Below are 114570 nucleotides of genomic sequence, written 5' to 3'. Positions count from 1 at the left end.
CGTGCATGAGGATCGGCTCTCTCTTCAGGTGGCTGAGGTCGGGTGCGTGGGCGGGCCGCGAGTGAGTGCGGTCCCGCCCACGCCGCTCATTGGGAACGAGCGATGGTGCGGTTAGGGGAAGGTGATGCTGCCACGGAGGTTCGTGGTCTGGCCGGCCTGGTACGAGACACCGTCGATGGTCTTCGCGGTGGTCAGCGAACCGAAGCCGAAGTCCTCGATCACGAGCTGGGTGCTCGCGCCGGGACGGTCAACCGTGTATGCGGTGGCCGAGACGCCCTGGAACACGTTGCTCAGTGTGGTGTTGGTCGCCAGTTCGGCGTACTTGACCACGGTGAACACGGGGCGGATCACAGGGAAGTCCGTGGTGTTGAGCTTGAGCTCGCCGCCGCCGGCGGCGAACGGCGACTTTCCGCCGATCGAGCCGAGCGCGGTCACACCATGGAGTCGGTTGCTCACCGTCACGCCGTACGCGGCACCGAGCGTTCCGGCCTTCGACTGCGCAATGTACTGCGCGATCGAGAACGGGACGATCGCCTTGTCGTTCGCAGCCAGGGCGGCTCCGTCGTGCTCCTGCACGCCGACGGTCGATCCACCCTGTACGAACGAGTCGCTCACGATCGATCCGTACGCGAGGCCGCCGAGCACCTTGGTCTGCCAGAACGACAGCGTGCCCGAACCCGCCTGCGGCTTGAACGGGACGATCTGCACGCCCGGGGTGGTGGCCGTGCCGACCAGGTACGACAAGCCACCGTGGGTGAGGGTGACCGGCGCGTTCGCCCGGTAGATCGCCTGGAGGCTCAGCTGGCCGGCGGGAGCGGTGAGCGGGATGTCGGTCGGGACGGCGCCATTCTCGTTGTAGCCGTAGCTGACGCCGTCGATGCCGAGCGGGATCCACGCGTAGTCGCCAGTGTTGTCGAGCACGCCGGGCCGGCTCGAGGAGCGCGAGAACTGGAGGTCTGCATCGGTCAGGGCGGTAGACGACGTTCCGCGTGGGCTCGTGAGAACCTGTGCGTTCTTCGCCGCGAAGAGTGCCTTGTTGCCCTCGGTGGAGCCGTTCGGGCGGGGAATCTCGACGCCGGTCGCGGAGGTCTGGATGAAGTTCCCTGCACCCGACGGGATCGTCGCGTCATATGAGGCGACGGTGCCGCCTCCGATGGCCGCGGCGATGCCGTTGTTGACGTCTTGTGTGGTGTCGGACCCGGAGCCCGAGATCACGCCGAACCCGGAAGCCGGGTCGGCGTTCGCGGCGGTGCCGGTGAAGGCGACAGCCCCAATGGTGAGTGCGGTGATCGCGGCGAGCGACCACTTGCGGTTCAGTTTCATTTCAGCTTTGCTTTCTGCTATCGTCTCCGCTTGGTTGTCCTTGTGGACTCCGGCCCCTCATCGCGCTCTTACCCTGTGATGGGGGGCTTCCCTTTGCGGTCTGGAGACGGCGACCGCACAGGTGGTCTTGGCCCGGGCCTCAGTCGGTCGGTTTTCGTCGCAGGAAGAACGGGGAAGCGGCGAGGCCGCCGAGGCCGGCGAGCAGGGCTGTGCCGAGCGCTCCCTGCATCGGCGTGATCGCCGTGGCGGTGGTCGCGGCGACGTGTCCGGCGTCGGCGTTGACGGCAGTCTGCGTCGCGCCGTTCTCAGCGGCGCCTGCTGCCTTCGGTGCGCCGTTCGCAGCGCCGGACTGGCTCGGGACGGTGGTGGTCACGGTGGGTGAGCTCGCCGGGTCGACGAGGAGCCGGTCGGCGAGGGCGGATGCCGACGCGCGTTGCTCCGCGGTCAGGGGCGCATATCCAGCGGGCAGGAGACCTCGACTCGAGCCCACGACCTGCCCGTTGTCTGCGGCGTAGCGCAGCAGATTCGCATATTCGGTGCGTGCTTCCCGGTCGGGGCCGAGGGCGTTCAGGTCGACCGCGGCGTAGATAGTGCTGGTGAGTGGGTAGGCGTCAGTTGCGAGCTTGTCGAATTGCATAGCGGTGACTCCGTCTGCTCCGGGCGTCAGCCCGGAGGTGAGCGCGGATTCCATGGCGGCGGTGGTCGGGTTCACGAACACTTCCGGCCGATTGGGCAACTGCAGTGCCGCGGTACCCAGCCCCATGCGGGCCGCGCTGGCGGCGTCGACCGGGCCGAGGGCGAGGCGAGGGATACCCTCCGGTACCGGGGGGTTCGGGGCGAACGCGCCGGGCTTTCCCCCAGTGACTTTGTGTGGATCCCAGTCGAAGGTCTGTTTCGACTCGACCCGGAACACTCGTTTCGCGACTTCACTCAGGCTCTGGGCGTACGGCAGGAGGGTCAGCGAGTCGACTTGCTTGCCGTCGTACAGATTCGCCGCAGTCTCGGCATCGGGCGAGAGGTTCTGGTCGGCGCGGGGGACGATGTCGATCGGGTCTTTCGCGAGGTCGTAGGGAAGACCGCCGCCGAGGGCTCGCGCGTCAGTCGATGGAAGGTAGTAGGGGTTGATGGTCTGCCCCCACGGGTCTGGCTCTCCTTGCAGCCAGCGGCGTGCCTCGTCGTCGGCTTGGATCCACTGCCACAGCTGACGGATTCCGTCGTCCCCGGTCGGACCCATCACGATGAGCCCGCTGTCACTCAAGTAACCGCTCATCAAGTCGAAACGCGCCGGGTTTCCGAGGGCCTGCCATTCCGGGTCGTTCGCGATGCTGAAAGGCGCCCGGTTGACGTAGTCGATATCGGGCCAGTGGTTGCCGGCATGGGGGATGTGCTGTCGATACTGCTGGGTCAGGATCTTCGCCATGAGGCGCGGAGACAGTCTCACACCGTCGGTGTACCGAGCCACCGCTCCGGAGTCATCGGTCAGGACCGAGGCGTTGTACGCGATGACGAGCCCGGAGTTCAGCATCGGTGCGTAGGCCAGGTCCGCCTGCGAGAGAGCTGCGACCGCTTCGGCTCCGACGGTCTGCTCGGTGACCGGCAGCGCGCTCAGAGCCATGCCCGCCTGACCTGTGACCAGTTGGGAGCGGGTCAAGCTGCCGGAGCCGGTCGTGAGGTTGTATCGCGCCGGGCTCTCGCCGGTGCAGAGCGCCGATTGCCAGGAGCTGAGGGCTCCGGCGGTGAGTTCGGAACCCACGACCCTTCGCTCGGGTGCGCCGGACGCGCACTCGACGTAGGCCGGAGCGAAGTCCAGCGGCACGACCACCCGGTGATCCCAGTATGAGCATTCGGGCGAGATCGGCGACCCGGCCTGGACGTCTTGGAAGGAGCCAGGCAGCGCGTCCGCCCAGGGATGGCACTGTTCGCCGGCCCGGCCGCCGAAGTGCTCTCCTCGCGGGACGACGACGAGCCAGCAACGGTCACCGGCAGCCGAGCTCGGGTCACCGCACCCGAGGTGCGGTGACGAGGCTGCGGACTGGACCTCGAACGCTGCACTGCCGGCGCCGCGTGCGTCGGCCCGCACGATCGGCAGTTCGTTGGTCGACGACGGGGTGAAGAACGTGGCCAGACCGTCTCGCGTTTCGGTGTTCCCGCCGGGCGTCGGTATCTCCACCGGTTGGGTCACTTCGCCCCACACGCTCCGAAACTGCCGGAACCCGCTCGCGTTCGTCGCGCCTCGCGTGGCGACATCGAAGCCCGCCCCGACGGTGGCCCACCGTTCTGCCGCGCTGACGAACCCTGAATAGGGCGAGTTCACTCCGAATTGGCAGGTCTCCGCGAAGTCAGCTGCTGCCGGGTCCGCACCCCAGCACTGCATGAGCTGTACGAAGTTCCGCGCCCCGAGTTGGAACGGCATCACCGTTTGCTTCAGCCCCGTGAACGAGACCTCGACAGCCTGGTCCTGCAGGTTCTCGGTCTGTGAAACGGTGACAGTGAAGTCGCGGAAGTCCTCGACGAACGCGTCGGCGAGACCGTCGCGGCTCGGTTGGTACTGCGCGGCGCGGCTGTCGTCGGCGCGCCATTTCACGGTGAGCGAGGAGTCATCCGGCGCCGCGGCGGCCTCTGATGCCGTCGCGAGCGCACCGCCGCCACCGATGGTGATCGTCAAGAAGAGTGCGAGGATCGTGCCGGCGCGGCGTGGCCGTCGCGGGAGCGTGGCGCGGTTCGTCATCGTGGTTGTGCCTGTCAGTTCGTCGGGCTCGTAGGCGGGCCGCGGGTGGGGATGGGGAGGATCGTTCGACGTCGGCGTTTGCCGAGGATCGGTGGGATGGTGGCGAGTGCGAGCATCCCGGCTCCGGCTCCGAGCATTGAGGCGGCCGGCAGCCATCCGGTGGCACCAACCGGTAGCGATTGCGGTGTCGCATTCACCAAGATCGGTGAGGCATCCGCGTCGATGGTCGAACCGTCCCCGTTGCCGGTCACCGCGTCGGTCTCACCGTCCGCCCCCGATTGCGGTCCGTCCGTGCCCACTGTTTCGTTCGCTGAAGTTCCAGACTCGGTGGGGGTGTCCTTCGCGCCACCGGTTCCGGTTGCGCACTGCGTGGGGCCTTGACGGTCGCAGTCCTGTGGGTACGGTGCTTCGTTCGCGAGCTTGTTCGATCCGTCGGGCGAGAACGTCGGGTTGTTGCAGTCGGTGATGCCCTTGATCGCGGGGTTGCCGCCGGGGATCTTCTGAATCTGCGTCTGCCCGGCCTGCACGAGGTTGATCGGCAGCGGCGAATACCCGAGGGTTTCCGCTTGCTGCTGTCCCTCGCAGAGGAAGTACGACCCGAAGTCCGCGAGGGTCAGACCCTTGTTCTCGGTGAACTGCGACTCGAGCGCGGTCGGCAGGATGATGTAGCTATAGCTCGACAGCGGGTACGTTCGCGGGTCACCGGAGGTGTAGACCCCGCTGAGGTTTTGGGTGAGGTAGTCGGGGGATGCGGTGTCTTCGTTGATGCGGGCGCTCAGGAGTCCGACGGCGACATTCTGGGCAGTGGGTTCGCTGTAGTAGCCAGCATTGTTGAGGACTTTCGCGACGGGGTAGCCGGCGTTCAGCGCATAGGAGTACTCCACGAACGTGATCGCGCCGACCGCGTGCGGCAGGGCGACATATCCGGCGACGCCGTTCGAGCCCGCCTTCGCGACGAAGCCGCTGCCAGGCACCACTGGGTAGTTGCTCGTGACGCCGCAATGCCCGTTGACGAGCGGACGACCCACAGCCGGGCAGTACGCGTCCCACACCGCCGTGTGCTGTTCTCGAAGCCAGATCGAGACCTGCGCGGTCGCGCCGGAACCGTCTGAACGCACCACGGGAACGATGGGGATCGATGGGAGCGCGAGCGCAGGGTTGTCGGCTTTGATCTGCGCGTCGTCCCATCGGGTGATGACCCCGGTGAAGATCTTCGCGACCGTGTCACCCGAGAGGCGCAGGTTGGTGACCCGTCGTCCGCCGATCTCCAGGTTGTACATGAATGCGGTTCCGCCGGCGACGATCGGCATGTACGCGAACTGGCGGGTCGGGCGGATATCGGCTTCGTTGCTGTTCGCGATCTGGTATGGGATCTCGCTGACACCGAAGTCGGCGGTGCCGTTGGCGAAGTCGTTGCGGCCCTGGGTGGAGCCCGACTCCGAGTAGTCGATCTTCCACTGGTAGTTGGACCAGACATTGCGTATCCATTGTTGAAGGGCGTTGGCCGACCAGGTCGAACCGCTCCCGACGACGGGCGCGTGCACAGTGCCCACGGCTTCGGCCCTCGGGGTTGCCCCGATCGTGAGGCTGCCGGTCGTGACGAGCACCACGCCGAGCACCGCGACGACTGTGCGGGCGACATTCCAGCGGCGGCTCATCGGGCGCCCCCGTCGATCACGGCGCCGCCGGCGGCATCCGCTGGTCTCGAATCGCTCGACCGTCGGAAGCCCATGCCGCCGTAACCGGCCGTCTCGATCGTCGAGGCGGCATCGCGCGCCGCGAACCGCGCGGCATCCCGCTTCGACGCCACCTTCGCTCGGGCGAGCCCACGCGATGACAGCACACCGGCGCCACGGCCGCCGAGGATCCGGGCGAGGAGGAACAACACGAACACGAGCACCATGAGCACCGCAGCCGCACCGAACCCACGAGCGATCTGGGTGTCTTCAGGTGACTTCACGAGCGTGAACGTCGCGAACGGCAGGCTCACCATCGGCCCCGAGAAGGGGTTGAAGTTGAAGTAGGTGGTGTAACCGGCGGTGAGCAGGATCGGGCTGGTCTCGCCGATGCCTCGCGCGGTGCCGAGGATGATCGCGGTCATCAACCCCGATTTGCTCGTCGGCAGGATGACGTGCCAGATGGTGCGCCACTGGCTCGTGCCCATCGCGAGCGACGCTTCTTTCAGGGTGCCGGGCACGAGGCGCAGCACGACGTCGGCGCTGCGGATGATGATCGGCAGGATCATGATCGTGATCGCGAGTGAGGCCGCGAAACCCGACTTGTCGAGGCCGAACATCAACACGTAGGTGGCGTAGATGAACAAGCCGCAGACGATCGAAGGCAGCGCGGTCATCGCCTCGACGACGGTGCGCACAACTCGGCTGAACGGGCCAGGGAACTCGGCGAGGAACACCGCGCAGAGCAGGCCAAGCGGAATCGAGATCGCGAGCGCGAACGCGATCATGATGAGCGTGCCGACGGCGGCGTGCAGCATGCCGCCGACCGTCAGCGGGTCGAGTGGGCCGGCGAGCGAGAGGTCCTGCACCCAGAAGTTCCAATTGAGGAACGCCTCGGAGCCGCGGGCGAGGGTGAACGCAACAACGACGGCCAGCGCGAGCAGCAGCACAACGGCGAGGGAGTGCACGAGCACCGACATGACGCGGTCCACGATCGTGACCCGGTTGTCGTCGAAGCTGATGAGCACCACGAAGTACCCGACGAACAGCAGGTAGCTGATCAGCACGAACGCCAGCGGCCCTTCGAACGGCGCGATCTGCGTGAACAGCCAAGCTGTAGTGGCGACGCCGGCGACGGCGGCACCCACGACGCGGAGGATGTCGGTGCGATGGATGCGCGAGAGGTCGCGGCGCGACTCGGACCTCGTCTGGTGCGTCTGCCGTTCGCGCACGGGTAGCTGCGTGCGGCGCTCCGTGACCGTGCCGCGCAGCCTGGTGGTGGGGTCGGTGAGTGTCATGTTCCTCGTCCTTGATGCGGCGTCAGCTTGATGCGCCCGAGCGGGACCGGGCGATGATGATGCCGGCGATGAAGTTCACGATCATCGTGATGATGAAGAGCACGAGCCCGGCTGCCATCAGCGCGGAGAGTTCGAACGGACTCGCCTCGCCGTAGCGAAGGGCGATGAGCGAGGAGATCGAGTTGGTGCCGGTCTGGAGGATGTGCGGCTGGATGACGAACACCGGCGAGATCACGAGGTACACCGCGATCGTCTCGCCGAGTGCGCGCCCGAGGCCGAGCATCGTGCCGCCGATCATGCCGCCGAGCCCGAATGGGTAGACGACTGAGCGGATCATCCCCCATTTTGTGGAGCCGAGCGCGAGGGCGCCTTCTCGCTCGCCGGCGGGCGCCTGCGCAAACACCTCGCGCATGATCGATCCTGCGATCGGGGCGACCATCATCGCCACGACGAGGCCGGCAAGGAATGCACTCGCGGTGAAGACCGTGGGTGTGGCGAGCGGGTCGCTGGGGTCGAAGCCGGTGACGGCGAAGATCGGGATCCATCCGAAGTACGTCGAGATCCACTCTGCGACGGGGAGGATTGCACCTTCCAGCCAGAACATGCCCCAGAGGCCGTACACGACCGAGGGGATTGCGGCCATCAGGTCGACGATGCCGGTGAGGAGCCGCTTCAGTGCGCCGGGCGCGTACTCGGAGATGTACGTGGCGGAGGCTACCGCGAGCGGCAGCGCGACTGTGATCGCTGTGAGGGCGATCGTCACCGTGCCGAACAACACGGCGGCGATGCCGAAGCGCCCGGAGTTCGGTTCCCACGCCTCCGTCGTCAGGAATGACGTACCGGCTGACCCGATCGCCTCGGCGCCTCGGATCAGAAGGAACAGCCCGACGAGGGTCATGATGGCGAGAACCAGTACGCCGCCCCCGTGCGCGGTCACCCGGAACAGGTTGTCCGAGAGTCCGCGTACCGCCTTGAGCGGTCGGGGCTGGTCGGTGAGCGTCATCGTGATATCGCAGCTTTCGTTCCGAGCGTCGAAGGGCCGAAGTCTCCGGTGATCCCCGGCGAAGTTTGCAGGCCCCGTGCGTGCATGTTCGAGTCTGTCGATCCGGTGCGGCTCGATGAACTGCTGAAGCCGGAACAGTCAAGGTCACTCAGTGGAGCGTTCAGTGAACTCTTCGGCGAGGGGTAAGGTCTGCGATTTCTCGAACATGGCGGGCACGGCCACGCCCGCCGATCACTCCGCTACGGGTGTCGGGGGGCGCAATCCGATGGCGGCGCAGAGGTCCCCATCGGTCTCGGCGATGCCTGGAGTGCTTCGAGGGAACGCCGCGAGCGATCGGTCTGGGCGCATGCAGAGCACGAGCTCGGGTGCCTGCTCATGCGGAGCGCCGTCGACGAGGCCGCGCTCCCACATGTCTTTGCACATCGCGAGAGCGATCGCTTCGCGATGCTCGAGCGGGTCACTGTTCGAGCGAGCAGCTCCGGCGTGCGCGGAGTCGAGGTCGGCCTCGGCGTAGCAGTCGACCCAGCGCTCCTGCACCTCGCCGGGAGCGAGCACGATCCAGGCGACCAGCCCGAGCGAGATGACGCCGGCACCGGCCACTGCCGCGATCGCCTGGGTTCGGCGGCGGCGGCGGCGGGCACGGATGTGTCCGGTCAGCCATTGCTCCATATCGGCCCGACGCCCCGGGCTCAGGCGGGGTTCACCGGTCATCGTGTTCCCCCGAAAAGGACTCGCAGGCGCTTGCGAACACGGTTGAGGCGTTTGCCGACTGAAGCGACCGAGAGTTCGAGTTGCGCGGCAACCTCGTCGTAGCTTCGACCCTCGACGATCAGGCCATGGTAGACCTGCTGATCGAGGAACGGCATCTCGGCGATCTCATCCTCCACTTTCATCAGCAGCTCACGATCGGCGGCGCGCTGCAGCGATCGTGTTTCGAGAATGCTAGCCCCGTGCTCATCGAGGCTTTCCGCGACCGGCCGCCGGCGCAGCGCCCGCCGCCGATTCGCGACCAGGTTGCGGCACGTCACCAACAGCCAGGCTTCCGCCGAACCGGAGACGAGACGCACTCGCGCCGCCTTGTCCCACGCGGTGGCGAACACTTGCTGCGCGATCTGCTGGGCCTCGTCTTGATCGGTGAATTCATCGAGCGCGGCGGCGAAGACACGCTCTGCATGCCGGTGGTAGAAGACCGCGAAGGCGCGGTCGTCGCCTCGAGACGCCCGCAGGAGCAACTCGCCGTCACTTCGATCACCCTGCTCGCTCATCAAGCGCCGAGTGTAGTGTCTGCGACGACTCCTGCAGACACTCCGAGTGACATCACGACATCGCCCTTTTGTGCCTCGATACGGATTCCTTACCCCGGCACGAGATGGCCCGAAAGAGGTCATATTCGCTACCGTTTCTTCGCCGAAGCGTCGTTCGCGAGATGTTGTCACGCCGACGCGGCGGGCGGTTGACTGTCGCCGTGAAGATCACCCGCTTCGAAATCGGTCAACTTGCCGCGCTCGCCATCGTCGCGTCAGGCACCTTGACGTTGCTTCCGACGACAGCAGCTGCGGCAACTGAGTCCAGCGAGTCGTGCTGGTACAACGTTGACACCGGCGAAATCGGCTGCTTCGACGCCTCTCTCGACCCGCACGAGCAGATCGAGCTCGCGACCGGAGCACAGCTCGTTGCAGTTCCCACCGAGCCAGACGCCGGGCGACTGAGCGAAGAGCCTTCGACCATCGCCGAGGTATACCTGCTCGTGACCGTGTGGGACACCACAAGCTACGCCGGCCAGAGCATGAGCTATTACACCTCGAACGCGAACATCTGCGCCGGTGTCGCTCACGGATTCTCGGACCTGCTCAGCTGGAACGACCGCATCGCATCACTGCAGTCCTATAACGGCTGCGTCACTTGGTTGTACGACGACTTCGGCACGTTGGGGCTCGAGTACGGCCCCGTGTCCTCGAGCACCGACCTCGGCACATTCGAATACCAGGCACGATCGATGTACATCGAGTGAGTCAACGCCCCAGGCGCAACGACGATCTGGATGCTGAGCCCAGCGATCTCACTCTTCGTGGTCAGAGCCGGCGATATCGAGCACTACCCCGGCGATTCGCACCCTGAGGATGGCCTCGCTCGACGCAAAGGCCTCCCGTGTTCGGCAGTACCCATCTGCAGTCTCCACCTGACCGGCCGCCCCTGATTTGCCAAGACAGAACACCCGCGCAGACTGACCACCGTTGTCAGGAAGGGTGTCCCACGTCCACTCGCCGCGCTCCTCTAAGTACGCGAGTCCGTGGAGGGTGAAATCGAGCGAAGGTCCGGGTGCGGAATGCTCCGTCCATGGCCCGCAAACTGCATCGGTACCCCACACCGTGCACGCACGGAGCCGCAACCGCACCGGCACACCGAACGGTCCTCCGGTGAGCTCGCGTGGCACCGCGGCACCGCTGAATGCCACGGGCCCACCAACCGACTCGCGCTCCTCATCAAGCTGTTGCAGCTCGTATCGGGCAGCGCCGCCAGCAGGCTCGATACGGTACTCGTTACGGGTGCCAACCCACGCCATGGTGCCGCCGTCATCGCTCACGGCCGACGGCACCGGATCAGGCTGCACCGTCACCGCCTCGCTCCTGGCGCAGGCGGTCGCCGTGTATCCCCAGACGACAATACGGTAGCCTCCCTCCGGCGGCGGCGCTCCCCCGAAAACGGCCGTCTGAGCGCGGCCGACATCGAGCACTTCGCCGCCGGGCGGCGTGACCGCACCCGTCGAGGCGACGTAGCACACGGCCGGCTCCTCACCGGGAGCCAGCCGCTGCGCAAAGTAGCCGAGCACGGGCGCGCCTCCGCCGAAGGCCGACCAGTCGAGTGAGATCGTTCCAGACGCCGGATCCGGCACGACTCGGACGTCACTCGGCTGCAGCGGTTCGCTCTTCGGTCCCGAGGGGAGCGCGCTCGTAGGCAGCGACCCCGGCACCGGAGCATCGCCCACAAGCGGAGCCTGCGCATCGGGCGGAGTCGTCACCCGTGGAGGCGCCTGCCGCAGCGGTGGATCGTCGGGCTCACCTGCGCTTGGCACGCCCGGCTCCACCGCAAGCGCATCATGGTTGCCGACGCCGAGTATGCCGCGCCACGTCACCGGCACGACTCCGTCTTCGGTGACGTTCCACACCTCGCCGGATGCTGGGTCGTTGAGCAGGAAGGCTCCTCCGTTCGAGCGAAACACCGGTGCCACACCGCCTGGACCGCCGTCACCCGCGTTCTCGCCAGTAGCGCGTCTCGAAACCGCCGCAACGGTGGTACCCGATCTGGCCTCACCACGCAGTCCAACGCCGGCCTCCGCGCACCGCCGCCATTCGTTCCCGTCACTCCATGCGGCGAAACCGCACCCATCGACCAGCAGTGGTTCCGCGGGATCACCGCTTCCTCGGGCGAGCACCCGAACGTCACCCGTCTCGGCGATCTCGAGGAGCTGTGAGGAGGTAGCGACGAGAACATGTCCGGCGCTTGCGGCACCGGCATCACTCCCGACCGCCACCTGCTGAAGCACGACTTCGGCATCGGAACTGACCACTCGACTGAGATCGACGACCCTATCCGGCAGAATGAGTCGCCTGGTCCCAGGGTCGAGCACAGCCCAGCCAGCGGATGTCGCGGACACCTGCACCGGCACGGAGCCAGATCCTCGAAATGGACCAAACCCGCCGACCCGTTCGGAACGAACTGCACCGACCCGGTACACCGACCCATCTCGAGGCGAGGCGACAATCAGGTCGCCCGCGGCATCGACCACCATCGCAGCACCCGCGCCGAACTCGAACGAAGGCGGTGACGATCGATCAAACGACGACAGCCCGTCAGCTGGCGTGAGCCACAACCGTCCCGTACTCGGCGCGAGCAGGGCGATCCTCTCCGTGTCGGCGCCGTGGTCACCTTCCGGAGCTGGGATCAGTGCCACTTCCGCCGCCGTCGATGGCAGCCAAACGGCATCGCCGAACTCGAGTGTCGCCGGGTCGAGCGGCATGATCGACCCGATCTCACGATCAATCACCAGCACAGAAGTCGGTGATTGCGCGACGTCGATCTTCGCAGCGTCCAACAGAACCGCCGCATCGAACTCACTTGTCAACGTATTCACGCGCCCGATCGCGCCGTCAGCATCATTTGTCGCCCACACATACACCTGGGCCGCGGTGAAACGTGCGCTCCCGGTCTCGTGAGGTGCGACCAAGGCGACACCGACGACGAGCACCACCAACGCGGCGCTCACCGCAGCCGCCACCCGATTCGCGATACGCCTACCTCGCTCCGGTGTGGCCATTCGGAACTCATCTCACTCGCCGGATCCCAGCCTGACAATCACGCCACACGAGGGGGCCGTGGTGTGCACGGCGATACTGTAGCCGACCAATGCGAACAGCAAGGGTGCTCGTGAAGAAGTGCGGATGATCGATTCACGGTCCGGCCGGCGTCGCATCCGAGCGTGAGCGTACGAGACGAGCGACTGCCGCTCGAGGAACTGATCCACCCCGGGCCCGTCGTGACTTCACAAAAAAATCCGGCGCAGCTTGGCGCTGCGCCGGATTTGTGCCGAGTCAGTCACTCTTCATTCCCTTTGTAGGGATCAAGAAATCGAATCTGACCGGGACTTGTTGGTTGCGGGGGCAGGATTTGAACCTACGACCTCTGGGTTATGAGCCCAGCGAGCTACCGAACTGCTCCACCCCGCGGCACAAGAATTGACTCTAGCACGGCGCAGAGGAGCCGTCCAATCGAGGGCGTACCCGACCCCGAATGCCTCCGGCGCATCCGATTCCCGACCGTGACGATTGCTGCTCGGCGCGCAGAAACTCGTTCGCACTTTCTTTGTTAGGACTCTTTCCAAATGCGCCGGGCGTTGGTACTGTCACCGCAACAGTTCGCATTCAGCCGTCCCGGCCATCGGGATCGGCATGGCCCGACAACGATCGATGAGGATTCACATGTCACCACGCCATCTGTTCCGTGGAGCGGCTATCACCGCCGCCGCCACCGCCCTCCTCGCCGCTTCTGCGGTCTCCCCCGCCCTCGCTCATGGAAACGGCAACGGCCACGGCCATGGCCATGGCCATGGCCACGGCCATTCCAACTCCGCCGGCCCCACCGACGTCAACGGGTACCGCTCGGTCGGCTACCTCATGTCGGACACTCCGGTCACTCGCGACTACCAGATCGAAGACCTCCTGCGCACGGGAGCCATCGAGGACGTCACCCACATCAACTACGCCTTCGGCAACGTGACGGCGAACCTCACGTGCGAGATCACCGGTGTTCCCGGCGAAGGCGACGCGCAGAACGACTACCTGCGACTCGTCTCGGCCGACGACTCGGTCGACGGCAAGAAGGACAAGTCGAACAAGCACCAGCGCCTGGCAGGCAACTTCAACCAGCTGCGGAAGCTCAAGGAGGAGAGCCCCGACACCAAGGTGCTCATCTCGCTGGGCGGCTGGACCTGGTCCGACAACTTCTCGGCCGCAGCCTCGACACCCGCGGGCCGGGCCGAACTCGTCTCCTCGTGCATCGACGTGTACCTCAAGGGAAACCTCCCGCGGGTCGGCTCGCTCGGCGGCCCCGGCGCCGCGGCGGGGATCTTCGACGGCATCGACGTCGACTGGGAATGGCCGGTCAACGGCGGCGAGACCGCGAACGCCAAGCCCGAAGACCGGGAGAACTTCCTGGCCCTCATGGAGGAGTTCCGCGCACAGCTCGACGCCTACGGCGCAGAGACCGGCGAGGAGTACCTGCTGACCGCCTTCGCCCCGGCAGGCGGCTGGAACACGAACGCCGGCGGCTGGACCGACCCCCGGCTCTTCGCCGTCATCGACTGGCTGAACGTGCAGGGCTACGACTACGCGGGCGGCTGGACCGGCACGACCGGCCATCAGGGCAATCTGCACCCAGACGGCGACCACAACTGGGGTCTCGCGATCGACAACGCCGTCGGCCTGTACACGGCCGCCGGCGCCCGACCCGACCAGCTGAATGTGGGCCTGGCCGCCTACGGCCAAGGCTGGACCGGGGTCACCGTCGGCGACTCGGCGTGGCAGGCGACCACAGGTTCCCTCGGCACGAGGCCGTACTACGAGATCCGCGACGTCGGCGAGGGCTACTTCGACCCCGCCCTCGGCGCTTCATGGCGATTCGATGCGGCCACCGGCGAGTGGTGGAGCCTCGACGACCCGAAGTCCGTCACCGCGAAGGCCGAATGGATCGCGAGCCAGGGCTTCGGCGGCGCCATGTGGTGGGATCTCTCGGGTGACTACCGCAACGAGCTCGGCGACGCGCTGGGCGACGCACTCCGCGACGCAGACGAGGGCCCGCTCGACTGAGCTCGCGACGCGGCCGGCCGCGACGGGCAGCACTCAGCTGCCGGTCGCGGCCCTGGGCGTCTGCGGCGACGCCACGATTTCGAACGACAACGGCAGCCAGCGCTCGGCAGGCCAGCCGTACATGCCCTCGCCGAGATCGATCGTCGCCGGGAACATGCGCCACGGCACGCGATAGTGCTCTTGGAAGGAGTCGATGGCGAGGCCGGCGCCGTGAACTGCGTCGAACACCTCACTGAGCGGATGCGCCCACTCCCACGTACGAGAATTGACGAGGGCTGCCTCTGGGTCGGCATAGTCGCTCGAGTCGTCGATCACGTCGGGCGCGGCCTTCTCATACGGATACGCGAACGTCGGCATGCCGCCAGGAGCGCCATCGCCTTCGAAGACGAGCGCCGCCGGGTGCCCGTCGGCGAAATAGAACCGGCCGCCCGGCTTCAGGAACCACGACACGATGCGCGCCCACTCCGCGACATCCGGAAGCCAGATGATGGTGCCCCAGGTCGTGAAGACCAGGTCGAACGACTCGGGCTCGGGCAGCATGTGACGCGCGTCGTAGACGTTCGCCTCGATGAACCGCGCACGTTCCGAGAGGCCGAGCTCTTCGGCCATTCGGCGGGCCTCCGTGATCGCCGAAGGCGAGAAATCTATGCCGACGACGGTGGCACCGAGGTTTGCGAGCGAGAGCGTGTCGGAGCCGAAATGGCACTGCAGATGCAGCACCCGCACGCCCTCGAGCCCGTCGGGGTAGAGGCGCTCGATCGCCGCTCGCGTGATCGGGTCGAGTACTCCCCCGCCGTTGCGCAGCGGCTCCTGGTCGTAGAACTCCGACGCGACGTGCACGCCGACGCGTTCATCCCAGTTCGCGAGGTTGTCGTCGAGCCATTCGCCGCCCCGCAGGTCGACCCCCATGTCACTCCTCCGAGGTCAGCACGAGCAACTGCGCGATGATCTCGGCAAGTTGGGCGTCGGCGGCGCCGTACGCCGTCCAGTCACCCTCGGCGAGCGCGGCCTGCTTGTTCTTCAGCGCCTGCGACGCCTGGTTGAGCAGTGCCTGCACTTCGTCGGTCGGCGTCACCGGCGTGGCGGGCTCATCGCCCTCGGCCGGCGGAGTCGGCTCTGCGCCGGGATCCACCTCGTTGTCGCCCGCGTCTGCGCCGGAATCGCCGCCGAAGAGCACGTCGAGCGCAAGGTCGAGCGTGTCTTGGAACGCGATCTGGTCGCCGAAGGCGACGAGCACCTTCTGCAACAGCGGATAGCTGGTGTTTCCGGTCGACTCGACGAACACGGGCTGCACGTACAGCAGGCCGCCGCCCACCGGCACCGTCAGCAGGTTGCCGTTGATCACGTTCGATTGCCCCTGCTTCAGCAGGTTCAGCGACTGGGAGACCGTGGGGTCGGAGTTGAACTTCGCCTGCACCTGGCCTGGGCCGGGCACGTTGTCGTCTTCAGGCAGGGTCAGGAGTCTCAGGTCGCCGTACCCCTCTGCGCGCTTTCCGTCGGCGTCGCCGGCATCGGCATCCACCGCAAGGTAGCCGCGAAGCACGTTCCGACTCTGGTCGCCGCGCGCCTCAGGGATGAACGTCGAGTACAGCGAGTAGCTCGGAGCGTCTTGACCCGGCATCTGCATGGTCAAGTAGTACGGCGGCTGCAGCAACGTGCTGCCGGTCTCGGCGGTCGGGTCCTTCGGCGTCGTCCAGGCGTCTTCACGCGAGTAGAACGGGATCGCCTCGGTCACGTGGTAGCGGCCGAGCACCGAGCGCTGCACCTTGAACAGGTCGGACGGGTAGCGCACGTGGCTGATGAGGTCGCCCGACATCTCGCTCATCGGCTCGATCGTCGTCGGGAAGACCTTCTGCCAGGTCTGGAGGATCGGGTCCTCGTCGTCCCACGCGTAGAGCTTGACGGTGCCGTCATAGGCGTCGACCGTCGCCTTGACGGAGTTGCGGATGTAGTTGATCTCGTCGAACGCCAGAGTGGGGGCGAGCCCCTCGCTGTCGGCGATCGCGTCGCTCATGCTGACCTTGTTGGAGTACGGATACTGGTCGGAGAGCGTGTATCCGTCGACGATCCACACGATGCGCCCATCGACGACCGAGGGGTAGACGTCGGAATCGAGCGTCAGGTACGGCGCGACCTTCTGCACCCGCTTGAGCGGCTCGCGGTCGTAGAGGATCTGCGAGTCGGTCGAGACCTGGTCGGAGAGGAAGATCTGCTCTGACTGGAACTTCAGCGCGTAGACGAGTTTCGTGAACGCGTTGTCGAGCTTCGGACCGCCGTTGCCATCGAACGTCGTCTGGGTCTGATCGGCGCCCTCGGTGCCCGACGGGTAGTCGAGCTCGATCGGCTTGGCATCCGTCGGCGCACCGACGATCGAATAGGGCGGCGAGCCCTCTCCGAAGTACACGCGCGGCTGGAAGTCGCCGAGCACGCCCGATGACGGGATGCCGGACTGCAGGAACACGGGTTGCCCGTCGACTGAGCGCTGGTTGCCTGCAGCAGCCACGAGCCCGTACCCGTGCGTGTAGACGAGGTGCGAGTTGAACCAGGTCTCTGCGTCACCGAGGCCCGAGATCTTCACGTCTCGCACGGCGACGACCGTGTCTTGCGTCGCGCCATCGATCTCGTAGCGGTCGACGTCGAGCTGTTCGGGGAACTGGTAGTACTGGCGGAACTGTTCGAGCTGCTGGAAGGCCGGCGAGATCACGAGCGGATCCATGAGGCGGATGCTCGCCGTCGTTGCGGCATCCGCACGCAGCGCGCCGGACTCGGCATCGGTCTTCGCCTCGAACGGAATCTCTTCGACGTCGGCGACGCCGTAGGCATCCCGAGTGAGGTCGATATTGCGCTGGATGTACGGCTCTTCGAGCGAGCGAGCGCTCGGGTCGACCTGGAACCGCTGCACGACCCACGGGTAGAGCGAGCCGATGAGGAGGCTGGAAACGATCAGCAGCGCGGTGCCGACGAGTGGCAGACGCCAACGGCCGATGATGGCCGTGATGAAGAACAGGATGGCGACGACGGCCGCGATGGCTGCGAGGATGCCTCGGCCGGGGATCGTCGCATTGACATCGGTATACGAGGCACCCGTGAAGAGCGAACCGGTCTCGGTGACGGTCGCGTACTGGTCGAGCCAGATGCTGACGGCCTGGAGCAGCAGATAGAGACCCGCGGTGACCGCGATCTGGATGCGGGCGGACTTCGAGATGACGACCTCGCGGCCGCTGACCCGCAGCGCACCGTAGAGGTAGTTCGTTGCGATGACGAGCAGCACCGAGAGCAGCACGACGGCCGAGGCGAAGCCCACGATCGCGCGGAAGAAGGGGAGTTCGAAGACGAAGAAGCCCACGTCGAAGCCGAATTGCGGATCGGTCGTGCCGAACGGCGTGCGGTTCAGCCACGCGAGGGTGAGTTCCCAGCGACTGGACGCCGAGACGCCCGCGAAGATGCCGAGCACCACGGGGATGCCGTACATCGCGAGCCGGCGCAGGGGCTCGAAGACCTCTTGGTAGCGGTCGAGCTGTGAATTCAGCTTCGCGTACACCGGACGCGAACGATACGCGATCTGAATGGACCCCCACACCGGCAGCGCCATGGCGAAGAAGCCGATCGCGAAGAGCACGATGCGGGCGACCCACTCGGTGGTGAGCACCGAGAGGAAGCCGAGCTGGTCGTACCAGAGCACGTCGGCGTAGACCCCGGCGAAGGCGAAGAACGCGATGACGAGAACTGCCACCACACCGATCGTGATGGCGATCGGCGCGCGACGGCGCTGAGTCCTCGGTTCGTGCGGTTGTGCTGACACTCTCGGCCTCGTGTTCGGTCGGGTTGGGATCGAGACTCCATCCTAGAGTCGCGTTCCTTGGAATCGGCTGTTCAGGCGGCCGGGCAGGCTCGGTACGAGCCCGTGACCTCTCCGTCGGCGAGGTCTTCGACGATCTGGCGGGCCTCATCGAGGGTCGTCACCGCGAACACGGTGAGTCCATCGGGAACGTGCCCGGCGACTTCGTCGCAGTTCGCCTCGGGAGCGAGGAACCAGTCGGCACCGGCCCTTTCAGCGCCCCAGAGCTTCTGACGGATGCCGCCGATGGCGCCCACGTCGCCCGACGAGTCGATCGTTCCCGTGCCCGCGACGATCTCGCCGCCCGTCATCGCATCGGGCGTCAGTTTGTCGACGATGCCGAGAGCGAACATCATGCCCGCGCTCGGTCCGCCCACGTTGTCGAGTTGCAATTCGACATCGATCGGGAACTCGTAGTGCATGCGCACACCCACGCCGAGCACTGCGACGCCGTCTCGGGAGACGGGGACCACCTCGACGGTGAGCGGGCTGCCGTCACGGACGAGCTCGATCTGCGCAGGAGCATCCGAGCCGTGCTCGCCCACCGCCGCCTGGAGCTCGCCGATCGAGTTGACCGGTGTGCCGTCGAGGGAGACGATGATGTCGCCCTCCTCGATGATGCCCTCGGCCGGCGAGCCCTCGAGGAGACCGGCGACCGTCACCTCGCGTGGGAAGTCGTAGCCGAGCTCGACGAGCGCGGCCGCGATCGCGTCTTGTTGCGAATCGACCATCGCGGCCGAGTTCTGGGCGTCGCGGTCTTCGTTGCTGACGCCCGGAGGGAAGATCGCCTCGACGGGCACGACCGAACGCGTGCGGTCGAGCCAGGCGGCGATGACCTCGAGCCAGTTCGGCGTCTGACCGGGCCGACCCACGATCGAGACGGTGAGCAGATTGAGCTCGCCGTCGGTGGGGTAGGTGGTCTCATCGGGGATCTCGATGAGCGGAACTTCTTCGTCGTCACCGTTCTCGGCCACGCCGAGGGTGTCGTAGACGGGGCCGGGCTGCTCGATCACGTACGGCGACGGCATCAGCGCGAAGACGATGCCGATCACGATCGCGATCGCGAGGGCGCTCCAGCCGATGCGTTCGGCGCGCGAACGGCGGCCGGGGCGTGCCGACGGCGAAGACGACGCCGACGGCTCGTCGGAGAAGAGGGCCATCCGATCATCCTTCCGGGGCGACGGGTCGTCGCTGTTGCACGCGCCGGGGTCGACGCTGTTCGCGAAGGGCGGACACCCGGAACGCCCAGCCTAGGCCATTTCCCAGACATGCGGCCGTGCCGCGGCGTTACGGTTGATGTAACGCGACTGGGAGGTGGCGAGAGTGGCCGATCGGCATGATGAGCCCGACGACCGGAGCCCCGAAGACGAGTTCCGAGAGATGCTCAGTGAGCTGCTCTCGGGTGCCGGCGGCATCGATCCGTCGAGCCTCGCGGGCGCCGCAGGTCTGCCCAACGACCCGGCGAGCCTCGCGGCGCTGTTCGGCCAGTTGCAGCAAGCGATGAACCGCGCCGACGACGGCATCGACTGGAGCGTCGCGATTCGCCAGGGTGAAGAGCGCGCCGCAACCGGCCAGCGTCAGATCGGCGACGAAGAGAGCGCCCGACTCGACCAGGCATTCCAAGTGGCATCCCTCTGGCTCGATGAGGCAGTCGATTTCGGCGCACTGCCCGGCACCCCCGAGCTGCTCACCCGACGTGCATGGGTCACCGCGACGATGCCCATCTGGTCGCAACTGGCCGAGCCCGTCGCGCTCTCCATCTCCGATGCGCTGACCCGCGTCATGAGCGAGCAGGCGCCCGAAGAGATGCGGCAGATGATCGAGGGCGCGAGTCGCATGATGCGCGGCATCGGCGGTGCGCTCTTCGCCATGCAGCTCGGGCAGGTCGTCGGCCAGCTCGCAACCGAGGTCGTCTCAGGCGGCGACATCGGCATTCCGCTCCTCGACGACGGACGTGCAGCGATCCTGCCGCAGAACGCGGCGGCCTTCGGCGAAGACCTCGACATTCCGACCGACCAGGTCGAGCTCTACCTCGCCGTACGCGAACTCGCGCACGCGCGGCTCTTCCGGCACGCACGGTGGTTGCGCCTCCACCTGATCACCGCGATCACGGCCTTCGCCCGCGGCATCGACATCGACACCGAGCGGCTCGAAGAGCTCGCCGAGGGGTTCGACCCCTCGAACACCGAAGAACTCCGCAACGCCGTCGTCAACGGCGCCCTCATCCGGGCGAAGAGCGAACCGCAGCAGGCCGCGCTCGCGCGGCTCGAGACGATGCTCGCCCTCGTCGAGGGCTGGGTCGACGCGGCCACGGCCGATGCGACCGGGCGACTGCCGAAGTCCGACGCGATCGCGGAGTCGATCCGTCGTCGTCGCGCCTCAGGCGGTCCGGCTGAGTCCGCGTTCGCGACGCTCGTCGGCCTCGAGCTGCGCCCCCGCCGCCTTCGCGACGCGACCGCCATGTGGCGGGCCGTCACGGATGCCGTCGGCGTCGAGGCGCGAGACGCGCTCTGGGCCCACCCCGACCTCCTGCCGACCTCGGAAGACCTCGACGACCCGGCTCGCCTCGTCGCGCGCCTCACCGGCACCGACACGGCCGAGGCCGAAGCCGACGACGAGTTCGACCAGGCGCTCGAGCAGCTCCTCCGCGGTGAGACGCCGGCGGCGCCGGGCGAAGACGGCGAGGAGCCGACCGCCTGAGTGGCAGCGGCAGGCCGTTTCGGGCCCAGCCTGTGGAGGAATTCCGCGGTGGCTCGCGCGATTCGGGCAAGCTCTCGGCATGTCACCGCGCATCGATCCGAACCTCCCCCTCGTGTGGCGCACGCCGACCGAGCTGCAGCTCGGAGCCACGCCGCGCGTGGTGCTGAGCGAGCCGGGTGAGTTCGAGATCGGACTGATCACGGCGTTGCGGCACGGCGTCTCGGTGCGCACGCTGCAGACGATCGGTGGGGGGCTCGGAGGTTCGCCGCACGACGTGCGGACGCTGCTCGACGTGCTCGCGCCGACGTTCGAGGCAGCACCCGAGACCGCGCACGAGACGACCGCAGACACCGCATCGGCTCCCGCGCCGGAACGAGCGGATGCCGCGGCATCCGCTCGCTCGTCGCGCCTGGTCGCCCTCGACGCGCCACCGGCCATCTCGCGCCTGCTCGCGGCGAACCTCGCCGCCCTCGACTACGAGACGCTGCCCGCCGACGAGGCCGCTGCCGCAGCCGACCCCGCCCCCATCGCACTCGCCGTCATCGTCGCCCCGTGGGTGATCTCCCCCGCCAGGCACCTGCCCTGGCTGCGCGGCGACGTACCCCACCTCGCCGTCGTCTTCGACGATGCGGGCACGCGCGTCGGTCCGCTCGTCGAGCCCGGCCGCGGCCCGTGCCTGCGCTGCCTCGACCTCGCACGGCGCGACCAAGACACGGCGTGGCCGGTGGTCGCAGCCCAACTCGCGGGTCGGCCGGCGGCGAGCTGCACGCCGCGGGCGGCGCACGATGCCGCCGCACTGGCGGCATCCCTCGTCGATGATCGACTCTCGCACGGGCTCGAGCGACTGCGCGACGCCTCGCTCAGGCTCGCGCAGCCCGGCGCCCGCGTGCAGCAGACGCACCACCCGGCGCATCCCGAGTGCGGGTGCCGAGCTCCTGCAGGAACCGTGACGGCTCCCGTTCGCCTCGATATCCGCCGCCCTGCCGCGGCCAGCTCAGCTCGAGGCGCTGCCGTGCCCGCGTGATGCCGACGTACAGCAACCGCCGCTCCTCGTCGATCGCCTCGAGCCCCTTCGCATATGCGATCGGGAGCATGCCTTCGGTGAGGCCGACGATGTACACCTCGTTCCACTCCAGGCCCTTGGCTGAGTGCAGGGTCGCGAGCGTCACGGCGGCGACCGTCGGCTCGTGCTGCGCCTCGGCGCGGGCGCGCAGCTCGTCGGCGAAGGTGCGGAACGTGGTGCCCGCAGGCGCGTCGTCGACGAGCCGGGCGATCGCGTTCAGCGACTCCCAGCGGGCGCGCACCGCGCCGGGCCCGTCGGGAGCCTGTGCGGTCCAGCCGAGCGCGCGCAACACATCGCTGACGGACTTGAACAGCGGCTCGCCCGCGATCGTGAGTGCCGCCGCGCGCAATGCGTGCACCGCCTCGCGCACCTCGGGCTGGTCGAAGAACCGCGCGGCGCCGCGCACCCGCGACCCGACGCCGACCTCCTCGAGCGCGCGCTCGAGGATCGCCGACTGAGAGTTCACGCGCATGAGCACCGCGATCGACTCGGGCGGGATGGCCGCATCGATACGTGCCCGAATGCGAGTCGCGACGCCACGCGCCTCGGCGAGGTCGTCGGCGTACTCGACGATCGTCGGTTCGGCGGTCGCCGCCGGCGCCAGGGCCGGGGCCGGCGCATCCGCTTCGCCGGTGACCGCCTCGAGCCGGAGGGCACCGGCACGACCGCGCATGAGCCGGTTCGCGACGTCGATGATCGCCGCCGTCGACCGGTAATTGCGCTCGAGGCGCACGACAGTCGCGCCCTCGAACCGCCGCTCGAAGTCGAGCAGGTAGTCGGCGCTCGCACCGGCGAACGAGTAGATCGTCTGGCTCGCGTCGCCCACGACGCACAGATCGCGGCGGCCTCCGAGCCAGAGGTCGAGCAACTGCTGCTGGGCAGGCGAGACGTCTTGATACTCGTCGACGATGAAGTGCCGATAGCTCTCGCGCACATGCATGGCCACGGATGCCTCGGACTCGATCATGCCCGCCGTCGCGAGCAGCACGTCTTCGAAGTCGAGCATGCGCCGCTCGTCTTTCAGTGACTCATAGGCGTCGACGACGGCGAGGAACTGCTCCGACGTGAGATCGCCGGGAGCGCCACGGGCGGCGAGCCGCGCCGTGTACGCGTCGGGTCCGACGCAGGCGACCTTGCGCCACTCGATCTCAGCCGCGACATCGCGCAGCGTCGCCGCGTCGACTCGGACTCGTGCGCGTTCGGCGGCCTGGCCGAGCAATCGGCCCTTGTACTCGAGCACCCGCGGCGCACCCCCGCCGACGACGATGGGCCAGAAGTGGTTCAACTGCGCCAGCGCAGCCGCGTGGAACGTGCGCGCCTGCACCCCGCCTGCACCGAGCGCCCGAAGCCGCGCCCGCAGCTCGGCGGCAGCTCGCGACGTGAAGGTGAGCGCCATCACGCGCGCGGGGTCGTAGGCGCCCGACGCCACCCCGTAGGCGATGCGGTGCGTGATCGCCCGCGTCTTGCCCGTGCCGGCGCCCGCGAGCACGCACACCGGGCCGAGCAGGGCCTCGGCCGCGACGCGCTGCTCGTCGTCGAGCGCATCGAGCAGCGGGTCGGATGCCGTGGTCACGATGTCGACCATGCGGGCCCGATCCCCTCGGGGTCGAGGGGGCCGCCGTACCAGCGCTCGAGCAACCATCGTGCGATCGAGGTCTCGCCCGGCAGGCCGATGTCGGCACGCGCGGCAGCGAGTTCGCCGCGCGTGAACCAGCGCAGCTCGAGGATCTCCTCGCCATCGGGCACCGCCGACGACGGGGCGACCGACGGCGCCACCCGCGCACTGAAGCCGAGCATGAGGCTCGCGGGGAACGGCCACGGCTGGGATGCGACGTACTCGACCCGATCGACCTCGATGCCGGCTTCCTCCTGGATCTCACGGATGACGGCGGCCTCGAGCGTCTCGCCGGGCTCGACGAAGCCCGCGAGCAGCGAGAACCTGTGCTGCGCCCAGAGCGCGTTCGAGCCGAGCAGCACCCGGTCGTCGTCGTCGGTCACGAGCACGATCACGGCCGGATCGGTACGCGGGAAGTGCTGGCTGCCTTCGGCGCTGCAGCGCCTGGACCAGCCCGCCTGCACGCTCTCGGTCTCCGCCCCGCATCGGGGACACCGCACGTGCCGCTCATGCCAGTTGGCGAGCGCCAGCGCCTCGACGAAGAGGCTCGCATCCCGTTCGCCGAGCACCGGCGCCGCGTCACGCAGGCCCTGCCAGCGTGCACTTTCGGGTTCGATGATGCCCGCGGCATCCTCGTCGAAGACCCGCAGCTCGAACCTGACGCCTGCCTCGCGGCCAAGATAACAGCGCAGCAGGGGCGACGGCATGCCCGTGGGGCCTGCCAGCTGCAGCGCCGGCGCCGAACCTTCGACCCGCTCGGCGATGAGGGCGCGGCCTCGGTGCACGGCGATGACGCGGGTCTCGGGGTCGGCATCGAGCGACGCCTCGAGCCCTGGATCGGCCCGCGACGCGGCATCCCGGTCGATCGTCGAACGCGCGAACACCGGCGATGTCGGTTCGGTCACATGCCACCTCTCGATGCCCGGTTCGGAGTCGGAGTCGGCCGGAAGGCGTGGCGGTCGCCCACAGCCGCGATTGCCTGCTTAAGCTGTGTGCCATGGCCAGATCTCCACTCACTCTAGCCGCGTTGGCCACGGCGGCGGTGCCCGGTCTCGAGGTGCGAGCGGTTCGTTCGCACACTCGGAAGAGTCACGGCGCGTTCGACGCCGTACTCCTCCGGAGCACCGACGATCGTCTGCTGGTGCTGCGGATTCCACGATCGCAAGCCGCCGAATCCGAGCAGTCGGCCGATCTCGTCGCGCTCCGTGCGCTCACCCACGGCATCCGCTCGCTCATGCCGTTCGGCGTTCCCGAAGTGGTCGGCCAAGCACCGATCGACGGCACCCGTGCGGTCGTCACGAGCTACGTGCCCGGAGCTGCTCGAACTGCTGACGAGCTCACCGAGCACGACGGCATCGCCACCTCGGTCGGCCTCGCCCTCGCCGCGGTGCACAACCTGCCGAGCGCGTTCATCGCCGACGCCGGCCTGCCGCGGCAGACCGCCGACGAAGCGCATGACGCCGTCGTCGACGTCATCGATCGCGCCGCTGACACCGGCCACCTGCCCGCCGCCCTGCTGCGACGCTGGGAGGAAGCGACCGACGACGCCTCCCTCTGGCGCTTCCGCCCTACCGTCATCAACGGGGCACTCGCCGCCGACTCGCTGCTCGTCGACGGCGAGACGGTGACCGGCCTCATCGGGTGGTCGGCGCTCGCCCAGGGCGACCCGGCACGCGATATGCACTGGCTGCTCACCTCGCGAGGGACCGCAGCCGAGCGCGCCCTCGACGGCTACTTCGGCGCGCGCGATGGCGGCGCCGACGCGCACCTGCCGCAGCGCGCGCTGCTCTACGGCGAGCTGGAGCTCGCGAGGTGGCTGCTGCACGGTGTCGAAGTGCGCGACGATGCCATCATCACCGACGCCGTCGCGCTGCTCGACGGGCTCGTCGAGAGCGTGCACGATCGCTCGAGCGAGCCCCTCTCGCCCGAGACCGGCCCGATCCTCACGGTCGGCGACGTCGAGCGACTCCTCGACGAAACGCCGCGGGAGACTCTGCCGCGCGAAGGCGGGGCGAGCCTCCTGACCGACAGCTACGACTTCTCAGAACTCGAACGTCGCGAGGCGGGCGAACGCGACACCGCACCGTTCGACGCCACCGCCCCGATTCCGCTCGATCTCTCGGACTGGGGTGACGCAACGCCCGAGAGTGAAGGTGGCGCAGCACCTCAGCGAGACGGCGAGGCCGCCACCGACGTCGGAGCCGCTCCGGATGCCGCGACCGACGCCCACGCGCGTCGCAACGCCGCTTCGTCGTAGATCGCATCGGGCCGGATGACCCGGTCGTCTTCGACGAAGTAGAACACGGCGTCGATCTGCCCGGGCTCGATGCCGGCCCAGTTGGCGTACGCGAGTCGGTAGAGCGCGAGCTGCGTCTGCTTCAGCTCGAGGTCGTGCGCGTCACGCGGCGCCTTGCCCGTCTTCCAGTCGACGACCTGGTAGCGGATGCCGCGACGCCCGAGTTCGCTCGAGGGCGCCACCTCGTAGACCGCGTCGAGCTTGCAGACGAAGACGTTGTCACCGATCGGCAGATGCAGCTCGATCTCGACGGCGGACGGCTTGCGGCCGCCCCACTCGGACGCCTCGAAGGTCGTCTGCAGTGTGCGCAGCCGCTCGGGTGAGGCGTCGGTGACGCCACGGTCACGGGTCGCGTCGAGCTCGGCGAAGGCATCGAGACCGTCGAGCGCATCGATCGCCGCAGTCTCGAACTCGCCCGTCGACCGCTGCTCGACCCACTGGTGGAACAGGGTGCCGATGCGGGTGGCCCGGAACGGGCGCTGCGGCATCGGCCTGCGCAGCTGCGCGGCGACGGCAACAGGGTCGTCGACGTAGTCCTTGAACCGGGATGCCGGCACGCGCACGGGCACCTCGGCGTTCGCGAGTCCCTCGGCGCGGAGGCGGCGCTCTTCGAGGAGCATCCGGATGCGATCGGCCAGAACCGGGCCGATGCCCTCGCCGCTCGGGCGTTCGGCCGCGGCGCGCACCGCGGTCGCCGCCGCGGTGACGGCGTGCCGACGAGTACCCAGCGGGTCGAGCGGCCAGCGCACGCGCTCGGTCGAGCCTGACCGCGGATTCTCATCGGACTCGGGTGCCACGGGAAACACGCTCGCCTCGAGCACGCCGGCGGTCACGAGTTCGCGAAGGAAGGGGCTGGGCTTTCGCGGCGCCTTCTGGCCCGCCCACCACGAGCCCGACACGAGGAGGTCGCTGCGCGTGCGAGTGAGCGCGACGTAGGCGAGGCGCCGCTCCTCTTCGGCATGACGCTCGCGATTCTCTGCTGCGAACGCGGTGACCGCACGGTCGAAGTCCGCCTGGCTCTGCGAGCCTCGCCACGCCAGCTCGGGCAGCTCATCGGCGTCGCCCTTGAACTCGTTGGGCAACTCGCCGAAGGCGAGCCATCCTTTCGAAGATCGAGGCTTGGACGGCAACTCGTCGTCGACCATGCGCGGTATCGCCACGACGTCCCACTCGAGGCCCTTCGATCCGTGGATCGAGAGCACCTGCACGGCGCCCGGCTCGGGTTCGTCTTGCCGGGGCGCGAGCCGGTCGCGCTGCTCGGCTTCGGTGAGCCAGCCCAGGAACGCGCCGAGTGTGGGGTGCTCCGAGACCTCCGCGAATCCGGCGAGCAGTTCGTCGAACGCCTCGAGGCTCGGTGCACCGAGGGGCTGCGCGGCATTGGCCGCGACCTCGATGTCGAGCAGCATTTCCTGCTGCACGAGGCTGACGAAGTCGATGAGGCCGAGCCCTGCGCGCCGTCTCAGCGACTGGAGCTGCGCACCGGCCCGACGCATGCGCGCAAGCCCCACGTCGCTGAACCGGGCGAGCGCGGAGTGCGAGTCGGGTGCCACGAGCAGGAAGTCGAGAGCGTCGACGATCGACGGCGACTCGTCGGGCGCGATTGAGGCGCGAAGCCCCGCTCGCACCTCGTCGCCGAGCCGTCGGGTGGCGAGGTCGCGGTCGGCGAGCCACTTCGCAAGCCCGTGCAGCGCAGCGAGATCGGCGGATCCGATGCGCCAGCGGGCACCACCGAGTACTCGCACGAGCTCTGAGCCCGCCGTCGGGTCGTTGAGTACCCGGAGCACGCAGACGAGGTCGGCGATCACGGGCTGATCGAGGAGGCCCGCCATGCCGAGCACGTGCACCGGAACCCCTTTCGCCCGCAGCGCCGCCGTGAAGACGCCGACGTTGGCGAAGGTGCGACAGAGCAGCGCCCCACTCCGGGCTCCCTCACGCGGGCCGCCGTTCGGGCCGCGCCCGAGTCGCTCGTGGAACCACGTCGCCACGAGTTCGGCCTCGTGCTCGATGGTCTCCGCCCACGCGGCATCCAGTCGCCCCGGCTGTGCGAACGGCGACGCACCCAGCGGCGCCTTCGGGATGCCGGCATCGAGCGGCTGGATGAGCGTGTTCGCCGCGTCGAGCACGACCCGCGGATTGCGCCAGCTCGTGGAGAGGTCGTACACGGCGGCGTCACCGGCGACCGCGAAGTCGGGCCCGAAGCGTGCGAGGTTCGCGGCGCTCGCCCCGCGCCATCCGTAGATCGACTGGTCGGGGTCGCCCACCGCCATCACGGCGTGCCCGCCGAACAGCGTGGCGAGCAGCCGGGTCTGAACGACACTCGTGTCTTGGTACTCGTCGAGGAGCACGGTGCGGTACCGCTCGCGATGCTCGGCGACCACCTCTGGGTGCCCCTCGCAGATCGCGAGGGCGAGCGCCACCTGGTCGGAGAACTCGACGAAGCCCTTCTGCTGCTTCGCCGCTGAGTACGCGTCGGCGAGTTCGAGCATCGGCGGCAGTGCGCCGACGACGCCGAGCGCGTCGACGAACGAGGTGAAGTCGGTGCGCTTGCGCGGAGCCTCGATGGGCAGCCCCTGCATTGCGAGGAAATCGCGGGTCATTGCGCGAACATCGCGGCTGTCGACGACGTTCTCGGCGAGCGCCCGGCTGAGTGCGAGCACCGCCGCCGTGACTTTGTCGAGCGAGGCGTCGAGTTCGACGAGTCGCGGGTCGGCCGACGCCGCGACAACCGAGCGCGCGAGCTGCCACGCGGATGCCTCGCCGAGCACGGCGGCGTCGGGTTCTCGACCGATGAGCATGGCGTGCTCGCGGTAGATCGCGCTCGCGAAGGCGTTGTACGTGCCCACCGAGGCGGACTCGAGCGGATCGAGAGACACCTCTGCAATGCCCAGCGAGACGAGTTGCGCGATGCGCTCCCGGATGCGCTCGGCGAGCTCCCCTGCCGCCTTGCGTGTAAAAGTGAGGCCGAGCACCTCGGGTACGGCGACGTGGGAATTGGCGAGGAGCCAGACCACGCGGTTCGCCATCGTCTCGGTCTTGCCGCTGCCCGCGCCGGCAACAACGATGCTCTGCCCCTGCGGATCGGCTTCGATGACCGCGCGCTGCTCGGCGGTGGGCGCGTGCAGGCCGAGACGTGCGGCGATGTCGGCGGCGTCGATCACGCCGAGACCGCCGGCACGAGGTGCACCCGGTACTGCCAGCCGCCGAAGCGCGAGCGGTAGCCCAGTTCGGCCGGTCCCTCGAACTCGCTGCCCGCCATCGTGCGCGCTACGGCCCCGAGCCGGTCTCGGAACTCCGCCTCTGCATCGTCGTCGAACGGTTGCTGCGCTCGTTCGGTGAAGGCCATGCCGCGGGTCGGCTTCGCGAGGTAGACGAGTTTCGCACCCCCGTGAGTGCCGGCGCCGGGCAGCTCCCCGGCCCGAGCGGCCAGCTGGTACGCGGCGAGCTGCGGGTGGGCTGCGGTCTCCGCCGCCGAGGGCGGCGTGCGGCCGGTCTTCAGGTCGACGATCACCGTGGTGCCGTCGGGTGACGCCTCGACCCGGTCGATGGTGCCCGAAATGCGCACGCGATCGACGATGAGCGTGAATCGGCCCTCGGCGCCCAGCAGCACCTTGCCGTCGTCGGTGAAGTTGCCGAGGTAATCGGATGCTCCTTCGGCCATGCGTCGCGCGCCGCGACGTTCGCGCTCGGCCACCCAGCCGGCCTCGAACCGCAACTCGCGCCAGCGCTCCTCGACGGCCGCCCAGAGCGTCTCGACACTCGTGTCGCCGTCGTCACGGGCACCCGCCTCTTCGACGACGGCATGCACGATCGTGCCGATCGAGGCGGCGAGCCCCGATGGCGGGGAGGCGACATGGTCGATGAACCAGCCGAGCGGCGACTCTTCAGCGCGGTCGATCTGCGACGGCGAGACGGCGACGAGCGCCTCGGGGTCGCCGTCGAGATCGACGAGTGGCGCCGTCGTCGAGGGCTCGGCGAGTCCGTACCACTCGTCGGGGTGCGCGCCGGGTACCCCCTGCTCGGCGAGGAGCGCTAGCGCCGCCGACACCTCGCCCGTTGCCGCGCCCGGCACTGCGCTCGTCGCCTCTTCGCGCAGCGCGCCGACGAGTCCGCGCAAGTGCAGGGGGCGCCGCCGGGCGGCCTTGATGCGTTCGGTCGCGTACCCCATGAGCATCGACGGCTGCTCATCGTCGTTGGCGGTGCAGCTCAGCACGAGTTGCCGGTTCGCTCGCGAAGCGGCGAGCACGAACAACCGCAGTTCGTCGCCGCGCACCGAGGCGCGCGCCTCGGCGACCGTCTCGGGTGTCGGGAGCGGAGCGCCGGCGCGCGCAGCAGCGACCACCCGCGGCACGAGCGCCGCATGGAGGAGCGTGCCCCGAGGGCGCAGGTTCGGCCACACTCCGTCTTGCAGCCCCGCGATGACGACGACGTCGAACTCCCGGCCGATGACGGCGGGCGGAGTGGTCACGAGCACGGTCTCCGCCGAGCGTTGCGGCGCGAGCGAGTCTTCGGGCAGTTCGCTCGCGAGCACCTCATCGACGAAGCGCACGGCCGGAGCATCCGGCTCGCGTTCCACGAAGCGCTGGGCGGCGGCGAACAGGGCGACGGCCGCGTCGAGCGAACGGTTGGCCTCTTCTGCCAGCACGCCCGTGCCGGCCGCCTGGGCGCCCCACTCGGTGGGCAGGCCGCTGCCCTCCCAGAGCGACCACAGCACCTCTTCGATCGTGCCGCCGCGCTGCGCGACGCCGCGAGCGGTCGAGAGGAGCTTGGCCAGGCGTGCCGCCCGTCGTGCCGGGGCCGCGTCGATCGTCTCGAAGCCGCCGGGTACCTCGAGTGCCTCGACGAGGAGTTCGTCGGCCGTGCGCGAGCCGTCGACCGCGAGCTCTTCATGCCGCAGTGCGAGCCGGAGCCGGCGGAGGCCGACGCTGTCGAGCCGGCCGAGCGGCCCCGTGAGCACGGTGACCGCGAGTTCGAGCGTGAGCGGTTCGCGATCGAGCACCAGAGACGTCGCGGCAAGCAACGCGGCAGCCGCTGGCGCGTCGCGGAGGGCCGTTCGCACGGCGCTGCCGGCGGTGGGAACATCCGCGAGCGCGAGCCCGCGCTCGAACGCCGGCACATCGCCGCCGGAGCGCAGCACCACTGCCATCGACGACCACGGCACGCCGTCGAGCAGATGACGCTCTCGCAACACGGCCGCAACGGCCTGGCACTCGGCAGCGTGCGACGACACCTCGATGCCGAGCACCGCGGCGAGCGGGTCGGGCTCGATCGCCGCGTGACGCTCGGCCGTGCGATGCGTGCCGCCGAGGGCCGTTCCGATGTGCTGGCTCACCGACTGGACGATCGCACGCAGCTCGGGTCGACCCCGGTGCACGACAGGCAACTCGACGCGGCGCACGGACTCGCCGCCGAGCACCGAGCCGAGTGAGCCGAGCAGCTCGGCCCGCCCGCCGCGGAATCCGTTGGATGCCACGTCAGGGTCTCCGAGCGCCACCACGCCGACGCCGCGGGCCGCGAACGCGCCGAGCAGCGCCGCGGTCGTCTCGGTCGCCTCCTGCGCGTCGTCGACCACGACGAGGCGTACCCGCTCGAGCGCCCCAAGGGCCGCGGCAGCGGAGGCATCCGTCATGCTGCGCCTCACGATCGCCGCCGCGAACGCACCGAGCTCTGAGGAGTCGTACTGGGTCGGCCGCAGCTGCGCCTTCACCTCGTCGTACTCGTCGAGGAAGCCAGCGGCGGCGACCCACTCGGGCCGGCCGGCACGCTCGCCGAGCGTTGCGAGTGCCGCGGCGTCGACACCGTGTTCGACCGCCCGCATGAGCAGGTCGCGCAACTCGGAACGGAATCCCCGGAGCACTCGCACCTCTGGGGTCAGCGGGTCGGGCCACTCGGGCCCGAAGCCGTCGCGGATGCCGCCGTCGATGAGCTCCCCGATGATCTGGTCGTGCTCGCCGCCCGTGAGGAGCGTGACGGATGTACCGGTGAACGCACGCACCAGCTGGAACGCGATGGAGTTCGCCGTGCGGGCGAGCGGACCTCTCGTCGTGATGCCGAGGCGCACCGCGAGCCGATCGCGCAGCGAGGTCGCGGCGACACGTGTCGCCGAGATCACGAGCACCTCGTCGGTGGCGTACCCGAGCCGCTCGACACGGTCGGCGACGAGCTCGATCGCAAAAGTCGTCTTGCCGCTGCCGGGAGCCCCGAACACCGCTGCGTGCTCGCCATCGACGATGCTCGGGAGTGGTGCTGCGGATGTCGCGGTGGCCTGCATGTGGGCAACGGTAACGGGTTCCGCCGACAGTGAACGGGCACGGGCCCGGCCAGCCGGTGTCGTAGTGTTTGAGCAACAGGAGAAAGGCGCACAGTGGACGTTCGCATCGGTATTCAGAACTCCCCCCGTGAACTCGGTTTCGAGACCTCGCAATCATCGGCCGAGGTCGAGCAGGCGGTCGCCGCCGCTCTCGCGGGTCAGTCGGCGCTGTTGAAGCTGACCGACGACAAGGGCACGCTCTACGTCGTGCCCGCAGCCGCACTCGCATATGTCGAGATCGGTTCAGAGGAGTCGCGTCGCGTCGGGTTCGTCGCCTGACATGGAACTCATCTTCGTCGTCGTGGGCGGTGCCATCCTCGGTCTGGCTGCACAGTTCGTGCTCCCGCTGCGGCACCTCCGCGGCGTCGCAGTGGGCCCCGCGATCGGAGCGGCGGTCGCTGCGGTCGTGTGGGTGGCCCTGACCTGGCTGGGCTGGGCGTGGGACGGCGGCTGGATCTGGGTCGTCTCGCTCGTCGCGGCCGCCCTCGTGCCTGCAGCGTTCCTGTACCTCATCTCCCCGCGACGTGAGCGAGCGGATGCCGCGCTCTTCGAGCGTCTCTCCCGCCCTGGCGTCGTGCGCGCCTGACGCGCAGTCGAGCTCAGGCCGTCAGACCGAGCGCGTCCATGCGACGCGTATGCGCAGCGATCAGTTCGGTGAAGACCGGTTCGACGTCGGAACCGCGAGCCGCCGAGTCCGTTGCGCGAAGCGCGGAGCGGGCGATCAGCAGGGTGTCGCCGACGAGGCTCCGACCCCAGAGCGCCAGGCGGTCGGCCAACCCGGGTTCGGCCTCGATCGCTGCGCGAAGCTCTTCGTGCAGCACAGCACCCGAAACCTCCTCGGCGAGGATCGCGCGCGCTCGCGAAGCGAGGTCTGCCGGAAGCCCCTCGGCCAGTCGCGAGAAGTAGTCATCGAGCATTCCCGAGGTGACATGGATGCCGAGCAGCAGCTCGTACCAGTCGGCCCCTGCGCTCGCCTGGCGGAACCGGTCGGCCGCGGGCGCGAACGGCGCCATCACGTCGTCGGGCTCCACATCGAGTCGACGGATCTCGGCGATGAGCGCGTGATGCTTGCGCAACGCGATGCCCGCCGCGCGACTGAGTCCCTCTTTCGACGGCAGGGTCGGCGCCGTGGCCACCGACCTCGCGAGAGACTCGAAGAACTCGAGCTGAATGTATGCGGCCTGGCCGAGGAACGGCACGGGCTCGGGCACGAGTTCGGTGAAATCGACTCGTGCGAGATCGGTCGGCGCGACCCGCGGGCGCAGCCGCGGCAGTTCGGGGCGCGGGATGCGCCGCTTCGACCAGAGGACCACGCAGACAGCCTATCCGAGGCACTCAGACAGTCTCGGATCCAGAAGACCACGCAGACAGCCCGCGCTCACAACCCATCCGAGGCACTCAGACAGTCTCGGATAGGGTAGAAGGTGCATGCGGGCGATGGATCCGCAGCCGTGCGCCTGGGGTTGAGAACAGGGCGCATCTCCGACCGCCACCTCGAGCAACACGAACAGGCAGACTTTTGACCACTTTCACCGACCTCGGCGTCGCGTCCGATATCGTCGACGCCCTCGCCGGGAAGGGCATCATCGATGCCTTCCCCATCCAGGAACAGACCATCCCCCTCGCCCTCGCCGGCCAAGACATCATCGGCCAGGCCAAGACCGGCACGGGAAAGACCTTCGGGTTCGGCCTGCCGATCATCCAGCGCCTCGGCGACGACCCCGAGGGCGGCGTTCAAGCGCTCGTCGTCGTGCCGACTCGCGAGCTGTGCGTGCAGGTCACCGAAGACCTCGAGCTCGCGACATCCAACCGCCCGACGAAGATCGTGTCGATCTACGGCGGCAAGGCGTACGAAGGTCAGATCGAACAGCTCAAAGCCGGCGCGCAGATCGTCGTGGGCACCCCCGGGCGTCTGCTCGACCTCGCCTCGCAGCGCCTGCTCTCGCTCAAGAACGTCAGCGAACTCGTGCTCGACGAGGCCGACAAGATGCTCGACCTCGGCTTCCTCGCCGACATCGAGAAGCTCGTCGCCCAGACGCCGCCGACCCGGCACACGATGTTGTTCTCCGCCACGATGCCCGGCCCGATCGTCGCGCTCGCTCGCCGGTTCATGACCCGCCCGATCCACATCCGGGCGACCGATCCCGATGAGGGCCTCACCCAGGCGAACATCAAGCACCTCGTCTACCGGGCGCACTCGCTCGACAAAGACGAGGTGATCGCCCGCATCCTCCAGTCCGAGGGCCGCGGCAAGACGATCATCTTCACACGCACGAAGCGCGCAGCGGCCAAGCTCGTCGAAGAGTTGAACGACCGCGGCTTCAACGCCGCTGCCGTGCACGGCGACCTGAACCAAGACCAGCGCGAGCGTGCGATGGCCGCGTTCAAGGCCGGCAAGAAAGACGTGCTCATCGCCACGGATGTCGCGGCTCGAGGCATCGACGTCGATGACGTGACGCACGTCATCAACCACACGATCCCCGACGACGACAAGGCGTACCTGCACCGCGTGGGCCGCACCGGCCGCGCGGGCAAGACCGGCATCGCCGTGACCTTCGTCGACTGGGACGACCTGCACAAGTGGGCGCTCATCAACCGCGCCCTCGAGTTCGGCCAGCCCGAGCCCACCGAGACGTACTCGTCGAGCCCGCACCTGTTCCACGACCTCGACATCCCGGCCGGCACCAAGGGTCGATTGAAGCCCGCCTCCGCGGTTGCCGCACCGACCCGCTCTGCGACGGCCGGTCGCAGCGAGGGTCGTTCTGAAAGCCGTTCTGAGGGGCGCGCAGAAGGCCGCTCAGAGCGGTCGGATGCCGCAGCGGAGCGCGCACCCCGGAACCGCACCCGCAGTCGCACCCGCGGCGGTAAGGCCGCCGGCGAAACCGCGGCGCCGACCGAGTCCGCAGCCGCAGCGCCCGAGGCATCCTCGGCCGAAGTCGCCGTCAAGGAGCCCGGCACGGGCACGCACGACGGCAAGGGTCACGAGCACCACGACGGCAACGCGGCTCCGCAGCGTCGTCGCCGTCGTCGCGCGCCTCGCACGGGTGGCACTGCTCCGCAGGCCTGATTGCACAGCAACCTGTCTTCGGCCGCGTCACCGGGCCCGACTCGAATTCAAGACGACCCGAAGAGCGGATGCCACGAGGCATCCGCTCTTCGTGCTCTGAGGCGCACCACGCTTTCGCCACACGCGCCGGGCGGACCTGGCCCGACAGAGGTGATCGGCCGCGGTGGTGGTCACGGCACTGCGTTACGGCAGCACGGGGGCCGAACCGCGAGCATCGGCGATGATCGCCTCGACGACGTCGGGGGCCGTGCGGCACTCGCCGAGCCGGTTGGGCTTGCCGGTGCCGTGATAGTCGCTGGAGCCCGTCACCCGGAGCCCGAACCGCGCGGCGAGTTCGCGCAGCCGGGGCTTCGCGTCGTCGCGATTCTCGGGGTGGTCGATCTCGAGCCCGAAGAGACCGGCCTCGACGAGCTGCTCGAGCCGCGCGGGCGGGATCACCCGCTCAGCGCCGCGCGTGCCGGGGTGTGCGAGCACGGGCACGCCGCCGGCGGCGCGGATGAGGCGCACCCCAGTCAGCGGATCGGGTGCGTAGTGCGGCTGGGCGTAGCCCGCGCGCGGATGCAGGATGCCGTCGAACGCCGCGGAGCGGGTGGCGACGTGACCTCGGGCCACGAGTGCGTCGGCGATGTGCGGGCGGCCGATCGTCGTGCCTGCGGCGGTCTGGGCGAGCACGTCGTCCCAGGTGAGGGCGTAGTCACGCCCGATGCTGCGTACGATCGCTTCGGCGCGCGTCATGCGCGACTCCCGGATGCGAGCTGTCTCGGCGAGCAGCGCCTCGTCGAACGGATCGATGAGGTAGGCGAGCATGTGCACGCTCGTGTAGCCCTCGCGGGTTGAGAGCTCCATGCCGGGGATGAGCGCGACGCCCGTCTCGGGCACGGCGGCCGCCGCTTCTGCCCAGCCGCTGGACGAATCGTGGTCGGTCAGTGCGATGCCCCAGAGGCCGGCGCGAGCCGCCTGCCGCATGAGCTCGGCGGGGGCTTCGGTGCCGTCGGAGACCGTCGAGTGCGTGTGCAGGTCGGCTTCGCCCGCGACGACGACGGTGGGTTCTGGCATCCTGCCATGCTATCCGTGGCCCGTCGGTGACCGGTCTCACCGGGGACTCCCAGCCGATCGGCAGCGCGTTGCCCGGCGCCGAGCATGCGCGCTCGCCTAGGGTGGATGGAATGCTCCCCCGCATCCTCGGCTGGGCCATCGTGCTCGGCACCGCCGTCGTGGCGCTCATCCTCCTCTGGCCGCAGGGCTTCGGTCTGCAGAACCAGTGGGTGGCGACACACGTCGTCGCACTTCGCGGCACGGCTGCCGCTGGTGGCGTCGTCGCACTGGTCGTGTTCCTGTTGCTCGCGCTCGCACGGCCGTTGCGCGTCTTCGCATTCGCCATGGCCGCGGTGTTCGCGCTCTTCGCCGCGGGCAACGTCGCAGTGCTGACCTCGCGCGGCTTCGGCGGTTCGAGCACCGAGTCCGGCCCCGACACGGTGACGGTGCTTTCGTGGAACACGCTCGGCGAGGTGCTCGAGGCGTCGACGATCGCCGATCTCGCGATCGAGCGCGGCGCCGATATCGTCGTGCTGCCCGAGACGACCGACCCGCTCGGCGAAGAGGTGGCGATCGAGATGCGCGAGGGCGGCAGCCCGATGTGGGTGCACACGCTCGCGTACGACGACGTCGCGAAGGCGCGCTCGACGACCATCCTGATCAGCCCCGACCTCGGCGACTACGACGTCGTCTCGGCCGATGTTCCCGGCCCGCCCGGCAACACGAACACCCTGCCGAGCGTCGTCGCCGACCCGGTGAGCGGCGACGGACCCCGCATCGTCGCCGTTCACGCCGTCGCACCGATCCGATGGGAACTGCGCAACTGGCGCAGCGACCTCGACTGGCTCGCCGAGCAGTGCGCCGGCGAGAATGTCATCATGGCGGGCGACTTCAACGCCACAGTCGATCACTTCGCCGGTCACGGTATCGACGGCGGCGACATGGGCCGGTGCTCGGATGCCGCGGTCGAGGCCGGTGCCGCGGGCATCGGCACCTGGCCCACCGCTGTACCGCCGTTCTTCGGCAGCCCGATCGACCACGTGATGGCGACCCCGAACTGGAGAGTCGAGGCGTTCGAGGTGCTCGACGGGTACGACGACGCGGGCAGCGATCACCGGCCGGTCGTCGCGACGCTCGTCGCCGCCGACTGAGCTCCTCGCTCGCTGAGCCCGTCGACATGCTCAGGGAACCGAGTTCGCGAAGTGGGAGAATGGTCGTCATGGCCAACACCAGCGACACGTCCACGACCGAGACGACGGCTCCGGCCGCGACCGAGAGCGAAAAGGGCGGCCGCGATGCGAACCGCTCGACGACGCCCGGTTCCGAGGGCTTCAAGAACTTCATCGGCAGCGGCTGGGCCGAGCGTGATGAGACGCTGCCCACTGCCCGTGAGCAGGCCGCCTTCGCCGCAGTTCGCCGCGCGAAGGTCTCGACGGCATTCACCGGACAGCGCCTGATCGTTCCCGCAGGTGACATGAAGCAGCGGGCGAACGACACCGACTACCCGTTCCGGGCGCACTCGGCGTTCGCTCACCTCACGGGTTGGGGTTCCGACTCGGAGCCCGGCGCGGTGCTCGTCTTCGAGCCGACGACCGACGGACACGAGGCGACCGTCTACTTCCGTGAGCGCGCGGGCCGCGACTCCGAGGAGTTCTATGCGAACCCCGCGATCGGCGAGTTCTGGATCGGCGCGCGTCCGTCGCTCGCGCACGTCGCCGCCGACCTGGCGATCGCGACGCGCGGCCTCGAGGAGTTCGACCGGGTGATCGACGCCGTCGACACGGCGACGCTCGTGCTGCGCGAGGCCGACGCATCCGTCACCGAGCGCGTCGACCATGCCCGCATCCGGTTCGCCGCCGAGCAGGCGCTGTCGACGAACGCGTCCGACGCCCCGTTCTCGCTCGAGGTGGGCGGCAAACACGAGCCAGATGGCGAGCTCGCTCAGGTGCTCTCAGAGCTGCGGCTCGTGAAAGACGAGTTCGAGATCGCCGAGATGCGCGCCGCGATCGATGCGACGCAGCGCGGCTTCACCGAGGTGCTCGAAGAGCTGCCCCGCATCACCGCCGAGGTGCGCGGCGAGCGCGTCATCGAAGGCGTGTTCGCCACCCGCGCCCGACTCGACGGCAATGACGTCGGCTATGGCTCGATCGCCGCGGCCGGCCCGCACGCGACGGTGCTGCACTGGACCCGCAACGACGGCCCGGTGGTGCCCGGTGACCTCGTGCTGCTCGACGCCGGCGTCGAGATGGACAGCTACTACACCGCCGACATCACCCGCACCTTCCCCGTGAACGGCACCTTCTCGACGGTGCAGCGTCAGGTCTACGAAGCGGTGCGCGAGGCTGCTGACGCGGCGTTCGCGGTCGTGAAGCCGGGCGGGATCTTCCGCGAGGTGCACGCCGCCGCGATGCAGGTCATCGCCCGGAAGACCGCCGAATGGGGGTTCCTGCCGGTGTCGGCTGAAGAGTCGCTCGAGCCCGAGAATCAGTTCCACCGCCGGTACATGGTGCACGGCACGAGCCACCACCTCGGTCTCGACGTGCACGATTGCGCGCAGGCACGGCGCAACATGTACCTGGACGGCGTGCTCGAGCCCGGCATGGTGTTCACGATCGAGCCGGGTCTCTACTTCCAACCCGATGACCTCACCGTGCCCGCGGAGTTCCGCGGCATCGGCGTGCGCATCGAAGACGACATCCTCGTCACAGTGGGCGGCGCCGAGAACCTCTCATCGGCGATCCCCCGCACGGCCGACGAGGTCGAAGCTTGGGTGCGCGGCACGCTCGTCTGAGTAACGCGTACGACTGCGCACCGCAGTCGTACGCGAGAACGCCGCCCGCGCACCGAGCATCGAACGTGCAGATCTCCCCCGTGGCCGGGCGGAGACTTGCACGCTCGTTCAGGCCGTCGTGCGAGCCGCGCGGCGTGCCTGCCACCACGCCCAGAAGCGGGCCAGTTGGCGCTTCGTGAGCGCCGCGAGGCGTTTCGCCCAGGCGAACTCGGTGCCGAGGATCGCAAGACCCAGGAAGACGACGAGCCAGCCCGGCCCGGGCAGCGGGACGAGCGCAAGCCCGAGGAGGGCGATCAACCCGCCGAACACGCCGACGATCACGCGATACGCCCGGCGCAATGCGGGTCGGCGTTCGATGCCGCGACGGATGCCCCGGAACATCCGCCTGATCGGTCGGTCGCTCCGCTCGCCCTCGGCGATCTCGCGGTCGAGCTCTGCCTGCGTCACCATGCGGTCACGATATATCGCGAGTCTGGGAAAGAGCTGCCGGGCGCAGCAGAGTCGCGCGGCGGCTCAGCGCTCCGAAGCGGGCGGTTCCGGTGCGGCAGCGTCGGTGTCAGCCTCGGGCGCAGCGGATGCCTCATCGCCGCTCTCCGCCGTCGGCGCCAGCTCCCCGTAGCGCGGTCGGGCGGGCGCCTGCGCAGCACGAGCCGCATCGGCTTCGGCCCGCCGCGCGGCATCCGTCGCCTCGCCGTAGCTCTTCGGCTGCGACGTGGGTGGCTGCGGCTGCGGCTGCGACGCCGATCGCTCGGGTGCCGGCGCGTCGACGCCGAGCACGCTGCGGGCACGCTCGACATGGGCCGTCTCGGCGATGATCGCATACCGGCTCGCGAGCACCTGCATGACCGACGTGAAATCGCGTCGACGCCGATTCAGCGAATAGGAGACGACGCTGAAGATCATGCCGAACCCGGCGCCGATGAGCACCGCCGAGATGAGGATGCCGACCGAGGCGCCGGTCGGCGCGAAGATGAAGAACAGCAGACCGAGGAACGTGCCGAACCACGCTCCCGACAACGCGCCGGCGCCTGCGGCCCGCCCCCAGGAGAGCTTGCCGGTGATGCGTTCGACGCTCGTCAGGTCGGTGCCGACGATCGCGAGCTCCTTCACGGGGAACTCCGCCTTGGAGAGCGCATCGACGGCAGCCTGCGCCTCGGCGTAGGTCTCGAAGCTCGCGACCGTCTCCCCCTTGGGCAGGGTCGGGAATGCTCGGCCCACACGTCCGCCGAACGGCGATTGATTACTCACCCGGTCATTCTCCCACGGCCACCTGCGCCACAGGCCGGGAAACGGACCGCACGCGGCATCCGGCACTAAGTTGGTAGGTGTGAGCGCCACGAGAGTCTTCGTCGCCCGACTCGCCGGGTGTGCCGTCTTCGACCCCGCCGGCGATCGGGTCGGCAAGGTGCGCGACGTCCTCGTCGTGTACCGCAAGAACGACCCTCCGCGGGTCGTCGGCCTCATCGTCGAGATTCCCGGCAAACGCCGCGTCTTCGTCTCGATCGGGCGGGTCACCTCGATCGGCGGCGGCCAGATCATCACGACCGGGCTCATCAATCTGCGTCGCTTCGAGCAGCGCGGCGGCGAGGTGCGCGTCATCGCCGAGATGCTCGGCCGCAAGGTCGCCTTCGTCGACGGCTCGGGCGAGGCGACGGTCGAGGATGTCGCCATCGAGGAGCAGGAACCCGGTGAGTGGGAGGTCGACCAGCTCTTCGTGCGCCGTCCGAAGGGGGCTTCGCCGTTCTCGAAGGGGCAGTCGGCGTACGTCACGTGGCGCGAGGTGCGCGAGATCAACCCTCCGGGTGAGGCGCAGTCGGCCGAGCACCTCATCGCGAGCTACTCCGAACTGAAGCCGGCCGACCTCGCGAACACCCTGCTCGATCTGCCTGCGCTACGACGTCAAGAGGTCGCCGAAGAGCTCTCCGACGACCGGCTCGCCGACGTGCTCGAAGAGATGCCCGAGTCCGACCAGGTCGTGATCCTCGCGGGCCTCGGCGACGATCGGGCCGCCGACGTGCTCGACCACATGCAGCCCGACGACGCGGCCGACCTCATCGCGCAGCTCCCCGAAGAGCGCGGGGAGCACCTCCTCGAGCTCATGGAGCCCGAAGAGGCCGAAGACGTGCGCTTCCTCCTCTCTTACGGGCCCGACACCGCGGGCGGTCTCATGACGACCGAGCCGATCATCGTCTCGGCCGATGCCACCGTCGCCGAGGGGCTCGCGCTCATCCGCCGTCACGACCTGCCGCCCGCGCTCGGCGCAGCGGTCTGCGTCACCCTGCCGCCGTACGAGGCGCCGACGGGGCGATTCCTCGGGCTCGTGCACTTCCAGCGGATGCTCCGCTACCCGCCCCACGAACGCCTCGGCACCCTGATCGACCAAGGTCTCGAGCCCGTTCGCGCCGACACCTCAGCCGCCGAGGTCAGTCGCATCCTCGCGAGTTACGACCTCGTCTCGGTGCCGGTTGTCGATGAGAAGCATCGGCTCGTCGGGGTGGTGACGATCGACGACGTGCTCGACTACCTCCTGCCCGATGACTGGCGAAGCCATCCCGAAGAAGCCGAGGTAGGGCGCCGCGCAGCAGCGCGAGCCCAGCTGACGACGGGGAGTATCCCCATCCCACACGGAAGGAGGGCAGGAGATGGCACGCGCTGACGCTGACGAGCGGCGATTCGACACCCCGAAGGGCATCCGCCGTTCCCCATCCTTCCGTGGTTCGGGCGACAGCGACCGGTTCGGTCGCTTCACCGAACTCGTCGCCCGCGGCATGGGAACCCCGGGGTTCCTGCTCGGGCTGTCGGTGTTCGCGATCGGCTGGATGGTGTGGAACACCTTCGCCCCCGAAGACCTGCGCTTCGACTCCATCGCGATCGGCTTCACGGCCCTCACGCTCGTGCTCTCGCTGCAGGCTTCGTATGCCGCGCCGCTCATCCTGCTCGCGCAGAACCGTCAAGACGATCGCGACCGCGTGCAGATCGAGCAAGACCGGCAGCGTGCTGAGCGCAACCTCGCCGACACCGAGTACCTCGCCCGAGAGGTCGTCGCGCTCCGTCTGGCCGTTAAAGACCTCGCGTCGAAGGAGTTCATCCGCGCCGAGCTCCGTGCGATCCTCGAGGAGCTCGACCGGCGCGGCGAGGAGGACGCGGAGCATGCAGCACGCTGATGCCGGAGCGCCCCGGGTCCCCGGAGCGCCCGACGCGGCAGCGCCCGACGCGGCAGCGCCCGACGCGGCAGCGCCCGACGCGGGAGCGCTCGACGCGGCGACGCTCGAGGCCGCGGTGCGCGCCGCGCTCACGGGCGTGATCGACCCCGAGATCCGCAAGCCCGTCACCGAGCTCGACATGGTCGATCGGGTCGTCGTCGGCGACGATGGGCGCGTCGAGGTCGGCATCAGACTGACGATCGTCGGATGCCCCGCATCCGACCGCATCGAACGCGACGTGCGGCAGGCGGCCGAGACGGTCGCCGGCGCCGGCAATGCCGACGTCGTGCTCTCGGTGATGACACCCGAGCAGCGCGCCGCCCTCACCGAGCGCCTCCGCGGCGGGCGTGCCGCCCGCGGCAATCCCTTCGGCCCCGGCAGCCTCACCCGCGTGATCGCGGTCACGAGCGGCAAGGGCGGCGTCGGCAAGTCCACGATCACCGCGAACCTCGCCGTCGCCCTCGCGGCGCGCGGGCTCTCGGTCGGCCTCGTCGACGCCGACGTGCACGGCTTCTCGATTCCCGGGCTGCTGGGGCTCGTCGACGAGTCGGGGCTCGCGGCCCGGCCGACCCGTGTCGACGAGATGATCCTGCCGCCCGTCGCGCACGGCGTGAAGGTCATCTCGATCGGCATGTTCGTCGAACCCTCCGAAGAGGGCGGGCGGGCGTCATCCGTCGCCGTCGCCTGGCGGGGACCGATGCTGCACCGAACCCTCTCCCAGTTCCTCACCGACGTGTACTTCGGCGATCTCGACGTGCTGCTCGTCGATCTGCCGCCCGGCACCGGCGATGTGGCGATCTCGCTCGGGCAGCTTCTGCCGAACGCCGAGGTCATCGTCGTCACCACGCCGCAGCCCGCCGCGGCCGACGTCGCCGAGCGTTCGGGCGTCGTCGCGCGTCAGACCGGTCAGAAGATCGTCGGCGTCGTCGAGAACATGGCCGGCTTCGCGCAGCCCGACGGCGAGGTGTTCGACCTCTTCGGCGCCGGTGGCGGCGCGATCGTCGCCGAACGCCTCTCGGCGGGCCAGCCCGCCCCGGTGCCGCTCCTCGCGAGCGTGCCGCTCAGCGTGGCGCTACGGCGCGGCGGCGACGACGGGCTGCCGGTAGTGCTCGCCGAGCCCGACGACCCAGCCGCGCGCGCGATCGAACAGGTCGCCGCGCAGCTCGCCGCCCTCCCCCGCTCGCTCGGCGGCCGCCGACTCGACGTCACGGTCCGGTGACTGGATGCCGCGCGCCCGCCTGAACCTCCGGCCCGCGATCCTCCTCGCCATCGCGACCGTCGGCTCGGTCACGGTCGGACTCTCGGGGTGCACCCCGCAGCCGGAGTCGCCGTCGCCCCTGCCCGACGGGCTCTCGGTCAGCATCCAGCAAGGCCGCCTCGACATCGAGGCGCACCAGCTCGTCGTTCGCGTGGCGAACGATGGCGACGCGCCCGTCACGGTCGAGCACCTCGAGGTCACCTCGCCGACGCTCGCGCCCGGAATGGTGCGCGACGAGCCGTTCACCGTGGCCGCAGGCGACGCGCTGCAGGTTCGCATGGATCTCACCACGAGCGACTGCGAGGTCGACGCCGGGGCGACGACCGATGCGGAGCCGGTCGTCGACGTACTGTTCGACGTCTCGACGGAATCGGGCCGTTCATCGGGCGGGCTCACCGCCGACGATCCCTTCGGCACGCTCACCAGGGTGAACGGCGCCGACTGCCTCGCCGAGTCCGTCGACCTCGTCGCGGCGATCGAGATGCCCGAGCATCTCCGTTCGACGGGCAGCGGCACCGAGCGACGCGCGTTCATCGACGTGCTCGTCGCGCCCGCGGCATCCGTTCAGGCTCAAGACGACGGCGGCGCCGGATCGTTCGTCATCGACCGCGTGTACGGCACGACCCTGCTGAACGCCGAGGCCGGCGTCGACTGGCCCGTCGGCGCCGAAGTGACGACCGGCGGCGAACCCTTCACGATCTCGTTGCCGGTGCGTCCGGCTCGATGCGACGCGCATGCCATCGCCGACGACAAGCGCGGCACGATCCTGCCGATCGAGATCCGCGCGAGCGATGGACGCGCGGGGCGACTGGACCGTTCGTCGGGCGACACCCTGAAGGCCGAGCTCTACGCCTACTACGGCGAGCGCTGCGCGTTGCAGTGAGGTGTGCACGATGATGTCCGCCAGTGGCGTGCCGGTGCGGGGCTGGGTACAGTTCGAAGATGAGCAATGCGAACACGACAGACGATTCACGTGCCCAGGTGCTCAACGCCGAAATCGCGCGGTATGCGCAACGCGGTTGGCAGGTGCAGTCGTTGGCCGCCGGCCAGGCCGTGATGTCGCGGAACAAGCGCATCGGCTGGTTCTGGAACCTGATCCTCGTGCTGCTCACCGGCGGCCTCTGGCTGATCTACGTGATCTATCGCGCTCTCAACCGCAAGACCGAGACGGTGATCATCACGGTCGACGCCGCCGGCAGGGTCCGCACGAGCTGAACGTGCTTCAGGGACCGCGTGCACCGCTCCGGACCGGTGCCGCCGTCAGCCCTTCGGAGTAGCGGCCGCGTCGCTCGGCGGCTCCACCACGCGTGCAAGCAGTTCGACGAGCAACCGTTCGGTGAGCGGGCCGGGCAACGCCTCGACGAGCGCGAGCACGGGGGCAAGACGATCGGGCAGCGCACCGCTCGCATCTTCTCCGCCGAGCAGCCCGAACGCACGGAGCAGCCGTGCCGCGCCGTCGGAATCGAGCCCCGCGGATGCCGCTGCGAGCGACTCCGCACCGCCTGGCAGCGTCGGCGCGAGATGTGCCACGAGCGCGTTGCCGTCAACGGGCGGCTCGCCGCGCACGGCGTCTGCTGCGGCGACGAGAGCGGCAGAGAGTTCGGGAAGCACCGCCTCGGTCACCGGCGTCACCGTGAGGTGCGTCGTATGCGGCAGGCGAATGCCGTCGGCCTGAGTGAGACCGGGCTGCAGCTGCAGGTGCCAGCCCTCGGCACGCGCGGCATCCGCCCAGTGATGCGGATCGACCCGGCGCGGCGCCGGCACGCTCTCGTCGGTGGCGACCGCGAAGAGCGGCCCGGTCGGCGCGCCGACCACCCGCAAGCCTTCGATGCCGTCGACGACTGCGCGGAGCGCATCGGTCGCGCGCGCGGTGCGCGCGATGAGCGAGGTGAAGCCGTCTTCGCCGAGCGCCTCGGTGATCGCCCACGCCGCTGCGAGCGGTCCGGCAGGTTTCGAGCCCGTGAGCGTCGGGTTGACGACGGGGTACCCGGGCCAGGCCGTGGTCGCGAAGTACTGGTGGCGCTGGCGGTCGCGACCCCGCGTGAGCAGCACCGAGACGCCCTTCGGGGCGTAACCGTACTTGTGCAGGTCGGCCGAGAGACTCGTGACTCCCGGCACCCGCAGGTCCCACTCGGGCAGCGACTTCGGCCAGAAGGCGAGCGCGAACCCGCCGATGCACGCATCGACGTGCAGGGCGATGCCTCGCCGTGCCGTGATCGCCGCAACGTCGACGACCGGATCGAGACCGGCGAACGGATAGGAGGGCGCGCTCACCACGACGAGCGCGACGTCGTCGCCCAGGCGTTCCTCGAGCGCGGCCACGGAGACCGCACCCGTGTCGGGGTCGACGGGCACCAGGTCGAGCTCGAGGCCGAAGTACTCAGCGGCCTTGTGGAAGGCCGCGTGCACGGTGACCGGCGCCACGATGCGCGGCACCCGCGGGGAGCCCGCGCGGGCTTCTCGCCACACGTCACGGGCGGACTTCACCGCGAGCAGGCAGCTCTCGGTGCCGCCCGAGGTGACCGAACCGACGATGTCGTCGTCACCCGCCCCGCCCAGCACTCGCCGGGCGAAGCCGACGAGACCCGACTCCATCACGGCGACCGATGTGAACGTCGTCGGGTCGAGGCCGTTGACGGGTTGCACGAGACGAGCGGCGCGGGCCGCGAGCTCGTCGAGCTCCGGCAATCCCGAGTCGTAGACGTACGAGAGCACGCGGCCCCCGTGGGTGGGCGCATCGGCGGCGCGCAGCGCTTCGAGTTCGACGAGGATATCGGATGCCTCGCGCCTGAAGCCGAGCATCATGCCACCACCGTTTCGTTCGCCGCTGCGGCATCCGCCTGGATGTCGCCGCGTCTGAGCGGATATCGACGAAGCGCGACGAGGCTCGCCCCGACGAGCAGTGCGGGGATCACGCTGAAGCTGATCGCGATGCCGACGACGGCCGCCGGCGACTGCGTGACCACCTGCGAACCGGTCGACTCGACGTACCCCGTGATCGCGAGCACGATCGTGAGCACCGTCGCGCCGAGCGCCATGCCTGCCGTCTCCCCGGCGGTCCAGACGCCTCCGAAGCTGCCGGCGCGCCCGACGCCGTGCAGACGGGCATCGTGCGAGATGACGTCAGGCAGCATGGCCATCGGCAACGACTGCATGCCCGCATAGCCGGCACCCGCGAGCGCGACCGGGAGGTACACCCAAGCGCCCGGTGCCCAGATCATGCCGACGAGGCTCAGCGCCGCAATGCCGAAGAGCGTGCTCGCGAACGCGAACCCGCGCTCTTTGCCGACGCGCGCCGCGATCGCCTGCCAGAGCGGGGCGCACAACACGGCGGGCGCGATGAGTGCGACGAAGAGCAGCGTCACGGCGCGCTCGTCGCGGAGCACCCAGGTCGCCACGAACTGGGCTCCTGCGAGCATGAGTCCCGTCGCGAGCCCTTGAAGTACGAACGCGGCGAGCAGGGTGCGGAACGCCGCACTTCGACGCAGTGCGGCGAGGCCCTCGGCGTAGCCGGCGCGGAGGTCGCGCCCCGGCGGGGCATCCGTGGAAGCGATGCCCTTGGCCGCCGTCGATGTCGCGACGAACATGCCCGCCCCGATCACGAGACCGGCGACGAGGGCCATCACGAGGTAGCCGGTGTGCTCGTCAGCGAACGCGGCCCGGAGTTCGGGTCCGCCCGCGCCGAAGAGCAGGATCGCGATCGTCAACACGACGACTCGCCACGTCAGCAGCCGCGTGCGTGCGTCGTAGTCGGCGGTGAGCTCGGCGGGCAGCGCGATGTAGGGCACCTGGAAGAGGCTGAACGCCGTGGCCGTCGCGAGGAAGGCGACGAAGACCCAGATGCCGGATGCCGCGGGCGCGAGCCCCGCCGGAACCGCGAAGGTCGCGACGAACCCGACGGGAAGAGCGAGAGCGCCGACCACCATCCAAGTGCGCCGGGTGCCTGTGCGGGCGAGCGCACGGTCGCTGCGTTCGCCGATCCACGGGTCGATCACGACGTCCCACACCTTCGCGGCGGTGACGACGAGACCGGCGATGAGCGCGGTCACGCCGAGCGTGTCGGTCAGGTAGTACACGAGCACGAGCCCGGGCAGCGTCGCGAAGCCACCGGTGCCGATGGAACCGATCGCGTAGCGGGTCACGACACCGCGGGAAATACTTCGCTCCATTGCGGCCATGGAGGCAGTGTACTCATCCGGCGGCGAAGTGGGTCAATTGTCCTAGACTGTGCCCATGCGCGCCCCCACGGCCTCCCTTGAACTGTTCGAGAGCCTCACCGACGATGTCGTCGCCTCCGGCTCCGAGACCATCCCCGTGCCGACCCCCTCGACTGGCGAGACGCTGCACGAACTGCCGCGATCGAGCGCCGACGACGTGCTCGACTCCGTCGCTCGCGCCCGTCTCGCGCAGCTCGCCTGGGCCCGAGCCGGTTTCGCCGAACGCCGACGCGTGCTGCTGCGCGCACACGACCTCATCCTCGAGCGTCGGGAGATGCTTGTCGACCTCATCCAGCTCGAGAGCGGCAAGACCCGCGGTCAGGCGTTCGAAGAGATCTTCGCCGCCGTCTCGGTCACCCGGTACAACGCGCTCGCCGCACACCGAGTGCTCGGCGGCCGACGGGTGCGCTCAGGGCTCCCGACCGTCGCGACCACCCGTGTGAGATTCGCTCCCAAGGGCGTCGTCGGCGTCATCACCCCGTGGAACTTCGCGCTCAGCCTCGCCGCCATGGACGTCGTGCCCGCTCTCGCGGCCGGCTGCGGTGTCGTGCAGAAGGCCGACGACCAGGGTGCGCTCTCGATTCTCGCGCTGCGCCGCACGTTCATCGACGCGGGCGTGCCTGCAGCGCTGTGGGCGGTCGTCACCGGCCCCGCGGCCGAGGTGGGCGAAGCACTGACGGATGTCGCGGACTACATCTGCTTCACCGGCTCGACCGCGACCGGCCGCACCATCGCAGAGAAGGCCGGCCGGCGACTCGTCGGCGCTTCGCTCGAGCTCGGCGGCAAGAACGCCCTCCTCGTGCTCGACGACGTCGACCCGGTGACGGCCGCGGCGAATGCCGCACACGCCGCATTCTCAGCGATGGGCCAGGTCTGCGTGTCGGTCGAGCGCATCTACGTGCACCAGAAGGTCGCCGCTGCGTTCCAGCGCGCGCTCGTCGACTGGCTCCGCCGCGCGAAGCTCGGCTCCGGCCTGGGCTTCGACGCCGACTTCGGATCGCTCGCGAGCGCCGCACAGCTCGCTCGAGTGCGAGCCCATCTCGACGACGCCGTCGCGAAGGGCGCGACCGTGCTCGTCGGCGGCAACCACCGACCCGACATCGGACCGTGGTTCTTCGAACCGACTGTGCTCAGCGGCGTCACCCCCGAGATGCACGTCTACGCCGAGGAGACCTTCGGTGCGATCGCCTCGCTCTACCTCGTCGGCAGCGACGAGGAGGCGGTGCTCGCGGCGAACACGAGCGACTACGGCCTGAACGCGGCCGTCTTCACCACTTCGGCCCGACGGGCCCGACGTGTCGCCGACGCCCTCCAGGCCGGCAGCGTCAACATCAACGAGGGCTATCGCGGGTCGTTCGCCTCGGTGGCCGCGCCGATGGGCGGTGTCAAGCAGTCCGGCCTCGGCCGGCGAAACGGCGAGATGGGCCTGCTCCGCTTCGTGGAGCCGGTCACGATCTCGTCGACGACCGGACTCCTGCAACTGCCCCGCTCGGCGGGCGAGTACAAACAGCAGGTGCCGCTCCTCCTCCTGCTGGCGCAGGCCATGAAGACGCTGCGGATGCGCTGAGGCGGAACACTGCCGACTCCGAGACGGTGCCGACCCCGAGACGGTGCCGATCAGGTCGCTTCGGAGTCGAACGGTGCCGTCTCGTCGGCGCCGAGTGGTTCCCGCTTGCGCTCGCGCTGCAGGTAGGCGGAGTTCTCGTTGACCGAGGCGCGCGCCACGACGGGCGCCGCTTTCTCGTCGGCGAACGGGTCGGCGTCGGTCAGTGCTTCACGAATGATGCGACGCGGATCGTACTGGCGCGGGTCGAGCTTCTTCCAGTCGACATCGTCGAAATCGGAGCCCATCTCGTCACGCATGCGGTCTTTCGCACCGTTGGCCATGTCGCGCAGCGATCGCACGAGTCGGCCGAGTTGCGCCGCATAGTGCGGCAGCCGCTCTGGCCCGAGGAGGAAGACGGCGATCACCCCGATGATGAGGAGCTTCTCGAACGTCAGACCGAACACCCCTACAGGATAGTCGGCGGCGAGGCGTGCAGAGACCATGCCGCCCGCGCTCTAGGCTTAGGGGCTGGAAGAGTCATCCCGGGGAGCCGCCACGTGTCCGATCACGACCTGAACTGGAAGTACGTCGACGACTCGGTCGCCGTGACCGAGTCGATCGCCAAGGCGCGCCAGCAGTCACTCGAGCTCGGCATCGAACCGGTCTCGCCCGCTGTCGGCGCGCAGCTCGCCGTGCTCGCCGCCGCTTCACGCGCCGAGTCGATCATCGAGGTCGGCACCGGCGTCGGCGTCTCAGGGCTCTGGATGCTCCAGACTGCACGCCGGGCGCTGCTGACCTCGATCGACACCGAGACCGAGTACCAGCAGCATGCCCGCCAGCACTTCGCCGATGCCGGCATCGCGGCCGCACGCGTGCGCCTCATCGCGGGGCGCGCGAGCGAGGTTCTGCCCCGCATGAACGAGAGCTCGTACGACATCGTCTTCATCGACGCCGACGCGCCGTCGGTCATCGAGTACGCCGAGCACGGACTGCGCCTCGCCAAGCCCGGCGGCATCGTGCTCGTGGCTCGCGCCCTCTGGAAAGGTCGAGTCGCCGACCCCGCGCGTCGCGACGAGTCGGCGAGCGCCTATCGCACGCTCGTCGCCGAGCTCGCGACCTCGACCGCGGTCGCAACGGCCATCTCGCCGGCAGGCGACGGACTGCTGCAGATCGTGAAGCTCGGCGCCTGACGCGCGCGCCGACTTGACCTCAACAGAGGTTGAAGTTGGAGACTCGCCGAATGGAAGCGATTCGCCTGCACTCGTTCGGCCCGCCCGAGAACCTCGTCCTCGAGCATGTTCCCGACCCCGCACCCGGCCCCGGCCGAGTCCTGATCTCGGTGCGCGCGCACGGCGTACACCTGCTCGACACCACGCTGCGTCGCGGCGAGACCAGCGGCCCGCTCGGGCTCCCGACGCTGCCGACGATTCCCGGCCGCGAGGTCGGCGGCTCGGTGGTCGAGGTCGGCGAAGGGGTCGACCCTGCGTGGATGGGGCGTCGCGTCGCCGCACATCTCGGTGCGACGCCCGATGGCGGCGGGTACGCGCGCCTGGCCGTCGCCCCGGCCGAGGCGCTGCATCCGATTCCCACCGGCCTCGACGAGGCGGAGGCGGTCGCGATGATCGGAACCGGCCGCATGGCGGCATACACACTCGAGATCGCCACGCTCCGCCGCGATGACATCGTGGTCGTGACGGCCGCGGCAGGTGGCCTCGGATCGCTGTTCGTACAGACAGCCCTCGCCGCGGGCGCGCGCGTTGTGGCACTCGTCGGCGGTGAGGCGAAGGTGCGGGTCGTCGAGTCGCTCGCGCCCGATGCAGGGGCACGCCTGACCGTCGTCGACCACCGGCACGCCGATTGGCTCCCGACGACCGGAACCGCACTCGGAGCCGCCGACGTCGGAGCCGCCAACGTCGGAGCCGCCAACGTCGGGGCCACCATCGTCTTCGACGGTGTCGGCGGCGAACTGGGATCCGCGGCCGCATCGTTGCTCACCTCAGGCGGTCGGCTCGTCGTCTACGGCTGGGCATCCGGAGCGGCGAACCCGTTCGCCGAGGCCGACCGCGCAGCCACCGCCGGCATCGAGATTCGTCCGGCCGTCGGGCCGGGCGCGCCCCGGCCGGGCGACATGCGACCGTATCAGGAGCGTGCGCTCGCACTCGCGGCCGCGGGCACGTGGCAGGTGCTGACCCACCGGGTGCCGCTCGCCGAGGCCGCGCGAGCGCACCGCGAGCTGGAGGAGCGGCGGACCACCGGCAAAGTCGTACTCGTCTGACGGCACGTGACATACCCCGTGACACGACTCGAGCCCCGAGGCGACTCGGGGCTCGATTCGAGGAGTGACGTTGACTCAGGCGGGCTTCACAACGCCACCGAGGACGTCGTGCAGCTCCTTGGCCTCAGCGTCGTTCACCGAGACGACGAGGCGCCCTCCACCTTCGAGCGGAACTCGAACGATGATGAGCCGACCCTCCTTCACAGCCTCCATTGGCCCGTCTCCGGTGCGTGGCTTCATGGCCGCCATTGAGCTCCCCTTTCGTGGCTGAGCTTCTATTATCGGCCATCACAGGCGGCGCTGGGAAATCGCCGCGAGTTTGTGGGCAACCCGGTTGAACCGATTCGACAGCTTGAGCGAAAGGTCGAGGCAGCGGATTCGTGCTCCGATCAGGGCGGCGTCCAGTCACGGCCGTCGATCCCCCATGCGATGAGCAACCAGCCCAGCTGCAACAAGAGGGAAAGCGCTACCACGCCCCAGCGGTACCATCCGGCCCGCGGCTGCGCCAACGCACCCAAAATGGGGAACATCGGAGCCAGGATGCGGAAGGTGCTCGACTGCGGAAAGAACACCGCGAGGAGGTACAGCGCGTAGCTCGCCAACCAGAGGCGGAGGTCGATGCCGAGCCGGCGCACCGCAGGCAGGAACAGCACGAGCGCGAACCCGATGATGAGCGCAGCCACCGCGATCGTTCCGAACGGCTGGCCCAGCCACCAGTCGCCCGACTGGAACCAGGCTGTGAACGGCACGAGCTCCCGGTAGCCGATGTAGGCCGAACGCCAGGCGAGCTCGGTGGCGGTGTACCCGTGCAGCTCGCCGGTCACGGCCCACACGATGGCCGGCCACGCGAGGCCGACGAGGCCGGCGAACACGGTCACGGATGCCGCGAGCACGCGTTCCCGCATCGAAAACGGGTCGTGTTTCCGCGAGAACCACCGCCACAGCCAGTGCAAGCCGAGGGTGAGCGCGAATGCGAGCGCCCCGGGGCGCGTGAACGCCCACACGGTGATCACGGGCACGAGCCATCCGTAGCGTCGATCGACGAGCAGGAGCAGCGCGAGGGCGAGCCACAGGAGGCCGAGGGATTCGGCGTATCCGAACTGCATGATGGGCGACGCCGGTGCCACCGAGAAGAGCACGACGGCGAAGAGCGCCCGGTCGGGCTCCATGAAGCGCGACATCAGCCGGTGCACGACGAGGGCGGCGCCGAGTCCGGCGAGCAAGGCGATGACCGCGGATGCCGCATTCCACGGCACCCCGAACCAGGTCACGATTCCGACGAGCACCGGGTAGACGGGCAGGAATGCCCACGCGTTCTCGGCGACGTGCCCCGTCTCGGTGAGCGGCAGCTCGTGTGGATAGCCGCCGAGCCAGATGATCTGGTACCACCTGGCGTCCCAGAGGTTCGCGTACTCGAAGTAGCCGGGCTTCGCTCCGGTCCACGGGTTCGCGCCCTGCGCGCTCGCCATGACGAGCACCATCACCGTCGTGATCACGCGCGCGCCCAGGTAGATGAGCGCGACCTTCGCCCACCAGGGCGCGATCCGCCAGCGCACGCGAGGCGACCAGCGCGTCACGCGGAACGGGTCGGATTCGCGGAGGGCGGCCGACGACGTGCTCATGCGTGCCTCGTTCGGATCGCCGTGCTCAGGCGGTGGCACCGGTCAGCCAGGCTCGGAGCGCGACCTCGGCGTGCCGGATCTGCGACACCTCGACCCGCTCGTCGTCGGCGTGCGCCTTGAGCGGGTCACCGGGGCCGAAATTCACCGCCGGAATACCAAGGGCGCTGAAGCGCGCGACATCCGTCCAGCCGTATTTGGGGCGCGCCTCGGCTCCGACGGCACGCACGAACTGCTGCGCGAGCGGGTCGTCGAGTCCGGGCCGCGCGCCCTCGGCGCTGTCGACGATGGTCACCTCGGCGCCGGAGAAGAACTCGCGCACGAATTCGGACGCCTCGGCGACGCTGCGGCTCGGCGCGAAGCGGTAGTTGACGGTGAGCACGGCGTCGTCGGGGATCACGTTGCCCGCAATGCCGCCCGAGATGAGCACGGCGTTCAGCCCTTCACGATAGGCGAGGCCGTCGACCTCGACCGTCTCGGCCTGGTACTCGGCGAGGCGGGTGAGCACCGGAGCGAGCTTGTGGATCGCGTTCTCGCCGACCCAGCTGCGCGCTGAGTGCGCCCGCAGCCCGGTGGTGCGCACCTCCGCGCGGAGGGTGCCGTTGCAGCCGCCCTCGACCTGCCCGTTGGAGGGTTCGCCGAGGATGGCGAAGTCGGCCTCGAGCAGATCGGGGCGGGTGCCGGCCAGCATCCCGAGCCCGTTGACGTCGGCCGCGACCTCTTCGTTGTCGTACCAGAGCCAGGTCAGGTCGACGATGGGGTCGGTGAGCTCGAGCGCGAGCTTCAGCTGCACCGCGACACCCGCCTTCATGTCGACCGTGCCGCGCCCCCAGAGGTACTCCACGCCGTCTTCCGTCTCGAACCGGGTCGGCAGATTCTCGTTGATCGGCACGGTGTCGAGGTGCCCGGCGATCGCGACCCGCCGTTCGCGGCCGAGGTTCGTGCGCGCGACGACGGTGTTGCCTGAACGGATGACCTCGAGATGGGATGCCCCCGCGAACGCCTGCTCGACGAGGTCGGCGAGCAGCGACTCATCGCCCGACACGCTCGGCACATCGCAGATCGACTGCGTGATGGCGACGGAATCTGCGCTCAGATCGAGCGCGAGTGGTGATGCGGCGGGCATTCCCCGAGTCTATGCGCGGTGGTCGGACCGGCGCGGCAGCGCTGCGGTGTGAACGGGCAGTCGCCGGCAGCGACCGACTCGGATGCACCGAGAACTCGACGGCCTCCGCGGGCCTCAGTCGGGACCATGGCCTCAGGAGATATCGTTTCGTTGCTCCGACGCACGTCGAGGAGGGTCATGCGGGACGCACACGCGCACGCACAGGGGGTCACACTCGCCCAGGTCGCCGTTCGCGCCGGGGTGAGTCTGAAGACGGCATCACGGGCGCTCGGCGGAGAAAGATACGTGAGCCAGGAGACCCTCACGAATGTCCTTGCCGCGGCAGCGGCCCTCGGCTATCGACGCAATGCGGCGGCGAGCATGCTGGCAAGCGGACACCTCGCCGAGTCGATCGGGCTCATCGCCGGCGACTTCACCAATCCGTTCTACTCCGCGCTTGCACAGAGCGTGGAGAACGATATCCGCCAGCAGGGGATGCACTTGACCGTTGCCACGTCAGGGGAGTCTGCGGAGCAGGAGCGGCGCATCGTCGACGACCTCGCCAGCCGTCAGGCCAAAGCGCTCGTCGTCGTCTCGGCCATGTCGGATCATGCCGACTACGCGCACGTACAGGCGCGCGGAGTTCCGGTCGTCTTCGTCGATCGCCCAGCGGTCGATCTCGATGCTGATTCCGTCGTGTTCGACAATCGGATGGGCGGTCGCCTCGCCGCCCAGCACCTCCTCGACACCGGCCATACCCGAATCGCGTTCGTCGGCGATTACCCGTGGCTTCCCACCTATCGAAAACGACTCGAGGGCATGGCCGCAGTCCTCGACGGATCGGCGTCATCGTCATGGCGGGATCTTCTGCGGGATGATGCTCACGATGTCGCTTCATCCCGTGCACGAACCCGCGAGCTATTGGCGCTCCCGAAGCCGCCCACCGCGATCGTCGCGGGAAACAACCGGATCCTCCTCGGAGTCCTCGAGGAGATGTCGGCGATCGGCATGGGCGACGTGCCCGCCGTCATCGGCATCGACGAACCCGAATGGGCACGCGTCATGGGGATCACCACCGTGGCGGGAGACATCGAAGAGGTCGGACACCACGCCGCCCGCTTGGCCATCTCACGACTCGCCGATCGCACTCGTCCTGTCGAACACGTTGTGCTCCCGATGCGTCTCACTCCCCGCCGGTCGACGGAGAGACACGATCCCGAATCAGAGACCCTGCGCGCCGAGTAGTGCCGCGTCGGTGGCGTATGCCGCGCCGGTCATCGATGCTTCAAAGGAGAGCTCTGCCCGGATGACCGGGAGGCCCCGGTCGCGGTCATCGATGCGGCTTGGCGTCGACCAGGCGTTCGTATGCCCTGACGAGACGGGACAGCGCCGCCACATACTCGTCGTAGGTGCTCGTCGCCGCGTCGAGCACGTCAGCCGAGGCGATCGCGTTCTGGAGCTTGCGATAGGACACCGGCGTGACCTCGTCGGCCTGGACTGCCTCGGCCTTCGCACGCCAGTCGGCGACCTGTTTGACGACCTTCCACTGCAGGTGGCCGGCGGCGACGTTCAACACGCGCAGCGCCTCTGCGACTCCGCCTGTCGTCGCGGCCGCGTCCGCGTCGACGGCCTCCGCGGCGTCGATCGCTCGAGTGAAGACCGCGAAGTCGGTCACGAGATACCAGCCCGCGTCGGCGGCGAGAGGCGAGTACTTCGTGATCGCCGTGTGCAACGCCGTCTTGTCGACGTCGTACTCGAGCGAGAACCAGTCGAGATTGCCGACGTAGGTCTGGGTGGCCGTCGGCGTGCTCTGGAGCGCGAAGTAGAACGTGTGGTTGCCGGTGATCTCGGACGGGAGCGCGACCCTCGCGGTGGCGTAGGTGCCCCAGCTCGAGCCTGTGGGCTCGAGCGGGACGGTGACGAGCGGCTCGCCGGACATCTCGTCCACGTAGACGGCGAGTCGACCGTCGACCACCTTGCTCGTCGGCGCGTCGTAACGCACGCTGAGCGTGGATGCGCTGCGAGTACCGAGGTCGACATCGCGGTAGCGGATCCACGCGCCGTCCTTCGTGCCGGCGAGCTGGCCACCCACCGATCCGGCCTCGGTCTTGAGGTCTGGACCCGAGAAGTCGGTCCCTTCCACGAGCCCCGAATCGTCGGCGTTCAGCATGCCGTAGCCCGTGCGGAGCGATTCGAACTGGACCGTCTTCGACGTCTCGACGGTATCCGCCGCAGACTGGAACTGGAACCAGTCGACGTTCGCGACCCAGCTCTGGCCCGAAGCGAGGGCACCCGTGAACGCGAAGTACACGTCGTTGACACCGGCGAGCTTCGCGATCTCATCCGCGGTGAACGTGTGCGCGAGCGCCGTGTAGTTCGCCCAGCCGTTCGTGGTGGGCAGCGGGACCGTGGTCACGAGTGGACCGGTCGCTGAGCCGGTGCGGATCTCGACCGCAGAGCTCGCCGATGCCGAGCCGGGGTTGTGAGCGTAGTCGATCACAACCGACGCGAGCGGGGACTCGGAGAAGTCGAGCCCGCGGAACGCGAGCCACGCCCCCGGCGAGACCCCGCCGACGTTGGTCCCACTGCCGCCGGCCTCGGTCTTGAGCGAACCACCGGACCACTGGTCGTAGCTCTCGGCCTGCAGCGCCCGGTAGCTGTCGCCACTGATCGCGAGGCCATCGGCCGCGGCCCGCAAGAGGGCGAGGGCCGTGGAAAGCGTGCGCTCCGACGAGGCCCCGTCGTCCAGCGCCGCCTTCGCCCTGGCGACAGCAGCGTCGAGCGTCGCGAACGTTGCCGCGGAATAGCCGTCGACCGTCACGAGGTGCGCATCGTCGTACAAGGACTGCAGCTCGGAGCGCGTGCTCGAGGAGGGTGACACGGTGAACGGGACGAGCGCCGTCGTCCCGGCACCGGTCACCTGGGCCGCTGTGGCACCCTCGAGTGCCGAGTCTGCGAACAGCGCCGTGAAGTGCGTGCTCGTCGTGCTCTCCGGCTTTCCCTTGAACGTGACCTGGACCGTTGTGTCGCTCATCCGCCTGACGGTGGCGTGGACGCCCGGGTCGAGACCGGGGAACGTGACGGCTCCCTTCGAGAGCGCAGGGCGGTTCTTGCCGGCGAACGTCGCGCCGCCACTGAGGGTGATGTCGATCGTGCTCCGCACGGCGCCGTGCGCGCCCGCAGTGAGGGTGGTGGTGCTCGGCGTCAGGAGGTGACCGGCGAACCGGACCTTGAGGGCGAGTTCCCGCTCGGCAGTGCTGGGCGCTGTGCCGGAGAATGCGTCGGGCGCGAAGGCGACGGCGAGCGCGTCGGTCGAATCATCGACGAGGTGGCGGGCCGCCTTGCCCGCCAAGGTCAGGTCGAGCGTATTCGTCCCCGACTTCGTCGCGACGAGCGTGAGGCCGGTCGGCACGCCGGTGGCCTCGACGTGCGAAGTCAGGTCTGAACCGATCTCGCCGGTGAACGTCGCCCCACTCACCTGCACGGCGATCGCGTCGTCGATCGAGCCGTCGTTCGCACCGGACTCCTCGAATACCTGCGCCGTCGTGGAGACGGCGTCCGCCGGATGGTACAGAGCGCTGCTGACATGGTCGTTGAGCGAGTCCGCCGCGACGCCGTCGGCTCCCCATGACGATGGGCTCGAGCCCATCGTGAAGTGCAGGATGCCACCCGCGTTCATCTCCGCGGCGGTGAGCCAGGTGCGGTTCAGCGGCTGGCCGTTGAGCGTCGCGCTCTGGATGTAGTGATTCGTCGGGCTGACGCCGGGCGCCTCGACGACGAAGTCCTTGCCCCCGGGGTACTCGATCGTCGTGCGGTCGAAGATCGGCGTCGTGATCTGGAACGAGTCGCCTCCGGCCATCACGGGATACAGCCCGATCGCGCTCGACACGAAGTACCCCGACATCGTTCCGGCGTCGTTGTCCATCGTCTGGAGCAGGCCCTTGGGATCGTTCTGGAACACCATGCGCTTCGACGGCGTCGTACTGCTGCCGTCGGCGGTGTAACGGACGCACACCGGCTCGGTGACCGCTCGGTACGTCCAGTCCTGCGTCTGTGCGGGCTGTCCGACGTAGTTGAAGAGGAATGGCGCGTGAACCGAGATCTCGTTGGCGAACAGGTGGAGATTGCGCGAGCAGTCGTCGGGCGCCTGGTTGCCGAAGAAGAAGTTCACGGCCTTCGCCGCCTCCGACTTGCCGCCCATGAGATCGACCATGCCGCCGAGGTCCTGGGCGTCGTACCAGTTGTACTGCCACAGCGTGCCCTGGTAGAGACCGCTGCTCCAGCTCTCCGGGTTCTTCACTGTGAAGCCCGCCGAATCGTCGTTGCTCGATCGCGGCATGATGAGGCCGACCTCGTCGACACCTGCCGCGACGCCGGTCGCCTTGGTCGCGTTGCCGTCCTTCGTCAGTGCGTCGGTATCGAACGCCTTCGCCCAGCGCGCGCCCTCGACGCGGTAGTGCTCGGCGTCGGTCGTCTCGCCGATCGCGTCGGCGATGACCGAAAGACCATAGGCGTCGTAGGAGTACCCGAGGAGACCGCCGCCGACGGAATCGAGGTTCGTCAGGCTCGCGGAGCTTCCGGTCTGCGCGACGAGCGCTGGGTACGCCTGTTCGAGCCCCTGCAGCTGGACGCCCTTCGAGATCGCATCCGCCACGACGACCGGGGCGCGCTCCCAGCGCACCGTCGGCACGGACTGCAGCAGACCCCCGACCGAGCCCTTCCCGCTCGTTGCGACGCCGGCGTAGAGGTCGACGAGCGACTGGACGACGTCGCGATAGACGTCGGGGAAGACCGAGGCCACGGCCGCGTACTTGTGGAAGTCATCCCACAACGACCACGAGTCGTAGTGCGTGTACCCCGATGCCTGGTAGATGACACCGTCAGCACCCCGGTACGTCCCATCCGTCGATGTCGCGTTCATCGGGGTGCCGGCGAGCCGGTAGAGGTGCGTGTAGAACTGTGCCTTCAGATCGCCCGTGGGGTCATTCGTCGCGGTGGCATCGACGTCGACCTTGCCGAGGCGATCGTTCCACTCGTTCTTCGTCGCGGCGCGGACCTCGTCGAACGTCTTCCCGCCGACCTCGACGGCCGCGTCGCGTTCCGCTTGCTCTGCGCTCACCGCGGAGAGCGTGACCCGCAGGCCCACGTGCTCGCCCGCAGCGGCGTCGAAGTTGAGAACGGCCCCGATGTCGGTGCCGTTCTGGGTGGTCGCGGTGGAGCTGAGCCCAGCGCCGCCCCACGTCTGGACGGAAGACGTCGGGACCGTGGTCTCCGCGTAGTAGTAGAGCTTGTACGACGAGTTGTAGAAGAAGCCGGTGAAGGAACCGGAGATCGTCGTGTTGCCGTGCGTGCTCGCCCCGATCTTGAGGTCGGTGGCTTTGCGACCATTACCGGTGTGCTCGAGGTCGACCACGAGGGAGGCGTGGCCGCCGGTGCCGAAGGCGTAGTCGTGAACGCCCGTGCGAGTAGCGGCGGTCACCTGGGCGTCGATGCCCTTGCCCGACTCGTCGAGGCCGACCCGGTAGAAGCCGGCCGTCGCTGTCTCGTCCTTGACGCCGTCGGTCGTCCGGATCGCCTTGCCGTAGCTGCTCGTCGAAGGCCGGGACGTGTAGCTCTTGTAGGTGGGCACGACGAGCACATCGCCCGCCCCTCCCCCACCCCCGACCCCGTCGAGTGCGAGGTTCGTGAATCCCAGGAGCGTGCGAGCCGTGTACTCGTACCCCACGTGGTTGCCGGGCGTTGTCGTCGGGGTGACGGTCGCCAGCCCATACGGAGCGAACGCCCCGGGGCCGTCCTGGCCGTGGTCGCCCTCGGTGCCGATGAACGGATTGACGTACTGGCTGTAGTCCGTCGAGTGTGTCGAGGCCTGTGCCGCATTCGCCGGCCCTGCCAGCGGTAGGACGGCCGACACGAGCAGCGCGAGTGCGATGGGCAGAGCGGCGAGTCGTGAACGGGCGGCGCGGATCGACGGTGCGTTGTTCACCTGGGGCGGATCCGGATAGGACAGCGCTGTCATGCGGTGAAGTTTAGCAGCCACTGCTCGGCCGTGTCCTGCACTCCATCCATCGCATCCATCGCTCCTCGGTCAAGAGCCGGGCCGGACACCCCACGTCACACGCGCAGCGCATCGCTACTCTTGAGGCATGCCCGCGAACGACGACGCCATCACTCCTCCCCGCACGGCCTCCGCCGCCGGGCTCGCGACGATCGCCGGCGACGGCACGGTGCTCGACGCGTGGTTCCCCGCGCCGAGGCTCGGGACCGAGGCGTCCCCTCTCGCAGCTGAGCATGCGGCGCTCGCGGGCGACGATGCACGCCGCAACGTGCGCGTCGAGGCCGTCGACGTCACGATCGACCTCGACGCACCGCCCGCCGGCACCGCCGACGCCTATCTCCGGCTGCATGTGCTCTCGCACCTGCTCGCAGCGCCGAACACCGTGAACCTCGACCGCATCTTCGCCCACTTACCCGCGGTCGTCTGGACGAACGCGGGACCGGTGCATCCGAAGGACTTCGACCGTTCGCGGCCCGCCCTGCAGCGCGCCGGCATCCAGGCGACGAGCCTCGACAAATTCCCGCGGCTGCTCGATTACGTCACTCCCGACCGCGTACGCATCGCGGATGCCGCTCGGGTGCGCCTCGGCGCGCACCTCGCTCCGGGCACCACCGTCATGCACGAGGGCTTCGTGAACTTCAACGCCGGCACGCTCGGCACCTCGATGGTCGAGGGCCGCATCTCCCAAGGCGTGGTCGTGGGCGACGGCTCCGACATCGGTGGCGGCGCGTCGATCATGGGCACTCTCTCGGGCGGCGGCACCCAGCGTGTCACGATCGGCGAACGCGCGCTGCTCGGCGCGAACTCCGGCATCGGCATCTCGATCGGCGACGACAGCGTCGTCGAGGCCGGCCTCTACGTGACCGCGGGCACCAAGGTCGTGCTGCTCGGCGGGGCGGGTGCACGACCCAGCACCGTGAAGGCCGTCGTGCTCTCGGGGGTGCCCAACCTCCTGTTCCGTCGCAACTCGCTGAACGGTCAAGTCGAGGCCATCTCCCGCACCGGCGAGGGCATCCTGCTGAACGCATCACTGCACGCCTGAGCTGCAGGGCTGGGCTTCGGTTGCCGATGCCGAGCCGTCGACCTTCTCGACTACAGTTATGACCCAGGCCGCCGCGGGGCGGTCTCGTCTTGCGCATCACGAAGGAGTGGCGTGGGTACCGACGCACCGAGAACCCGCCGGCATCGGGGAGTGAGCTTCCTCATCGGTCTGCTCGTCACCGTGCTCGTGCTCGCCGTCGTGGCGTCCGGCGTCGGCTGGTGGACCGTGCAGCGGTCGTTCCCGACGACGAGTGGTCGCGTCGAGGTTCCGGGCCTCACCGCGACCGCCACCGTCTACCGTGACGACGCCGGCATCCCGCAGCTCTATGCCGAGACCGACCACGACCTCTTCTTCGCCCAGGGATACGTGCACGCCCAAGACCGGTTCTGGGAGATGGACTTCCGCCGCCATGTCACCGCCGGCCGTCTCGCCGAGCTGTTCGGCGAGTCGCAGGTGGGCACCGATGCGTTCATCCGCACTCTCGGTTGGCGAGGCATCGCCGAGCAGGAGTACGGCCAGCTCGACGGGGTGTCGAAGGCGTACTACGACGCCTACGCCGAGGGCGTGAACGCCTACCTCGCCGAGCGCAGCGGCGCCGACCTCTCCCTCGAGTACGCCGTGCTCGGTCTGCAGCGCCCCGGCTACTCCCCCGAACCATGGTCGGGCATCGACTCGATCGCATGGCTGAAGGCGATGGCGTGGGACCTGCGCTCGAACCTCGGCGATGAGATCGATCGAGCACTCCTGTCGACCGTGCTCCCGCCCGAAGAGGTCGCGCGGCTCCACCCCGATTTCGCCTGGGGGCAGATGCCGACGATCATGGGCCCGCCGCCCGCTGCGGCGCCGGCAGCGCTCTCGGTCGCGCCGCTGGCCGCGACCGATGACGACCCGACAGGCGAGGGCGATTCGAGCGAAGCGGATGCCGCGGCATCCGGACTCGGCTCCGACTACGCCGCTGCACTCACGAGCCTCAGTGCGACGATCGACGGAGTGCCCGAGATGCTCGGGCCCGAGGGCGGCGACCTCGGTTCGAACTCGTGGGTCGTCTCCGGCGCTCTGACCGAATCCGGGCTCCCCCTTCTTGCCAACGATCCGCACCTCGGCCCGGCCATGCCCTCCATCTGGACGCAGATGGGCCTGCACTGCGTCACGATCAGCGACGCGTGCGGTTTCGACGTCGCGGGGTACTCCTTTTCGGGCCTGCCCGGCATCATCATCGGGCAGAACGACAGCATCGCCTGGGGGTTCACCAACCTCGGACCCGATGTCGCCGACCTCTACCTCGAGCGCATCGACGGCGACGCATACGAGCTCGACGGCGCCCTTGTACCGCTCACCCTTCGTGAGGAGACGATCGACGTCGCGGGCGGCGATCCCGTCACGATCACCGTGCGATCCACCGCACGCGGACCGATCGTCACCGATATCGGCGAGGACTTCAGCGCGGTCGCGAGCGAGTTCCCCGCAGCATCCGGCCAGACAGATGGGCAGTACGCGGTCTCGTTGCAGTGGACCGCGCTGACAGCCGGCAACTCGGCCCGTGCGATCTTCGCGCTCGACCGCGCGCGCGACTGGAACGCGTTCCGCGCCGCCGCGGCGCTCTTCGACGTGCCGGCGCAGAACCTCGTCTACGCCGACGTCGCGGGCAACATCGGCTATCAGGCCCCGGGTCGCATCCCGGTGCGCAAGTCGGGCGACGGCACGATGCCCCTGCCCGGTTGGACGAGCGCCAACGGCTGGGAGGGCACGATCCCGTTCGATCAGCTGCCGTCCATGCTGAATCCCGCCGCCGGCTACATCGTGACGGCCAACAACCCGGCCGCCGGGCCCGACGGCCCGATGCTCACGGAAGATTGGGACTACGGCTATCGTGCTTCGGCCATCGACCGGATGCTTCACGCACAGCTCGACGCGGGTGAGAAGCTCACCGTGGACTCGCTCGCGGAGATCCAGCTCGACACGAGCGACGCGAATGCGAACGCCTTGCTTCCGCAGATCGCCGCGCTCGATCTCACGGGCGATGCCGCGCGCGGTGCGGCCCTCCTCGACGGTTGGAACGGCGACGCCGATGTCGACAGCGCGCAGGCCGCCTACTTCGCGGTCTTCTGGCGCACGCTCCTCGACGGCATGTTCGCCGAGCTGCCCGAATCGACGCGGCCGCAGGGCGGCGACCGTTGGTTCAACGTCGTCGGCACCCTCCTCGGCGAACCCGATGCATCGTGGTGGACCAACGACGACGAAGGAGTCGTCGGCCGCGATGCGATGATCGCGCACGCCCTCGAAGCGGCATGGAGCGAGGCTGAAGACCGCATGGGCGGCGACGCCGATTCCTGGCGCTGGGGCCGCCTGCACACCCTGACGCTGACCAACCAGAGTTTCGGCGAGTCGGGCATCGCCCCGATCGAGTGGCTCTTCAATCGCGGACCCTTCGAGCTCGGCGGCGGCTCCTCGATCGTCAACGCCATCGGGTGGGATACGAGGGTCGGCTACGGCGTGGACTGGGTACCGTCGATGCGCATGGTCGTCGACCTCGACGATCGCGATGCCTCCCGCTGGATCAACCTCACGGGTGCGTCAGGTCACGCGTTCCATCCGCACTACGCCGATCAGGCGCCCCTCTGGCAGCATGGCGAGCTTCGCGACTGGGCGTTCACCGCCGAGGCCGTGGAAGCGGCCGCGAACGAGACGCTGTACCTGACCCCGGCCGGCTGACCTCGGCCGATCGAGCCGACAGTCACCGTCGCTGGCGCAACGCGCGAGACGACAACGGCGATCTGGCGCGAGCGCGGCCGGCCACTACGACGAAACGCCGGTACCGCCCGAAGGCAGCACCGGCGTTTCGACGCGCGACGGTTCAGACCGAGGGGTAGTGCCGCTCGGCCTCACCGATGTAGAGCTGCTGCGGGCGGCCGATCTTCGTCTGCGGATCGAGGTTCATCTCACGCCAGTGCGCCATCCAGCCTGGCAGTCGGCCGATCGCGAAGAGCACGGTGAACATCCGCGTCGGGAAACCCATCGCCTTGTAGATGACGCCCGTGTAGAAGTCGACGTTCGGGTAGAGCCGGCGTTCCTTGAAGTAGTCGTCTTGCAGGGCGAACTGCTCGAGCTCCTTCGCGATGTCGAGCAGCGGGTCGGCCACGCCGAGCCCCGCGAGCACCTCATCGGCCGACTGCTTGACGATCGTCGCACGCGGGTCGTAGTTCTTGTAGACGCGGTGCCCGAAGCCCATGAGCTTCACGCCGTCTTCTTTGTTCTTCACGCGCTCGACGAACTTCTCGACGCCTTCGCCGGAGTCGCGGATGCGTGCGAGCATCTGCAGCACCGCTTCGTTCGCGCCGCCGTGAAGCGGGCCCGACAGGGCCTGGATACCGGCGGAGATCGAGGCATAGAGGTTCGCGCCGGTCGAGCCGACGAGCCGCACGGTCGACGTCGAGGCGTTCTGCTCGTGGTCTTCGTGCAGGATCAAGAGCCGGTCGAGCGCGGTGGAGAGCACCGGGTCGACCTGGAACGGCTCGGCCATGTTGCCGAAGTTGAGCTTCAGGAAGTTGTCGACGAACGACAGCGAGTTGTCGGGGTAGAGGAACGCCTGCCCGAGCGACTTCTTGTGGGCGTACGCAGCGATGACCGGCAGCTTCGCGAGGAGGCGCACCATGGTCAGCTCGACCTGCTCGGGGTCGTTCGAGTCCGTCGAGTCCTCGTAGTACGTCGAGAGCGCCGACACGGCACTCGAGAGCACCGACATCGGGTGCGCCGTGTGCGGCAGCGACGAGAAGAATCGCTTGAGGTCTTCGTGCAGCAGCGTGTGGTGGCGGATCTTCTCATCGAACTCGCCGAGCTGATCGGCCGTCGGCAGCTCGCCGTAGATGAGCAGCCACGCGACCTCGAGGAACGTCGAGTTCGCAGCGACCTCTTCGATCGGGTACCCGCGATAGCGGAGGATGCCCTGCTCGCCGTCGATGTAGGTGATCGCCGATCGCGTCGAGGCGGTGTTCACGAACCCGTAGTCGAGCGCGGTGAGCCCGGTCTGGCGGGTCAGCGTCGACACATCGATGCTCGAGTTGCCCTGCACGGCGGCGCGGACGGGGAACTCGGCGGTCGTGTCGCCGAAGCTGAGGGTTGCGGTCTGGGGGGTCTCCCCTGCCGCATTGTTCACGACGTCGCTCACGGCGCCTCCTGTGATCGTCACTTGCGCGGTCACCTGCTTTCCGGGCGTGACCGTTAGGGGCGGGTCCGCGGCCCGATTACAGCCTAGACGGGCTCTGAGCACACTGTTACATCCGCTAACAGATCACGGCTTCCGTTGGTGGTGGCCACAATGACGAAACGAAAGCCGGCGACGAGCGAGCGGATGTCACGCCGCGGCGGCGGCCTCAAGTCGTTCGGCGGCGAGTCCGATGTGCGCGTCACTCGCGGTCAGCGAGAGGCGGACATGCTCGGGATGGTGCACGCCGTAGAAATGGCCCGGACCAGCCACGATGCCGAGGTCGGCGAGGCGCCCGATCGAGTCCCACGCATCGCGGCCCTCGGTCGCCCAGAGGTAGAGCCCCGCTTCGCTGCGGTCGATGCGGAACCCCGCCACCTCGAGAGCAGGCTTCAGCAGTGCGCGACGGGATCGATAGCGCTCTTTCTGCGCGGCGACGTGCTCGTCGTCGCGGAGTGCGGCGACCATCGCCGCCTGCAACGGCTGTGGAACCATGAGCCCCGCGTGCTTGCGCACTGTCGTGAGCCGCCCGATGACCGTGCTGCAGCCGGCGACGAAGGCGGTGCGGTAGCCGGCCATGTTCGACTGCTTCGACAGCGAGTACGCGACGAGCGTGTTGCGGCGGCTCTCGCCGATCACCCGCGGGTCGAGCAGGCTCGGCACCGGGGCATCCGCCCACTCGCCCTCCCAACCCAGCTCGGCGTAGCATTCGTCGCCCACGATGACCGCGCCCAGTTCGATCGCCCGCTCACGCGCAGCGCGCAGCTCGTCGATCGTGAGCACACGGCCGTCGGGATTGCCCGGGCTGTTCAGCCAGACGAGCCTGGTGGCGGCCGGCCATTCGGCCGGGTCATCGGAGGCCATCGCCGTCGCACCGACGAGCACGGCGCCCATCTCGTAGCTCGGGTACGCGGCGCGTGGGTGCACGACGACGTCGCCCTCGCCGAGGCCGAGCAGGAACGGCAGTAGCGCCACGAGCTCTTTGGAGCCCACTGTCGGCAGCACGTTCGCCTCGGTGAGCCCGGTCACGCCGCGGCGACGCGCGAACCAGTCGACGATGGCGCCGCGCAGTTCGCCGGTACCCGTTGTCTGAGGGTATGCGTGCGCGTCACTCGCCGTCGCGAGCGCCTCGCGCACGAAATCGGGGGTGGGGTCGACCGGCGAACCGATGGACAGGTCGACGACCCCATCGGGGTGCGCCGCGGCGCGCTCGCGATAGGGTGCCATGAGGTCCCACGGGTAGTCGGGCAGCTCGCCGCGCGCCATGCTCAGTGAGCCTGGGGAGGAAGCACCGCGATCACGGGGTGATCCTTCGGGATGACACCGATCTTCGCCGCGCCGCCGGGCGAACCGATGTCGTCGAAGAACTCGACGTTGGCCTTGTAGTAGTCGGCCCATATCTCGGGCAGGTCGTCTTCGTAGTAGATGGCCTCGACCGGGCAGACCGGCTCGCAGGCACCGCAATCGACGCACTCGTCGGGGTGGATGTAGAGCGAACGCTCACCCTCGTAGATGCAGTCGACAGGGCACTCGTCGATGCACGCACGGTCTTTCACGTCGACACATGGAAGGGCGATGACATAGGTCACGGTGGTTCGCTGTCCCTTCGGAAGGCTGGAGCTTCAGTCTAGGCGTCGCGCGGCTCGGTCGAGGGCAGCTTCGGCCATGCGACCACGAGCACCGCGATGAGTGCGGGTGCGATCGTCCACACGGTGCCCGTGACATCTCCGACGATGATCACGGACCCGCCGGGGCCCGGCAGCGTGAGCAGGGCGACCGCGACGATGATGCCCGCAGCGGCGGCGGCGGCGGCGATCCGGCCGCCCGCGACCAGGCGCATGCCGAGGAGCAGCGCCGCGACACCGACGAGCGCGGCGACGAGCCCCAGTGGAATCGTGAGGTCTGCGATCTGCAGGGTCATGCGGTGGCCGACCGTCGCGAGGGCACCGTAGACGAGTCCGATCAAGAACGAGATGACGACGGCGGCGATGCGGTTCGTCGGGCTCGTCATTCCGGCTGCTGCGTCACGGTGTACGAGACGGTTTCGCCGTCACCGGCCACGAGCACGAAGTACTCGCCGTTGGAGAAGACCACGGCGTCGGCACCCTCGCCTGACACGCTCGTGTCTTTCGTGAACCCTGCAGCCTCGAGGGCGCTGGTGGCGTCGGCGACCGGTTCGGCGGCCGTCGAAGTGATCATGACGATCCAGCCCTCGCTGCCGCCGGCACCGGCGCCGAATGCGATCTCGCCGTCGATCAGGGGCACGGACTCTGGGAAGTCGGCGGGCAACTCGCCGTCGAGACTCACCTCGCCGCCTGTCGCGTCTTCGACGGCGTCTTCGAGGCCCTTGTTCACGAGCTCGCCCGGGTTCGGGAAGCAGCCCGACAGGAGCGCCACGGTCACGGCCGCGATCGCCGCAGCGGTGCTCACGCGACGGCGCGTACTGGAGAGTCGCATGAGTGGCTCCTTGGTGCAGGCGATCAGGTGAAGAGTTCGGGGAACGGCGGAACGCAAGCATCCGCACCCTCGATCGAATTCTACCCGCCCGCCGGGGCCCGGGCGATGGCGTACCGTGGATCGGGACACGGAACGGGCCGTGCGGGAAGGATCGATGACGATGGCCGAGACCGGTACCGAGGCATCCGCACCCGAAGTCCGCGTGGAACGCGACGACGCCCTCGCGATCGTCACGATCGATCGACCCAAAGCGCTGAACGCCCTCTCGCCCGCCGTGCTGACGGCGCTCGACGGGGCGTTCGAAGGCCTCGCCGCCGACGGCGCCGCCGTGCGCGGCGTGATCCTCACGGGCGCCGGCGGCCGGGCATTCGTCGCCGGCGCCGACATCCGTGCCATGGCCGACTTCACTCCCGAGCAAGGTGAGGAGACGGCGCGGCTCGGTCACCGTGTCGCGGACGCCATCGAACGCCTGCCCGCTCCGGTCATCGCCTGCGTCGACGGATTCGCGCTCGGCGGCGGGCTCGAGCTCGCCCTCGCTTGCGATTTCATCTACGCGACGGATGCCTCGAGCTTCGGCCAGCCCGAAGCTCACCTCGGTCTCATCCCCGGCTTCGGCGGCACGGTGCGCTTGCCCCGCGCGGTGGGCCTCGCCTGGGCGAAGGAACTCATCTACACCGGCCGGCGCATCGATGCGGCCGAGGCGGCATCACTGGGTCTCGTCAATCGCACCTTCACCGATCGCGAGTCGCTGTTCGAAGGCGCCCGGGCGACGCTCGCCGAGATCGGCGAGAACGCCGCGCCGGCGGTCGGCCTCGCCAAGCGAGTGCTCGTCGCTGCGGCCGGCCGGCGCACCGAGAGCGCGAGCGAACTCGAGATCGCCGGGTTCGGCGACGCGTTCCGCACCGATGACATGCGCGAAGGCGTGGCCGCCTTCATCGAAAAGCGCGACCCGCACTTCTCCGGCGCCTGAGTTCCGGGGCCGACGAGGCAGGTCAGCGCGTCAGCGGATCAGCGCGTCAGGCGATGTGGGCGCCGAGCCAGGCGAACCCGTCGAACCGCATACCGTCGATGCCGAACATCTCGAGGTGCATGTGCGGGCCGGTCGACTGGCCGGTCGTCCCCACGAGGCCGACCTGCTGCCCGGCGATGACGCGCTGGCCCGCCGAGACGGCGAGCGACCCGAGTTGCATGTGTGCGTACGAGCTCGTGATGAGTTCGCCGCCGATGTTGTGCTGCACCTCGACGTTGACTCCGAGGCCGCCGCCGCTCTCGGTCGCGAGCACGACCACGCCGTCGGCGAGCGACATCACCGGGGTTCCGTTGCCGGGGTTGAAGTCGACCCCGTCATGGTTCGTCGAGCAGCCGGCGCACGGCGCGGAACGCGGGCCGAAACCCGAACTCCGCCGGTCGGGAGTCAGCACAGGCCAGACGACCGCCCCGGTGTCGATGAGCGAGACGCTGCCGAGGCTCGCCACCTGCGAGGTGATCGGCGGTGGCGCTGCCTCGACGTTGTAGTGCTCGGCCGCGAGCGTCGACATGACACCGTCGCCACCGACCTCGATGGTCTGCGGTTCGTAGTGCACGGTGTCTTCGCTCGGAGCGTAGACCGAGGCACGCGGCTCTGCGTCGGTCGCCGTGATGGCCAGGGCGGGAACGCTCGTGGCGACCATCATCGCGGCGACGAACGACATCGCCACGACGGAGAAGATCGGCCGATACGAGGCGCGGGCTCCGCGAGGCGTACGCGGACTGTCGGAGACGGCTGCGGTAGGCGTGGGGCGGGCAGGAGCGGGTGTGGCCGCGCAGCGGCCGTGCATGGGGGAAGTCATAGATTGGGGGGCGTTGCGTATCGGGGGAATCGGGTTCGAGAGAGTCCGGGTTCGAGACAATCTCAGCTACCGTACGCAGCGACTCTGGGAGGAATCTTCGCGGAGTATGCGGTTTCCCTGAGTGCCGCTGAGAGCGGTCTCACGGCGGCCCGCCGGGGAACGACGAAGCGGATGCCGCGGGCCCGTGTGGCCCGCGACATCCGCTCGCTTCACTCAGTGCTGCTGCGCGCTGCTCAGCCTTGCTTCTTCAGGCGCGAGGTTGCGCGAGCGCGTGCGGTGGCATCGAGTTCGACCTTGCGGATGCGCACGATCGCCGGGGTCACCTCGACGCACTCGTCTTCACGCGCGAACTCGAGGCACTGCTCGAGCGAGAGTTGACGCGACGGGGTCATCGACTCGAACGTGTCGGAGGTCGACTGACGCATGTTCGTCAGCTTCTTCTCTTTGGTGATGTTCACGTCCATGTCGTCGCTGCGCGAGTTCTCGCCGATGACCATGCCCTCATACACCTCTTCGGTGGGGTTCACGAAGAAGGTCATGCGCTCTTGCAGAGCGATGATGGCGAACGGCGTGACGACGCCGGAACGGTCGGCGACGATCGAGCCGTTGTTGCGCGTGACGATCGAGCCGGCCCACGCCTCGTAGCCGTGTGAGATCGCGTTCGCGATGCCGGTGCCGCGAGTCGTCGTGAGGAACTCCGTGCGGAAGCCGATGAGGCCGCGGCTCGGCACGATGAACTCCATGCGCACCCAGCCCGTGCCGTGGTTCGCCATGTTGTCCATGCGGCCCTTGCGGGCGGCGAGCAGCTGCGTGATCGCGCCGAGATACTCCTCTGGGGCGTCGATCGTGAGGTGCTCGTAGGGTTCGTGCACCTTGCCGTCGACCTGCTTCGTGACCACCTGCGGCTTGCCGACGGTGAGTTCGAAGCCCTCGCGGCGCATCTGCTCGACGAGGATGGCGAGGGCCAGTTCACCACGGCCCTGTACCTCCCACGCGTCGGGGCGGCCGACGTCGACGATCTTGAGCGAGACATTGCCGACGAGTTCGCGGTCGAGGCGGTCTTTCACCATGCGCGCGGTGAGCTTATGACCCTTCACCTTGCCGACGAGCGGCGAGGTGTTCGTGCCGATCGTCATCGAGATGGCCGGCTCGTCGACCGCGATGATCGGCAGGGGGCGCACGTCTTCGGGGTCGGCGAGGGTATCGCCGATCATGATGTCCGGGAAGCCCGCGACAACGGCGATGTCGCCGGGGCCGGCGCTCTCGGCCGGGTAACGGTCGAGCGCCTTCGTGAGGAACAACTCGGTGACGCGCACGTTCTCGACGGAACCGTCATGCTTCACCCAGGCCACCGTCTGGCCCTTCTTGATGGTGCCGTGGAAGACGCGGAGGAGCGCGAGCCGGCCGAGGAACGGCGACGCGTCGAGGTTGGTGACGTGCGCCTGCAGCGGGTGCTCGTCGTCGTAGACGGGCGCAGGAATGTGCTCGAGGATCGCTTCGAAGAGCGGCTCGAGATCGTCGTTGTCGGGAAGCTCGCCGTTGGCGGGCTTGTGATGGCTCGCGGCGCCGTTGCGACCCGACGCGTAGACGACGGGCACGTCGAGGATCGCGTCGAGGTCGAGGTCGGGCACGTCGTCGGCGAGATCGGAGGCGAGGCCGAGCAGCAGATCTTGGCTCTCGGCGACGACCTCATCGATGCGCGCGTCGGGGCGGTCGGTCTTGTTGACGAGCAGGATGACGGGCATGCGGGCCTCGAGTGCCTTGCGCAACACGAAGCGGGTCTGCGGCAGCGGGCCTTCGCTCGCGTCGACGAGCAGCACGACACCGTCGACCATCGACAGGCCGCGCTCGACCTCACCGCCGAAGTCGGCGTGGCCGGGGGTGTCGATCACGTTGATCGTGATGGGGCCGTTCGTGGCGTGCGTGCCCTTGTACGAGATCGCCGTGTTCTTGGCGAGGATCGTGATGCCCTTCTCACGCTCGAGCTCGTTCGAGTCCATGGCACGCTCTTCGAGGTGCGCGTGCGCGGCGAACGAGTCGGTCTGTCGGAGCATGGCGTCGACGAGGGTCGTCTTGCCGTGGTCGACGTGTGCGACGATCGCGACGTTGCGCAGATCGTTCCGGGTGGCGTTCGCCATAGTTGGTCCTCGAGGGTGCCGGCTGCCGAGCCGCCGCCCGCCAGGCTTGCGCATGGCACGGCGACAGCGTGGAAGCGCTGTGATGTAGGTCTGTGGGGAGCGCAGATGCCGCAGTGACGGTGTGCGCCCCACTAGCCTACCCTGCCGGAGGACCCCGAGTCTGGGAACACGCGAACGCCCGGCATCAGTGGGTACGGATGCCGGGCGCTCGCGAGTGCGTGTGCCGGAAGTGTCTACGCGCCGAGCTCGATGCTCGCACCCGGGATCGCCGCGAGGAGATCCTTCGTGTACTGCTCCTGCGGGTGGTCGAACACCTCGTCGGTGGTCGCTGCCTCGACGATCTTGCCCTTCTGCATCACGCAGACGTTGTCGGCGATGACCCGCACGACCGCGAGGTCGTGGGTGATGAAGAGGTACGTCAGCCCGAGCTCGGCCTGCAGGTCGGCGAGCAGGCGCAGGATCTGAGCCTGCACGAGCACGTCGAGCGCCGAGACTGCTTCGTCGAGTACGACGATCTCGGGCTTCAACGCGAGCGCACGTGCGATCGCGATGCGCTGACGCTGACCGCCCGAGAGCTCGTTCGGGTAGCGGCTGATGAGCGTGCGCGGCAGCGACACCTGGTCGAGCAGCTCGTACACCCGTTCGCGCCGAGAGGCCTTCGAACCGACCTTGTGCGTGAACAACGGCTCGGCGATGGTGTTGCCGATGTTGCGCAGCGGGTTCAGCGAACCGTACGGGTCCTGGAAGACCGGCTGCATGCGGCTGCGCAGATCGAAGAGCTCCTTGCCGGTGACGCTGGCGAGGTCGTGGCCGCCGACGACGATCTTGCCGCTCGTGGTGTCTTCGAGCTTCAACAGCATCTTCGCGACAGTCGACTTGCCCGAGCCGGACTCGCCGACGAGCGCCGTGGTGGTGCCCTTGGCGATCTGGAACGACACCTTGTCGACCGCGGTGAACTCGCCCGAGCCGCGGATCTTGAAGACCTTGGTGAGGTCTTCGACCACGATCGCCGGCGGCGCCGCGGGGGCAGCCGCGAGTGCCTCGGCGCGAGCCTCGGCAGTGGCGATGAGGTCGATCGTGTCGCCCGCGGCATCCGCTGCGCCCTCGATCATGGCGGACTCGGCCGCCGCGATCGATCCCGAAGCCTGGATGCGACGCGAGGCGAGGCTCGGTGCCGCGGCGACGAGACGCTGCGTGTACGGGTGCTGCGGGTTCTGCAGGATATCGGCCGACGGACCGGACTCGACGACCTTTCCCTTGTACATGACCACGAGCTGTTCGGCGCGCTCGGCTGCAAGGCCGAGGTCGTGCGTGATGAACAGCAGGGTCGTGCCGAGTTCGCGGGTCAGCGACTCGAGGTGGTCGAGGATGACCCTCTGCACCGTGACGTCGAGAGCCGAGGTCGGCTCGTCGGCGATGAGCAGCTGCGGGTCGGCTGCGAGGCCCATGCCGATGAGCACGCGCTGCCGCATGCCGCCCGAGAACTGGTGCGGGAACTGCTTCATGCGGCGGTCGGCGTCTCCGAGACCGGCCTCTTTCAGCACCTCGATGGCCCGCTTCTTGACCTCTTTGCGACCGGTCGCGATGCCATTGGCCTTGATGGCCTCTTCGACCTGGAAACCGATCGACCACACGGGGTTGAGGTTCGACATCGGGTCTTGCGGCACGAAGCCGATCTTGCGGCCGCGCACGGCCTCCATCTCTCTCGCGCTGGCCTTCGTCAGATCTTGGCCGTCGAGGAGGATCTGGCCACCCGAGACGTGACCGGTGCCGGGGAGCAGGTTGATGATCGCGTGGGCGGTCGTCGACTTGCCGGATCCCGACTCCCCCACGATCGCGAGACTCTGCCCGCGGTAGAGGGTGATGTTCACGCCGTCGACGGCCTTGACGATGCCGTCTTGGGTGTTGAACCCGACCTGAAGATCTTTGATCTCGAGGAGCGGGCGTTCGGCGCCCGCGGCGCGTTCTGATCGCACGTTCGATCCGTTCGAAGTCTCGCTCATCGCTGTGCCCTCGCCTTCGGGTCGAGCGCGTCGCGCACGACCTCGCCGAGCATGATGAAGCTCAGCACGGTGACCGACAGCGCGATCGAAGGAAGGATCAACGTCTGGGGCGCCGTGCGCAACGACGTCTGCGCCTGGCTGATGTCGTTGCCCCACGACATGATGTCGGTCGGCAGGCCGACTCCGAGGAATGACAGCGTCGCTTCGGCAACGATCGCCGATGCGAGCGAGATCGTCGTGATGACGATGACGGGCGCGATCGAGTTCGGCAGCACGTGACGCAGCAGGATGCGGAACCGGGAGACACCGAGCGCCGTCGACGCCATCACGAAGTCGGCGTTCTTCACGCGCAGGATCTCGGCACGCAGCACACGTGCTGTAGCGGGCCAGGCGAACAATCCGATGGCGAGTGAGATCACCCACACGTTCCGATAGCCCGAGAACACCGACATGATGACGACGGCCGCGAGGATGTAGGGGATCGAGAAGAAGATGTCGCCCAGGCGCGAGAGCACCGAGTCGAGCCATCCACCGTAGAAGCCCGCGAAGGCACCGAACACGACGCCGAACAGGGCGACGAGGAACGTCACGATGAGTCCGACGGCCAGCGACGTCGACGTACCGTGGATGATTCGCGAATAGATGTCGCAGCCCTGCTTCGTGAAGCCGAGCGGGTGGCCCTCGGCCGGGCCGGCGTTGCTGTTCGCGAGGAGGCAGTCGTTGTTCGGCGGCGTCTGCGTGAACAGGCCGGGGAAGAGTGCGACGACGACCACGAGGACGATCAGCACGGAGGAGATCCAGAACATCGGGCGCTTGCGCACGTCGTTCCAGGCATCGGTCCAGAGGTTCGAGGGCTTGCCCTCGGCCTTGACCACGTCGATGCCGACGAGCGGCGTCTCCTCGAGCGGAGCGACGAAGTGCTGCTGGTCTGGTCTGGTGTTACTTTGCATAACGGATCCTCGGGTCGAGAACGGCGTAGAGGAGATCTACCAGCAGGTTCACCACGAGGTAGATCAGCACCATGATCGTCACGAAGGAGACGACGGTCGGTCCCTCACCTCGGATGATCGCCTGGTAGAGCGTGCGGCCGACTCCCGGCACGTTGAAGATGCCCTCGGTGACTGTGGCGCCAACCATGAGCGTGCCGAAGTCGACGGCGAGGTAGGTCACCACAGGGATGAGCGAGTTGCGCAGGATGTGCACGGGAACGATGCGCCGACGGGAGAGACCCTTGCTCGCGGCGGTGCGAACGAAGTCCTGCCCATCTGTATCGATAACCGACGCCCTCGTCAGTCGAACGATCTGGGCGAAGCTGATGGTGGCCAAGACTATGGCGGGCAATATCAAGTCTTGCGTTGGCGCGCCTGTACCGACCGTGGTTCTGAACCACCCCAGATAGATGCCGAAGAACCACTGCATCACGAACGCGAGCACGAAGATCGGCAGCGAGATGAGGATGAGGCTCACGACGAGCGCGCTCGCGTCGAAGATGCCGCCCTTGCGGAGGCCGGACACGAGGCCGATGGTGATGCCGGCGACCATCTCGAAGAACACGGCCATCGCCGCGAGGCGGAGCGTGACGGGGAACGTGGCCATCAGGATCTCGGAGACGGGCTGGCCCGAGAAGGAGACGCCCAGGTCACCGCGGAAGATGTTGCCGAGGAAGATGAAGTACTGGATGATGAACGGCTGGTCGAGGTGATACCGCGCGCGAAGGGCTTCGACGACCGACTCGGGCGGAGTCTTGTCGCCGAACAGCGCGACGATCGGGTCGCCGGGCATGGCGAAGACCATGAAATAGATCAGGAACGTGGTGCCGAGCAGGACCGGGATCGCCTGCAGCAATCGGCGCAGGATATAGCCGGCCATGGATCAGGCCCTGCAATCTGCGAATGTGGACATGTTGAAAGAAACCTCACCATTGTGCGAGTTCGACTCCACGATATTACGCCGATCAGGCGAATACCGTGGATACGTGGGAGGGGGGGCGGCAGCCTCATCGGCTGCCGCCCCCCGCGGGCGTCTCAGAGTCTAACCCCGAGGCGTCCTTGATCGAGAATTACTCGCTCTTGGTGATCTGGCTGTACAGCGGCACCGAGTTCCAGCCGAACTCGACGTTGTCGACGAGTTCGCTCCAGGCGCCGTTGACCGTGGAGTACCACAGCGGGATGACCGGAAGCTCCTGGAACAGGATCTCCTGACCGGCCTGGAACTTCTCGTTGGCGGCGGCGACATCAGTCTCCGCGAGGCCCTCGCTCAGCAGCGCGTCGAACTCGGGGTTCGAGTAGTCGCCGTCGTTGGAGCCGGCACCCGTTCCGTAGAGCGGGCCGAGGAAGTTGAAGAGCGCCGGGTAGTCCGCCTGCCATCCCGAACGGAAAGCCGTCTGGATGGTGCGGTCGGTGATCTTCGTGCGAGCCTCGGCGAACGTCGGGTACGGGTCGCCCGAAGCGTCGATGCCGAGGTTGTTCTTCAGGTTGTTCGACACAGCGTCGACCCAGGCCTGGTGGCCGCCGTCGGCGTTGTAGGCGATCTTGAAGGTGCCGTCCCAGGGGGCGATGGCGTCGGCCTGAGCCCACAGTGTCTTCGCCTCGTCGGGGTCGTAGTCGAGCACCTCGGCACCCGGGATGTCTTCCGAGTAGCCGTCGATGACCGGCGACGTGAAGTCGTGCGCCGGGGTACGGGTGCCGGCGAAGATCACGTCGGTGATCTCTTCACGGTTGATCGCGTGCGAGATCGCCTGGCGGCGGAGGCTGCCCTCTTCACCCGAGAAGTGCGGCAGGCGCGCCGGGATCGTGAACGACTGGAAGATCGCAGCGGCCTGGGTGACCGAGCGGTCGGCGAACTCGTCTTCGAAGGTCTCGAGAGCCGAGTCGGGAATCGCGTCGAGCACGTCGAGGTTGCCGCCCTGGAGGTCGGCGTACGCGGCATCCTGCGAGGCGTAGAAGATGATGCTCAGACCACCGTTGACCGCCTTGCGGGGGCCATCGTAGTCGGGGTTCACGACGAGGTCGATCTTCTCGTTGTGCTTCCAGGCGCCTTCGCCGTCGAGCATGTACGGGCCGTTGCCGACGGGGTTCTCGCCGAAGGCGGCGGGGTCGTCGAGCGCGCCCTCGGGGAGCGGGTAGAACGCCGAGTAACCAAGACGCAGCGGGAAGTCCGACTCGGGCTGGCTCAGCGCTACCGTGAAGGTCGTGTCATCGACGACCACGAGGCCCGGGAGCTCGGGCACGGACTCGTCGTAGCTGAAGCCCTCGATCGACTCGAAGAAGTACTGCGAGAGCTGCTCGTTGGCCGTGTCGGCGCCGTAGTTCCACGCGTCGACGAACGAGCTCGCCGTGACGGGCGAGCCGTCGGAGAAGGTCTGGTCGGCCTTCAGCGTGATCGTGTAGTTCTGCGCGTCGTCGGTCGTGATCTCGTCGGCGACGTCGTTGTGAGCAGCACCCTTGGCGTCGTAGTAGACGAGGCCCGCGAACGTCGCGTCGAGGATCTTGCCGCCACCGACCTCGTTGGTGTTGGTGGGGAGCAGCGGGTTCTGGGGCTCGTTCCCGTTGGTCGTGATGATCGCAGTGGCATCGCCCGCGGGTGCCGACGGGTCAGCGTCGCCGCTCGTGCAGCCCGACAGCGTCAATGCGCCGGCGGCAGCAAGAGCAATGGCGGCTACGCCGATTCTCTTGATCTTCAATGTTCCTCCTGATGAGATGTGCGACGGCAGCACGGCTCGTGGCCGCGCTGGAGCGCTGGTAGATCGAGACTATGAACCCGGTCACCCCTATGCAAACCAGATGAGCAAACCGTTACCGACGCGCAACCTAGCGACCCGCACCTCGCCGAAATTCGTCATCTTCCCGCACGATTCTTGCGTCACGGCCCGTCATGCGAAGATTGCCACATGTCTTCTGCACGACGACTGCGGCTCGAGGTCGCCATCGTGCTCGGGTTGTCCCTCGGGGCATCCGCTGTCTACTCGATCGTCTCGATCGTCGCGAAGCTCACCGCCGAGACGCCGCTCGGCGAGCAGTCGGTCGCCCTGAACCCGTCACGAGCACCGCGCGAGTGGCTCGATTTCACCTACCAGTTCCTCGACGTCTTCTTCGGCCTCTTCGTCGTCGCACTCGTGCTCTATCTCCTGTGGCAACCCGGCACGAACCCGTTCCGGCGTATCGGCCTCGACCTCACGAGACCGGGTCGCGACGCGGCATCCGGAGTGCTGCTGGTGGTCGCGATCGGCGTGCCGGGGCTCGCCCTGTACGCTCTCGGCCGCGCCCTCGGCATCACGGTCGCCGTGCAGGCGTCGCCGGCCGATTGGCTGTGGTGGACCGTGCCGATCCTCGTGTTCCGGGCGTTGGAGGCGGCGCTCACCGAAGAGGTCATCGTCGTCGGATACCTCTTCACCCGATTCAGGGAGCTCGGCGTCGGCCCATGGGCGACGATCGTCTCGAGCGCCCTGCTCCGAGGCAGCTACCACCTCTACCAGGGCATCGGGCCGTTCTTCGGCAACGCGGCGATGGGCATCGTCTTCGGCTGGTGCTACGTGCGTTGGGGCCGCACGATGCCGCTCGTCATCGCGCACTGGATCCTCGACGTCGTCTCGTTCGTCGGTTATCCGCTCGCCGTGGCGTGGTGGCCCGCGTTCTTCGCAGCGTCGACCGGCTGATCCGACGACCGGCCGGTCGTCGGCGCCGGGGTCGGCAGCAGTGCATGAGCGGGCGATGCCGGATGCCGCCGGCGCGGCGCCTGCGGCATGTGCTCGCTCCGCGCGAGGGCGATGACCGTCGTGGGCATGGGCGGCAGCACTTCCTCGGCCGGCTCGACCCGCAAGTCGGAGTCCGTGCCGCGCACGCGCGCCATGTCGAGGCTGCTGCGTCTGGTCGGCGTGCAGACCGCGGAGAAGCCCTCACCGCCGTAGAGCCCGGCGCGTGCGAGGTCGCTGAACGATTCGCCGCGGCGGAGCGCCTCGGCCATGCCGGGGTCGCGCCGCTCGACGAGCCCGGCGCGCTGCTCGAGGCCGAAGACGCGCGACGCCGCGACGGAGCATCCGACGAACGCGCCGACGAAGCCGACGGTGGACAGGAGGGCGAGGAGATCGATCGATGACATGAGCACCCCCAACGTGCGAGTGAACCTCAGTGTAGACCTGAGGTTCACTCGGGTACAGGGGTGGCGGAGACGATCAGCCCCCGACCTTCTCCCCCGCCGGGGTGAGCACCCACCACACCTCCCCGACGCCCTGCCCATTGGTGTCGCCGGCGGCGGCGTCACCCGCGAAGTAGTAGAGCGGCCAGCCGTTCAGGGTCGCCTGGGTCTCACCGTCGACGCCGGTGATGGTGCCGATCTCGCCGGTGACTCCCTCGACGTCAAGTGCGTCCGATTCGGTCGTCACTGCGGGCCAGTTGGTCGCGCAGTCCCCCTCGCACGTACTGGCGCCACCGCCCTGGGTGTCGTTGTCGAACATGTAGACGGTCATCCCCGACCCGTCGACGACGATCTCGCCGAGGTCTGAGTCGGCGGTCGCGAGGAGCGCGTCCGTCTCCATCGAGCCGCCTGACGGCGCCTCGGTGTCGGTCGAGGCGCCGTAGCCGTCGCCGGCGGGCGCCTCCCCGGCAGGGGACGAACAGCCGGCCGACGCCACGGCGAGCGCCACGACGGCCAATCCGGTTGCGATGCGCAGCTTCATGGCGAAACCTTCTCTCTCGTGCTCGGACCGCGTGCGCGGTCACCGGGAACACGTCGCCCGCCCTCGAAAGGTTCACTGCGATGGAGGACTCAGTCCGGCTCTCCGCGCATGAGCACCCGCCCGCTGCCGATCGAGCGAATCTCAAGTGAAGCGATGTCGTCGAGATCGACGGCCGTTCCCGCGGCGAGCGTGGCCGTCGTTCCCGGACTGGCGCGCCAGCTCGAGACTTCACGGCCCTCGCCGCTACGGTCGACGACGAACAACGCGTACGGCCGGCCGCCTTCCGGCGCATCGGATGAGTCGTCACCCTCGTACCGGCAATCGAGATCGATGCTCGTCCCCCATGGCGCCGGGGTGAGCGTCACCGTCGCACTGAGCGGTACGTCCGTGATGGTCTCGAGCGCGACGGACTGCACGTCGGATGTCGACCGGTCGATCGCGAGCGGCACCACGATCGCCGCGAGCACGACCGCGACGGCGGCAACGGCAGCGGCGACCGCGCCGGAGATGCGGATGCGGCGCCGGCGCGCCCTCCGCCGCCCGTCCTCCCGGCGCACCGCAGCCAGGATGTCGGCTCGAGGAGCCGCGGCGACCTCGGTGTCGTCGAGGAGGTCACCGGCGCGTTCCTCCGACAATCGCGCGAGCAGGCCCGGCATTGGGGCGAGCTCCGCGACGGATCGCCGACACTCGTCGCACGTCGCGATGTGCTCTTCGAATGCGCGGCGCTCCGCGGGCGAGAGCGCACCGAGCACGTAGGCCGCATCCCATTCGGCGAAGTACGCGTGATCGGGAGTCATCGCGTCACTCCTTTCTCCTGCAGTGCGAGGCGGAGGGCCCGGAGCCCGTAGTGAAGGCGGGACTTGACCGTGCCCTCGGGGATCGCGAGACGACGGGCGACCTCGGCGATGCTGCATCCGCCGTAGTACGCGTGCACGATGACGGACCGGTGCTCGAGGTCGAGCGAAGCGAGCGCCTCCTCGATCAGCAGGCTCTCGAACAGGGCGTCGGTGCCGTCGTCCCGCCCCCGGTCGGGCGTCTCCGCGACGCCGATCTCGTGCCGCCGACGAGCGCTCCGCACCTCGTCGATCACGAGATTCCGCGCGACCGTGAACATCCAGGAGCGTGTCGACGCGGGTTCCTGCGCGAGGATGCGCGGACTCCGCCAGGCGCGAAGCAGGGTCTCCTGCACGATATCTTCGGCGCCCGTCGGGTCGCCCGTGAGGTGCACGACGTAACGCCAGATCGATGGCCCGTGGGCGTCGTACAGCGCGACAAGACGACGGTCGTCCTCGGATGGCATCGGTCACCTCCTGCACTCACAACGAAGTCGCAGGGCATTCGGTTCACGCGAACCCGGCGCCCGTGAACCAGTCGGACGACCGCATCGTTTCCTCACCATGGATGTTTCGTTGATCGACGTCTCGGCCGCAGACGACGTGCTGCAGCTCGGAGGACTCCCCCTCCACCCGCTCATCGTGCACGCGGTGGTGGTGCTCACGCCGCTTACGGTACTCGCGCTGTTCCTGGGCTCGTTCTGGCCGGCAGCCCGCCGGCGCCTCGGGATCGCGACGCCGCTCGGCGCGCTCATCGTGCTCGTGCTCGTGCCGATCACCGTCGCGGCCGGGCAGTCGCTCGCCGAGATGATCGGCCCGATCCCCGCGATACAGCGTCACCAACAGTTCGGGGAGATGCTGCTGCCATGGGCGATCGCGCTCTTCGTCGTCGCTGCGGCGCAATGGGCGTGGTTCCGGTACGGCGACGCGCGGGTGCAGCGCGCATCGCCGATCGCGGCGCGCGCTGCGGCGATCGGCCTCACCGTGGCATCCGTCGTCGTCGGTGTCGGCACGCTCGTCGTGCTCGTGTTCATCGGTGACTCCGGAGCCCGCGCCGTGTGGGGCGGGCTCCTCGGCTGATCCGCCGGTCGAGGAAACCGCTACGCGAACGCCTCGACCGGCGGGCAGGCGCACACGAGGTTGCGGTCGCCGTAGGCCTGGTCGATGCGGCGCACCGGCACCCAGTACTTGCCGCGCACCAGCGAGTGCACTGGGTACACCGCCTGCTCGCGCGTGTACGGGTGGGTCCACTCCCCCGCAATGACCGACTCCGCCGTGTGCGGGGCGTTCACGAGCGGGTTGTCGTCGGCCGGCCACTCGCCCGCCGCGACCGCGTCGGCCTCGGCCTTGATGGCGACCATCGCCTCGATGAAGCGCTCGAGCTCGGCCAGGTCTTCCGACTCGGTCGGCTCGACCATGAGTGTGCCCGCGACGGGGAACGACATCGTCGGCGCGTGGAAGCCGTAGTCGACGAGGCGCTTGGCCACGTCATCGACCGTCACGCCCGTCGCCGCCGTGAGGGGGCGCAGGTCGAGGATGCACTCGTGCGCGACGAGCCCGTTGTCGCCCGTGTAGAGCACCGGGAAGTGCTCGCGCAGGCGCGACGCCACGAAGTTCGCCGCGAGCACCGCCGACGCGGTCGCCTGCTTCAGGCCTTCTGAGCCCATCATGCGCACGTACGCCCACGAGATCGGCAGGATCGACGGGCTGCCGTACGGCGCCGCCGAGACCGGTCCGCCGTCGTGGGTGACCCCGCCCGAGTGGTCGGCGCGCTGCGCCATCGGGTGCCCGGGCAGGTACGGCGCGAGGTGCGCCTTCGCCGCGACCGGGCCGACGCCCGGGCCGCCGCCGCCGTGCGGGATGCAGAACGTCTTGTGCAGGTTCAGGTGCGAGACGTCGCCGCCGAAGTCGCCGAAGCGCGAGTACCCGAGCAGCGCGTTGAGGTTCGCGCCGTCGACGTAGACCTGGCCGCCCGCGTCGTGCACGGCCTGCGTGATGTCCTTCACCTCGTGCTCGTAGACGCCGTGCGTCGACGGGTACGTGATCATGAGGGCGGCGAGGCTCTCGGCGTGTTCGGCGATCTTCGCGCGCAGGTCGTCGAGGTCGACATTGCCGAGTTCGTCGGTCGCCACGACGACGACCCTCATGCCGGCGAGCACGGCGGATGCCGCGTTGGTGCCGTGCGCGCTCGACGGGATGAGGCACACCGTGCGCTCGGTCTCGCCGTTGGCGTGGTGGTAGCCGCGGATCGCGAGGAGGCCGGCGAGCTCGCCCTGGCTGCCCGCGTTCGGCTGCAGCGACACCGTGTCGTAGCCGGTGACCTCGGCGAGCCAAGTCTCGAGCTGCTCGATGAGGCCGAGCGTGCCGACGACGTCGGCCTCGGGTGCGAAGGGGTGCAGGTTCGCGAACTCGGGCCAGGTCACCGACTGCATCTCGGTGGCGGCGTTGAGCTTCATGGTGCACGAGCCGAGGGGGATCATGCCCCGGTCGAGCGCGTAGTCGCGGTCGGCGAGGGTCTTCAGATAGCGCATCATCTGCGTCTCGGAGTGGTGCGTGTTGAACACCGGGTGCTCGAGGTAGCCGCTCGTGCGCCGCAGCTCGCCGCTCGCGATGGCCGGCGCGATTGCGGTGGCGATCGCGACCTCGGTGCGCTCGGGCAGCCCGAACGCCTCCGCGACGAGGGAGAGCTCGGCCTCGGTGGTCGTCTCATCGACGGCGACGTGCACGGTCGCCTCATCGGCCTCCCACACGTTCACGCCGAGCTTCCGGGCGCGTTCGACGACGTTGCGGGCGAGCCCGGGCACATGCACCCGGATCGTGTCGAAGTAGTCGTCGTTCGCGAGGGTCAGGCCGTAGCCGGTGAGCACCTCGGCGAGCGCGGTCGCCTTCGCCGCGGTCGAGACCGCGATATGACGGATGCCCCGGGGCCCGTGGTACACGGCGTACATCGACGCCATGACAGCGAGCAGCACCTGGGCGGTGCAGATGTTCGAGGTCGCCTTCTCACGGCGGATGTGCTGCTCGCGCGCCTGCAGGGTGAGGCGGTACGCGGGCGCGCCGACGGCGTCTTTCGAGACGCCGACGAGGCGGCCGGGCAGTTGGCGTTCGAGGCCCTTGCGCACAGCCATGTAGCCCGCGTGCGGTCCGCCGAAGCCCATGGGCACGCCGAAGCGCTGCGTGGTGCCGACGGCGACGTCGGCGCCGAGCTCGCCCGGGCTCGTGATGAGGGCGAGCGCGAGCAGATCGGCGGCGGCGACGACGAGGCCGCCCTGCGCCTTCGAGGTCGCGATGACGGATGCCGGGTTCCACACGCGGCCCGACGCGCCCGGGTACTGCACGAAGAGGCCGAAGTGCTCGCCGAGGCTCTCGAGGCTCGGGCCGTCGTCGCCGAGGCGGGCGAGGTCGGCGAGCGGTGCGACGACGAGGTCGATGCCGACCGCCTTCGCGCGGGATTCGAGGAGCGCGTGCGTCTGGGGCAGCGTGTCGGCGTCGACGATGAATCGATTCGACGTCGACTTCGAGGCACGGCGGGCGAGGAGCATCCCCTCGACGACCGCGGTGCCCTCGTCGAGCATCGACGCGTTCGCAGTGTCGAGGCCCGTGAGGTCGGTGACCATCGTCTGGAAGTTGATGAGCGCCTCGAGCCGGCCCTGGGAGATCTCTGGCTGGTAGGGCGTGTACGCCGTGTACCAGCTGGGGTTCTCGAGCACGTTCCGCTGAATCACCGAGGGCGTGATCGTGCCGAAGTAGCCGAGGCCGATCATCGACGTGCGCACGGTGTTCTGCTCGGCGAGCGCGGCAAGTTCGGCGAGCGCCTCGCGCTCGGTCGCCGCGGCCGGGATCGCCGAGTTCAGCACCTCGCCCATGCGGATCGACGTGGGCACCGCGGCCGCCATGAGGGCGTCGAGGGAGTCGTAGCCGAGTTCGGCGAGCATGAGCCCGTGGTCGCTCGGGCTCGTGCCGATGTGGCGGCGACCGAACGCGTCGAGGTCGAATGCTGAGGAGGAGGTGGTGGTGCTCATGTGGTTCGTTACTCTCCGACCAGTGCGCGGTACTCGTCGTGCGTGAGGAACTTCGGCAGGCTCGAGGTGTTGACCTTGATGAGCCAGCCCTCGCCGAAGGGGTCGCTGTTGACGAGTTCGGGCGAGTCGACGGCGGCCTGGTTCGCCTCGACGACCTCGCCGTTGACGGGAGCGAAGAGCTCGCCGACCGACTTCGTCGACTCGATCTCGCCGATGACGGTGCCTTTAGTCACGGTCGTGCCCGCCGCGGGCAGCTCGACGAAGACGACATCGCCGAGCTTGTCGGCGGCGTAGTCGGTGATGCCGATCGTGGCGACGTCACCGTCGACGGCGATCCACTCGTGTTCTTCGGTGTAGTGCAGTGCGGTCTGGTCGGTCATGGGGTGCTCCTCGAGGACTCGTGCGGTGTGCTGACGTTGCGGTGTGCGGTCGTGCTGGATCAGGCGGTGCGTTTGTAGAAGGGCAGGGCGACGACGGATGCCGCGATGCGCGTGCCCCGCACGTCGACGAAGAGTTCGCGACCGGGCTCGGCGGCGACGGGGGCGACGAAGGCCATGGCGATGGGGTGGCCGAGCGTCGGCGAGAGCGCTCCGCTCGTGACGATGCCGACGCGAGTCGCGGACTCGTCATCGCCGTCGAAGACCTCGTAGTCGGCACGGGCCGCGCGACGGCCCTCAGCGGCGAGACCGACGAGCACCGGGGCATCCGCTGCGGGGCCTTGCTCGATGGCGGCGCGGCCGACGAAGTCGTCGGGCTTGGCGAGTGCGACGACGCGGCCGAGGCCGGCCTGCACCGGCAGGATGTCGCGGCTGAGTTCGTGCCCGTAGAGCGGCATGCCCGCCTCGAGGCGCAGCGTGTCGCGGCTCGCGAGGCCGCACGGCGTCACCCGCGGGCCGCCGGTCTCGGCGAGCGCCTCCCACAGTCGAGCGGCACGATCGGGGGCGAGGTAGAGCTCGAAACCGTCTTCACCCGTGTAGCCGGTGCGGGCGACGAGCACGGGCTCGCCCTCGAACGTGGCCGGGAAGGCGCGGTAGTACTTGAGGGCGTCGAGCTTCGCGTCGAAGTCCTCTTCGTCGTTACCCGGCCCGTCGACGCCGAAGCCCGGCGTCTCGAGCAGCACGGCGCGCGCATCGGGCCCCTGGATCGCGATGAGGGCGATGTCGTCGCTCTCGTTTTCGACGATCGTGTCGAAGCCCGCGGCGCGGGTGCGGAGCTCCTCGGCGACGATGTCCGCGTTCGAGGCGTTCGCGACGACCATGTAGCGGTCGTCGCCCGTGCGGTAGACGACGAGGTCGTCGATGATGCCGCCGCCGTCGTCGAGCAGTAGCGAGTACCTCGCCTGGCCGATCTCGATCGCCGAGAGCTTGCCTGCGAGCGCGTGGTCGAGCGCAGCCGCAGCCTCGGGGCCGATGAGCACGATCTCGCCCATGTGGGAGAGGTCGAAGAGGCCCGAGTGGTGCCGCACCGCGTGGTGCTCGGCGAGGTCGCTCGAGTAGCGCACGGGCATCTGCCAGCCGGCGAAGTCGGTGAAGCTCGCGCCCGCCGCGCGGTGCACGGCGTCGAGCGGGCTGCGCCGCTCGGCGCTGGACTGCTCAGCGCTGGACTGCTCAGTGCTGGCCTGCTCAGTGCTGGCGGTACCGGGGTCGTTGGTCACGAGAGTTCTCCAGACGTGCCGGCGCTCGCCGGCGTTGTCACGGTCGCGGAAGCTTGCCGTGTGGGAACTCCCCCTCTGTCATGAGCCTGAGAGTTTCACGCGGGTCGAAGCGCTTTCACCGTGGGCGGCCCCGTGTTTGCGCGAAGATCTCGAGTCGCGTCGCCTTCGGCGTCGCTGCTCGATCTGCTCCGCGCTCCGCACGGAGCACTTTTCAGAGCGGCCTCGTCATCGCGGTGTAGTGACCTGAGAGATTGGCGGGGAGGCTTGCTCCTTCGGTGCCGGTCGGGCGCTGTTCTTCAGCGCTCACCGGCTCTCCCGCGACGCGTCGATGGCCCGGTATGAGATTGTGCTCCGATCCTAGCAGCGGGGCCGGCCGCACGGCGGCGAGTGCCGGCCGTGCGCCGCGGCGCACGGCCGGCGCCGCAGGAGTGGTGTTCGAGTCGAATTGACTGTAAGCTCGCCCTCAATGGAGTTCGAGTCATCCTGACCCGAAGACTGGAAGTACGTATGCCGCAGGCTCCCGAAATGACACGGGAGGCGCCGACGCGCCTCGCCGTCTCGACGGTGATCTTCGCGTTGCGCCCGGATCACGCCGGTCGGCCGGTGCTCTGGACCCCGCTCGTGCGCCGCACGCGGGAGCCGCAACTCGGGCTCTGGGCCTTGCCCGGCGGGTGGCTGCCCCCGAACGAAGAGCTCGAGGCCGCCGCCGCGCGCACCCTCCGGCTCACGACAGGCCTCGCCCCCAAATACCTCGAGCAGCTCTACACCTTCGGCGAGGTGGATCGCTCCCCCGGTATCCGGGTCGTCTCCGTCGTCTACTGGGCGCTCGTGCAGAGCGACGAAGCCGCGCGCGCGACTGCCGGCCCGAACGTGCGGTGGGTGCCGGCCGACACTCCGCCGAGACTCGCCTTCGACCACAACCGCATCGTCGAGTACGCACTCTGGCGCCTGCGAACGAAGGTCGAGTACGCCGAGATCGCTCACGCCTTCCTCGGCGAGACCTTCACCCTCGCCGAACTGCGCGAGGTGTACGAGGCCGTGCTGCAGCGCCAGCTCGATCCGGCGAACTTCCGGCGCACGATGATCGCGTCGGGTCGGTTGCGCGAGACCGGCGACCGCCTGGCCGGTGCCCCGCACCGCCCCCCGAAGCTCTACCGCTACGATCCGTCCGCCCTCACGGCCGGGGCCGCCGAACCGTTCACGCGAACCGAACCATTCATGAGGGAGCGACCCGCATCATGACCATCTCCATCGACGACGCCCGCACCGGCGGCGGCACCCGCACCGCGGCATCCGTCGACCGCACCATCCGGTCGATCAGCGCCGGCTCGACCGCCGGCGAGACCTGCGCCCCCGAGCTCGCGAAGGGCCCGTGGGAGTTCGACCAGGGAGCGGCAGGTTACGGCCCCGGCTCATCGATGGGCGACGTCATCCCGACCGGGTCGCCGCGCCAGGGCGCGCTGCCCGAGGCGTACCGCACCGCGTCGAACGATGAGCTGCACGCGCGCATCCGCGCCGCGAAGGCGACCCTCGGCGAGCGCGTCGTCGTGCTCGGTCACTTCTACCAGCGCGACGAGGTCATCGAGCACGCCGATTTCGTGGGCGACTCGTTCCAGCTCGCAAACGCGGCGCTCGACCGGCCCGACGCCGAGGCCATCATCTTCTGCGGCGTGCACTTCATGGCCGAGACCGCCGATCTGCTGTCGACGCCCGAGCAGGCCGTGATCCTGCCGAACCTCGCTGCCGGCTGCTCGATGGCCGACATGGCCGACGAGAGCTCGGTCGAGGAGTGCTGGGAGCAGCTCGCCGAGGTCTACGGCGACCTCGACGCGGTCGGTGCCGACGGGCGTGTGCCGGTCATCCCCGTGACCTACATGAACTCGAGCGCCGCACTCAAGGGCTTCGTGGGTCGCCACGGCGGCATCGTCTGCACCTCGTCGAACGCGCGCACCGTGCTGGAGTGGGCGTTCGAACGCGGGCAGCGGGTGCTCTTCTTCCCCGATCAGCACCTCGGCCGCAACACGGCGAAGGCGATGGGCGTGCCTCTCGAGCAGATGCCGATGTGGAACCCGCGCAAGTCGCTCGGCGGCAACACCGCTGCCGAACTCGACGATGCACGGGTGCTGCTCTGGCACGGCTTCTGCTCGGTGCACAAGCGGTTCACCGTCGAGCAGATCGCCGCGGCACGCCTCTCGCACCCGGGCGTGCAGGTCATCGTGCACCCCGAGTGCCCGATGCCCGTCGTCGATGCAGCGGATGCCGCGGGCTCGACCGACTTCATCGTGAAGGCGATCCAGGCAGCGCCGGCGGGCTCGACGTTCGCGATCGGCACCGAGATCAACCTCGTGCAACGACTCGCGGCCGAATACCCGCAGCACACGATCTTCTGCCTCGACCCGGTGGTGTGCCCGTGCTCGACGATGTACCGCATCCACCCCGGCTACCTCGCGTGGGTGCTCGAAGAGCTCGTCGAAGGCCGCATCGTCAACCGCATCACTGTGGCCGAGGCCGTCGCCGACCCGGCGCGCCTCGCGCTCGAGCGCATGCTCGCGGCGAAGCCCACCACCGCTCGTCGAGGAGCGACGAAGGAGCGTATCGAGACCCCCACCGGCAGTCCTGACACGCTCGCCGGCACCCACCCCTCGACCAGCGAGAACGTGGCCTGACATGGCGCACGTTCTCGTGATCGGCGGCGGCATCGCGGGTCTCTGGACCGCCGTCAGAGCCGCCGACGCCGGGCACGACGTCGAGCTCGTCACGAAAGTGGAGCTCGCCGAGGGCAACACCCGCTATGCGCAGGGCGGCATCGCTGCGGCACTCTTCCCCGACGACTCGGCTGAGCGTCACTACGCCGACACGATCGAAGCCGGCGCCGGCCTCGCCGATCCGGCCGCGGTGCGCGTACTGGTCGACGAGGGACCCGAGCGGGTACGCGACCTGATCCGATTCGGGGTGGCCTTCGACCGCGACGAATCCGGCCTCGAGCGCGGCCTCGAGGCCGCGCACTCCCGGGCTCGCATCCTGCACGCGGGCGGCGACGCCACCGGCGCGGCGATCGAGCGGGCGCTCGTCGACACCGTGCGGCGGCGCGCCGTGCTGGTCGATGAGCAGACGATGCTCGTCGACCTCGTCGTCGAAGGCGGCCGCGCCGTCGGCGCACAGCTGCTCGAGGCATCCGGAGCCGTCGTCGTGCGCCGCGCCGACGCGATCGTGCTGGCCACCGGCGGCATCGGATGCCTCTACCGGCATACGACGAACCCCGCCGTGGCGACCGGCGACGGCGTCGCCGCCGCGTGGCGTGCCGGCGCGGTCGTCGCCGACCTCGAGTTCACCCAGTTCCATCCCACCGCCCTCGCGGCGCCCGGTACGCCGCTCATCTCCGAAGCCGTGCGCGGCGAGGGGGCGGTGCTGCGCGACGCGCAGGGGCGCCGATTCATGTTCGATGTCGACCCGCGCGGTGAGCTGGCTCCCCGCGACATCGTGGCCCGCGCGGTGTGGCGGCGCTCGCTCGAACAGGGCGGCGCCCCTGTGCTGCTCGACGCGACGACGCTCGGCGGCCAGACACTCGCACGTCGCTTCCCCGGGCTCGACGCGGTCGTGCGCGCCGCAGGCTTCGACTGGTCCCGCGAGCCGGTGCCCGTGACGCCGGCCGCGCACTATGCGATGGGCGGCATCGTGACAGATCTCGACGGCCGTACGAGCCTGCCGGGCCTCTTCGCGGTCGGCGAGGTGGCCCGCACGGGCGTGCACGGTGCGAACCGGCTCGCCTCGAACTCGCTGCTCGAGGCGGCGGTGTTCGCCGACCGCGCTGCGCGAGCGATCGGCAACGAGTCCGCCAGCGCGTTCGCGCACGAGTCCGCGCACGCGGGGTCTCGCGTGCACAACTCCGGAGATGCGGCGCGACTCGCCTCACCCCGAACACCGACACACCGTGCAAGGTTCGAGTTCTCCGGAGTTGTGCGCGACGACCACTCGGACACCGGGGTCTCGGCGGCACGCGCAACCGTCGATCGCGAGCAACTGCAGGTGCTCATGTGGCAGCACGTCGGGCTGGAGCGCGACGAGGCGGGGCTCGGCGAGGCATCCGCTCGGCTCGATGCGTGGCGCGCGCCCGAACCGCGCGACCGCTGCAGCGCCGAGGATCGCAACCTGCTCGACCTCGCGCGGCTGACCGCCCACGCCGCTCGAGCACGGCGCGTGAGCAGCGGCGCCCACTTCCGCACCGACGACACCGGAGCGCCCGGCGCCGCCCGCGAGCACCCTATCCCGACAACACTCGACCGAGAGGCAGCCTGATGACCGACGCCCGAGAGATCGACCGCATCGTCGGCACTGCGCTCGACGAGGATGCCCCGTGGGGCGATCTCACCTCCGAGATGCTCATCCCGGCGGAGGCGACCGCAACCGCCGTGCTGATGGCCCGCGAGCGCGGTGTGCTCAGCGGCATCAGCGTCTTCGCCGCAGCCTTCCGCCTCGTCGACCCGGCCGTCGCCGTCGAGGCCTTCGCGGCCGATGGCGAGCCCTTCGAGGCGGGCGCGGTACTCGCCAGCGTCACCGGGCCGGCACGCGGCATCCTGCGCGCCGAACGCATCGGGCTGAACTTCGTGCAGCGGATGTCGGGCGTCGCGACCCAGACGGCACGCTACGTCGCCGAAGCCGCCGGCACGCGGGCTCGCATCGTCGACACCCGCAAGACCACCCCGGGGCTGCGCAGCCTCGAACGGCAGGCCGTGCGCGACGGCGGGGGGCGGAACCACCGCCGCTCCCTCTCCGACGCGGTCATGGCGAAGGACAACCACCTCGCGGTGCTCACGGCGGGCGGCCACGACCTCGCGACCGCACTGCGGGCCGCGCGCGGGCGGATGCCGCACACCGCGCACCTCGAGGTCGAGGTCGACCGGCTCGATCAGGTCGAAGCCGTGCTCGCCGGCGGCGCAGACACCGTCATGCTCGACAACTTCACGCCCGACGAGTTGCGGGCGGGCGTCGCGCTCGTCGCCGGACGGGCGATCGTCGAGGCATCCGGCGGGGTGACCCTCGAGACGGTGCGCGAGATCGCCGCGACCGGCGTCGATGTCATCTCGGTCGGTGCGCTCACCCACTCGGTGCGCTCCCTCGATCTCGGCCTCGACGTAGTGGTCGAGACGTGATCTTCCTCGACCATGCTGCGACCACGCCGGTGCGCCGAGAGGCGCTCGAGGCTATGTGGCCGTTTCTCTCGGGCTCATTCGGCAACCCGTCGAGCCGGCACGGCCTCGGTGACGATGCTGCCCGGGCGCTCGCCGGTGCGCGCGCCGAGGTCGCCGCGGTCATCGGCTGCCGGCCGGGAGACGTCGTGTTCACGAGCGGCGGCACCGAGGCCGACAACCTCGCCGTGAAGGGGCTCGCGCTGGCGAACCCGCGAGGCAGGCACATCGTCGTCTCGCCGATCGAGCACGAGGCGGTGCTCGAGTCGGCCGCCGCCCTCGCCCGGTTGCACGGCTTCGACGTGTCGGAGGTCGCCGTCGATGCCGGGGGCGTGGTCGAGCCCGAGGCGCTCGCCCGGGTCCTCCGCCCCGACACGACGCTCGTCTCCGTGCAGCTGGCCAACAACGAGATCGGCACGGTGCAGCCGATCAACCGGCTCGCCGAACCGGCGCACGCGGCAGGCGCACTGATGCACACCGACGCGGTGCAGGCGGCCGGCTGGCTCCCGCTCGACATCGATGATCTCGGCGTCGATGCCCTCTCGCTCGCCGGCCACAAGATCGGTGCCCCGAAAGGCACGGGCGCACTCATCGTGCGCGGCCGGCTCCCGCTCGAGGCGGTGCTGCACGGTGGCGGGCAGGAACGCGGGCGACGCTCGGGCACCGAGAACGTCGCCGGCGCGGTCGCCTTTGCGACTGCACTACGACTCGCTGAGGCCGAGCGAGCGGATGCCGCGGCGCGCGTCGGCCGTCTCGGCGCGCTGCTCGCAACCAGTGTCGCTGCGACGGTGCCCGGCACGCGCCTCACCGGAGACCCCGAGCGCCGGCTCCCGGGCACGGTGTCCTTCGTCTTCCCCGGCACGAGCGGCGAGGCGGTGCTGCTCGAGCTCGAACGCGAGGGCGTGATCTGCTCGAGCGGCTCCGCGTGCGCGGCCGGCAGCGACGAACCCTCGCACGTGCTCACGGCGATCGGGGTGCCGGCCGAACTCGCGCAGACGGCGGTGCGGTTCACGCTCGGCGCCGAGACGACGACCGAGGATGTGACGGATGCTGCGGCATCCGTCACCCGCGCCGTGTCGGCGGTGCGCGCTATCGTGGAGTCATGAGCAATTCGATTCCGACTTCTGCAGGCGACGACGAACTCGCTCGCCGGGTTGCCGATGCCGATCTCGGCGCCGATGTCGATGCAGAGCTCGCGCCCGAAGAGCAGCTGCTGAAGGGCTGGCTCCCAGAGCCGACCCCGACTGACGGTCCAGCCCCGGCCCCGTAAACCGCCCCGCGACGACGATTCCCCAGCCGAACCGCTTCATCGGCTGAGCGCAGTTCCATACGTTCCGATCGATGTCGGAATCGGGGAATACTGTGTGACCCTGCGCGGGTTGTCTCACCTATTCGACGCTCTCCCTGGCGCAGCTCTGCGCCAAATCGATTGGACGCATTTTCCTTGACCGAACGCGCCGTTCCCGAACTCCGTGACCCCGGCGTCGCCCCAGCAGGCGACACCCCGATGCATGAACACTCCGATGTCGAGGCGCTGCATGGCGCTCGCAACAACCGGGTGATCTGGCTGCTGCTCGCCGCTTCCTTCGTCGTCATCCTCAACGAGACGATCATGGGCGTGGCGATCCCGCACCTCACCACCGACCTCGAGATCTCCATCGCCGCCGCGCAGTGGCTCACGACCGCATTCATGCTGACGATGGCCATCGTGATTCCGATCACGGGCTTCCTGCTGCAGCGGTTCGCGACCCGGCCGATCTTCATCGCAGCCATGAGTTTGTTCTCCGCAGGCACGCTCATCGCCGCCCTCGCACCGGGCTTCGAGGTGCTGCTCCTCGCCCGCGTCGTGCAGGCGAGCGGCACGGCCATCATGATGCCGCTGCTCATGACGACCCTCATGACCCTCGTGGCACCGGGCGACCGTGGCAGGTTCATGGGCCGGGTGTCGATCGTGATGTCGGTCGCCCCCGCGATCGGCCCGACCATCTCGGGCCTCATCCTGAACTACCTCTCGTGGCGGTTCATGTTCTGGCTCGTGCTGCCGATCGCACTCGTCATGCTGTTCATCGGCATCCGCCGAGTCGAGAACGTCAGCGAACCGCGCGTCGTCCCGATCGACGTCTTCTCGGTCGTGCTCTCGGCGTTCGGCTTCGGCGGCCTCGTCTACGGTCTCAGCCTGATCGGCGGCGAGACCGGCGGCAGCGTACTCGGAGCCGCGCCGATGTGGATCGCGCTCAGCGTGGGCGCCGTCGGCATCGCCGGATTCATCTGGCGTCAGATCGCCCTGCAGTCCGACGATCGGGCGCTGCTCGACCTGCGTACGTTCCGATCGGGCAACTTCGCGATCTCCGTGGGCCTCATGACGATCATGATGGCGGCACTGTTCGGCACGATCATCCTGCTGCCGATCTACCTCCAGAACGTGCTGCACCTCGAGCCGATCACGACCGGGCTTCTGCTGCTGCCGGGCGGACTCACCATGGGTCTGCTCGGACCGATCGTCGGGCGCCTCTTCGACCGGCTCGGGCCGACCCCGCTGCTCGTGCCCGGCTCGATCGTGGTCAGCGGCGTGCTCTGGTCGCTCACCCTCGTGACCGACCAGACGTCACCGTGGCTGCTGCTGATCGCGCACGTGGTGCTCTCGGCCGGCCTCGCGTTCATGTTCACGCCGCTCTTCACCTCGGCCCTCGGCTCCGTCGAACCGCGCCTCTACTCGCACGGCTCGGCGATCGTCGGCACTATGCAGCAGGTGGCCGGCGCCGCCGGCACGGCCCTCTTCATCACGATCATGGCGGCGCAGACCCTGACCAGCGCCTCGACCGGGGCGACGGCCGAGGCCGCCGCGGCATCGGGCGTTCGGTCCGCGTTCCTCGTCGGTGCGATCCTCTCGCTCGCGGCGATCGTCGGCGCGTTCTTCGTGCGCAAGCCCGCAGACATGATGGAAGGTTCGCCCGTCGTCGCACACTGAGCGACGACGCAACTCCGAAGTACAACGTCCGAAGGGGCCCGGCAGTTCACATCCGCCGGGCCCCTTCGTCGTACACTGCCTCGTGCTCTGGCGGCTCAGCCGCAGTTCGGTCGGCAGCTGCGCTGCGAGAGCGCGTCGACGAGCACGATGCCGAGGTCTTCGGGCTTCGACGCCGAGTACGCGGCCCCCTTCGTCGCCTGCGCGATGCGCTGCATCGCCCCGAGGTCGGTGTCGGGGCCGAAGCCGATCATGATGACCGGAACGGGCTTCTTCGGGTCGTCGATCTTCGCGAGTTCGGCGAGCAGGGTGTCGATGTCGATGCCGTTCTCGTCTTCGTTCTTGCCATCGGTGAAGAGCAGCACCGAGTTGACCTTCTCGGGGTCGTACGTCTCGCGAACCCGCTGCACCGCCGCGAGGGTCGTGTCGTAGAGGCCCGTGGCCCCGCCGAGCCGAGCCGGCAGGGATTGGATGACACCGGCGATCTGCTGCATGTGCGCGGCATCACCGAGCGGGGCGATCGGTGAGAGGTCTTCGTAGTCGAGGTCGCCGTTGCGCGCCGTCGAGAAGACCCACACGCCGAGCTCGACTTCGCCCGAGAACTTCTGCATCGCGCCGACGGCGGCCTGCTGGAAGATGTCGATGCGGCGAAGCCCGTTCTCGGCGGGCTCCTCCATCGATCCCGATACGTCGATGACCGCGAGCATGCGCGAGCGGAGCGTCAGCACGCTCCAGGCGCGAAGGATCTCGAGCTGCGCGGCGCCGTCGAGCGCGGCTGCCACCGGGGGCGCGTCCACACCGATGCCGGCGATATCGAGTTCACCGGATCCGTCGGGCGCACGGAAGCCCGCTGCGGCGAGTGTCGTTGCACCGTCGCGTACCGCTGCCTCGAACGCGTCGATCAGCTCGGCGCGCGAGACCGTGTCGGCGTCGGCCGAGTCCTCATCGGTCGAGTCTTCGTCGGCCGAGTCCTCGTCGGCGTCTGCCGATTCGTCGGAGGTCGCCGCATCCGCTGCCCCGAGTCGCACGAAGGGGTAGTCGAGGGCGACCGTGCCGTCGGTGGGATAGGCGGCGACGAGCCCCTCTGCGGGGTCGTCGAGGTTGTATGCGGCGACCTGTGCCTCGCTCGCGATGACGACGGCGGGTTGCCCGGTCGCACTCAACGCGCCGAACGCCGCACTGGTCGACGCCGGGATCGACTTGCCGAGTTCGATCATGGCCCCGGCGAACTGGCGCGGGTCGTCTGGTGAAGAATGGCCGCGCAGGGCGAGAAGGCCGGCAAGGCTCGCGGCGGATGCCTCGGGGTCGGGCAGGATCGTCGGCAAGGTGCCGCCGAGCACTCGTGCCCAGCTCACCGGCTCGGCCCCGAGTTCGGTGGCCTTCGCTGCGGCGCCGGCGAACACGACCGGCGAGGACGCCACCGATTCGCGGACGTCCACTTCGGGCGTGCTCTGCCCGAGCGAGGTCGCGGTCGCGTTCATGCGATCGAGCCACACGGCCGACTCGGGCACCCAGGCGTCGGCATCCGAACTGCCGGTCGCGACGATCGCGGCGGTGTCGGCCGAATCTTGAGCGACGATCTCGGTGGTCGCGCACCGTTCTGAGTTCTCGTCGAACGCCGCAGCGAGATCGGTGAGTGCGGGCGCGATCGACGTGTCGGCGACGACGACGATCTCTTCGGTCTCGGCGCAGCCGGCCTCGGCCGACGCGAAGATCGGGTTCAGGTAGCCGCCGACCCAGAGGAACACCCCTGACGCGATGACGCCGACCACGAGGACGGCGCCGACGATCGACAGAATGAGCTTGCGGTCCGGCATCTTCACCGGTGCCGCGACAGTATGACGCCCCACGGAGACTCCAAGCCGACGGGGCGGGGCCCGTCGAATCCTTTGTACGGGTTCCCCTCTCGGGGGAAGGATTTCGTTCAGTGTAAGCGACGAGTCCCAGTACGCGAACTTCGCTCGTCTTCTCACTGCCCGTCGTGACCCGACCGTGACTCGTCGCCGGCCCGCCATCGCCCCACCACCCCGTTCAGGCGCCGGGTCTAGGGTCGGGAACATGGATGCCGCAACGCCGCTGCTGATCCCCGCCGGGACCGTCTTCACGAGCGAAGACATCACCCACTTCGCGGGCAAGGGCGAAGGCGGTGTGAACCTCGATGAGGCGATCGCCCGCGCCGACGTGCTCGTGACTGCCCCGCACGCGGGAGCCGCGATCCCCGAGGAGCTCGCCGCGTTCCTCGAGCCCGGGTTCACCCGGCGCCTGCAGTTCGATTACACCGATTGCTCGACGAGCCCGATCGTGCGCCGGTGGGCCGAGATCGACCCGCGCATCGTGGTCGTCGAGAATCCGCATCCGCGCATGGTGCGCGACCCCAACCGCGAGAAGCCGGCCGACCTCGCCGCCACGCTCACGGAGGCCTTCGCCCGCGTGCGCGCCGCGGGCGCCTGGAACCGCGTCGACCTCACCGGAGTCGATGCGATTCGCCCGGTCACCTTCTCGTTCTTCCCGTTGCTGCGTGTGCCGCAGTCGGCGGCCGAACTGCACGAACTCGTCGACCAGTTCTCCGAGGTCGCCGAGCGCGGGCTCGGGGTGTACGAGCGCACACGCGACGAGCTGATCGAGCGGCTCCAACAGCAGGCATTCGCGCTCGCCGCGCCGGGCTCACCGACCGCATTCACGATGTTGGCCTTCCACGACACGATGAATCACACGACGACGCGCGACGGTGCGATCTCGGTTGAACGCGCACCCGAGGCGCGTCTGCCCGACGTCGTCGCCCTGTCGAACCGCGGCGATCACCGCGGCGACCCCATCGGCGACTCCCCCGTGACAATGCGGCCCGATCTCCTTCGCCGCCTCGCGGATACAGCTCGCCGCGCGTTCGACGTCGACGCGCCCGATGCGGTCGCCCTCAACCAGCCCTACCTCGGTAGCTACGAGATCATCGCCGCCGGGCGCCGTTTCGGCGACCTCGCCGGGCGGGCGGATGCCGCGGGCGTCGTGCTCTCGGCGGTGCAGGCCGAGTTCCGGCGCGAGTTCCTGCTCGGCGACGCGAACACCCGCATCCTCATGCGCCCCGGCACCGGTTGGATCGAGCCCGACGCCGATCGGGTCGACGCGATCGCCCGTGCGTGCATGGCGATGTTCGACGACGTGCGGCCAGGCCTCCTCGCACCTCACGACTGACGTCGCGCCGCGGCATCCGTCGCCTCATGATCGCGCCCCTTGGCACCGCGACTCCTCGGTGCGACCATGGGAGGAAGCCGACGGAAACGGGCCGACAGACCCGAACGACGGTGCAACGGACGCACGTCGTTCAACCGACGCACGTCGTTCAACCGAGGCACGTCGGTCAACGGATGCACGTCGGTCAACGGATGCACGTCATGGAGCAGTTCCGAAACCGGACGGACGCCGGTCGGCGTCTGGCCACAGCACTCGAGGGAGTCGACCTCGAGCGGCCGGTCGTGCTGGCACTGCCGCGCGGCGGCGTGCCGGTCGCGGCGCCGGTCGCACGAGCGCTGGGTGCACCCCTCGACGTGCTCGTGGTGCGCAAACTCGGAGTGCCGCGGCAGCCGGAGGTCGCTATGGGGGCGATCGGCGAGCAGGGTGCTCGCGTGTTGAACGACGACATCGTCGACGCCGTGCGCGTGTCACCGGGTGAATTGCGCGACATCGAACGGGTCGAGCGGCATGAACTCGAGGCGCGCGTCGCTCGCTTCCGGGGTGCCGAGCCGCCCGTCGCGCTCGAGGGGCGCACCGCGGTGATCGTCGACGACGGCGTCGCAACCGGAGCGACCGCACGCGTCGCGGCTGCGGTTGCGAAGGCCAGGGGCGCCGCTCGAGTGGTGCTCGCGGTGCCGGTCGGCGCGGCCGAAGCGCTCGCGACGATCGCCGAGACATCGGTCGACGAAGTGGTGTGCCTCTCGGTGCCGCCCGGGTTCATGGCGGTCGGCATGCACTATCTCGACTTCGCGCAGACCACCGATGACGAGGTCGCGGCGCTGCTGGCGGACGCGCGATCAGGCGGCTGAGTCGCGCTCGCCGATCACGATCGTCGCGTCGGCGTCATCGTCGTGCAGCACACGTGCCGAGAGGCCCGCGGCCTCGAAGAACCCCGCGGCGACCAGTGCCTGCCGAACGCTCGTCTCGATCAGTAGCGCACCGCCGGGGGCGAGCCATGATCGAGCGGATGCCACGACCCGACGATGCACATCGAGCCCGTCGCTGCCGCCGTCGAGTGCCATGCGCGCCTCGTGGTCGCGCGCCTCGGGCGGCATCATGGCGATCGCCTCGCTCGGCACGTAGGGGGCGTTGACGGCGAGCACGTCGATGCGCCCTCGCAGCTCGGCCGGAAGTGCGGCGAAGAGGTCGCCCTCGAAGACGAGACCGCCCAGCGGTTCGAGGTTCGTGCGCGCCGCCTGCACGGCGACCGGGTCGAGGTCGGCGGCGACGAGGTGCACGGGGCCCGCGGCGCCCGCGATGGCCGCACCGATCGCCCCGGCGCCGCAGCACAGGTCGACGACGACCGGCAGGTGTGCCGAACCGTCGTCATCGCGCGCGAGCGCGGCGTGCGCGGCGAGGCGGGCGGCCTCGGCCGCGAGGAACTCGGTGCGTCGGCGGGGCACGAAGACACCCGGCAGCACGCGGATGCGCAGGCCCGCGAACTCCGCCCACCCGAGCACCTGCTCGAGCGGCTCACCCGCGACGCGGCGTTCGACGAGCCGATCGAGTTCCACCAGATCCTGGGTCGCCTCCACGAGGAGTCTGGCCTCGTCTTCGGCGAAGACGCATCCTGCTGCGCGCAGGCGGGTGACGATCTCGGGTTCAGCAGGCATCCGTCGCAGCCTACTGCGGGCAACCGTCGGGCGTCGTCGTCGGGCGCGCTGTTCGGACGTGGTGCTACAGTGCTCTGCATGACCACGTCGAACCAGAACTGGTGGCTCGCCTCCTAGGCGGCCACGCGTTTCGACGTACTGACGACCGCCCGAGGGCGGTCGTTTTCGCGTTTGCGGGAGGGCCGAGCCGAAGGCCCGACCGGAGAACACCATGACGCGACTGCTCGCGACCCTGCTCGCCGCCGACGAACCTGGGCCCTTCGCGGTCCTGCGCCGCGAGAACGAACCTCGACTCGACGTGCTCATCGGCGACGTCGTCGACGTCGACCGACTCGCCGACATCCCGCTCGACGGCGCTGAGGTGCTCGCCCTCGTGCCGTTCCGCCAGGTGCGCGAGCGCGGTTTCGTCGCTCACGACGACGGGGCTCCCCTACGGTGCCTCGTCGTGCGTGAACGCGAGTCGATCGACGTGGATGAGGCCATCGGCATGCTGCCGGAGCATCCGCTCGCCGTCGACGGCCTCGCAGTCGACGTGAGCGATGTCGACTACGCCGCCCGAGTGCGCCGGGTGATCGATGAGGAGATCGGCCGGGGCGAAGGAGCGAATTTCGTGATTCGACGCGAGTTCGCGGGGCGCATCGGGGCACCGGCCGGCCGAGCCGTGCTCGGCTGGCTTCGTGCGCTGCTCGAGCACGAATCGGGTGCGTACTGGACGTTCGCGGTGCACACTCGCGGTCTTTCCGCAGTCGGTGCGACGCCCGAGCGGCACGTGAGCTCGATCGACGGGGTCGTGTCGATGAATCCGATCAGCGGCACCTTCCGCCACCTCAGCGGGCCGCCCTCCGACGACGAGCTCGCGGTGTTCCTCGATGACGTGAAAGAGCGCGAGGAGCTCGTCATGGTCGTCGACGAGGAACTGAAGATGATGAGCTCCATCTGTCCTGAAGGCGGGCGCATCCGAGGTCCGTTCCTGAAGCGGATGTCGCGGCTGACGCACACCGAGTACCTCCTCGAGGGGCGAAGCGACCTCGACCCGCGCGAGGTGCTGCGCCGCACGATGTTCGCCCCGACCGTGACGGGATCGCCGCTGGGCAACGCCTGCACGGTGATCGCACGCCACGAGGCGACGCCGCGGGGCTATTACGGGGGCGTCCTTGCCCGCTTCACGCCGACCGCAGGCGGGTACGACCTCGACGCACCCATCCTGATCCGCACCGCGTACGTCGACGGCGCCGGCGGGGTGCGCGTGCCGGTCGGTGCGACGCTCGTGCGGCATTCCGATCCCGACGGCGAGGTCGCGGAGACGCACGCGAAGGCAGCGGGCGTACTGACCGCGCTCGGCGCCGTCCCGCGCACCGGTGGGCCGATCGCGACGGTCGCAGCTGCCGAGGGCCGCGACGACGACCGCATCACCACCCTGCTCGCCGCTCGCAACGACCATCTCGCGCCGTTCTGGAGCACCCCGCAGGGCGCTCACCTCTCGCGCGGGGCCACTGCGCTCGTCATCGACGCCGGCGACGACTTCACGACGATGCTCGCGCACCAGTTGCGTCACCTCGGCGTCGCAGCACGGGTCGTGCCGTGGGGCGAGGCCGTGCCCGAAGCATCCGACGATCTCGTGGTCTTCGGACCGGGGCCGGGCGACCCGCGCGACCCCGACGACGTGCGCATCGCTCGCGTGCGTGAACTCATGGCCGGGCGGCTCGCGAGCGGGGCGCCGCTGCTCGCGGTGTGCCTCAGTCATCAGGTGCTCGCCGACCTCGCCGGTCTGCCGATCGAGCCGCTGGCCGCACCGCATCAGGGACTGCAGCTCACGGTCGATCTGTTCGGCGAGCCGGCGGCGATCGGCTTCTACAACACCTTCACGGCGTCGGCGCCGAACCGCTCGATCACCCCGCGACTCGAGCTCGAAGTGGCATCGGATGCCGCGACGGGTGTGGTGCACGCGCTCCGCGGTCCCGGCGTGGTCTCGGTACAGGGGCATCTCGAATCGGTGCTCTCGCCCGACGGGCTCAGCGTGCTCGAGCGGCTCCTCGACGGGCTGCTCGACGGGCTGCTCGCTCCCGACCGGGCCGGGCTCATCGAGGCCGGAGGTGCAGCCTGACCATGGGGATGTCGGGGTCGACCAGACCGGTGACATCCTGAATCGAGCGTTGCAGCATCGCCCATGCCTTGGGCCGATGCGCGGCGTACCGCAGCAGCAGCTCGCGACTCTCGTCGGGGTCCAGTAACTCCGCACGGGCGGGCACACGCCGCCGCCAGCCGATGCTCACACCGCAGCGCGGTTCGGCCGAGAGATTCCGGTACCACTGCGCGCGGGTACCGAACCCGGAGGCCACCACGACACGGTCGGATGCCTCGCGGTCGACGGCCTCGATCACGGCGAACCGCGCCTCGCCACTCGTTCGGCCGCGATGCTCGAGCAGCAGAAGCCGGCCGCCGAAGATGAATCCGAACCCGGCCGTGAAGAGCGGGATCGGCAGGCGCACTGCCCACCGTGTCGTGAGGAACTTCGCACCGAAATCCACGTTGCTTCGCCTCTCATGAGATGACGAGAGCCTCTCCGGCCGGATGATCCCGCACTGCGGCCGGTTCCGCAAGGCGTTGCCACGCCGGGTCGGGCGCGCTTGACTTGCCGTGACCGACCTGAGGAGGCGGATCACCGTGGATACCACTATCGTCTGGATCATCATCGGCATCGTCGTCGTGATCGTGATCATCGTCATCATCGTCATGGCAACGAATCGGCGGCGCCGAGAGGCCCACGCCGAGGCCGGGCGCAGGAAGGCCGCGGATCTGCGGCAGGGAGCCGCCGAGACGGATGCCGCTGCGCGGCAGCATGACGCGGATGCGGCGAGCGCAGCCGCCGCAGCGAAGCAGGCCGACGCCGAGGCTGCGCAGGCCCGTCTCGAATCGCAACGGCGCTCCGACGAGAGCGCCGACCGGCAGTCGGCAGCCGCCGACCTTCATGCCGAAGCCGACGATCGACTCCGCAAGGCCGACACGCTCGATCCCGACGTCGAGGTCGCAACCGACGAGGCCGGCAGGGCCACCGAAGCGAACGGCGCCGGCGACGATGGTCGGCGCGGAGGGGCACACCTGACGTGACCGCGCGTCGGACCCAGGCGAGGTCAGCTGTCGCTGACCCGCCCGGCTTCGACGTGCCAGCGGCGGTCGAGCCGAACGTTCTCGAGCATCCGTCGGTCGTGCGTGACGAGCAGCAGGGTGCCCTCGTAGGATTCGAGCGCTTCTTCGAGCTGCTCGATCGCGACGAGGTCGAGGTGGTTGGTCGGCTCGTCGAGGACGAGCACGTTGACACCGCGGGCCTGCAGTAGCGCGAGCCCGGCACGGGTGCGCTCGCCCGGCGAGAGCGCGTCGACGGGTCGGCGCACGTGGTCGGCCTTCAACCCGAACTTCGCGAGCAGGGTACGCACCTCGCCGGCTGAGTACTCGGGCACGAGGGCCTCGAAGGCATCCGCGAGTGCGGCCTCTCCTGTGAGCTGGGTGCGGGCCTGATCGATCTCGCCGATGGCGACGGATGCTCCGAGGCTCGCGCTGCCGGTATCCGCAGCGCGCCGGCCGAGCAGAAGCCCGAGGAGCGTCGACTTGCCCGCCCCGTTCGGGCCGGTGATGCCGATGCGCTCCCCCGCGTCGACCTGCAGCGAGACTGGGCCGAGCGTGAAGTCGCCCTGCATGACGACGGCCTCGTTCAGCGTCGAGACGACCGAGCTCGATCGCGGCGCCTGGCCGATCGTGAACTCGAGCTGCCACTCTTTGCGCGGCTCCTCGACCTCGTCGAGGCGCGCGATGCGGCTCTCCATCTGGCGCACCTTCTGCGCCTGCTTCTCGCTCGACTCGGTTGCGGCCTTGCGCCGGATCTTGTCGTTGTCGGGCGACTTCTTCATGGCGTTCCGCACACCCTGGCTCGACCACTCCCGTTGGGTGCGTGCGCGAGAGACGAGATCGGCCTTCTTCGACGCGAACTCCTCGTAGTCGTCGCGCTGCTGTCGTCGCGCCGTCGCGCGTTCTTCGAGGTAGGAGTCGTAGCCGCCGCCGTAGATGCGGTTCGAGTGCTGGGCGAGGTCGAGCTCGAGCACGCGCGTGACCGAGCGGGCGAGGAACTCGCGGTCATGGCTGACGAGCACCACCCCGCCGCGAATGCCGCGCACGAACGCCTCGAGCCGGTCGAGGCCGTCGAGGTCGAGGTCGTTCGTGGGCTCATCGAGCAGCACGAGGTCGAAGCGGGAGCACAGCAGTGCTGCGAGACCGACGCGCGCGGCCTGCCCGCCCGACAGCGACGTCATCAGCGAGTCCGCTGAGAGTTGGGCGTCGGCTCCGTCGAGGGTCAACCCGAGCTCTGCGAGCACGGCGGGCAAGCGCTCATCGAGGTCCGCAGCGCCCGATGCGAGCCATCGCTCGAGGGCGACCGAGTACTCATCGGCAGGGTCGGGGGCGCCGGGCGCCGGGGCATCCGTCGAACCCAGCGCGGTCGCTGCGGTATCAAGGCGAGCGGATGCCTCGGCTGCGCCCGTGCGTCGTGCGACGTAGGCGGCGACGGTCTCGCCGGGCACCCGCTCGTGTTCCTGGGGAAGCCAGCCGACGAAGGCGTCGGCCGGCGAGAGGTGCACAGATCCGGCCTGCGGTTCCAGCTCGCCCGCGAGGATGCGGAGCAGCGTCGACTTGCCCGCCCCATTCACCCCGACGATGCCGACGACATCGCCCGGAGCGACCGTCAGGTCGAGGTCTTCGAAGAGTGTTCGGTGGGCGTAGCCGCCGGCAAGGCCCTGAGCCACGAGTGTTGCAGTCACCGGTCAACTGTAGTCAGCCCGCGCTGCGAACTCACCGCGCGAGTCACCGCGACGCGCGCCACTCCTCGTCGAGGATCGCGTAGGTGCAGCCGTCGATCCAACCGAGCTCCGCATGCCACGAGTCCTGCACGCCGTGCTGCTCCCGCCGCATCCCGAGCTTCTCCATGATCTTCCACGAGGCGATGTTGTCGGCGAAGCAGCCCGCCGTCACCCGGCGCACGCCGAGCTCGCCGAACGCGAGGTCGAGCAGGGCCCGGGCGATCTCGGTGGCGTAGCCCTTTCCCGCATGCGCGGGATCGATCAGGTACCCGAGGCCCGCCTCGGCTCGGCGCCATGGCCCTTGGTCGACGTGCGACTGCCCCATGCCGTCGGTGATCCAGAGGGAACCGGTGCCGACGACTTGGCCGTCGATCAACGCCACGGCCGAGTGGTCGTTCGGGTCGTCGATGCCGCCGAGCCAGGTCGCACGGAACGCCTCGGGGTCGACCTCGGTTCGTATCAGCCACCGAGTGACCTCGGGGCGGTTGCGCCACACGAGAACCTGGTCGAGGTCGGCGCTCGTCGGAGGGCGGAGGATCAGTTGGCCCGCAGGGCGCGGCCACTGCACATCGGAGGTGGTCATGTCTCCTGCATAGCAGGCTCGAGGGCTACTTCAAGAGTCTGGACAGCACGCGGTCGGCAAGTGGCTTGCCGCCCGTCTGGCAGGTCGGGCAGTACTGGAACGTCGAGTCGGCGAAGATGACCTCGCGCACGGTGTCGCCGCACACCGGGCAGGCCTCGCCGGTGCGGCCGTGCACCTGCATGCGTGTGCGCTTGCCGTCTTTCAGCTCGTCTGGTCGTTTGCCGGATGCCCCCGCGACCGCCTCACCGAGCGTGGTGCGCATCGCGTCGTAGAGGCGCTCGACCTCGTCTGGTCTGAGCTTGGCGGCGAGCGCGTACGGGGACATGCGCGCGGTGTGCAGGATCTCGTCGGAGTAGGCGTTGCCGACTCCCGCGAACACCGACTGGTCGCGGAGAAGTCCTTTGATGCGGGTGCGTCGGTCGTGGAGGATCGCCGCGAAGTCGTCGAGGGAGAAGTCGGGTGCCGTCGGGTCGGGGCCGAGCCGCGCGATGCCGGGTACCTCGGCGGTGTCACGCACGACGTAGACGGCGAGCGACTTCTTCGTGCCGGCCTCGGTGAGGTCGAAGCCCGAGCCGTCGTCGAGCCGCACACGGAGCGCGATGGGCGACTTGCCGGGCTTGACGATCGTCTTCGGCACCTCGTCGTACCAGCGAAGCCAGCCGGCGCGCGCGAGATGGAACACCAGGTGCAGCCCGCCCGTGTCGAGGTCGAGGAACTTGCCGTGTCGATTCACCCGCTCGATACGTTCGCCACTGAGCGCCGACAGCGGCGGGTCGAAGGTCTTCAGCGCAGCGATGGCCGCCACCGAAGCCGACGAGACGGCTCGACCCACGGCGTGCTCGCGCAGGAATCCGGCGAGCGCTTCGACCTCTGGGAGCTCGGGCACACGACCATCCTGCACCCGGATGCCGACAACGGCACCCAGAAACCAACTCGACACCGGAGCTGTGACGCGCACAACGAGCGCGGCCGCAGCTATGGTCGACCCATGCGCACCGAAGAGAGCAACGGCACCAGGGTCCTGCACGTCCCTCATGAGGGGCCCGTCATCTCGACCCCCGACGATGCGGCCGATCTCGTGGGCGATGCCTGGGCGCACGCCGCCACGCTCGTCGCGGTGCCCGTCGAGCGCATCGATCCCGCGTTCTTCAAGCTCGGTTCGGGAATCGCGGGCGAGATCACACAGAAGTTCGTCAACTATCGACTCCGGCTCGCGATCATCGGTGACATCGCCGAGCATGTCGAGGCGAGCGACGCCCTGCGCGACTACGTCTGGGAGACGAACCGCGGCACGCAGGTCTGGTTTCTGCCCGACGGTGCTGCGCTCGACGAGAAACTCGGCCGACGCCACTGACCTCGTCACATCATTTCGAGCTGAAGTCGAGCATCGAGTCGGCGACCGCGATGACCGACCACGTGCCGCCCTCGGCATCGGTGAATTCGTAGGCCGGAACGACGAGCACGGCGCCGTCGGGTTGCCAGTGGCTCGCGAGACCGAGGCGCGCGCTGACGATCTCGACCTCGTTCACAGGCCAGGAGAGCGACGTGCCCTTCGTCGGGGTCACCGGCGGCTCGGTCGGAGGCAGCCACTCCTCTGCGACAGCCGGCTGCTCGCGCAGGGCGATCGGCAGGTTCGTCATCTGCGCACCGAACCGCGGGTCCGAGAGCCGCTCGAAGGCCAGCTGCTCGCTGACGATGGCGTAATCGCCCACCGTGACGAGGTCTGCGAGTGCACCGTTGACGGTGAGCACACCGCCCTCAGCCAGCTCGAGCGACCAGGCCTGGTCGAGGCGCTGCCCGTTGACGACGGGCCACGCCTGGCCGGTGCGCGTCACCGCCCCCTCCCAGGTCTCCGACGTGAACTCGAAGGTCTCAGGATCACGCCCCGCCGAAACGATGAACGAGCGGAGCGCATCGATCGCGGCCTCCTCGCTCGGAATCTCCCCCGCCGGTTCGCAGACGTCGTCGACGCACTGCCACGGATCGATGTGCGGGTTCCAGAACGAGAAGTTGAGCGCGCCATCGAGCCCGACCGTGAGGGAGGGACCGGTGCCGTCCTGAGTCCCGACCGTCCAGCCGCCGTTCTGCAGCACGGCCGTTCCTTCGATGCCGAGTGCGAGCGCGAGCGCCGTGACGGTCTCGGGGCTCAACGAGCCCTGCGCGTCGAAGGCGTACGCGGGCGCGGTGCCCTCGCCGCCCGAGAGCCCAGAGGCACTGAAGCTGTTACGCCCGAATCCGGAGGGGTACATCAGGTCGGTCGCCCCCGAACCCGCCATCTTCCGGCCATCGATGCCGATGGCCTCGGGCCCGGCGCCTTGCATCGCACCGTCCTGCACCGCCCCTTCCTGCATCGCATCGCCCTGCAATGAGATGGGCGGGGCGGCGGCCCCATCGGCGAGATTCGAAGCATCGCCGTTCGCCGCACCCAAGCCGTATCCGACGCTGCCGACGATTGCGATCGAGGCGGCAACGGCGGCGATCTGTAGCCACCGGGGGCGACGACGGGTACGCTCGACGGCCAGATCGGCCACCGCGGATGACCCATCCGTCGGCTCGGCCGTCGCACTCGCGACGACCTCGTCGGCGAAACCCGCTCGGGGTTCGACACCGGCAGCTGGGTCGGCCGCGCGCAGTCGCGAAATCGGGTCGAGCTCGTTGTCGTCGTTCATGTCGATCATCCTCCGTGCGTGCCGTTCACCTACGGATATGTGCGGCGCGACCCGAACCTTGCACGAGCCGTCAGAACGACATCCGTTCGCCCCATGCGTCCCGCAATCGTTTGCGGGCTCGGGAGAGCGCGGCATCCGCACCCGACCGGGAGATGCCGAGCACCTCGGCGAGCTCTGCTCCGTCGAGGCCTTCCCAGGCATGCAGGAGCAGAATCCGCCGGTCGCGCTCACCCACGCTCGCGAGCGCACCCCGGAGCTCGGCGTCGAACAGGGCACTCAACTCGGGGTCGTCGGCGACGCGCACCGCTCCCGACTCGGGCACCTCGTCGACCGGAAGGTCGATGCGCTTGCGGCGCTGGTTCGCGAGCGTGAAACCGGCCGTGCGGTAGAGCCACGGCAGCACGGCATCTCGGGGAACGTCATCGCGGCGACGCCAGGCGATCGCGAAGACGTCGGCGGCGAGATCTTCGGCATCCTGCCGCGGGCCACGACGGGCGAAGTAGCGCACGAGCGCCGTCGAATGCTCGCGAACGGTCTCGGTGAACCATGCCGCGTCTGCGTTCATCGCGGGTGGTTCCGATCGCTCGGGCATCGCCACCCCTCGGCCTCGTCGGCGCTTGCTGCGGTGCTGGCGATCCTCACGCCATGTCTATGTCGTGTCAGCCGCGAGTCTTGCACGGCCGCGGCGTATTCTCACGACATCACGACGCCGACCGCAGCGGAAGCTGCTCGCCGCCGGTCTGGCACGTCGGGCAGTACTGGGCCGTCGTGCTCGCGAACGAGAAGTCGCGGATCGTGCCGCCGCACACCGGGCACGTCTCCCCCGCGCGTCCGTGCACCTGCATCGACGCGACCTTCGCCGCCTTCAGTTGGTCGATCGGCACCCCGCGCTGCGCCGTGATCGCATTCCTGATGGTGCCGACCGTCGCCTCGAACAGGCGGTCGAGCTCGACGCCGGTCAGCGAGGCGGCGTGCACGACGGGCGAGATCTTCGCCGTGTGCAGGATTTCGTCGGAGTACGCGTTGCCGATGCCCGCGAGCGACTCCTGTTCCTGCAGCACTGCCTTCACCTGCTTGCGACGGCCGGCCACGGCCCGATCGAAATCCACTCGCGAGAATCCGGCATCGGCCGGGTCGGGGCCGAGTTTCGCGATCGCCGGCACTTCGGCCGGGTCGTCGACGACCCAGCAGCCGAGCGACACCCAGCCACCGGCATCCGTGAACTCGACGATCGTGCCGTCATCGAAGGTGAACACGACGAGGGCAGGCGGCGCTTCGGCGGCGGCATCGGATGCATCCGCCCCACTGCCTGCGTACCGCGCCCAGCCGTGCCGGCCGAGCGAGACGACCAGATGCTGCGAGCCGCCGAGAGCGATGTCGAGGTGCTTGCCGTGACGTGAGACGCCCGCCACTCGCTCGGCGACGAGCGACGACGGCGGTCGAGCTCGTGTCTTCGTCGCGCGGAACTCGACGACGTCGACGCCGCTGATCTCATGGCCACTCAGTCGGGAGTCGAGATCTTCGACGAGTGCCTGTACCTCGGGTGACTCTGGCATGACGTCAGCCTCGCACAACCCCCCACCACTGGGTAGCGTTCTCCCGGGTCACGATCGACGCGACGAACCATCGATGAGGGAGGTGGTTTGCGGTGTCATGTGGAGAGAAGGTCGAGCGGATGTCGCGGCCCCCGCATGCGACATCCGCTCTCTTCCCTCAGGCCTCACACGTCAGGAGGTGCGGCCTGGCCCTCGGTCCGCGTGACTGCTGCCCGGCCACCGGATCGGCGGTCGCGCTCGTCGTGGAGTTGCTCCGACGACGCCGCATCATGAAGACGAGACCGAGGATGATGACCGCCCCCGCGATCATCAGGATGTAGCCGACGAGATCGAGGTCGATCCAGTCGACGGTGATATTCAGCACGAAGGTGAGTACGGCGCCGATCGCCACGAGCAGAATGCCGAGTCTGATGCTCATGTCGTTGCCTATGGTCTTGCTCGATCGTCAGATCTACTTCGTGCCGTCCTTGAAGGCGTCCTTGACGTTCTCAGTCGCCTTCTTGGCGTCGGCCTTGACCTGGTCGGCCTTGCCCTCGGCCTCGAGCCGCTCGTTGTCGGTCATCTTGCCGATGCCCTCCTTTGCCTTGCCCGTCAGTCGTTCGGCAGTATTGCCGAGATCGTCCTTGGCGCTCATGGCGTCCTCCTCAGGAACAGGTGTCGCCGCACGCGTATCCTGCGCGTCGGTGTTTCCACGTTAGGCAGCCGTGCACGGGTCGACAACGGGTTGACAACGCGCCAGGCACCTCGTAAAGGCACACGTTCGCCACTTACGAGGTCACCAAGCTGACACGCATCGGCCGCGGCATTCTCGGTCCACTACATCGCCACCGACGGCGCAGCCGGGCGGTTCACCGCCGCGCCCGACCACCTCGGCAACGTGTTCACGAAGCTCGGCCTCTCGTCGAGGTCGGCCGCGACCGCGTACGCCTCTGAGGACGGGCCGATCGCGATCAGCGTCGCCGAGGCCCGTCGCTGCTTCGACGCTCTCGCCGTCACCGCAGGTTGACACCGGGGACCCCGGTCCCAGGAGTGCCCGACCGTGTCGGTGACGTCGACCTGGTCGATCCAGTTCTCGTCGACGCGATACTATGCCGGGTCACCCCGATCCGAGCGGAGTTTGCTCCGCATCGGCGATGACTCGGTCGATCCATTCGAACCGCGAGAGTTCAGCGATCGCCGCTGCCTCGAACCACCCCACTTCCGAGAGCTCATCGGCCTCGAGCGAGTCGGGGGTGCCGACGATGCGGCAGCGGTACGCAGTGGCGACGTACGCGACGATGTCGCCGTTGTCGTAGGTGTTCACGAGTTCGGGGCCGCCGTAGGCACCCAGGATCGAGAGGATCTCGACCTCGGTGCCGAGTTCCTCACGTACCTCGCGAATCAGGGCATCCCGTGGCTCCTCGAGCGGCTCGACGGCACCGCCGACGAAGCCCCAACGGTCGCCATCGACGTGCTTGGCGGGGAGATACTCACCGCGTTCGTTCGTGACGACCGCGGTGACGCCGGGAAGCATCAGGAGTTGGGTGCCGATCCGGCGACGGATCTCGGTGACGTACTCGGAGGCGGGCATGCGTCGAGGCTAGGACATCCGAAGTGCCCTGCGATACGCACATCCGGGTAGGCCGTGGAATGTCAGTGGTTACTGAGACACTCTCACTATGGAGACGATCGAACTGCGACAGACCCGGCACCTCGCCGTCGGCGACACGCTCGTGAACGCCTCCGGCAGCACATACGAGGTCACCAAGCTCACGCGCATCGGCCGCGGCATCCGAGTTCAGTACCTCTCCACCGACGGCGCGGCCGGGCGCTTCACCGCAGCGCCGGAAGCCGTCAGCCGGGTGCTCACTGCCCGTACGGGCGCTTCGACCCCGCACGTCGCCTGACGTCTGCTCAGACGTGTGCTGTGGATGGCAAGCGACGCCCGGTTGTATCGGATCATCGCCTGTGTCGGATCATCGGCCTGCGTCGGATCGTCGGCGACCGCCCATCTCGCCTGTCGCTCGCTGATCGACGCATCAGTCGAAGACCGGCGAGACGAACCGCCGCTCGTAGCGCCGGATGCACTTCGTCTCAACGGCGAACTGGATCGCCTCGACGCATTCCGGGTCGTCGGCGGCGGCCAGTCGGTATCGCTCGTAGTCGGCGAGCGAGGGGAAGGTGAACAGCGCGAATGCCTCATCACTGTCGCCCTCGCTCGGCAGGAAGTAACCGTGATGCACGCCGCCGAGCTTGTTGACCAGGCGGATCCAACGCTGGCCGTACTCACGGAATTCGGCGAGCTTGTCGGCGTCGATTTCGTATCGCAGGTGCACGGTGATCACGAGTTCGGCTCATTTCAGGTCGGGCGGGCTGTCGCGGCGCCCGTCATGGGAGGCCGCGCTCAGTTCAGATGGTCTCACGTGACGAACACCGACCCGCGTAACCTGAAGAATGGGCCGCGATTCGCGCGGACCGACGAAAGGCTCCCCGTGAACATCATCCTGCTTCGACGTTTCGTCGCAGTCGCCGAGGAGTTGCACTTCCCGCGTGCCGCAGACGCCCTCGACATCCCGCTCGCTTCGCTCTACTCGTCGATCGAGAAACTCGAAACCGAGGTCGGGCACCCGCTCTTCACCCGACACGGCGAAACCCAGCTGACCAAGGTCGGAGTCCTCTTCCTCGACGAGGCCAGGGCGGAGCTCGCCACGGCCCCCGTTGCCGCCGAGGCACCCGTGGTGAGGGCCGGCGGCAAGGCGAAGGCCTCGAAGGGCAAGGGCCGTGCCCCCATCGTGAAGGGACAGCCGAAGCCGTACAAGAGACGTCAGGGGCGCTGACCCGAAAGGCCACCGGGGAACCGTAGCGTCGAATCCGGAACAGGCGGCACGGCGGTCAATGCCGTGCTCCGTCACGCGAACTTCGGGCGCAGCTCCTCGCGGATCCCGTCGAAGGTGTCCGGTGTCACCTTCCAGCGCGACAAGTCGGTGTCCTCAAGAATGATTTCGTACTCGCCCGCAGTTCGGTCGAACTGGACGAGGAGCTTCGAGAAGCGTGCGTATACCGGTGCGCTCTTCGACGGTCGACCGCTCGAACGCGCCCACGAGGCGGAGCGATGGCGCGTGACCCTTGCCGCCGAATCACCGCTGCAGCGGCATCCATTCGGCGATCACCGCGACGGCGCAGTCCATGCTGAACCGTACGACGGGCGGAGGTGCAAGTCGAGGAGCGAGGCAGCGCGGTGCGCGCGGCCTCGGGGATGCGGGACGTCCGGGGCGGCTGGGCTCACACGTAGATCGCGACGAGCTTGTCGAGGGATTCCTCGAGGCCCTTCTTCGAGAGCGCGAGCTGCTCGGGGTCGATGTAGCCGAGTTCGGTGACGGTGAGTCGAGTCGCGTCGTCGCCGATCGACTCGAACGTGATGACGTGCCGCACGTCGCGCGGGATGCCCGCGGCCCCGATGGTCGCGGGGTCGATCGTGGCGCCGTGCTCGTCGGCGATGTTGTGGATGAACTCGATGCGGTGCGGTGCGTCGACGAGCGTGTACGCCCAGGTGCTGTACAGCGCCGGGAATCCCCAGTCGGGGGCGCTCATGCACACGAGGGACGTGCCGCCGACGCGCACGTCGAGCTCGGCGACCGTGCAGGTGAAGCCGTTCGGGCCCCACCAGCGAAGCACGCGGTCGGGTTCGGTCCACGACTTCCAGGCCGCCTCGATGGGGGCGGGGATGTCGCGGCTCACGACGAGATCGTGCGTCTCGTGCTGGGTCGTGTCGTTCATCGTGGCTCCTCCGCTGCAGGCCGCCGCCGCGGCATCTGTTTCACTTCGATGATCGAAGCGTAGGTCACTACGATGATCAAAGTCAATGCCGTAGACTCGACGCATGAAGCGAGCTGAAGGGCGGTCGACCTGCCCCACCAACTTCACCGTGGAGACCTTCGGCGACAGCTGGTCGCTGCTGATCATGCGCGACCTGCTCACACTCGGCAAGCACACCTTCGGGGAGTTCCTTCGGTCCGAGGAGCGCATCGGTCCGAGCGTGCTCGCCGACCGCCTCGCCCGACTCGAGCGCAGCGGCATCATCGTGCGCACCCCGAGCGAGACGGATGCCCGCAAGGTCACCTACTCGGCGACGGAGCGCGGCATCGCGGCGATCCCGCTCTTGTACGAGGCGGTGCGATGGGGCATGGGCGGCGTTCCCATCGAGGAGGACGATCCGTGGGAGGCGGTCATGGCGATGGACCGCCACGACGTGCTCGACGCGTGGCAGCAGGCCGTGCGCGAGGGTGGTTCGCTCCTCGGAGGCGCGGAGAGCGCTTTCGCGTGGCTGAGCGCCAGGGCACGCGCGGTCGTGTGACGGCGACGCATCGCGGCGGAGCGCCAGCGCGCGCGGTCGCGTGACGGCGACGGTGGAGGCTTCCGGGCGCACATAAGCGGCGAACCACGTGGAAATCCGCGGCATTTGTCATCGGTTCTGTGGGCTAGATCCCATGAGAAGTGGCCAATTCCTACACCGGCCGGCCGCTGCGAGGTCCCCGCTCGAATTCTCGGACTCGACTCTCGAGCACCGTCGTCCCGAAAGTCGATCCGCTATTGACGATCTTATTTTGTATCATGGGCCCGATCACTCGTGTGACTGCTTCGACGGTTCAGGTGCTCGAAGTGCTTCTCAGCGAGGACGGACCGACCTGGGGGCTACGGATCGCCAAGAACACCGGCCGTACGCCCGCCAGCATCTACCCGATACTCAACCGCCTCGAGAGCGGTGGCTGGCTCAACGCAACATGGGAGTCCGATCCGGAACGACCTGGCCCACGCCGTCGCTTGTACCAACTCACGCCCCATGGCCGCATCGAGGCTAAGCGGGTGACATCGGAATTCCGGCGGCGCGAACGTCGCACCGCACCCATAGAGCCGAGGCTGGCATGAACGTATCCCGCGTCATCGTGACCGCGAGCAGCGCACTGATCGCCTCAGAGCACCGAGAGGTCTGGCGCGAAGCAATGCTCGCAGACCTCCGAGATTGCGACGAACTCGGGATCAAGCCCGGCCAAGTGGCCCTCGGTGCAGCACGCCTATCGGTCTCGACCCAAAACCTTCGCCAACTCATCCGTGCCGGCTCGCCGCCAGGAAAGGAACACCCAATGAATCTCACTCCGAGTGCGAGAACCTTTCTGCTGACCATCATTTCGACCGCATGGACAGTGGGAGCACTTGGCCTACTCAATATCGTGTTGACCCAGCTCTCGGTCAGCGGCAGCAATCTCGGCTTCCGCTTCCCCAACGGTGGCCCTGAATTGGACCTGATTCCCATCATGATCGGGATCGCCGCGGCGGCGATCGCCGCCGGAGTCGAGTCTCGCGCTCATCGTGCTCAGAGCACGTCGGTCCGCGCCAGCCGCCTAATCAGCCGCTGAAGCCGATCCCCAGAGGTCTACAACGCTGCCCAATAGCCGGTCGTTATTCGGCGTTCCGCAGAGGAGTCAGAAACTCCCGCCCCCGCCGCCGATCCCTGTGCCGCGCCCAGCATCTGCCGCATATGCGCGGCCCATCGCTGCTGCATGCGACGCATCTCCGTGAGCCCCGGAGTGATGCTCGCTCAGTGAACGATTCCGGCGCTCGCGAACGACGAGGAGCGCCGTCGCGACGACTGCGAGTACGGCGGCTACGACCGCCGCAACAACTACCCACTCCATTGTGATCCTCCGCATCGG

Annotated in this window: 99 protein-coding genes, 1 tRNA gene and 1 riboswitch; of the genes, 41 read left to right on the top strand and 59 right to left on the bottom strand. The window is 68.8% G+C overall.

Annotation, left to right across the window (positions count from 1 at the left end):
* Positions 1 to 111 precede the first annotated feature (111 nt).
* The 7 genes from AC1C2S_RS15510 to AC1C2S_RS15480 all read right to left on the bottom strand — a co-directional run bounded on the left by AC1C2S_RS15510 (position 112) and on the right by AC1C2S_RS15480 (position 9260).
* On the bottom strand, positions 112 to 1323 hold the full coding sequence (locus AC1C2S_RS15510) for a hypothetical protein (RefSeq protein ID WP_495353509.1): 1212 nt from the start codon (positions 1321 to 1323) through the stop codon (positions 112 to 114).
* Positions 1324 to 1462: 139 nt separating this feature from the next.
* A complete protein-coding gene (locus AC1C2S_RS15505; protein WP_495353508.1) occupies positions 1463 to 4051 on the bottom strand; it encodes a hypothetical protein in 2589 nt (862 codons plus the stop codon).
* Positions 4052 to 4065: 14 nt separating this feature from the next.
* Positions 4066 to 5709, bottom strand: coding sequence for a phosphate ABC transporter substrate-binding protein PstS (locus AC1C2S_RS15500; RefSeq protein ID WP_495353507.1), 1644 nt, complete (start codon positions 5707 to 5709; stop codon positions 4066 to 4068).
* Positions 5706 to 7025: a phosphate ABC transporter permease PstA gene (gene pstA / locus AC1C2S_RS15495; RefSeq protein ID WP_495353506.1), complete on the bottom strand. Its 1320-nt coding sequence runs from the start codon at positions 7023 to 7025 to the stop codon at positions 5706 to 5708. Before pstA ends, AC1C2S_RS15500 begins: the two co-directional genes overlap by 4 nt.
* 22 nt (positions 7026 to 7047) lie before the next feature.
* The gene (gene pstC / locus AC1C2S_RS15490) at positions 7048 to 8028 is read right to left on the bottom strand and encodes a phosphate ABC transporter permease subunit PstC (protein ID WP_495353505.1); all 981 of its coding nucleotides are present in this window, start codon (positions 8026 to 8028) and stop codon (positions 7048 to 7050) included.
* Positions 8029 to 8259: 231 nt separating this feature from the next.
* Positions 8260 to 8739, bottom strand: coding sequence for a hypothetical protein (locus AC1C2S_RS15485; protein WP_495353504.1), 480 nt, complete (start codon positions 8737 to 8739; stop codon positions 8260 to 8262).
* Positions 8736 to 9260: an RNA polymerase sigma factor gene (locus tag AC1C2S_RS15480; protein ID WP_495353503.1), complete on the bottom strand. Its 525-nt coding sequence runs from the start codon at positions 9258 to 9260 to the stop codon at positions 8736 to 8738. Before AC1C2S_RS15480 ends, AC1C2S_RS15485 begins: the two co-directional genes overlap by 4 nt.
* A gap of 233 nt (positions 9261 to 9493) precedes the next feature.
* Here AC1C2S_RS15480 and AC1C2S_RS15475 point away from each other — a divergent pair, with 233 nt between their 5' ends.
* The gene (locus AC1C2S_RS15475; protein WP_495353502.1) at positions 9494 to 10039 is read left to right on the top strand and encodes a hypothetical protein; all 546 of its coding nucleotides are present in this window, start codon (positions 9494 to 9496) and stop codon (positions 10037 to 10039) included.
* Between the two features lie 48 nt (positions 10040 to 10087).
* Here the strand turns inward: AC1C2S_RS15475 and AC1C2S_RS15470 are convergent, their stop codons facing one another.
* The gene (locus tag AC1C2S_RS15470) at positions 10088 to 12292 is read right to left on the bottom strand and encodes a hypothetical protein (protein ID WP_495353501.1); all 2205 of its coding nucleotides are present in this window, start codon (positions 12290 to 12292) and stop codon (positions 10088 to 10090) included.
* 383 nt (positions 12293 to 12675) lie between these two features.
* Positions 12676 to 12752, bottom strand: a tRNA-Met gene (locus tag AC1C2S_RS15465).
* Between the two features lie 252 nt (positions 12753 to 13004).
* Between AC1C2S_RS15465 and AC1C2S_RS15460 the strand changes: the two genes are divergently transcribed.
* On the top strand, positions 13005 to 14390 hold the full coding sequence (locus AC1C2S_RS15460; protein WP_495353500.1) for a glycoside hydrolase family 18 protein: 1386 nt from the start codon (positions 13005 to 13007) through the stop codon (positions 14388 to 14390).
* 33 nt (positions 14391 to 14423) lie between these two features.
* On the opposite strand, the gene AC1C2S_RS15455 is transcribed toward AC1C2S_RS15460, so the two are convergent.
* From AC1C2S_RS15455 to AC1C2S_RS15445, 3 genes are all read right to left on the bottom strand, one after another.
* Positions 14424 to 15299 (bottom strand): class I SAM-dependent methyltransferase, encoded by an 876-nt coding sequence (locus AC1C2S_RS15455; protein ID WP_495353499.1) that lies wholly within the window; start codon positions 15297 to 15299, stop codon positions 14424 to 14426.
* A 1-nt stretch (position 15300) separates the two neighbouring features.
* On the bottom strand, positions 15301 to 18192 hold the full coding sequence (locus tag AC1C2S_RS15450; protein WP_495353498.1) for a UPF0182 family membrane protein: 2892 nt from the start codon (positions 18190 to 18192) through the stop codon (positions 15301 to 15303).
* A 71-nt stretch (positions 18193 to 18263) separates the two neighbouring features.
* Positions 18264 to 19388 (bottom strand): YlbL family protein, encoded by a 1125-nt coding sequence (locus tag AC1C2S_RS15445; protein ID WP_495353497.1) that lies wholly within the window; start codon positions 19386 to 19388, stop codon positions 18264 to 18266.
* A 220-nt stretch (positions 19389 to 19608) separates the two neighbouring features.
* Between AC1C2S_RS15445 and AC1C2S_RS15440 the strand changes: the two genes are divergently transcribed.
* Entirely contained in the window at positions 19609 to 20928 is a 1320-nt protein-coding gene (locus AC1C2S_RS15440; RefSeq protein ID WP_495354405.1) for a zinc-dependent metalloprotease, read from the top strand.
* Between the two features lie 860 nt (positions 20929 to 21788).
* Here the strand turns inward: AC1C2S_RS15440 and AC1C2S_RS15435 are convergent.
* On the bottom strand, positions 21789 to 23576 hold the full coding sequence (locus AC1C2S_RS15435; protein ID WP_495353496.1) for an ATP-dependent helicase: 1788 nt from the start codon (positions 23574 to 23576) through the stop codon (positions 21789 to 21791).
* Positions 23561 to 24511, bottom strand: a complete 951-nt coding sequence (gene nudC / locus AC1C2S_RS15430) for an NAD(+) diphosphatase (protein ID WP_495353495.1) — start codon at positions 24509 to 24511, stop codon at positions 23561 to 23563. Before nudC ends, AC1C2S_RS15435 begins: the two co-directional genes overlap by 16 nt.
* A gap of 92 nt (positions 24512 to 24603) precedes the next feature.
* On the opposite strand from nudC, the gene AC1C2S_RS15425 reads away from it, so the two are divergent.
* On the top strand, positions 24604 to 25863 hold the full coding sequence (locus AC1C2S_RS15425) for a phosphotransferase (protein ID WP_495353494.1): 1260 nt from the start codon (positions 24604 to 24606) through the stop codon (positions 25861 to 25863).
* Here AC1C2S_RS15425 and AC1C2S_RS15420 read toward each other — a convergent pair.
* On the bottom strand, positions 25773 to 29060 hold the full coding sequence (locus AC1C2S_RS15420) for an ATP-dependent helicase (protein ID WP_495353493.1): 3288 nt from the start codon (positions 29058 to 29060) through the stop codon (positions 25773 to 25775). The genes AC1C2S_RS15425 and AC1C2S_RS15420 overlap by 91 nt on opposite strands.
* Positions 29057 to 32170: a PD-(D/E)XK nuclease family protein gene (locus AC1C2S_RS15415; protein WP_495353492.1), complete on the bottom strand. Its 3114-nt coding sequence runs from the start codon at positions 32168 to 32170 to the stop codon at positions 29057 to 29059. Before AC1C2S_RS15415 ends, AC1C2S_RS15420 begins: the two co-directional genes overlap by 4 nt.
* Positions 32171 to 32263: 93 nt before the next feature.
* Here AC1C2S_RS15415 and AC1C2S_RS15410 point away from each other — a divergent pair, with 93 nt between their 5' ends.
* A complete protein-coding gene (locus AC1C2S_RS15410; RefSeq protein ID WP_495353491.1) occupies positions 32264 to 32488 on the top strand; it encodes a DUF3107 domain-containing protein in 225 nt (74 codons plus the stop codon).
* 1 nt (position 32489) lies between these two features.
* A complete protein-coding gene (locus tag AC1C2S_RS15405) occupies positions 32490 to 32795 on the top strand; it encodes a hypothetical protein (RefSeq protein ID WP_495353490.1) in 306 nt (101 codons plus the stop codon).
* A 13-nt stretch (positions 32796 to 32808) separates the two neighbouring features.
* On the opposite strand, the gene AC1C2S_RS15400 is transcribed toward AC1C2S_RS15405, so the two are convergent.
* The gene (locus tag AC1C2S_RS15400) at positions 32809 to 33522 is read right to left on the bottom strand and encodes a ferritin-like fold-containing protein (RefSeq protein WP_495353489.1); all 714 of its coding nucleotides are present in this window, start codon (positions 33520 to 33522) and stop codon (positions 32809 to 32811) included.
* A 206-nt stretch (positions 33523 to 33728) separates the two neighbouring features.
* On the opposite strand from AC1C2S_RS15400, the gene AC1C2S_RS15395 reads away from it, so the two are divergent.
* A complete protein-coding gene (locus AC1C2S_RS15395) occupies positions 33729 to 35276 on the top strand; it encodes a DEAD/DEAH box helicase (RefSeq protein ID WP_495353488.1) in 1548 nt (515 codons plus the stop codon).
* Positions 35277 to 35459: 183 nt separating this feature from the next.
* On the opposite strand, the gene AC1C2S_RS15390 is transcribed toward AC1C2S_RS15395, so the two are convergent.
* Positions 35460 to 36332: a PHP domain-containing protein gene (locus AC1C2S_RS15390; RefSeq protein ID WP_495353487.1), complete on the bottom strand. Its 873-nt coding sequence runs from the start codon at positions 36330 to 36332 to the stop codon at positions 35460 to 35462.
* Positions 36333 to 36442: 110 nt separating this feature from the next.
* Between AC1C2S_RS15390 and AC1C2S_RS15385 the strand changes: the two genes are divergently transcribed.
* Together AC1C2S_RS15385 and AC1C2S_RS15380 are read left to right on the top strand one after the other, a co-directional pair.
* The gene (locus AC1C2S_RS15385) at positions 36443 to 37462 is read left to right on the top strand and encodes an endonuclease/exonuclease/phosphatase family protein (protein ID WP_495353486.1); all 1020 of its coding nucleotides are present in this window, start codon (positions 36443 to 36445) and stop codon (positions 37460 to 37462) included.
* 68 nt (positions 37463 to 37530) lie between these two features.
* A complete protein-coding gene (locus AC1C2S_RS15380) occupies positions 37531 to 39102 on the top strand; it encodes an aminopeptidase P family protein (protein WP_495353485.1) in 1572 nt (523 codons plus the stop codon).
* Positions 39103 to 39210: 108 nt separating this feature from the next.
* Here AC1C2S_RS15380 and AC1C2S_RS15375 read toward each other — a convergent pair whose 3' ends face one another.
* Both AC1C2S_RS15375 and AC1C2S_RS15370 read right to left on the bottom strand, forming a co-directional pair.
* Positions 39211 to 39552, bottom strand: coding sequence for a TIGR02611 family protein (locus tag AC1C2S_RS15375; protein ID WP_495353484.1), 342 nt, complete (start codon positions 39550 to 39552; stop codon positions 39211 to 39213).
* A gap of 63 nt (positions 39553 to 39615) precedes the next feature.
* Positions 39616 to 40350, bottom strand: coding sequence for a YflT domain-containing protein (locus AC1C2S_RS15370; RefSeq protein ID WP_495353483.1), 735 nt, complete (start codon positions 40348 to 40350; stop codon positions 39616 to 39618).
* Positions 40351 to 40429: 79 nt separating this feature from the next.
* On the opposite strand from AC1C2S_RS15370, the gene AC1C2S_RS15365 reads away from it, so the two are divergent.
* Genes AC1C2S_RS15365 through AC1C2S_RS15345 form a run of 5 tightly spaced genes read left to right on the top strand, consistent with a single transcriptional unit; the run spans position 40430 to position 44778 of the window.
* Entirely contained in the window at positions 40430 to 41758 is a 1329-nt protein-coding gene (locus tag AC1C2S_RS15365; protein ID WP_495353482.1) for a magnesium transporter MgtE N-terminal domain-containing protein, read from the top strand.
* Positions 41745 to 42266, top strand: a complete 522-nt coding sequence (locus AC1C2S_RS15360; protein WP_495353481.1) for a DUF1003 domain-containing protein — start codon at positions 41745 to 41747, stop codon at positions 42264 to 42266. The genes AC1C2S_RS15365 and AC1C2S_RS15360 overlap by 14 nt, the downstream gene beginning before the upstream one ends.
* The gene (locus AC1C2S_RS15355) at positions 42253 to 43524 is read left to right on the top strand and encodes an Mrp/NBP35 family ATP-binding protein (protein ID WP_495353480.1); all 1272 of its coding nucleotides are present in this window, start codon (positions 42253 to 42255) and stop codon (positions 43522 to 43524) included. Before AC1C2S_RS15360 ends, AC1C2S_RS15355 begins: the two co-directional genes overlap by 14 nt.
* A gap of 4 nt (positions 43525 to 43528) precedes the next feature.
* The gene (locus AC1C2S_RS15350) at positions 43529 to 44446 is read left to right on the top strand and encodes a hypothetical protein (RefSeq protein WP_495353479.1); all 918 of its coding nucleotides are present in this window, start codon (positions 43529 to 43531) and stop codon (positions 44444 to 44446) included.
* 59 nt (positions 44447 to 44505) lie between these two features.
* A complete protein-coding gene (locus AC1C2S_RS15345) occupies positions 44506 to 44778 on the top strand; it encodes a DUF8108 domain-containing protein (RefSeq protein WP_495353478.1) in 273 nt (90 codons plus the stop codon).
* Positions 44779 to 44823: 45 nt separating this feature from the next.
* Here the strand turns inward: AC1C2S_RS15345 and AC1C2S_RS15340 are convergent, their stop codons facing one another.
* The gene (locus AC1C2S_RS15340; RefSeq protein ID WP_495353477.1) at positions 44824 to 46368 is read right to left on the bottom strand and encodes a pyridoxal phosphate-dependent decarboxylase family protein; all 1545 of its coding nucleotides are present in this window, start codon (positions 46366 to 46368) and stop codon (positions 44824 to 44826) included.
* Positions 46365 to 47741, bottom strand: coding sequence for an MFS transporter (locus tag AC1C2S_RS15335; protein WP_495353476.1), 1377 nt, complete (start codon positions 47739 to 47741; stop codon positions 46365 to 46367). The genes AC1C2S_RS15340 and AC1C2S_RS15335 overlap by 4 nt, the downstream gene beginning before the upstream one ends.
* 55 nt (positions 47742 to 47796) lie before the next feature.
* Between AC1C2S_RS15335 and AC1C2S_RS15330 the strand changes: the two genes are divergently transcribed.
* The gene (locus AC1C2S_RS15330) at positions 47797 to 49347 is read left to right on the top strand and encodes a succinic semialdehyde dehydrogenase (protein WP_495353475.1); all 1551 of its coding nucleotides are present in this window, start codon (positions 47797 to 47799) and stop codon (positions 49345 to 49347) included.
* A gap of 50 nt (positions 49348 to 49397) precedes the next feature.
* Here AC1C2S_RS15330 and AC1C2S_RS15325 read toward each other — a convergent pair whose 3' ends face one another.
* Positions 49398 to 49829 carry a twin-arginine translocase TatA/TatE family subunit gene (locus tag AC1C2S_RS15325; RefSeq protein WP_495353474.1) on the bottom strand — a complete coding sequence of 144 codons (432 nt, stop codon included), beginning with the start codon at positions 49827 to 49829 and terminating at the stop codon, positions 49398 to 49400.
* A gap of 54 nt (positions 49830 to 49883) precedes the next feature.
* Here AC1C2S_RS15325 and AC1C2S_RS15320 point away from each other — a divergent pair, with 54 nt between their 5' ends.
* Together AC1C2S_RS15320 and AC1C2S_RS15315 are read left to right on the top strand one after the other, a co-directional pair.
* On the top strand, positions 49884 to 50516 hold the full coding sequence (locus tag AC1C2S_RS15320) for an O-methyltransferase (RefSeq protein WP_495353473.1): 633 nt from the start codon (positions 49884 to 49886) through the stop codon (positions 50514 to 50516).
* A gap of 50 nt (positions 50517 to 50566) precedes the next feature.
* Positions 50567 to 51601 carry a zinc-binding dehydrogenase gene (locus AC1C2S_RS15315; protein ID WP_495353472.1) on the top strand — a complete coding sequence of 345 codons (1035 nt, stop codon included), beginning with the start codon at positions 50567 to 50569 and terminating at the stop codon, positions 51599 to 51601.
* A 75-nt stretch (positions 51602 to 51676) separates the two neighbouring features.
* Here the strand turns inward: AC1C2S_RS15315 and AC1C2S_RS15310 are convergent, their stop codons facing one another.
* The 3 genes from AC1C2S_RS15310 to dapE form a co-directional block, all read right to left on the bottom strand.
* Complete coding sequence (locus AC1C2S_RS15310) at positions 51677 to 51850, bottom strand: DUF3117 domain-containing protein (RefSeq protein WP_495353471.1); 174 nt, start codon at positions 51848 to 51850, stop codon at positions 51677 to 51679.
* A 140-nt stretch (positions 51851 to 51990) separates the two neighbouring features.
* Positions 51991 to 53223, bottom strand: coding sequence for a hypothetical protein (locus AC1C2S_RS15305; protein ID WP_495353470.1), 1233 nt, complete (start codon positions 53221 to 53223; stop codon positions 51991 to 51993).
* A 25-nt stretch (positions 53224 to 53248) separates the two neighbouring features.
* Entirely contained in the window at positions 53249 to 54346 is a 1098-nt protein-coding gene (dapE, locus tag AC1C2S_RS15300; RefSeq protein WP_495353469.1) for a succinyl-diaminopimelate desuccinylase, read from the bottom strand.
* Between the two features lie 177 nt (positions 54347 to 54523).
* Between dapE and AC1C2S_RS15295 the strand changes: the two genes are divergently transcribed.
* On the top strand, positions 54524 to 55570 hold the full coding sequence (locus AC1C2S_RS15295; protein ID WP_495353468.1) for a LacI family DNA-binding transcriptional regulator: 1047 nt from the start codon (positions 54524 to 54526) through the stop codon (positions 55568 to 55570).
* 85 nt (positions 55571 to 55655) lie between these two features.
* Here AC1C2S_RS15295 and AC1C2S_RS15290 read toward each other — a convergent pair whose 3' ends face one another.
* Positions 55656 to 60341 carry a GH92 family glycosyl hydrolase gene (locus AC1C2S_RS15290; protein WP_495353467.1) on the bottom strand — a complete coding sequence of 1562 codons (4686 nt, stop codon included), beginning with the start codon at positions 60339 to 60341 and terminating at the stop codon, positions 55656 to 55658.
* 127 nt (positions 60342 to 60468) lie between these two features.
* Between AC1C2S_RS15290 and dapD the strand changes: the two genes are divergently transcribed.
* Entirely contained in the window at positions 60469 to 61422 is a 954-nt protein-coding gene (dapD, locus tag AC1C2S_RS15285) for a 2,3,4,5-tetrahydropyridine-2,6-dicarboxylate N-succinyltransferase (RefSeq protein WP_495353466.1), read from the top strand.
* A gap of 111 nt (positions 61423 to 61533) precedes the next feature.
* Entirely contained in the window at positions 61534 to 64134 is a 2601-nt protein-coding gene (locus AC1C2S_RS15280; RefSeq protein ID WP_495353465.1) for a penicillin acylase family protein, read from the top strand.
* Between the two features lie 142 nt (positions 64135 to 64276).
* Here AC1C2S_RS15280 and AC1C2S_RS15275 read toward each other — a convergent pair whose 3' ends face one another.
* The 5 genes from AC1C2S_RS15275 to AC1C2S_RS15255 form a co-directional block, all read right to left on the bottom strand.
* Positions 64277 to 65587: a citrate synthase gene (locus AC1C2S_RS15275; RefSeq protein WP_495353464.1), complete on the bottom strand. Its 1311-nt coding sequence runs from the start codon at positions 65585 to 65587 to the stop codon at positions 64277 to 64279.
* A 186-nt stretch (positions 65588 to 65773) separates the two neighbouring features.
* Positions 65774 to 66889 carry a succinyldiaminopimelate transaminase gene (gene dapC / locus AC1C2S_RS15270; RefSeq protein ID WP_495353463.1) on the bottom strand — a complete coding sequence of 372 codons (1116 nt, stop codon included), beginning with the start codon at positions 66887 to 66889 and terminating at the stop codon, positions 65774 to 65776.
* A gap of 2 nt (positions 66890 to 66891) precedes the next feature.
* On the bottom strand, positions 66892 to 67212 hold the full coding sequence (gene fdxA / locus AC1C2S_RS15265) for a ferredoxin (protein WP_495353462.1): 321 nt from the start codon (positions 67210 to 67212) through the stop codon (positions 66892 to 66894).
* Positions 67213 to 67250: 38 nt separating this feature from the next.
* On the bottom strand, positions 67251 to 67634 hold the full coding sequence (locus AC1C2S_RS15260) for a DUF6113 family protein (RefSeq protein ID WP_495353461.1): 384 nt from the start codon (positions 67632 to 67634) through the stop codon (positions 67251 to 67253).
* Positions 67631 to 68080: a hypothetical protein gene (locus tag AC1C2S_RS15255; protein WP_495353460.1), complete on the bottom strand. Its 450-nt coding sequence runs from the start codon at positions 68078 to 68080 to the stop codon at positions 67631 to 67633. Before AC1C2S_RS15255 ends, AC1C2S_RS15260 begins: the two co-directional genes overlap by 4 nt.
* A 160-nt stretch (positions 68081 to 68240) precedes the next feature.
* Between AC1C2S_RS15255 and AC1C2S_RS15250 the strand changes: the two genes are divergently transcribed.
* Positions 68241 to 69050, top strand: a complete 810-nt coding sequence (locus AC1C2S_RS15250) for an enoyl-CoA hydratase/isomerase family protein (RefSeq protein WP_495353459.1) — start codon at positions 68241 to 68243, stop codon at positions 69048 to 69050.
* 46 nt (positions 69051 to 69096) lie between these two features.
* Here the strand turns inward: AC1C2S_RS15250 and AC1C2S_RS15245 are convergent, their stop codons facing one another.
* The 6 genes from AC1C2S_RS15245 to AC1C2S_RS15220 form a co-directional block, all read right to left on the bottom strand.
* On the bottom strand, positions 69097 to 69771 hold the full coding sequence (locus AC1C2S_RS15245; protein WP_495354404.1) for a M23 family metallopeptidase: 675 nt from the start codon (positions 69769 to 69771) through the stop codon (positions 69097 to 69099).
* A gap of 371 nt (positions 69772 to 70142) precedes the next feature.
* Positions 70143 to 72047 (bottom strand): translational GTPase TypA, encoded by a 1905-nt coding sequence (gene typA / locus AC1C2S_RS15240; RefSeq protein WP_495353458.1) that lies wholly within the window; start codon positions 72045 to 72047, stop codon positions 70143 to 70145.
* 233 nt (positions 72048 to 72280) lie between these two features.
* Positions 72281 to 74050, bottom strand: a complete 1770-nt coding sequence (locus AC1C2S_RS15235; RefSeq protein WP_495353457.1) for a dipeptide ABC transporter ATP-binding protein — start codon at positions 74048 to 74050, stop codon at positions 72281 to 72283.
* Positions 74047 to 75000 (bottom strand): ABC transporter permease, encoded by a 954-nt coding sequence (locus tag AC1C2S_RS15230; RefSeq protein ID WP_495353456.1) that lies wholly within the window; start codon positions 74998 to 75000, stop codon positions 74047 to 74049. The genes AC1C2S_RS15235 and AC1C2S_RS15230 overlap by 4 nt, the downstream gene beginning before the upstream one ends.
* Positions 74990 to 75919 carry an ABC transporter permease gene (locus tag AC1C2S_RS15225; protein WP_495353455.1) on the bottom strand — a complete coding sequence of 310 codons (930 nt, stop codon included), beginning with the start codon at positions 75917 to 75919 and terminating at the stop codon, positions 74990 to 74992. The genes AC1C2S_RS15230 and AC1C2S_RS15225 overlap by 11 nt, the downstream gene beginning before the upstream one ends.
* A gap of 190 nt (positions 75920 to 76109) precedes the next feature.
* Positions 76110 to 77732 (bottom strand): peptide ABC transporter substrate-binding protein, encoded by a 1623-nt coding sequence (locus AC1C2S_RS15220; protein WP_495353454.1) that lies wholly within the window; start codon positions 77730 to 77732, stop codon positions 76110 to 76112.
* 207 nt (positions 77733 to 77939) lie between these two features.
* Between AC1C2S_RS15220 and AC1C2S_RS15215 the strand changes: the two genes are divergently transcribed.
* Positions 77940 to 78704, top strand: a complete 765-nt coding sequence (locus AC1C2S_RS15215) for a CPBP family intramembrane glutamic endopeptidase (RefSeq protein ID WP_495353453.1) — start codon at positions 77940 to 77942, stop codon at positions 78702 to 78704.
* On the opposite strand, the gene AC1C2S_RS15210 is transcribed toward AC1C2S_RS15215, so the two are convergent.
* From AC1C2S_RS15210 to AC1C2S_RS15195, 4 genes are all read right to left on the bottom strand, one after another.
* Complete coding sequence (locus AC1C2S_RS15210; protein ID WP_495353452.1) at positions 78650 to 79147, bottom strand: hypothetical protein; 498 nt, start codon at positions 79145 to 79147, stop codon at positions 78650 to 78652. The genes AC1C2S_RS15215 and AC1C2S_RS15210 overlap by 55 nt on opposite strands.
* Before the next feature lie 73 nt (positions 79148 to 79220).
* Entirely contained in the window at positions 79221 to 79724 is a 504-nt protein-coding gene (locus tag AC1C2S_RS15205) for a COG4315 family predicted lipoprotein (RefSeq protein WP_495353451.1), read from the bottom strand.
* 89 nt (positions 79725 to 79813) lie between these two features.
* Entirely contained in the window at positions 79814 to 80521 is a 708-nt protein-coding gene (locus tag AC1C2S_RS15200; protein ID WP_495353450.1) for a zf-HC2 domain-containing protein, read from the bottom strand.
* Complete coding sequence (locus AC1C2S_RS15195) at positions 80518 to 81024, bottom strand: sigma-70 family RNA polymerase sigma factor (RefSeq protein WP_495353449.1); 507 nt, start codon at positions 81022 to 81024, stop codon at positions 80518 to 80520. The genes AC1C2S_RS15200 and AC1C2S_RS15195 overlap by 4 nt, the downstream gene beginning before the upstream one ends.
* A 97-nt stretch (positions 81025 to 81121) precedes the next feature.
* Here AC1C2S_RS15195 and AC1C2S_RS15190 point away from each other — a divergent pair, with 97 nt between their 5' ends.
* A complete protein-coding gene (locus AC1C2S_RS15190; protein WP_495353448.1) occupies positions 81122 to 81637 on the top strand; it encodes a DUF2231 domain-containing protein in 516 nt (171 codons plus the stop codon).
* 20 nt (positions 81638 to 81657) lie between these two features.
* On the opposite strand, the gene gcvP is transcribed toward AC1C2S_RS15190, so the two are convergent.
* The 3 genes from gcvP to gcvT are packed head-to-tail and all read right to left on the bottom strand — an operon-like array spanning position 81658 to position 86233.
* Positions 81658 to 84579, bottom strand: coding sequence for an aminomethyl-transferring glycine dehydrogenase (gcvP, locus tag AC1C2S_RS15185; RefSeq protein WP_495353447.1), 2922 nt, complete (start codon positions 84577 to 84579; stop codon positions 81658 to 81660).
* Between the two features lie 8 nt (positions 84580 to 84587).
* Positions 84588 to 84959, bottom strand: coding sequence for a glycine cleavage system protein GcvH (gene gcvH / locus AC1C2S_RS15180; RefSeq protein ID WP_495353446.1), 372 nt, complete (start codon positions 84957 to 84959; stop codon positions 84588 to 84590).
* A 59-nt stretch (positions 84960 to 85018) separates the two neighbouring features.
* On the bottom strand, positions 85019 to 86233 hold the full coding sequence (gcvT, locus tag AC1C2S_RS15175) for a glycine cleavage system aminomethyltransferase GcvT (RefSeq protein ID WP_495353445.1): 1215 nt from the start codon (positions 86231 to 86233) through the stop codon (positions 85019 to 85021).
* A 221-nt stretch (positions 86234 to 86454) separates the two neighbouring features.
* Positions 86455 to 86561: riboswitch (glycine riboswitch) on the bottom strand.
* A 197-nt stretch (positions 86562 to 86758) separates the two neighbouring features.
* On the opposite strand from gcvT, the gene AC1C2S_RS15170 reads away from it, so the two are divergent.
* The 7 genes from AC1C2S_RS15170 (at position 86759) to AC1C2S_RS15140 (ending at position 94387) form a co-directional block, all read left to right on the top strand.
* Positions 86759 to 87475, top strand: a complete 717-nt coding sequence (locus AC1C2S_RS15170) for an NUDIX hydrolase (RefSeq protein ID WP_495353444.1) — start codon at positions 86759 to 86761, stop codon at positions 87473 to 87475.
* A complete protein-coding gene (gene nadA / locus AC1C2S_RS15165; RefSeq protein ID WP_495353443.1) occupies positions 87472 to 88899 on the top strand; it encodes a quinolinate synthase NadA in 1428 nt (475 codons plus the stop codon). Before AC1C2S_RS15170 ends, nadA begins: the two co-directional genes overlap by 4 nt.
* Position 88900: 1 nt before the next feature.
* The gene (nadB, locus tag AC1C2S_RS15160) at positions 88901 to 90529 is read left to right on the top strand and encodes an L-aspartate oxidase (protein ID WP_495353442.1); all 1629 of its coding nucleotides are present in this window, start codon (positions 88901 to 88903) and stop codon (positions 90527 to 90529) included.
* A complete protein-coding gene (gene nadC, locus AC1C2S_RS15155; protein WP_495353441.1) occupies positions 90529 to 91383 on the top strand; it encodes a carboxylating nicotinate-nucleotide diphosphorylase in 855 nt (284 codons plus the stop codon). The genes nadB and nadC overlap by 1 nt, the downstream gene beginning before the upstream one ends.
* A complete protein-coding gene (locus AC1C2S_RS15150; RefSeq protein WP_495353440.1) occupies positions 91380 to 92525 on the top strand; it encodes a cysteine desulfurase family protein in 1146 nt (381 codons plus the stop codon). The genes nadC and AC1C2S_RS15150 overlap by 4 nt, the downstream gene beginning before the upstream one ends.
* Complete coding sequence (locus AC1C2S_RS15145) at positions 92522 to 92689, top strand: hypothetical protein (protein ID WP_495353439.1); 168 nt, start codon at positions 92522 to 92524, stop codon at positions 92687 to 92689. Before AC1C2S_RS15150 ends, AC1C2S_RS15145 begins: the two co-directional genes overlap by 4 nt.
* A gap of 237 nt (positions 92690 to 92926) precedes the next feature.
* The gene (locus AC1C2S_RS15140; protein WP_495354403.1) at positions 92927 to 94387 is read left to right on the top strand and encodes a DHA2 family efflux MFS transporter permease subunit; all 1461 of its coding nucleotides are present in this window, start codon (positions 92927 to 92929) and stop codon (positions 94385 to 94387) included.
* Positions 94388 to 94482: 95 nt separating this feature from the next.
* Here the strand turns inward: AC1C2S_RS15140 and AC1C2S_RS15135 are convergent, their stop codons facing one another.
* Entirely contained in the window at positions 94483 to 96234 is a 1752-nt protein-coding gene (locus tag AC1C2S_RS15135; RefSeq protein ID WP_495353438.1) for a VWA domain-containing protein, read from the bottom strand.
* 208 nt (positions 96235 to 96442) lie between these two features.
* On the opposite strand from AC1C2S_RS15135, the gene AC1C2S_RS15130 reads away from it, so the two are divergent.
* Together AC1C2S_RS15130 and AC1C2S_RS15125 are read left to right on the top strand one after the other, a co-directional pair.
* Positions 96443 to 97573 carry an N-formylglutamate amidohydrolase gene (locus AC1C2S_RS15130; RefSeq protein ID WP_495353437.1) on the top strand — a complete coding sequence of 377 codons (1131 nt, stop codon included), beginning with the start codon at positions 96443 to 96445 and terminating at the stop codon, positions 97571 to 97573.
* A gap of 200 nt (positions 97574 to 97773) precedes the next feature.
* Positions 97774 to 98421, top strand: coding sequence for a phosphoribosyltransferase (locus AC1C2S_RS15125; protein ID WP_495353436.1), 648 nt, complete (start codon positions 97774 to 97776; stop codon positions 98419 to 98421).
* Here AC1C2S_RS15125 and AC1C2S_RS15120 read toward each other — a convergent pair.
* Positions 98410 to 99225, bottom strand: a complete 816-nt coding sequence (locus tag AC1C2S_RS15120) for a putative protein N(5)-glutamine methyltransferase (protein WP_495353435.1) — start codon at positions 99223 to 99225, stop codon at positions 98410 to 98412. The two genes, AC1C2S_RS15125 and AC1C2S_RS15120, sit on opposite strands and share 12 nt — an antisense overlap.
* Before the next feature lie 211 nt (positions 99226 to 99436).
* Here AC1C2S_RS15120 and AC1C2S_RS15115 point away from each other — a divergent pair, with 211 nt between their 5' ends.
* Positions 99437 to 101329, top strand: coding sequence for an anthranilate synthase family protein (locus AC1C2S_RS15115; protein WP_495353434.1), 1893 nt, complete (start codon positions 99437 to 99439; stop codon positions 101327 to 101329).
* Here AC1C2S_RS15115 and AC1C2S_RS15110 read toward each other — a convergent pair.
* The gene (locus AC1C2S_RS15110) at positions 101304 to 101753 is read right to left on the bottom strand and encodes a nitroreductase family deazaflavin-dependent oxidoreductase (protein ID WP_495353433.1); all 450 of its coding nucleotides are present in this window, start codon (positions 101751 to 101753) and stop codon (positions 101304 to 101306) included. The two genes, AC1C2S_RS15115 and AC1C2S_RS15110, sit on opposite strands and share 26 nt — an antisense overlap.
* A gap of 136 nt (positions 101754 to 101889) precedes the next feature.
* Here AC1C2S_RS15110 and AC1C2S_RS15105 point away from each other — a divergent pair, with 136 nt between their 5' ends.
* Positions 101890 to 102333, top strand: a complete 444-nt coding sequence (locus AC1C2S_RS15105) for a hypothetical protein (protein ID WP_495353432.1) — start codon at positions 101890 to 101892, stop codon at positions 102331 to 102333.
* Positions 102334 to 102356: 23 nt separating this feature from the next.
* On the opposite strand, the gene AC1C2S_RS15100 is transcribed toward AC1C2S_RS15105, so the two are convergent.
* From AC1C2S_RS15100 to AC1C2S_RS15090, 3 genes are read right to left on the bottom strand one after another with little or no spacing between them, the layout of a single operon-like run.
* Complete coding sequence (locus AC1C2S_RS15100; protein WP_495353431.1) at positions 102357 to 104033, bottom strand: ABC-F family ATP-binding cassette domain-containing protein; 1677 nt, start codon at positions 104031 to 104033, stop codon at positions 102357 to 102359.
* A gap of 43 nt (positions 104034 to 104076) precedes the next feature.
* On the bottom strand, positions 104077 to 104655 hold the full coding sequence (locus AC1C2S_RS15095) for a GNAT family N-acetyltransferase (protein WP_495353430.1): 579 nt from the start codon (positions 104653 to 104655) through the stop codon (positions 104077 to 104079).
* Positions 104656 to 104680: 25 nt separating this feature from the next.
* Positions 104681 to 105541, bottom strand: a complete 861-nt coding sequence (locus tag AC1C2S_RS15090) for an Fpg/Nei family DNA glycosylase (RefSeq protein ID WP_495353429.1) — start codon at positions 105539 to 105541, stop codon at positions 104681 to 104683.
* Positions 105542 to 105643: 102 nt separating this feature from the next.
* Here AC1C2S_RS15090 and AC1C2S_RS15085 point away from each other — a divergent pair, with 102 nt between their 5' ends.
* Positions 105644 to 106009 (top strand): DUF4180 domain-containing protein, encoded by a 366-nt coding sequence (locus AC1C2S_RS15085; RefSeq protein ID WP_495353428.1) that lies wholly within the window; start codon positions 105644 to 105646, stop codon positions 106007 to 106009.
* 10 nt (positions 106010 to 106019) lie between these two features.
* Here the strand turns inward: AC1C2S_RS15085 and AC1C2S_RS15080 are convergent, their stop codons facing one another.
* From AC1C2S_RS15080 to AC1C2S_RS15060, 5 genes are all read right to left on the bottom strand, one after another.
* Positions 106020 to 107324 carry a hypothetical protein gene (locus AC1C2S_RS15080; RefSeq protein ID WP_495353427.1) on the bottom strand — a complete coding sequence of 435 codons (1305 nt, stop codon included), beginning with the start codon at positions 107322 to 107324 and terminating at the stop codon, positions 106020 to 106022.
* A 70-nt stretch (positions 107325 to 107394) separates the two neighbouring features.
* A complete protein-coding gene (locus AC1C2S_RS15075) occupies positions 107395 to 107916 on the bottom strand; it encodes an RNA polymerase sigma factor (RefSeq protein WP_495353426.1) in 522 nt (173 codons plus the stop codon).
* Positions 107917 to 108025: 109 nt separating this feature from the next.
* Positions 108026 to 108880, bottom strand: a complete 855-nt coding sequence (locus tag AC1C2S_RS15070) for a DNA-formamidopyrimidine glycosylase family protein (protein ID WP_495353425.1) — start codon at positions 108878 to 108880, stop codon at positions 108026 to 108028.
* A 157-nt stretch (positions 108881 to 109037) separates the two neighbouring features.
* The gene (locus AC1C2S_RS15065; RefSeq protein ID WP_495353424.1) at positions 109038 to 109298 is read right to left on the bottom strand and encodes a DUF6458 family protein; all 261 of its coding nucleotides are present in this window, start codon (positions 109296 to 109298) and stop codon (positions 109038 to 109040) included.
* A gap of 33 nt (positions 109299 to 109331) precedes the next feature.
* The gene (locus AC1C2S_RS15060) at positions 109332 to 109514 is read right to left on the bottom strand and encodes a CsbD family protein (protein ID WP_495353423.1); all 183 of its coding nucleotides are present in this window, start codon (positions 109512 to 109514) and stop codon (positions 109332 to 109334) included.
* 243 nt (positions 109515 to 109757) lie between these two features.
* On the opposite strand from AC1C2S_RS15060, the gene AC1C2S_RS15055 reads away from it, so the two are divergent.
* The gene (locus AC1C2S_RS15055) at positions 109758 to 109886 is read left to right on the top strand and encodes a hypothetical protein (RefSeq protein ID WP_495353422.1); all 129 of its coding nucleotides are present in this window, start codon (positions 109758 to 109760) and stop codon (positions 109884 to 109886) included.
* Positions 109887 to 109976: 90 nt separating this feature from the next.
* Here AC1C2S_RS15055 and AC1C2S_RS15050 read toward each other — a convergent pair whose 3' ends face one another.
* The gene (locus tag AC1C2S_RS15050) at positions 109977 to 110450 is read right to left on the bottom strand and encodes an NUDIX domain-containing protein (RefSeq protein WP_495353421.1); all 474 of its coding nucleotides are present in this window, start codon (positions 110448 to 110450) and stop codon (positions 109977 to 109979) included.
* Positions 110451 to 110538: 88 nt separating this feature from the next.
* Here AC1C2S_RS15050 and AC1C2S_RS15045 point away from each other — a divergent pair, with 88 nt between their 5' ends.
* On the top strand, positions 110539 to 110766 hold the full coding sequence (locus AC1C2S_RS15045; protein WP_495353420.1) for a hypothetical protein: 228 nt from the start codon (positions 110539 to 110541) through the stop codon (positions 110764 to 110766).
* 132 nt (positions 110767 to 110898) lie between these two features.
* On the opposite strand, the gene AC1C2S_RS15040 is transcribed toward AC1C2S_RS15045, so the two are convergent.
* Positions 110899 to 111204: an NIPSNAP family protein gene (locus tag AC1C2S_RS15040; protein ID WP_495353419.1), complete on the bottom strand. Its 306-nt coding sequence runs from the start codon at positions 111202 to 111204 to the stop codon at positions 110899 to 110901.
* A 147-nt stretch (positions 111205 to 111351) separates the two neighbouring features.
* Between AC1C2S_RS15040 and AC1C2S_RS15035 the strand changes: the two genes are divergently transcribed.
* Positions 111352 to 111696: a LysR family transcriptional regulator gene (locus AC1C2S_RS15035; RefSeq protein WP_495353418.1), complete on the top strand. Its 345-nt coding sequence runs from the start codon at positions 111352 to 111354 to the stop codon at positions 111694 to 111696.
* Positions 111697 to 112141: 445 nt separating this feature from the next.
* On the opposite strand, the gene AC1C2S_RS15030 is transcribed toward AC1C2S_RS15035, so the two are convergent.
* Entirely contained in the window at positions 112142 to 112636 is a 495-nt protein-coding gene (locus AC1C2S_RS15030) for an SRPBCC family protein (protein ID WP_495353417.1), read from the bottom strand.
* Positions 112637 to 112739: 103 nt separating this feature from the next.
* Between AC1C2S_RS15030 and AC1C2S_RS15025 the strand changes: the two genes are divergently transcribed.
* The 3 genes from AC1C2S_RS15025 (at position 112740) to AC1C2S_RS15015 (ending at position 114273) form a co-directional block, all read left to right on the top strand.
* A complete protein-coding gene (locus tag AC1C2S_RS15025) occupies positions 112740 to 113213 on the top strand; it encodes a winged helix-turn-helix transcriptional regulator (protein ID WP_495353416.1) in 474 nt (157 codons plus the stop codon).
* 257 nt (positions 113214 to 113470) lie between these two features.
* The gene (locus AC1C2S_RS15020; protein WP_495353415.1) at positions 113471 to 113785 is read left to right on the top strand and encodes a PadR family transcriptional regulator; all 315 of its coding nucleotides are present in this window, start codon (positions 113471 to 113473) and stop codon (positions 113783 to 113785) included.
* The gene (locus AC1C2S_RS15015) at positions 113782 to 114273 is read left to right on the top strand and encodes a hypothetical protein (RefSeq protein WP_495353414.1); all 492 of its coding nucleotides are present in this window, start codon (positions 113782 to 113784) and stop codon (positions 114271 to 114273) included. Before AC1C2S_RS15020 ends, AC1C2S_RS15015 begins: the two co-directional genes overlap by 4 nt.
* Positions 114274 to 114570 lie beyond the last annotated feature (297 nt).

Source organism: Agromyces sp. Y782 (assembly GCF_059445405.1).
The sequence above is the reverse complement of the archived record's forward strand: the minus strand, read 5'-3'. Positions and strand labels throughout refer to the sequence as shown.

Bases quoted from the DNA above. Each gene is read 5' to 3' on its own strand.
- AC1C2S_RS15405 (WP_495353490.1), top strand. From the start codon at position 32,490: ATGGAACTCATCTTCGTCGTCGTGGGCGGTGCCATCCTCGGTCTGGCT.
- AC1C2S_RS15190 (WP_495353448.1), top strand. From the start codon at position 81,122: ATGGATGTTTCGTTGATCGACGTCTCGGCCGCAGACGACGTGCTGCAG.
- AC1C2S_RS15225 (WP_495353455.1), bottom strand. From the start codon at position 75,919: ATGGCCGGCTATATCCTGCGCCGATTGCTGCAGGCGATCCCGGTCCTG.
- AC1C2S_RS15245 (WP_495354404.1), bottom strand. From the start codon at position 69,771: ATGTCGTTCGTCGCCGCGATGATGGTCGCCACGAGCGTTCCCGCCCTG.
- AC1C2S_RS15085 (WP_495353428.1), top strand. From the start codon at position 105,644: ATGCGCACCGAAGAGAGCAACGGCACCAGGGTCCTGCACGTCCCTCAT.
- AC1C2S_RS15025 (WP_495353416.1), top strand. From the start codon at position 112,740: ATGAAGCGAGCTGAAGGGCGGTCGACCTGCCCCACCAACTTCACCGTG.
- AC1C2S_RS15255 (WP_495353460.1), bottom strand. From the start codon at position 68,080: ATGCGACTCTCCAGTACGCGCCGTCGCGTGAGCACCGCTGCGGCGATC.
- AC1C2S_RS15145 (WP_495353439.1), top strand. From the start codon at position 92,522: ATGAGCAATTCGATTCCGACTTCTGCAGGCGACGACGAACTCGCTCGC.
- AC1C2S_RS15390 (WP_495353487.1), bottom strand. From the start codon at position 36,332: ATGCCAGAACCCACCGTCGTCGTCGCGGGCGAAGCCGACCTGCACACG.
- AC1C2S_RS15235 (WP_495353457.1), bottom strand. From the start codon at position 74,050: ATGAGCGAGACTTCGAACGGATCGAACGTGCGATCAGAACGCGCCGCG.
- AC1C2S_RS15360 (WP_495353481.1), top strand. From the start codon at position 41,745: ATGGCACGCGCTGACGCTGACGAGCGGCGATTCGACACCCCGAAGGGC.
- AC1C2S_RS15510 (WP_495353509.1), bottom strand. From the start codon at position 1,323: ATGAAACTGAACCGCAAGTGGTCGCTCGCCGCGATCACCGCACTCACC.
- AC1C2S_RS15020 (WP_495353415.1), top strand. From the start codon at position 113,471: ATGGGCCCGATCACTCGTGTGACTGCTTCGACGGTTCAGGTGCTCGAA.
- AC1C2S_RS15445 (WP_495353497.1), bottom strand. From the start codon at position 19,388: ATGGCCCTCTTCTCCGACGAGCCGTCGGCGTCGTCTTCGCCGTCGGCA.
- AC1C2S_RS15460 (WP_495353500.1), top strand. From the start codon at position 13,005: ATGTCACCACGCCATCTGTTCCGTGGAGCGGCTATCACCGCCGCCGCC.
- AC1C2S_RS15455 (WP_495353499.1), bottom strand. From the start codon at position 15,299: ATGGGGGTCGACCTGCGGGGCGGCGAATGGCTCGACGACAACCTCGCG.
- AC1C2S_RS15250 (WP_495353459.1), top strand. From the start codon at position 68,241: ATGGCCGAGACCGGTACCGAGGCATCCGCACCCGAAGTCCGCGTGGAA.
- dapC (WP_495353463.1), bottom strand. From the start codon at position 66,889: ATGGCGCGCGGCGAGCTGCCCGACTACCCGTGGGACCTCATGGCACCC.
- typA (WP_495353458.1), bottom strand. From the start codon at position 72,047: ATGGCGAACGCCACCCGGAACGATCTGCGCAACGTCGCGATCGTCGCA.
- AC1C2S_RS15435 (WP_495353496.1), bottom strand. From the start codon at position 23,576: ATGGTCGACATCGTGACCACGGCATCCGACCCGCTGCTCGATGCGCTC.
- gcvP (WP_495353447.1), bottom strand. From the start codon at position 84,579: ATGAGCACCACCACCTCCTCCTCAGCATTCGACCTCGACGCGTTCGGT.
- AC1C2S_RS15295 (WP_495353468.1), top strand. From the start codon at position 54,524: ATGCGGGACGCACACGCGCACGCACAGGGGGTCACACTCGCCCAGGTC.
- nadA (WP_495353443.1), top strand. From the start codon at position 87,472: ATGACCATCTCCATCGACGACGCCCGCACCGGCGGCGGCACCCGCACC.
- AC1C2S_RS15070 (WP_495353425.1), bottom strand. From the start codon at position 108,880: ATGCCAGAGTCACCCGAGGTACAGGCACTCGTCGAAGATCTCGACTCC.
- AC1C2S_RS15325 (WP_495353474.1), bottom strand. From the start codon at position 49,829: ATGGTCTCTGCACGCCTCGCCGCCGACTATCCTGTAGGGGTGTTCGGT.
- AC1C2S_RS15200 (WP_495353450.1), bottom strand. From the start codon at position 80,521: ATGACTCCCGATCACGCGTACTTCGCCGAATGGGATGCGGCCTACGTG.
- pstC (WP_495353505.1), bottom strand. From the start codon at position 8,028: ATGACGCTCACCGACCAGCCCCGACCGCTCAAGGCGGTACGCGGACTC.
- AC1C2S_RS15140 (WP_495354403.1), top strand. From the start codon at position 92,927: ATGCATGAACACTCCGATGTCGAGGCGCTGCATGGCGCTCGCAACAAC.
- AC1C2S_RS15045 (WP_495353420.1), top strand. From the start codon at position 110,539: ATGGAGACGATCGAACTGCGACAGACCCGGCACCTCGCCGTCGGCGAC.
- dapE (WP_495353469.1), bottom strand. From the start codon at position 54,346: ATGCCCGCCGCATCACCACTCGCGCTCGATCTGAGCGCAGATTCCGTC.
- AC1C2S_RS15195 (WP_495353449.1), bottom strand. From the start codon at position 81,024: ATGCCATCCGAGGACGACCGTCGTCTTGTCGCGCTGTACGACGCCCAC.
- AC1C2S_RS15080 (WP_495353427.1), bottom strand. From the start codon at position 107,324: ATGAACGACGACAACGAGCTCGACCCGATTTCGCGACTGCGCGCGGCC.
- AC1C2S_RS15215 (WP_495353453.1), top strand. From the start codon at position 77,940: ATGTCTTCTGCACGACGACTGCGGCTCGAGGTCGCCATCGTGCTCGGG.
- AC1C2S_RS15065 (WP_495353424.1), bottom strand. From the start codon at position 109,298: ATGAGCATCAGACTCGGCATTCTGCTCGTGGCGATCGGCGCCGTACTC.
- AC1C2S_RS15290 (WP_495353467.1), bottom strand. From the start codon at position 60,341: ATGACAGCGCTGTCCTATCCGGATCCGCCCCAGGTGAACAACGCACCG.
- AC1C2S_RS15375 (WP_495353484.1), bottom strand. From the start codon at position 39,552: ATGGTGACGCAGGCAGAGCTCGACCGCGAGATCGCCGAGGGCGAGCGG.
- AC1C2S_RS15305 (WP_495353470.1), bottom strand. From the start codon at position 53,223: ATGAGCACGTCGTCGGCCGCCCTCCGCGAATCCGACCCGTTCCGCGTG.
- nadB (WP_495353442.1), top strand. From the start codon at position 88,901: ATGGCGCACGTTCTCGTGATCGGCGGCGGCATCGCGGGTCTCTGGACC.
- AC1C2S_RS15260 (WP_495353461.1), bottom strand. From the start codon at position 67,634: ATGACGAGCCCGACGAACCGCATCGCCGCCGTCGTCATCTCGTTCTTG.
- AC1C2S_RS15415 (WP_495353492.1), bottom strand. From the start codon at position 32,170: ATGCAGGCCACCGCGACATCCGCAGCACCACTCCCGAGCATCGTCGAT.
- AC1C2S_RS15340 (WP_495353477.1), bottom strand. From the start codon at position 46,368: ATGATGCTCGGCTTCAGGCGCGAGGCATCCGATATCCTCGTCGAACTC.
- AC1C2S_RS15315 (WP_495353472.1), top strand. From the start codon at position 50,567: ATGGAAGCGATTCGCCTGCACTCGTTCGGCCCGCCCGAGAACCTCGTC.
- AC1C2S_RS15335 (WP_495353476.1), bottom strand. From the start codon at position 47,741: ATGGCCGCAATGGAGCGAAGTATTTCCCGCGGTGTCGTGACCCGCTAC.
- AC1C2S_RS15075 (WP_495353426.1), bottom strand. From the start codon at position 107,916: ATGCCCGAGCGATCGGAACCACCCGCGATGAACGCAGACGCGGCATGG.
- nadC (WP_495353441.1), top strand. From the start codon at position 90,529: ATGACCGACGCCCGAGAGATCGACCGCATCGTCGGCACTGCGCTCGAC.
- AC1C2S_RS15210 (WP_495353452.1), bottom strand. From the start codon at position 79,147: ATGTCATCGATCGATCTCCTCGCCCTCCTGTCCACCGTCGGCTTCGTC.
- pstA (WP_495353506.1), bottom strand. From the start codon at position 7,025: ATGACACTCACCGACCCCACCACCAGGCTGCGCGGCACGGTCACGGAG.
- AC1C2S_RS15380 (WP_495353485.1), top strand. From the start codon at position 37,531: ATGGCCAACACCAGCGACACGTCCACGACCGAGACGACGGCTCCGGCC.
- AC1C2S_RS15345 (WP_495353478.1), top strand. From the start codon at position 44,506: ATGAGCAATGCGAACACGACAGACGATTCACGTGCCCAGGTGCTCAAC.
- AC1C2S_RS15030 (WP_495353417.1), bottom strand. From the start codon at position 112,636: ATGAACGACACGACCCAGCACGAGACGCACGATCTCGTCGTGAGCCGC.
- AC1C2S_RS15310 (WP_495353471.1), bottom strand. From the start codon at position 51,850: ATGGCGGCCATGAAGCCACGCACCGGAGACGGGCCAATGGAGGCTGTG.
- AC1C2S_RS15130 (WP_495353437.1), top strand. From the start codon at position 96,443: ATGGATGCCGCAACGCCGCTGCTGATCCCCGCCGGGACCGTCTTCACG.
- AC1C2S_RS15205 (WP_495353451.1), bottom strand. From the start codon at position 79,724: ATGAAGCTGCGCATCGCAACCGGATTGGCCGTCGTGGCGCTCGCCGTG.
- AC1C2S_RS15350 (WP_495353479.1), top strand. From the start codon at position 43,529: ATGCCGCGCGCCCGCCTGAACCTCCGGCCCGCGATCCTCCTCGCCATC.
- AC1C2S_RS15125 (WP_495353436.1), top strand. From the start codon at position 97,774: ATGGAGCAGTTCCGAAACCGGACGGACGCCGGTCGGCGTCTGGCCACA.
- dapD (WP_495353466.1), top strand. From the start codon at position 60,469: ATGCCCGCGAACGACGACGCCATCACTCCTCCCCGCACGGCCTCCGCC.
- AC1C2S_RS15355 (WP_495353480.1), top strand. From the start codon at position 42,253: ATGCAGCACGCTGATGCCGGAGCGCCCCGGGTCCCCGGAGCGCCCGAC.
- AC1C2S_RS15170 (WP_495353444.1), top strand. From the start codon at position 86,759: ATGACACGGGAGGCGCCGACGCGCCTCGCCGTCTCGACGGTGATCTTC.
- AC1C2S_RS15440 (WP_495354405.1), top strand. From the start codon at position 19,609: ATGCTCAGTGAGCTGCTCTCGGGTGCCGGCGGCATCGATCCGTCGAGC.
- AC1C2S_RS15120 (WP_495353435.1), bottom strand. From the start codon at position 99,225: ATGCCTGCTGAACCCGAGATCGTCACCCGCCTGCGCGCAGCAGGATGC.
- AC1C2S_RS15485 (WP_495353504.1), bottom strand. From the start codon at position 8,739: ATGACCGGTGAACCCCGCCTGAGCCCGGGGCGTCGGGCCGATATGGAG.
- AC1C2S_RS15385 (WP_495353486.1), top strand. From the start codon at position 36,443: ATGCTCCCCCGCATCCTCGGCTGGGCCATCGTGCTCGGCACCGCCGTC.
- AC1C2S_RS15425 (WP_495353494.1), top strand. From the start codon at position 24,604: ATGGCCAGATCTCCACTCACTCTAGCCGCGTTGGCCACGGCGGCGGTG.
- gcvH (WP_495353446.1), bottom strand. From the start codon at position 84,959: ATGACCGACCAGACCGCACTGCACTACACCGAAGAACACGAGTGGATC.
- AC1C2S_RS15330 (WP_495353475.1), top strand. From the start codon at position 47,797: ATGCGCGCCCCCACGGCCTCCCTTGAACTGTTCGAGAGCCTCACCGAC.
- AC1C2S_RS15015 (WP_495353414.1), top strand. From the start codon at position 113,782: ATGAACGTATCCCGCGTCATCGTGACCGCGAGCAGCGCACTGATCGCC.
- AC1C2S_RS15095 (WP_495353430.1), bottom strand. From the start codon at position 104,655: ATGACCACCTCCGATGTGCAGTGGCCGCGCCCTGCGGGCCAACTGATC.
- AC1C2S_RS15500 (WP_495353507.1), bottom strand. From the start codon at position 5,709: ATGAGCCGCCGCTGGAATGTCGCCCGCACAGTCGTCGCGGTGCTCGGC.
- AC1C2S_RS15230 (WP_495353456.1), bottom strand. From the start codon at position 75,000: ATGCAAAGTAACACCAGACCAGACCAGCAGCACTTCGTCGCTCCGCTC.
- AC1C2S_RS15060 (WP_495353423.1), bottom strand. From the start codon at position 109,514: ATGAGCGCCAAGGACGATCTCGGCAATACTGCCGAACGACTGACGGGC.
- AC1C2S_RS15050 (WP_495353421.1), bottom strand. From the start codon at position 110,450: ATGCCCGCCTCCGAGTACGTCACCGAGATCCGTCGCCGGATCGGCACC.
- AC1C2S_RS15505 (WP_495353508.1), bottom strand. From the start codon at position 4,051: ATGACGAACCGCGCCACGCTCCCGCGACGGCCACGCCGCGCCGGCACG.
- AC1C2S_RS15115 (WP_495353434.1), top strand. From the start codon at position 99,437: ATGACGCGACTGCTCGCGACCCTGCTCGCCGCCGACGAACCTGGGCCC.